Source organism: Chryseobacterium ginsengisoli (assembly GCF_039542325.1).
In the GTDB taxonomy this organism is placed as follows: domain Bacteria; phylum Bacteroidota; class Bacteroidia; order Flavobacteriales; family Weeksellaceae; genus Chryseobacterium; species Chryseobacterium ginsengisoli.
On record NZ_BAABHX010000001.1, the window covers coordinates 461,372 to 576,714 of the forward strand.

A 115,343-nucleotide genomic window follows, 5' to 3' on the forward strand; every position below is an offset into this window, starting at 1 on the left:
TTTTATCCGATGTAGTAGATTCTACAAGTACAGAATCGGTGTAATTTCCTACTGAAACAATATAACAAAGACCTCCACCATTAGCAAAATACATTTGCATAGCATAATACATTTTAAAGTCACTGACCTTAAGTTGTGTTGCTGTTGCAACGCCATCTTTGAAAGCTACAGCAAAAGTTTCTTCGTTTGCTTTTCCAAAAAGAGCTTCATATTCCAACATTGATGAGATTTTTGTTGGTTTGTGTTGCTGTCCGAATGCTGTATATCCTACGAAAGCAGGAATAGCTGTTTCAACTTGCGCTACGGAAGGCGGAAATGTTGCCTGTTCCTCCACATAGACTCCAGGGGTTTTGTAATTCATTTTTTAAAAATTTAAAAATTAATATTAATTATTGATCGAAGTAAACTTCGAATTGTGATTGTTTATTTTTTTATGATTGTTGTAATTTGTGAGAGAAATTCAATACAATAAATTCTGCAGGACGTACTAATGCTACTTCTATTGTCACATTCATAGTACTGGTATCTTCTGTTCCTCCAACTGTCACTTTATAAGCTTCTTTTGGAGAATTACCCATTAATGCACCATCTACCCATTGTTGATTAAGAAAGTTTTCTATCGTTGTCTTTGCATGCAACCAAGTATATAATATATTGGGTTCGTCGATAAAATTTTCTTCAAGCACTATGGCTATCGATTGTTTAAGCATATTATAATAACGACGTACATGTACATACTTCCATTCGTTATCTTTATTCTCTTCTTTTTTATCTTTCCCTTCGAGTGTTCGTGCTCCCCAAACCAATGTACCTTTTCCTGTAAAAGATCTAATAGCATTGATTGATTTTCCTGTTTCATGAATATTCAAGCCAGACTGTTCTTCATCAGAAAGTTTTTCTGTCGGTGCAATTACATAATTAAGACCTACATTTGCCGGAGCTTTCCACACTCCTTTTGTAGTGTCTACTTTTGCATATATACCTGCGATTGCTGATGACGGAGGTAAAATAACGTTTAATGATCTTATAGCTTCTTTTATCTGGTTATATAATAAAGAATCTGATAACTGTAAATCCTCTAATTTTTTACCATCTGCATCTCCAACTTGCCCTTCTTCCAAACCGTCATGAGTAATAAAAGTTTTTTCATTAAAAGTATAATTTAAAATGGTTTTTAGGTGAGGAAAATAGACTGCTGCATAACTGCCGTTCAAATTGGTGAGGCTTATTTTATTTCTGAAATAATCAATTGTATTAAATCCGCCCGATAATGTTGTAGAATTTCCGTAATATGTATCCAAAATAACAAATCTATTCTTTGCATTTTGATCTTGTCCAATTGCTTTCGTGTAAATACTATAAAAATCATCCTGATTGGCTAATGATACAGCATCAGGAAAAACAATAAGAGTTGGCTTTTTTGTATCGGCTATATCATCAAGCTTGCTTATTCCGCTTTCCAAGAAGGATTTCTCCACTCCTGCTGAAGTATAAGTTCCTACAGAAACAATATAGCATGAGCCGCCACCGTTAGCAAAGTACATCTGAAGCGAATAGTACATTAAAAACTTTACTGAGGGCGCTACAGCAGTTATTCCTTTTTCAGTATCTTTCAAATGAATATTCTCTTCTTTTGCTTTTCCAAAAAGTTGTTCATATTCTAAAAGAGAGCTGATTTTCGGTGGTTTGTTTTTGTTAAAAGACGAATCAGGTTTTATCTCTGTATATCCAATAAATGCCGGTATAGATGATTCTACCAATGCAATTGAATATGGAAGTTTTGCATTTTCTTTAACAGAAACTCCCGGTGTTGTTGGATTTGGCATGTTTTAAAAATTTAAATTAAAGTGTTATTCCGTCTTTTTGTTTGTCAACTGTAATACTTTGAATATTAACGTCATCAATCAATACAATATCAGTAGGAACTTTATTGGCCGTAATTTTTACTACACTGATCTTATATAAAACAGAAGGCATTACTTTTCCGCCCAATAGTCCCCAAACGTAGCTTAATTGTTCAAAAGGAATTGAATGCAATTCGATTCTAAAACTGAAATCGAAATCTCCATCTTCCGGATTAATGCTCGAAGCCTCGTAATTCAATACATTATTAGCCTGAAGCACCTCAATTACTTTTGAAATATTTGACAAAGCATTCTCATAGGAATCCCTGTTAGCAGAGATCATTACATATAAATTTACGTAAGTTCTTGGGCTTTCCATTTTCACTTCATATTTAGGCGGTATTGTGCTTATCTGAGCTTTATTATACCTTGAAGCATTTTTCAAAGTAGATTCTTCCTGAACATTTAGTAAAGTAATGACTACCTTATCACCAAGATTAGAAGCACCATCATCATGTTTTGCTATATCATCTACAACAACAATATCGTGTAACTCTGTTAGCGGAACATTTAGCTGATCTTTTAATACTTTTAATACTTTATTAATCATAATTTTTGTTCTTTATTATTATGGTGCAAACATACAATCATACCTACTCAAAAGACAAATATTTTGGAGACTCAAACCTGTCTTTGCAGTAAATGGAATTTTTATTTTTTCAAGAAAAACAAGAAAAACAAAAATTTAAATCAATGATAATAAAACACTTAAATAAGAATTTGAAAATAAAAATTTAAGCCAAAAAAATCTCTTCATGAAATTGTGCTCAAATTCGAATTCGTTCATGAACTAAATTTTATTATTAAAAATCATTTTATTTCGACATACAATTGGTGGCTAGTTGTGTAAAAAAATTTTAGTGATTTTGATTATTTCCTTAAATCAATAATCGTTGAAAATCTATTTAGCTGATTTGAAATATTGACCTTAAAAAGTATTATATATTCAATTGATTAAAACATCATTTTTTGCACAAAGCAATTTCCAGAATTATAAGCCTGCATTATTGAGAAACGATTCTATCTTTTACTGCAAAGACTGAATATAGCTGCCTAATAATTAGCAAATTGACATCTCTTCTTCTAATTTTGACCCCATAATTTTAAACCTTTAATCACATGAATATTAAGAAGATTTTTGGCCAGAGCAATGAAATTATTGGTGGTCATTTCAATGAATTACGCTCAAAAATGGGCTTAGCTAATCAAAACGAAGAAGTTGTTTTCTCCCTAAGAGAAGAAATCTGTAACGCATGCCCTTTAAAAAATGGCAACAACTGTGATACACAAAAATGGATCGATCCTCAGACACTGGAAGTTTCAAAATCTCCTAAAAATGGCTTTATCAGAGGTTGCGGATGCAGACTGAGTGCAAAACAAAGATCAAAGCAAAGCCTTTGCCCTGCAGGCTTTTGGGGAGGAGAATTCGATCAAAAATAAAATAATCTTATAACTACTCATTCTATTATTAAAATCTATTTAAGGTGAAGCAAAATCATATAATTCAGAAAGTTTTTGTTGAAATTACAATCAACAACAAAGAAAAGGCATACAATATAAAAGATGATATCAACAGCTTTTTGTCTATTGATGTTTTTCCGGAAATAGAAAAGTACATCAATGCTTTAGAATATAAATTGACTGATCAAACCCTGCAAATTCCCCGATTAGAATTGAATCTTGACGTAAAAAACAGCTCATTAAATACTGAATTAAAAGATAAAATTGCTCAGCTTTTTAAGGAAGAATTAACAGAAATTACTAAACCTGTTGGAATTTCCAGTCCAAAAACAGAAAGTGAGTCAAAAGCATATTTAGTTGACAATCAGGAAAAAATGATCCAAACTTTTATCTATTTTTTAGAAAAAGGATATATGCCATGGTGGAACTCGGACAACAAAGGCATTACTTTTTTGGAATCAGCAATATTTGACACCCTGATTTCCACTAATAACTTCTCCAAAAGTATTATCCCTGTTTTATCAAAACAAAATGTTAAAGACCGGATTATCAGTCAGCTTTCAAATGAGCAAATTGTACAATTATGCTTATCGGTTTTAAAAGATAAAGAATTAAATATCAATCTGGAGATTGATATCATACATCAAATATCAAAACTATCACATCCCGACAGACTCATCGTATGGCGCTTGGTTTTAAACGTAATATCACAATATTTAACCAAATCAAATAACAATCTGCAGGAATATCTTTTACAGGAACTATTAAAAATCGAATCATTTTCAGCCGGTTTATTAGAATTAAAAAAACAACGTCAGAACTGGAAAACCATTGTGAAGATATTTCCTTTTATTAAAGAAGATGAAATGCTTGAAAGCATTAAAAACAATGCAACAGATAACCCTGAAAAAGTAAAAATTTCAGTGGAGAAAGCACATCAAAAAAATGCAATATCCTCCGAAATTTTAACTCAGAAAAGTGAAGATTCAAGCCAAAATGACGGGCAATATATTCAAAATGCAGGACTTATTTTGATCCATCCGTTCATCAAAACTTTTTTTGAGCATTGCGATCTTTTGGATCCAAAAACACAGAAACTTATTGATCCTGAATTATGTGCACATTTATTACATTACATAGCTACCGGAAAAACACATGCACCCGAATATGATATGGTTTTTGAAAAATTCTTATGCAATATCCCAATGAATCAAACCATTAACAGACATATTAAACTTTCGCGCAAGCATAAAGCACAGGCAAAAAATGTAATAGAAAGCGTTCAGCACAACTGGAGTTCAATGAGAAAATCATCGGTAGAATTATTACAGAATGAATTTTTCCAACGTTCAGGCAAATTAGTTGTCACAGATTATGACCATACTCTTACAGTAGAACGAAAAACACAAGATATTTTACTTGAAAAGCTTGCCTGGGGAATTGGTCTTGTCAAATTTCCATGGAAAGAGAAATTCATCTTTGTAAACTGGTAGTTATTATTAATTAAAAGAATGAATTTTAAACCTGAAAACTAAGAATACAAAAGTACAAAAGCCGGAAGTGAGTCAGTAATTCGATTTCCCTCAGAACACTGAATGCCACTTCTGGTTATTTAAATTCTTAAAAAATTTCCGATACATGATCTGTTTATCAGATCCGACAGCTATTATAAAAGCATAGCATTATTGATTGTGCTTTTAAGTCTTTTTAAATAATATGAAATTAAAAACAGCAAGTCAATGAAAACAGCAACTCCTGTAGAAAATGACCATAAAAGCCATCAAAACCAAAGCAAAAAGCTAAGGCATCCAGAGTTGGTAGTTTTGCCTTTGTATGAGGCAGAACAGGTCAACACACAAACACAAAAAACTGAAGATCCAGGTGTTACTACCGGATCCGAAAATCCGAACAGCAATCATTTTAATTTTAATCGTACTATTACAGCCGTTCATGGTTCACAAACTATTTACGACCAGGGCGCAGAAATAATGTACGGCAAACTCCAAGAAAGTTTGGCAGAAACCAGAAACATTAATCATCCTGATACCAAAGAAATTGAAAAAGGTTATATGATGACCTTAAATATCGATCAGGTAAAAGATTATCATGATCTCAAATCTGGAACTTATCTGCCAAAAACAATAGAAGAGCAAGCCGCAGTTCATCAACAAAACAAAAAAAATCAGGAAGCAAAGCCAAAAGAGAAAAATCAATCGGCTAATAAAGGCAATATGGATACTTCCTTGGCTGATCTGCAAAATTCTCCGGCGACACAGTTGCCCGGTAATTTTAATGCTGTTCAGAATAACAGTACAGCATTATTAAATAGTCAAACCGAAAAAGCAACAGGCGAACTTCCAAAGGTAAATGCAAAAATAGGCAGCGCTTTTTCCGGATCTAAGTCTAAAAATAAGACAAACACAGATAAAACTGTAGCAAAATCAAGTAAAAAAACAGTTAAATCTGCAGCCCAAAAACCAAAGCCAAAAGAAATTGCTTTCCCAGAAACCGAACCGTTGAAAAAAGCAAATTACCCTTTCAAAACGGCAGCAAATAAAAATGGAGAGCTTGAAAAACAAGCCAGACAACAGTTTAATAAAGTTCAGCTGAATACTTCTGCAATTCCAACAACTATGCAGCAAAATGCACATGTAGATCTTACAGGAGAAGCAAATACAGAACACTTAGCAATTGAACAAAACGATGCCGCACAAGACATGAGCATCAAAAAGAATCAGGCGGCAAAAGATATTCATAAAGATCATGGCGAAAACAGCATCATCAAAAAACCAAATGATGAAATTCTAAAACCTTCGCGCAAACTAACGTCCAAAGCCGTTAAAAAACAACCTCTTGATGCTCTGAAATTGGAAGGTACTGACGAGGCGAACATCAATGCTCAGTTTGAGCCTATTATTCACTCAAAAATAGGTGCAGAAAGCGAAAAATATCAAGCTGCAGAATTAGAGCACAATCAAAAAGTGATGGAGCAGGAAAAATCTGCCGAAACACAAATAGGAGCTGAAAAAGATAAATCGCATCAAAGTCAGCTGAAATCTGTAAAAGACGCTCAAACAGATGTAAACAATTCAAGAGTTGAATGGCAAAATGCGCTTAACAAAACGGAATCCGATTTTGCAAAAAAATCCGGAGAGCAGGCTAAAACCACTCTTGGAAATATAAAAACAGAAAAAGGCAAAGGCGAAACCCAGGCACAAAAACATATTACCAAGGCCAATGAAGATGCATTAAAAGAAAAAATTGCTGCCGATACGAAAGCTAAAGACAAGAAATCTGAAATGGATAAAAAAAGCGGAGGTTTCTTTGGTTGGCTGGCTGACAAAGTTTCAGAATTCATCGACGCTCTTAAAGATGCTTTGAATGTTATTTTCACGGCACTAAGAAAAGCTGTTAAAGCCATTTTTGAAGTTGCCAAAAAATTAGTTTTAGAAGCATTGGAAATAGCCAGAAAAGCAATAGTCGGCTTTATCAAAGGATTTGCTTCCTTATTAAAAGGCTTCTTAGACATTGCTTTGGCTGCATTCCCCAGTATCAGAGACCGACTGAAAGCCAAAATAGATAAATATGTGGCTGCAGCTGAAAAATTTGTAAATCAAACCTTTGAGGTCTTCAAAAAAGCTGTTGTTGCTGTTATTGATTTCCTTGCGAATACTGTAGATACATTACTAGGAGCATTACAAGAAGTGTATAATTTTGCTCTTGATGCTATTAATACTATTGCATCAGGAATAATTAAAATGCTTGAATTTATACTTGATATAGAAAAGCAGTATAATCTTTTCAAAAGTTTAATAACAGGAATTCAAGAGATTTGGAATAATCCGAAGATTTTAGAAAATTATGTTATTGGTTTTATAGCACCATTTATAGATAAAATACCTGGAGAAGCAAACAGTCAATTTAAAAAATTCTTTGCTCAATCCGGAGTTTCGTTTGCGAAACATATTACAGGAGTCTGGACTCATCTGCAACCTATTTTAGCTTATATGGCAGGCAATTGGTGGGGCGAAATGAAAAAAATGATATGGTATTTAGTTTGGCCGTTTGCAGAAGGAGGTCCTGTTCGTACAGAAGCTCCAAAATTATGGACACTTATTCCGGAAATATGGAATAATGTCACTAATAATAATTTTAGCAAAGCTGTGGATGGCGGACTAGCCTGGATGCAGACTTTAAATAATATTGTTGGTGCATTCTCTGGTTGGATTACCATTGGCAGTGTTTTAATTGGTGGTATTGTAGGAGCATTTTTTGGCGGAGTCGGAGCCATACCTGGAATAATGGCCGGATTAGAATTTGCTACGGCAGTGGGAGAAGGCTTATTATTATCAATGTTGGCAACAGAAAGCAGTATTATATCAAAAGCTGTTTTTGATATCCTGACGGTTGATGATGATGGTATTGAAGGGGACGCTATCAAGAAGAAAAAAGAAAAAGAAAATAATGAAAGTGGACAAGGAGGTGAACAATCTAAAGACGATAATTCAATTACTAATTACGAAAGCAATGATGTTGAAACCGGTCATGATCGTTTACAATATGCTTATCAACGTATTGCAAATAGTGGATTTGCATTAGCTATCATTGCTGTATTTATGGCTTTAGGAGCTTTGGCAACCCGAATTGTAAAGGCATTAGAACCTAAGTTTTCACCAAAATTTGCTAATTTTAAAGCAAAGGTTAAAAACACTAAAGTAGGAAAGGCTTATAGTAAATTCAAAGCAAAAGTTATAGAGAAGGGACGTGAAGATTATCGTCCTGAATGGATGAAGGAGAAAGGAAAATCTAATATCCGGGAGGAGGATGTGAAACCTATTCAAACGGAGCATGGAAGATCTTATGGACAGGCAAAAACCAATGAAGGACATACAGTAACCATAACTGAAAAAGGAGAAATATATATTTGTGCTTCGCCTTGTGCACCTATCCGAGAGAAATACACATTGGAATTAGAAGATAATCCTGAACTTATGCGTCAAATCGAAGAACTTGAGGCGGATACTATGCTTACCGATCAGGATAAAGCAGATTGGATTGCAGAAGAGATAGAACCCAAACTTTCTAAGATAAGGAAAGAGAATAATGCTAAAATAGAAAATGACCTTAGCAAAGTTACCAAAACTTCACGATTTAGTCCAAAAGGTACAGTTCGGAAAATACGAGGTAGAGAATTTACTCAAACAGAAGATATTAGCCCAGCTGGAAAGCTCCCTATTGGGAAGTCAAGGATTGGAGAAGTTAGAGATATTAAATTTACACAATCTTCAGTTAATAATGAGACAGGCGATCATTTTGTACTCGGAAACGCTTATTATCTGTCTATCGGTAAACCAGTACCTGTAAAAGATATTAATGTATTCTATAATTTAACAGAAGATATGGGAGGATTTATCACTGCAGATAACCGTAGATTAGTTGCAAGTAAGATTGCAGGAAGAGAAACTACAAGATTTCAATATTTGAATCCTGAAGAACTTATGACCGATCATGCCTTTAAAATGACAACATTAACCAAAGGAACTGATATAGATATATTTGTTTTTTTGGATAAGAATGGTAAATTTGTTAAAAAGCCTAAGCCAGGAACTCCAGAAGCTAGGACAGTTATATTTGAAACATGGAAATTAATTGAGCAGAAAGATGGAAGTTTGATAATTAAAAATCAACAAGATAGAATAGTACCTTTACAAGAAATAAAAAACTATTTGCCTAATGAAAAATAAAGTATTAGAAAAATTTGACAAGATAATATTAGATAGTTATTGGATAAGAGTTGTTGATGATCATGAAGATCCGACGTATTATTTAATTGATATAAGAGTTATAAGTGAGAGTAATTTAAAATCCTACTATTTTTATGGTTTAGCTGAAATGTATCAAAAAAACGTACAGATTCAGGAACAAAAAAAATATTTAATAATTGATGAAACAAGTAATTGGTCTGAGATATTCATAGAAAAAAATAAAAAGGGTACCTCTGAATATCTGAATATTAATGAGGAGCTATTAAAGCATTATATATTTCGAATAGGAGAAATCGAATTCAATATACTCGCAGAAGGGTACAATATTGATGATAATTTTAGAGAAATGTTTAGAGAGCAAGAAAAAATCAAAAATTTAGTATCATGATAGCAAAACCATTATTTCCTCATTTATCAGAAGGAAGCATAATGTATAGATATAAAGCCATAGAATATTTTCATTCGTCAAAAAAAATCTTTACCATAGCAAATATGTATGATGGAGAGAAAAAAGAATCTGTTACGGTTGGATTTCTGTTTACTGACGTGGAAGAAGTTAGTCAAAAATTAAAGACAGATAATCTACTCAAAGAATTTGGTTTAGAAGGCAACCCTATGTTTGAATTTATTTTTTACTCAGATGGTGATAAAGAATTAAAAACATATATATTAGCTATTGGAGTTGCGGTTCTTATCATAAAAGCAAAAGAAGTCGAATTAATTAAGGAAGATATCTATTATATGGGATAATAAAATATCTATTATTAAATTTATAGAGGCTGTCCGAAGAGTTCGGATAGCCCTTTTTTATTAACTTCAATAATCAAAACAGTACCTATGTAATTCTCCCCAAACGTTGGACAGAATTATACCCTTATTTTGTATTGTAAAACTATAAAATATTTCATTATGTTTTTGGTGTTGAGGCATTTTGTTGGAAAGGAGAAAACTCGGAGACGGAACCTCGTGTTGGCGAGTTTTCCTTTTTCAACAAATACTGCATTGGAGAAAGGTTTTGTAAACTTTCATGTGGTCTGTCCTGATTATAATGTTTCGTACATTCTGCCGAGATTTCTCTAACTTCTACCAAATTATTAAAAATTCTTGCATCTAAAACTTCGGTGCGGTAGCTACGATTGAATCTCTCAATAAAAGCATTTTGTGTTGGTTTTCCAGGTTGAATATATCGGATTTCAATCCTATGCTTGTGACACCAATTTGTGAAAACACTACTCGTAAACTCAGGACCATTATCTGTACGAATTGCTTTAGGTTTACCTCATTCTTTTACAATCCATTCCAATAAATCGGTCAAATGCATCGCTCCAATCGAAAGTCCTATTTCTATCCAAATCACTTCACGACTGTAATCATCAATGATATTCAGCGTTCTGAATCTCCTCGAATTGAATAGAGCATCACTCATAAAATCCATGCTCCAAACCTCATTATATTGGCTCGGAACTTATAAATTTTCCCTTTCCCTTGAAGCCAGTCTTCTCCTGCGTTTTCTCAAAAGGTTCCAGTCCTGATTTTTTGTAAATTCTATATACTTTTTTGTGATTCCAGAAAAAACCTTGATTCCTAAGACTATGAAACATTTTTTTGAATCCATAGCTTGGATGTTTCTCCGAAAGTTCATTCAGGCAACCAATTAGTCCCGCGTCTTCCTTTCTTTGGGACTGATAATAGTAACTGCTTCTTTCCAAATTCAAAAATTTACACGCCTGCCGAATGTTTATCGGATATTCTGACACAAGATAATTCACTACTTCTCGCTTAGTAGCAGGCTTTATCATTTTTCTGATAAAACGTCTTTCAGAGCTTCATGTTCCAAGCTCAAATTGGCAAACCTCTTCTTCAAACGATTGTTCTCAGATTCCAATTCCTTAATTTTCTGAAGTTCTTTTGTAGAAGTTATTCCACCAAATTTCTTTTTCCAATCGGGAAAGGTTTGGTAGTGGAAACCATATTTTCAAGAAAATTCCTTTGCGGTCCGCCCCGACTCATATTCTTTCAAAATTGCCAAAATTTGGCTGTCTGTAAATTTACTTGTTCTCATATCCTAAAATTAATTGTTTTTCTCGTTAATTTTAGGATTATAATTTGTCCAGTTTTTAGGGAGACTTACATTGAATTGATGATTAAACACCAACCCATTGACTTCGGTGTCCCCAAAAGTATCGTGATACTTAGTGTATATGTTTCAATTAGGGTGTAGATAGAATTAGCGAAGTTGACCTGAACCCAATTTAAATATTAATCTTGCAAGTTTGAAGGATGGAGTCATAATTACATATTCATCAAAGAATCCAAATGAAAATTCAGCCTTTTCAATATTAAATTCTATGAAAGATAATATTGCTTTCCGATTTGTATATGTATATACCATGCCTGAAGAATCTAAAAAAAAGCTATTGATGATATTATTAATAATATTAATGAAAGAAAATATAATCCTACTATTTAGCTTACTGTTTCTTCTTGATTAGATCAGGGAAGCGAATGAAGCGTTGGATTTTCATCATAAGGTCAAAGGCAATAAACTATTATAATCAAGATATACGGTAGTTATTAATAAGTGTAGAAGCATCTAAGTATTAAATAAAAGTACCACAATTCAATTTTCCTATAATATTGGTCTTATTCTTGGATGAATTTTTTTGTATTAATCAAAAAATGTGTTTTTATAAACAAATTTATATATGACGATATAACTATAAGGTCATTTTAAATATATACACACTAAAAGGCCATTTGGTTATAAACTTGATTCTTATACCTACCATCTTAAACAAATTAACTATGAAAACACTAAACAATTTTTGGGAAATACTAAAAGGAATATATAAAGACTGGAGTGCACGGGATTTAGTTACTGAAGCAGCAAGTTTAGCCTACAACGCAATTTCTCGATCCCGGGTCTTTTAATTATTGTGATTATTTGATGATTACCTTTTAAAAACCTAAAATAAAAACCATGAATATCTGTCAATTTTTCTTAAAACTAATCTTGAGTGCAATATTTTTACCAGGAATATGTTTTGCACAACAGGACTCAATTAAAAATTATTCTCTTTTTAAGCCAGTTCCGCGTGCGCTCATGAGAGAAATGGAAACAGACCGCCCCGATGTTACTGAATCTCCTTATACAGTTGATGCTGGACATTTGCAATATGAAACGGACTTAGTCAGACTTATAAACGAAAAATCAGACTTACTAAAGACAAGCACATTATTAATCAATCAAGCCAACCTTAAAATTGGAATTACAGGAAGTACGGCAATACAGATAGGTTGGCAGAGCTATGGTAGACAAAAAGAAACGGAAATTGGTTCAGGTTCAGTAACAACAACTGATGGAATTGGTGATGTAACACTAAGGATTAAACAAAATTTAATAGGAAATGACCACGGGAATTTTGCGCTTGCTGTGTTACCTTACGTTAAATTTCCGACTTCGAAATATGATGAAGAAAGTCGCTTTGAAGGGGGTCTGATTGTACCGATGTCCTACAAATTCCCCGATGAATGGAAACTTGGACTGCAAGTAGAAGTTGATCGGCTCAAAGATCTAGATCAACCCGCAATGCATACTGAATTTTTGCAGACATTAACAATCAGTCATCCGTTATTTAAAGGAATTGACGGAATAGCCGAAACGTATTATACTTACGATTTCAAGGCTCATCAATTGTCAAACTATATTAATGCTGCGATTCAGATAGACGTTGCAAAAGATTTTAAACTCGATGCCGGGATGAATTACGGAATACAGAATACTGCAGCAAAACATTATTTCATTGGCGTATCTTATCGACATTAAAGTGAATAGTGGTAAAATTCATTGTTATATTTAATATGATCCCAATAAGATAATATTTTAATGCTTTTTTATGACGTTCTTATATTGAATTAGAATATGTATTTTTATAAGTGAGATTTACCGTATTTACGATGGAAGAAATATTTGAAACCTTCAAACCCAAAAACGTATTGATAAAAAAATATGTGGATTATTATTATTTAGATATAAAACCAAGTAATCACATCAACGAATTTCAGTGCTTCCCTCATTTTAATAACACAATATCACTTTATAAATCTCATCTCCGATCTGAAAATGGAGAAATTATTTTTGAGAATAATGCAAAAGCCTTACAGATCTTCACACCTATCCGTCAGAAACTTCTCAATGTAAAGCAGATAGGAAAAGTCTATCGAATTGTAATCGTGTTTCATCCCTTAGGAATTCAACAGTTTTTCAAAGACCTCAATTTTACAGGTTATATTACAACTTTTAACTTCTTCACACAAAATGAGCTTAGCCAAATATTCTCAACAATAAATTCTGAAATCTTAACAGATTCACTGGACAGATTTTTAGAAAAGAGATTTAAACATTTTGAGAATTCTATTTTGGATCGATCTATTCAATATATCTTTAATAATTGTGAGAATTTTTCCGTTGCAGATCTTTCTGCTACTATCGGAATAAGCAGACAGCACCTCAGTAGGACTTTTCAATCGCAACTGGGAATTTCCGCTAAAAAATTTCACGAAATAGTACTCTTTAGAAGAACAGTAAATAATAAATTATTTGAAGAGCCAAAAAGAAACTTTACTGAACTTGCTCATGAGTTTAATTACAACGACCAATCACACCTTAATAAAATCTACAAAAATCTTACCGAGAATTCCCCTAAAAGCTTCTTTGACAAGGGAACCGTTATAGGCACGCAGGGCACATTCTGGCGATTGCCATCATAATTGGCAATGTTCCATTTTTACAAGTTTCTGCAGATTCTTATCTATAATTTTGTTTCATCAAATTTTAAGTTTTATGAAATATATTATATCATTGAGTCTGCTTTTAATCACTCTTCTCGTCAACGGACAAGAGAATTATTCAGCATTGACACAAAAGGCATTGGAAACCATGTGGAAATCAAAAGATGAAGCCGGTTACAAAAAAGCATTGGATATGTATGAAGAGGCTTTTAAAATATATCCTGACAGCATCGATGGAACCGGGCTTTACAAATCTTCTGTTATTGCTTCAGAGTTGAACGATTATGATAAAGCTTTCAAATACATTATTCCGTTAGCAAAAATGCAGCCCGATGAGGACGGAGTTGCCGGTTGGAGTTATATAATTGGAGAATCCGCACAAAGTGAATATAAAAATTTGCTTCTAGATCCCAGATGGAATGTTTTAAAACAAAATGCTATAAAAGACAGAGAAAAATTTCACAAAAAATTAATTAAAATTGAAGATGAATTTTTCAAAATAAAGAGTTATTTTTTTGATAAAATCCCAAATGGGAAAATGCTGTATGAAAAGATAAAAAATCACAACCCATATTTATCTAAAAACCAACAGAATTATTCTATTACATTCAAAGTAAATGATTCTGCGACAACTTCTTATCTTATCCATTTACCCAAAAATTACAATCCTCAAAATAAATATCCCCTACTCTTTTTTCTGCACGGTGCTGTTCGTAGCAATGTCCTGTCAGATTATCAGATGGTTCAGGAAAATTTAGGCGGCTGGAACAGATTTTATACCAAATATGCAGATATTAATGATGTAATATTGGTATTTCCGAAAGGAGGTGAAAAGTACAACTGGATGACCCCGGATGACGGCTTTTTTATGATACCGGAAATGCTGAAACAAATCAAAACAGCAATCAATATTGACGACAGTAAGGTTTTTATTTCCGGGCATTCCAACGGAGCAACAGGTTCTTTCTCTTATTTAATGAAGCAGCCTACACAATTTGCCGGTTTTTACGGATTTAATACTTATCCTAAAGTTTTCACCGGAGGAACTTTTGTGGAGAATATCAAAAATCGATCTTTCATTAATTTCTCTACGGACAAAGATTATTATTATCCTCCCAATGCCAACGACGACCTTACAAAGCTGATGAAAGGAATAGCGGCAGATTATAAAGACTATCGATACAATGGGTTTCCTCATTGGTTTCCTCAATTTGGGGAATCTGAACCTGCATTTCAAATACTTTTTAAAGATCTAGTGAACAGAAAAAGAAATCTTTTCCCTAAAGAGATTTCTTGGGAATTTGATGATGAAAAGTATGGCAATATCGATTGGATATCTGATATAAAACTTGATACTCTAAAATTAAAAGCTCCTTGGCATCAGGAATTGAATTTTAAAATAACGAGCTGGATCGATTATGATAAAGACGACAGTTTGATTGTCAAAAAAGTTAATAAGGACGCCTTTGATCTCAAAAGAAAATCAGGAAAAATAAAGGCAAAGTATGAAAACAATATTTTCTATATTGAGACCTCTCGTATACAATCTTTTTCTATTAAACTTTCCCCAGAGATGATTGATAGAAGCAAAAAAATTAAAGTTTATCTAAACGGAAAATTGTATTTCACTCAACAAATAGATTATAATCAGGAATTTATGCTGCAAAATTTTGAGAAATATAGAGACAGAGAGCAAATATGGATAAATTTCATAAATGTAAAAATATAGTTTAGTCTAAAGCACGATCAAAAGTTTGATCGTGTTTTTTTTAAGATTCAAATATGCAGGATTTTTTTATATTGATAAAGATCGGGTGATATACTGCACAAACCTGTGTTCTTTAAATTTATTAATGATTATATTAATTGTAAATTTAAAAGCCATCTTGTAGATGGCTTTTAGTTTGTTTTAGGTTCTCCACGTCGCGGTTAAGAGAATTAAACAATTACGCAATAGTACTTAAACTAAAGTTTAATTATCCTTCTATCGGTATATCTGGTACTATAATATAGCATTCTGCATTAATTGCTACACATACATCAGCTTCAGGACAATAGTATTTTCCAGGAGGACATTTTGAAATAGATGCAGCTCCTTCAATTGCTTTCAGTTCTTTTCTTGACAGAATTTTTAAATTTTTCATAATAATAGAATTTGGTTTATTTGTAAAATTTTCTAATTTTTATATTCTCTTAAATTAGTAAAATATTATATCAAAAAATTTACTTTTGTAAATTTTTTTCACAATTAAAACCGTTTTGTAAGATTAATTGGGGATTTCGCTAAAAGTGTGTACCAGATTTCATTCCTAACAGTGCACTTCGCTTTTGAGCTCCGGTCTCGATGAAATCGTAAAAAACTAAGCCAGACAAGTGAAATAAAATTCCAACAAAAAGAAGTTGATAAGTATGAGATTATTTTACATAATCTTTTACGTAGAATGAATTCTTACCGTCATCTTTTTCCTTTTCATCTACAAAATTTCTATACGTGTATTTTTTTCCTTTATGTTCAGGTTTGTTTTTCTCCCGAAGATAATCTCCGTAATATTGAAAACCTCCTGAAATAAAATAATCGTTTAATAATTTATCTCCATCAGCTACAACATACAAACTACAAGATTTGAATTTTTCATTGTTGTATTTCCCCGTATTGTTGGTTTCGAATAGATAAAGCTTATTGCCGGCATTCCACACCCTGTACGAAAATTCCGGATCTCGATAATAAAAATCAGCTTTTCCAAATTTCTTTTCCAACAGTTTCTCAAACTCCCCCGCTTTTTGAGTTGTTTTTATTTCCAGCCTGTAGGCATTTACCTTATTTGTTGTCCTGTTCTCGTAAAAAGACACATAATTAGTGGACAACATAGAGGGATCCTGTCTGTTAAGCGTTCCGGAAAAAGAATATCCCGAGAATTGCAGCAATGCAGGATCGGTAATGTTGTAAACAATAATGCCTGAAAGATCGCTGTTTTTATCAAGTTCATATTTTTTCTCAATGGCTGAAATGTCTACTGGAAAAGATAATTTTTCAAGGTCAGAACTATTAGTCTGACAAGACATCAGCAACGGAAAAATAAGTAGAATGATGATACTTTTCATTGTATATATAATTTGGTTTGGTACGATCATTTAGTCCCTAATATAATTCTTTATCCGAAAATTTGAAATCCTGGATTTTAGGGAGCGGTCTGATTAAAACTCTTTTTTTTCTCACTTTCGATGGTTTGGCTGAACCTAATATTTCATCAGTTTCAGTTCTGATGCCGGTAACCAGATCAAATTTAGTTTCTGTAAATATGGTATTTTCATTAGTGTAACCTTCGGTTGCATTATTAGTGAGCTTATTTACATGTATTAATTCAAAATTACCATTGTTATATTTGAAGTCGTAGGTAATATTTCCACCTTTAATTTCACTCCACATTTTTAAAATCCCTTTTTCAATAAAGAAATCAGGAATTTGACAGCCATTGAATTCCCCTTGTTTTTCAACAGGATATTGCGGTTCGATAATCTTGTTTGACGATACGGCTAACGTTAATTTTCCGTTAGGCCGAGACAGGAAAATTTGTAATCTCAATGGTCTTGTTTCATCTACAGTATCCATTTTTACCGTTATTTTATCCATCTTGCCATCATTATTCAAATCTCCGCTTTCTTCCCTTACCTGATAAGTAAAATGGTCTTTATTCTTGATACTTTGAGCCAATAAATTCATTGGAATTGAAATTAATATGAACAGGGAGCATAGATACCTATTTTTCATTTAGTTTGGTTTTTAACATTTTTTTTAATTTCACTTAAGAGTTTGTCAAGAAAACGTTGTTGCTGGATATCTTCCTTAAAAAAACGCTGATAAGTCACACTGCAATCTGAAATATCAGTAATATTTTTTGCGTCAAAGGTCCAGTCCTCCGTATTTTTCACCAAAACGCCTAATTCCCCGCCACAACTCTGCCACATTTCTGAAAATTTGCTTCTTTTATCATCGCTCAGTTTGCCAAAATCTGCGTAGACCGAATATCCTTTCATCTCAGAATTGAAAAATTTTCTGATCATATATACTGGCACACCACCCCAGTTGATTGTTTCTCCTTTTGGCAGCTCTATATCTGTAAGTTTTTTTTCATTCAGTATCCTGTCTTGTCTCCCTTCTCTGAAAAACTGTTCTTCATAAGTCAGTTTTGTTCCTTTGGGTATTGTTATATTTTTGACTATTAGAGATTTTGTTGTAATAAAATAAGGATAATCAGGTGCCCTGCTTCCATTTGGGTTTCCCATACTGCTCAATCCGTCAAGCACGATGATACTTCCAACGACTAATAAAGTGATAAGCGTCAAAATTCCTATGATAATATAATTTCTTTTCCTCATTAGATTTTTGTAAGGTAACTTATTGATTATTTTTTAGATAATTAACAACTGCAATCTCTCAAATTGCATTCAGTCTAATTTACCTCATTTTTTACAGTAGACAAGAATTATTTTGGCGCCTTGTTATTTCTGATGGTAAGTTTAGAAGTTTTTGAACAATCAAAAAATAAAAGTTTTAGAGAATAAGGCCCTATCTAAGAATAAGGTATTATCATTTTATTCCCGAAGTCAAAAAATGATTTGATACAAAAAAAATCAGGATTGGATATCTTTACGGAAACCCGTAATTTGATATCCATTGTTGTCCCTACTTTTGTAAACAATATATCTTTATCTATGAAAAAAATATTTTTATTTTCAGTTCTTTTGTTAATTTTATCTTGCAGTGCACCCGTGGAAAAAAATACACTTAAGTTCACTAAGCAGGACTATGTTGGTGAATGGCCATTCTCTGTCGATGAGATTGAGGTATATTGTTCAGGTTACAAAGAGATTTATGGAAGGACAAACGATGGTAAAATCTATGCCCTAAATGGCTCAGCAAAAGGAGCTTCACATAATGACTCATCAATCAGTAAGATTGAGGAGATTTGGCTTGATGATCCGAAATGGTCAGGACTGAAGATATCTTATGGAGATTTTATAACGCAAGGGCTTACAATCTGTGAGAATAAATAAAACTATAAGTACAATAATGAGTGATATTTTGTTGACAAAAAAAATTAACTTCTGCAAACGTCGAAACTCTATTTTTAATCAGTATTTCGTCCTAAAATAACTTGTCAACTTATTTAGGACTCGTCACTATCAATTGTGGAAATCAAGCTTATCGTTTCATTTTGTAGATGTTTTTTTGCACGTTCCATAATAATTTAGGATATAAAATTTTATGATATTGGAGTTGGAAGTACAACTACGTATAAATCTAATCCATATGAAATTTTATTCATAATTTATAGTTTATATTTACTGATGTGGATACGCTTTCCATCAATACCGATACTTGAACCTTTGTAGTATTCAAGATAAAGACTTACTCTTCCATCTTTAAGTTTCTTTTGTTTTAATGTTATTAGCATAAGTAAAATATTTGGAGGTGTACATAGGGTGTACCAAATATAAAAACAAAAGATAATATATGAAAATAAATTTTATATAAATTACTGATAATCAAATAAAATAAACTAAAAGAAAAGAAAAATTACTTTCCGCTTCATAAATAGTTAATTATGATTATCAATAGTTTATAATTAATAGTAACAATATAGAATCAATTATTTAATAATCTCAAATTTCCTCTCAAAAAGTTTTAAAAATTCAATATAATAAAAAGTAACCTTAAATTCATAATACTTAGGAATTTATATATTTGTATAAACTAACCAAAACCTGAAAGCAAAAAATGCCATTTAATCTCATAGATAACGATTGTCTACCATTAGTCTTTGACAAAGAATTTGAAATCAACAATGAAGAGTTATTAGCTGAATATGTGGGAAAAATTATACTGGGACATTATTCTCACGTTAAAAGAATAATAAGAACTCTTTCAACCTTGCCACTAGTAAATCAATCTACTGATATTGATCTTGCCATTCAAAAACTTGATAGAACTGGAAAAAATGATAAAGATATTGAAAAGAGAGATGGTTGGGTATTTCAAATTATTTCTTGGCTAGCTCTATTCCACGAATATAAGGATACTGTATTTTATTGTCAACAACCACATGATGCACCTGCACAACATGGATTAGACGGTATAGCAATAACATTGGATGAAAATTCAAAAATTCAATCCATAATAATAACAGAAGACAAATGCACAATTAATCATAGGGTTATAATACCTGAAGTTTGGAAAGAATTTGAAAAATTTGAAAAAGGCATATTTAATAATAAACTTGTTAGTCGAATTTCAGCACTTATTGAGAACTTGAATGATGGTCAAATTTTAGAAGCTAATAATAATGAAATTTATGAAAGTGCTCTAAGAAAATACAGATTAGGAATAAACAGAAATGACACCTATGATGAAGTACCTAAAAAAAGAAAAAAACTTTTCAAAGGATATGATACTTGTGTAACAGGAGATAGCCCACATAGACGTTATGGAGCGACATTATACCAAGAGAATATCCCTCTTATTGGCGATATAGATATTGAAAGATTACCTCAAGAATTGACTAGGATTTATGCACAGGTAGTCAGTTTAAGAAGGCAAGTTGTTGATGGTACAATTGACTTTCAAAACGAAAGTTTAGTATCAAGTTTGATATTACTTCGTAAATTAGCTAATAATTTAGAAACCATCTTACTAACTGATAATGCTAGGGATCAAAAAGAATCTGTAGCCTTTGTTGCGGCAACTGCAAATAGTCTTATCCATAAGATGGGATTAATAAATGATTCTGAAGATAATCTTTTAGAAATAGACTCAATATCAACATACATTGCTTCCACTATTCTATTTTTAATTGGAAATAGTCAAGCTGATGCAGCTGAAACAGCCCATTCTATGAGAGAATTTAATACTGAAAATTTAATTCAACAGAAGTTAGTCAATTGCATTTTTTCATTAGCAACAGGAAAATTATTAGATACTCTCAGTATAAATTTTAGTGAAGAAGAAATCAACCAGGACACTGATACTTTAGAAATTGCCCTTAATTATCTTTGGCGAGAACTAGGTTTAGGTATTATATTTATTATAAAAAAGTTAGTTGGACAAGATACTGAGACAGTTAATAATCATTTTGATAATGTAATTGAATTATCAACTTCAAACGAAAAGTTTTATAATCAAAAAAGTGTCTTTTCAGGTCCATATAGACTCGCAAAGTTATTGAAAATGTTAGAACTTACTATCTTCAATAATGCAATTATAAATATACCACCGCCAGAAGGTATAGATTCAATTGTTTGGCAGCAATTTTTAGAGAAATTAGCCAAAGACCGTCCATTTTTGTGGGAGAATCATAAGGAAATTATAAACGCTAATTTTTTAGATTTTGGAAAATCTGTAGTATTAACACTTCCAACTGGTGCAGGTAAATCCACATTATCTGAATTAAAAATTGCATCTAACATATTCTTAGGAAAAAAAGTGATTTATTTAGTTCCAACACATGCCTTAGAAGATCAAGTAAATAAAAATTTAAAATCTTTATTTAATGAGTTTGATCCAATAAACATTGAGCTTGGAGGGGAATTCACAGATTTTCCAGAAAATAATGATATCCCTATCTTAGTAATGACACCAGAGCGATGCCTAACACTTATGAACACTAATACTGATTATTTTAATGATGTTGGATTAGTAGTTTTTGATGAATTTCATTTAATTCATGGGGCAGATATAAAAAAAGACAGGAGATCAATTGATGCAATGTATTGTTTATTATCATTGTTTACAATAAGTTCAAAAGCTGATTATCTTCTCATATCAGCTATGGTACAAAATGGCGAAGAAATTGCATCTTGGATTGAAGAAATAACAAAAAAAGAATGTTCAATTTATAATTCTACTTGGAAACCTACAAGACAACTCCATGGATGCCTAGTCTTTTCGGAAGAAAAAATAAATGAATTGAAAGATGAAATATTTTTACAAAAAGAGTTAAAGAAGACTAAATTACCTACAGTTAGTTTACAGAAAAAAGTTAATGCGACACCTTATTGCTTTTTTAGTTTAAAAAATATTTGGGAAACGGAAAAGAATAATGATTATTTTTTAACTCAAATTCTTGAGCATAATGTTTTTCTTAGCGTAAATAAATGGTGGAAGCTCACTAGTAATAGAAATACAATAGCCGCTAATTTAGCAATACATTTTGCAGAATTAGGTCTTAAAACGCTTGTTTTTGTTGATGATCCGAGAATTACAAATTCAACTTCGGCTAAAATTTCTTCTAAACTTAGTGACAATACAAAAGGCTACAGTGAATTTATTAGTAATAATAAAAGATTTATAAAGATCCTCGAATTAGAATTAGGAAATATCGAAAACTCATACTTTTTTGATTGTAATAAAGTTGGTGTTCATCACGGGCTACTTTTACCTATTGAACGCTACCTCATGGAAAATTACTTCAAAGCTTCAAATGGCTCAACAGTACTTGTAGCAACTGCAACTCTTGCGCAAGGAATAAATTTGCCTGCTGAAATTGTGATAATTGCTGGAGATGATCGTTTTGATGAAGATGTGGAAAGAAGACAAAGAGTAGAACCTCATGAATTATTAAACGCAGCTGGTAGAGCGGGAAGAGCTGGGCTATCATCACAAGGAGCTGTAATATTAATTCCAGGAGATATAATAACTATTAAAAACTCAACAATTTCAGGGAGATGGTGGAAATTAAAAAATGAAGTTTTTTGCAAAGGAGATCAATGTTTAGAAATACAAGATCCTTTGGAATATTTTTTAGATTCTTTACATGAAAATTTAGAATATTTAAATATAGATCAGACAAATATTTTATACCGTTTCAAACCTGATAGTAAACAAGACACAACAACTAGCGATTTATTAAACAAATCTTTTTACGCTTATAAGTCTGCTATAGATAACAAGAAAGAAAAATTTGATTTTCAAGTTAGAAGATTACTGGATAGAAGAAATGAGTTAGATGAATTATCGCAAGAAGATTCTTGGCAAAAAGATATTAGTCTTAAAACAGGATTGGAACCATCAATTATTTATGAATTGAATAAAGCCTTAGAAAATGAAGATATTGAAAGTTTTTTATCTAAATCAGTAATTGAATTAATAGAATGGTTTTTTAACTGGTTAAGTTCTAATGATCGTTTTATTGAAAAAATATTTACCAAACCAACGACATTAAACCATATTAAAAAAATCGTTGGCTTAAAAGCTGAAGCAAAGCTATCAGATACTTTACCAAAATTGGAAGTGTTATCTATAATACTTCAAAATTATGTAAAAGGCATGAATTTACTAGATCTAAATGAATTTATACCTAGTAAAAAAACTGAGAATGATAAAAAATATTTAGTCACGGTTAGATCTTTCATTAGTAGATTGCTTCCAGAGTTAAGTTTTGGATTTGGCATATTATCAATGATAATAATTGAAAGAGCGAGCCAAATTAATATATATGATGAAGATGTTCCTTGGGACATTAAAGTATTAGCAAGTTGCATTAGAGAAGGGTTTGATACTGCAGAAAAATTATTCTTAAAAAATGATAAAAAATTATTAATGCGAGTTGAGACTCATATAGCATATAATAACTCCACATTTACATAGTATTAACTTTAGATACAATTACAATAATTAAAAAAATTAATATGGAAAAATTAAAACCGATAGTAAAAAGTAGAATTAATAAAGCATATGATCATCCAGAAAACAACGGATTATTATACAAAAAATACGGAAAATACGAAAATATCAAAGATTATTCTGAAAGAGAAATTATTGAAATGCTGTATGGAATTTATAAAACTTCTAAAATTTTAATTGCTAGTGATACTATAATAAATCTAAATGATGTTGTCGAATCAACTTGCATACTTGCTGATGTTTCTTATATTAAAAAACCAACTCTTGAAGATTATAAAGTAAATTCACATAATACAATAGATAATATACGAACATTCTATATCAAAGATTACTTTCTAATCACAGATGACAAAAATGGTAAAAGACAAGAGCATAGAATTACAGATTTTTTACGTAAAATCGGCTTTCTTCGAGTTGGCAGAGGAAAGCATATTGGATATTATAGTATCTCTAATTCTTATAAAACATTGCAAGGAGGATTATATCCAAAAGATTTATTTTATCCAATCAAAAGATACATAAATGGATTATTTTTCAGTGATGATTATAAAATCTCTAAATTCTCAGTTGATAGTCCTATAAAAATAGTTGCCAATATTAAATAATAATCATTAATGATATTCAAATACGAAGTTGAATTTTTATTTTTGAAAAACAGTATTATCTTCACAATAAGTACTTCTACAGAGGAAAGTATGAATGTTTTTTTGGATGATTTATTTCTAACATTTTCAACATTAAATCCTGATAATGAAATTTACACAATCCAAGGAGTTCAAATTTATAATCAAGATCTTGAAAATAAATTTTACTCATTAGTCCAAAAATACAAGCATCAATTACCCGAGTTAAGTGGAGTTTTAGCTCAATTAAGAAAGTTGAATAAAGGAGAAAGATTTATCTTCCTTCCTAAACAAAAAATGGAAACAGAACAAAGGATAAAATTAAGAAGTTTTTTGGAAGCTGAGAATAATGGAGGTAATTTTGAAGCAATATATGAAGATGCAATGTCGAAGTTAGGTGATGTAATTATGACTTATAATATGCAAACTTTCGGAGATTATAGAGTAAATATTGGTACACAAAATAAAAATCATAGGATATGTAGATTTTGCAAAAACAAATCCGAACCATTAACTTTTAATAATAAAGCTCACGCTATATCAGAGGCGCTTGGAAACAAAACACTAATTTTATATGATGAATGTGACCTCTGTAATAAGAGAATAGGTCAAACCATAGAATCAGATATTATAGAGTATCTTTCGCTATTCAGAACAATGTTTAGTATTAAAGGTAAAGGGGGTAATAAAAAATTTACTGGGAAAAATTTCGAATTAGCTGCTGATGAAAATAATTTAAAACTAACTTTCAAAAGTATAAAAGACAGACCGAAAACGCCTGATGAAGATTATAATGTAAAATTAGTTAGCCAAAAACCCGTTGTACTTCAAAATATATACAAATCTTTATGTAAATATTTTCTTTCTGTTATTGATGAGAACTTATTGAAACATTTCGATAAGACAATAGACTGGATTAACGGTGATTTTGAAACATTATCTCTACCTTTAATTGCCGAACAAATCACCTATAATCAATTCACGACACAACCAAATTTAGTATATTATATAAGAAAAAATGATAATAAGAACTTACCTTATGCAGTATGCGAATTTCAATTTACTTGTAAAAGAATGTTGTTTATAATTCCTTTCTCTGACCTTGATGAAAAAGATTTTACTTTGAATAATGATTTTCAAAACTTTTGGTTAACCTTTAAACCTTATAGTAATGTCGGAAATTGGGGGCATAATGATTTTTCCAACAATAATGCAAGAGAATTCAAATTAACCTTACAGTTTACGAAAGAAAATAAAAATTAATTCTTAACCTGGTACCATTTTAGACATATAGAATAATAAGAGCAAGATTCAAACCCAGATAGTAAAACCAGCTCTTTTTACCTCCTTTCTGATCTGTCGATAGTGAAAATTACAACTTCCTTGAGTGGTCAACTCTCTTTACATCAGATATTATTTTTGACTTTCTGAACAGTTCCTATGCTGACCGAGCAAATTTTTGCCGTATCTCTGATAGAATTTCCTTTCTTTAGGTTTTTAATTACCTCTTTGTACTTGAAAAGGAAATCTTCAATGCTTTCCGTAGAACCTTTTTCACGCCCTTTATAAGTTCCACGTGCTTTGGCAAGTGCAATTCCCTCACGTTGACGTTCTAAAATGGTTTCTCGTTCCATTTCGGCTATATTCGCCATAACTGAGATAATCAATTTGAACGCTTGATTCTCTTTTCCTTTAATTAGACTTTCTATTCCGAGATTATCTACCTTAAGAATAACGCCCTTTTCTTTGAAAAATTCCAAAGTCGTAAGAATGTCATACAGATTTCTTCCGAGCCTGTCAATAGAACTTACCGAAACGTAATTAATTTCATTATTTTCAATTGCTTTTATTAGCTCCTTTCCCTGTTCTCTATCCTTGAAGGGAGTAGAACCGCTAACAATATCAATAAAAACCTTTTCACCCTTAGCTTGTTTCTCTTCCTGCCTTGCTGTGTTCTGTGCTCCTGTTGAAACTCTTATATATCTAGCTTTCATATTTTAAACAGTTATAAAGCACCCTGCAATTAAGCAAGGTGCAAAAATTAGTATTTTAATTAGTTTTTGAAATAGTACCCGTTAGAAGTTATATAATCGTACATTAAATGTCGGGCTGTTGCTTCCCAATCAATGTAAATGTAAGAGGGCAAATTTTCAGGAATTGAACCTTCCTGTTCTAAAGTAGTCTGCGCAAAATCCTCGTCTGAACTGTACTCGCCATAATAAGAATCTGAAAGACTCTCTAATAGTTCACTTACGTCTTTGTGATAATAACTCATGCACTCTGCATAGGCTTCTATAACCTCGAAATCATACTCTGAACTATTGACTTGTTCGGCTATTTCGTAAATATCTGCTGAAAGATGGCATTCGCTGACTAGCTTTTGTTTGATAAAGAACTGACTACATTCATAATCCTGAATCATAAATTCGGGTTCTTGTTCATCTTGGTGTAGTTCCTGCATAGCCTGTAAAAGCTCATCATAACTTGAATAATCTGATAATTGAAGCCATTCTCCGTAAATGCTTCCTGAATTGTACTTGCCATAAGTACCGACATAGATTTGGAAGTCCTCCAAACAATTTTGTAACTTTGTCATTGTAGATAAGTTTTGATTGAACACTGAAATTTATTTTACACACTCCCCATTCAATATTAGTAGTATTAATGGGGTTTTTTGTTGGTTTTTATTAGTCGAAAACTATGCCAAATGTGCAAATTTTAGGGTACTTTTGAATGAAACAGAAGAAATATTTTAAGCCTGTACAAAATTCTCTCAAACCTGTTCTAACTTTGGATTGTAGTCTAAAAATGTTCAAAAAAAGTGCTGAGGTTTTTACACCTCCAGAAAACTTTTGACCGATTTTCCAAAGGTGGGGGTATGGCAAAAACTCGTCTTAGCCCCTCCTCCTAAGTCTAATATGGGTACTCTTCCGATACATAAAATGTGAATAACCCAATTTTGAAGTAAAATTTAATGTATTTACATTTGCAAGAAACCATATTGCATGAATACCGTAAAACTCGGAGATGAATTTGAAGATAAATCTTACAACATTATTGAACAAGCATTAAAAAATAATGACTTGGGGCTTATACCAAAGTATTGTAAAATTTACTGTAAGAAACCCTATTATTCTTTTAGAAGAAAAGCAGATATTATTTTTGATTTAGCTATTGAAGTCACCCCGCCAAAGGCAAAGAATCCCACCTTATTATATTTAATCGAATGTAAAAACTATACGAGTCCAGTACCTGTTAGCGATGTCGCTACATTTGCAGAATACATAAGTCAAATTGAAGGCTTTGCAATAAAAGGAGTTTTTGTTTCTAATAATCGTCTACAAAGTGGCGCATTAGAAACTGTTAAATCTTATGGTATGATGCTGATTGAAGTAAATGATAATGATTACAATATCCTTTTACATAGAACTGATAATCTGAAGAATCAAAATGAAAAAGACATTCAGTTGGATGAGAAAATCAGAAAAACCATTGAAAATGCGCTACTTCCGAAAAAAATAGAAGGACTAAAACAATTTTCAGCACAACAAATACAAAATATAGCAAATACATTTTTGAATGAATTTGATAGCTCTATCTTGGCAGGGGCATATAAATTAGATTTAAAACAATTAACTAATTATTTAGAAAAGAAGTATCAGCTCAAAGTAGAATATGTCAATCTTTTAAATAATGACGGAACAAAACTGTTAGGTTATTTTGATTCGCAAAGCAATAAAATCTTAATAGATTACACAATGGTTGGCACAGAACGTTTCCCATTCACTCTAGCGCATGAAATTGCACATTTCATTTTACATAGAAATCTTAAAATGAATCAAACGGTCTACAATAATTTTAAAGATTCAGTACACAATATCTTTACTCAGCAATATGAATTGAAAAATGATAAGAATTGGATTGAATGGCAGGCTAACAGCTTTGCTTCGGCAATTTTAATGCCTCACTCTTCAATATTAGCAAGATTAATAGAGCTGCAAAGAAGAATGGGAGTTAGTAGGAATCAAGGTACAATTTATGTTGACCATCAAGAACAAAATAGAAAGGATTTTCATACTTATATAGACTACTTATCTAATCATTTTGGAACGAGCAAACAAAGTGTTGAATACAGACTAAAGTCATTAGGTATTATAAAAACACCTAAAGAAGTTAAAGTTAATTACGCAAGTGAACAAGAAAGGATAAGACAGGAATCTATTAGAAGGGCAAATGAATTTATGAATAGAAACTTTTATGATTAAAATAAATTTCTATTTTTGCAAACTATAAACATTTAAAACGGTTTAATTATTGATATAGAAAAATTTATCTAAAAAGCTATCAGGCTATTTTAGAAGACATAAACGAAAAAATAAAAGTGTAAAACTTTTGCTTTTGTCTTGAGAATCGGCAAAATTCATTTAAGACCACAAAATGCAAACAGTTTAGCGCACTTGTTCATACGAGCAAGTGGCTTATCCTGTTTTTATGTGGTATGGGCTTTGCCGAGCCTTCAAGACTAAAAGCATGTGAGAACCACTTGCTTATTTTTTTGCCCAAAATCAAACAAAATAGAAACAATGATATTAAGCATCAAACAACAAAAATTCTTATTCTTCTGGATCATATTCAATACCATCGGATATGTAAGCTATCTCACCAATTGTCATCCTATGTACACGAATACTTTAAGGGGGGAGGGGATTGTAATCTATGAAGAATATTATCTAATCACTCCTGATTATATACCCTGCCCTTTATGTGATACCAATTACTCACCAGCATCACATTTTTACCCCTTCCATACTTTTACATATAAAACATATAAAGGAAGTTACGTTTATGACGGTTTTATTGGACTTTGGGGATATTACGACCATCAGGAGTATATTATTTATGTAATTCTCCCTTTGGTTATCCTGTTACTTATTTACATCTACAAAAAACTATTTCCTAAAAACAATAAATCAAATACAACTATTAACAATCAAAAATAATTGCAATGAAAAAATTAATTTTTACTTTAATGTTCGCATTACCAACATTTTATTTCGCACAAGAAGGAAAACCGAAAGAATCAACAGCCGCTAAAGAATGTGACTTACCAAAAGATTTCAAAGAACCAATCAAAAACAACCGTCTCAAAAAATTTGTAGCAATTGATAACGGAGTTGATGAAAAAGAGGTAATTATTATTCGAGCGCAAAATGGCTTTGGAAGCGGGATTTATACGGTATGCGTTAAACAGCAACCCGTTCAGTACCAAAAAATGGGAACAGTTTTTATGCGTGAAGGAAAAAATCCTTTTAATAACGCAAAATGATGTTGCAGTTTCAAAGAACCTGTACTCCACCATTTGAATACAAACAGTATAGCATTTGGGATGATGTATCACTTATTTTGATACTGTCTGCATATCTCATTTTGTATATCAGTTGTGCTTATTATCTCATACGAGGTTTGAAACTCACAATTAATGCACTGAAAAAAGATTTCAAGAAAGAAAAATGTTAAATACTTTCCAACCTACGTATAAACATTTGCATCTGTAAATATTATACGACACATTTTGTCGCTTTGCAAAAGTATCTTTGTAGTAATCTAATTTAGAACAGATAAAAAACATACAAAGATGATAATATTCACATTAAATCTGATTCATGAATCTTTCTAAGATGGTGTAAAATAGATATTTTTGCAAAGCTTTTAAATAAAATTAATAATAACTCAAAATAAACACAAGGTATGAGAAAACTCTACACTAGTGCATTATTCTTATGCGCTGTCGTTAGTATATCTGCTCAGGAAGTTGTTTGGCAAAAAGACATCAAATCCTCAACACAGGATTTTCTGAGCCAAGTCACCACAACCATTGACGGACAATATTTAATCACTGGAAGCTCGATTCAGGCTTCAAAACAACAATCTACTGAAAACAAACAGAATAAGGGTTACGATTTTCATTTGGTAAAATTAAATCAGCAGGGAGAACAGGTCTGGGAGAAATATTTTTCAGGACAAAATCATGATTTCCTTTCAGGAGCAGTTGCAACGCAAGAAGGAGGTTTTGCTCTTGTTGGAACTTCATATTCAGGAAAAAGTTTAGACAAAAAAGAAGATTCTAAAGGAGGTTCGGATATCTGGCTGATCAGAATCAATGAATTTGGCGATGAATTGTGGCAGAAAACCATTGGTGGAACTTCTGATGAAGAAGCAAGAGCAGTGATTCAAACTACAGATTTAGGGTTCTTTGTAGCAGGGAATATTCAAAACTCTGCAAAAGGTTATGGTTCTAAAGATGTTTTAATTGTCAGACTTGACAAAAACGGAAAAGAATTATCACAACTTGTTTTAGGAGGAAAAGGACTGGATGAAGTAGAAAAAATGATTCCAACAAAAGACGGTGGAGCGTTATTGGGAGCCTATTCCAGAAGTAATGCAGGAGGTTCTAAGAAAACAGAAAATTTCGGAGAAGGCGATTACTGGATCATTAAGTTAAATAAAGATGGAAAAGTAGAATGGGAAAAGAACTTCGGAGGCAAGGGTGATGATCATTTAAGAACATTGTCTTTAACATCAACAGGATATTTAATTGGAGGAGAATCAAGATCTGAGAGATCAGGAAACAAATCTGTAGGAATTGAAGAAGGAACAGATCTTTGGTTACTTTCTCTTGATGAAAAAGGTGAAGAAATCTGGCAAAAATCTTACAATTTCAAAAACAGAGACGTTTTGATGGGAATGAGTGTTTTACATTCTTCTGATGATAAATCTTCTAAGGGAATTTTGTTGGGTGGCTATACTCAGGCTGAGGGAAGAATTGAAAGTGATGATGAGACTTTTTGGATGCTTTACTTGGATTACAATGGAAATGAGCAATGGAGAAAATATGTAAAAGGAGAATCCAGAAAAAGAGAAGAAAGATTATCTGATATTAAACTCAACAGAGACGGATCGATTGTTTTAGCAGGAACAAGTGCTGAAGAACTTGGTAAAGAAAACTGGAAGATTGTAAAACTGGGTGACAAGCAGATTAATCAGTTAATTGAAAAACAAGACATCAAGATTTATCCGAATCCTGTATCAGATTATGCGTATGTGGAAATCGGATTTGATTTTAAAGAAGCTGACATCACTTTGTATGACATGGGAGGAAGACAGTTGCAAAGTTTAAAAACTAAGAATAAGGTAACAAAGATGAATACTCAGAATTTGATTCAGGGAGCTTATCTGATTACGATTAAAACAGATACGAATAAAACTGCTAACGCTAAATTGATTAAGAAATAAACAAATGAAGAAAAACATAATATTAAGCTTTGTATTGGGAGCATTTTTTACTATTCACGCTCAGAATAATCAAAACAAATACAGTGAATATTATTTTAAAAATTTCCCTAATTCTCCATCAACAGCAACATTTTTAAGATATGGGGATATACAAAATTCAGAATATACAGGAACAAACAGTCCACAGATCCCTTTACTGACAGCCCAGTCAGGGGCAGTTAAAATTCCCTTAACCTTACAATATATTTCAGGAAATGGAATAAAGGTTGCTCAGGAAGCAGGATCAGTGGGATTGGGATGGGATATAAATCTTCCTACTATTACTCAATCTATCTTAGGAGGTTTTAGTGATTTCGATGATGTTGCTAAATACCTGCCTGATTTTATAAGCTCATCTAATCCCTTTAATAATTATTTTCCTAATAACCATGTTCCAGGTGCAAATCTTTCCTATAGTGGGTTGACTTCTGCCCCTACTACAGGGGGGTATTCATATTATAAAACCATTGATGGTTTTTTACCCCTTAACGGTAATTTTACAGATCTGAATAATCAGGCTCCCTTTACTGTTGATACAGATACCTCTCCAGATATATTTACGTGCAATTTATTTGGAGAAAAGCTGGAATTTGTTGTCAATAATTATCCAGTCGGAATGACTACCCACACCTTTAGTCCTACCTTTTATTGTTTAAATAAAAAAGGATATAAAATTTCGTATGATAATAATACATATTTTACAATTATTGATCCTACAGGAACAAAATATTATTTTGCAAAGGTTGAAGATGTGCGGACGTTAACAAGTGTAAGTAAAAATTATGTAATTACTAAAATAACTGATGTCAATAACAATAATATAAATTTCACGTATAATGAATATCTAAATGTCAGAAATTTACCTTCTGTAGGCAATAAGCTTAATTATACCTATGGCAACCAATCTTACACTGGTGGAATACCTTTCGCTAATTCAATGACTTGGGCATATATTGGAGAGTATGATGATCAATATCCTGGTTCAGCTATGAATCCACTTAAAAGCAGTCAAAATGTAGGCTTTCAACCTGCATTTCCCAGTAATGTTTCAACCTTACAGAATTATTTATTGATCAGTAATATTTCAGGGGATTTTGGAAAGGTTAATTTTTATTATTCCGATCGTGTTGATTTTCCTACCCAGAAGCTAGATAAAATAGAAGAATTAAATTTTTCTAACCAAGTGGTAAATTCTGTTAATTTCAGCTATGATTACTTTAATTCCCAGAGCTCTGTGAATATTTTATCAACTCCTAATTATCAGACTTTATTAACTCAATTTTATCAGCAGTTTTCACAGGACAGGTTAACAAAAAGGCTTAGGCTTTTATCTGTAAAGATAGATGATCAATCTTATATGTTCGGTTATAATGAAACTTTATTACCTTCCAAACATTCAACAGGGGTTGATTACTGGGGATACTCAAATGGCGGATTCACCAATAAAACAATTTTCTTAAACCCTGGCGATTTTAATTACCCTACACCCATACCAGTAGATAATGATTTAAACAATAATTTCAAGCAAGCTGATGTAAACTACGCTCAATCTGGTATTTTAAATAAAATTACATATCCTACAAAAGGTTCTTCTTCTTTTGAATATGAACTAAACAGTGCTTCCAATCTATTTTACCAATATGATTACGGAAATTTAACAGTCGGAAACGGTTTGAGACTAGCTACTCAAACTAATAGAGATATAAATAATCAGTTTATTGGTAAAACTGAATTTAAATATTTTGATGGGATTTCAACTAATCCATTATTTTTATTTAATAAAAATACATATTCTACAGTAGGTTTTTATGTTAATGCTGGTACTTATTATTCACAGTCATCTGGTATTATTTCTATGAATTCTAATAATAATAATTCAGCTTCTCCTTTATCTTCAGGAGATTATATAGGGTATTCCAAAGTAATTACAACCCAGAAAGATTCTCAAAACAATACTAAAGGATCAATTGAAACCAATTTTTCCAATAATCCTGATTTTCATTATTTTCTACAGGATGGGGTTATTCCTATTTATATGCCATCTACCAAGTCTCCGAATTCAACTGAAAACGGCAAGGAACTAAGCCAGATCATTTATGATACCTCGATGAATAAACTCAAGCAAACGGATAATACATATTCAGAGGTTTATTCCAATGTTTTTTATGGAACTTCAATCAGCCGAAATTCAAGATCGGTTTGGAATGGTAGCCCTGCTTTTCCTCAAACAGGTGGAGAATGGTCTATTTTTCCACATGGTGTAACAGTACTTGGCTATTATCCTATCTTTTCCAAGAAAAGCCTGCTGTCACAATCGGTAACAAAAGACTATCTTAATAATAAAATATCTACAACACAGACTAGTTACTCATATTCTTCTCTAAATAATTTGCTTTTAAAACTGGTTAATTATCCTGATGGGATAGCCGAATCTACACAGTTTTCTTATGCAAATCCTGTTGACAATCAAAAATTATTTAATGCAAATATGGTATCTATCCCGCTACTCAAAACTATTTCAAAAGGAGGTCAGGATTATTCAGCTTTTAGAACTAAATATGATGATACTTCTCACCTAAACCCTACATCAGTTGTTGAAACCAGTCAAGTTCAACCTCCAAATTATGTTGTTGATACGAAAACAATCATAAATTATACAACCTATGATAATAAAGGTAATTTATTAGAATATGTAAATACTGCGAATGTTCCTACAACAATTGTATGGGGTTACAATAAAACGCTTCCAATTGCTAAAATAGAGGGAGCTTCTTACGCTACAGTTAGTCAATATCTACAAGATATTATTGATAAGTCTGATGCTGATGTTGACGCCACAACTGAGCAAACCTTGATTAATGCTTTAGATGTATTAAGAAAGAGACCTGAAATGAGTGATTATCAAATCACTGCCTACACTTATAATCCTTTAGTAGGAGTAACAAATATTATCCCTCCATCAGGAATCAGGGAACAATATCTTTATGATTCGTCTAACCGTTTAAAAAGGATCATTGATGTAAATGGAAAAATTTTAAAAGAAAATGAATATAATTATGTACCTACTACTTTTTATAGTTCAATACAAAGTAAACCATTTACAAGAAATAATTGTGGATCAAGTGCAATAGGAGGTGTTTATAATTACATTGTTCCTGCAGGACAATATACTTCAATAATAGATCAACCAGATGCAGATCAAAAAGCTCTAAATGATATTAATACAAACGGACAAAATGCGGCTAATACAAATGGAACTTGTACTCCAATATCTTGTTCTCTTTCCTTTAACTCATCATTAGGTATTTCAGGAGGGGGCAGTGTTTCTGTTTCGCAAAACTCCTCTTATAAGCTATCTTTTGGATTTTCTTCTGGGTCAAATTCTGCCAGTCTACCTTGGGCGACAACAGGGGTTAAGATTGCCACCATAACGGGGACATGTAAACCAACAACAGACTTTCTTACGTATAATGGACAAATATATTGTACTATTCAAACTAATGGTGATGTTATTTTAAAAACACATTCAGGAAATGCTCTTCCTAATAATACATCATATAATTATGAATTCTATTTCCCTATAAATTAATAACGATGAAAAAAATAATAATTCCAATCAGTACATTGCTTGTGACAAGTTCATTACATTCACAAACAATAACAGAAAATTATATCCAAACCCGAACTTATTTGGAAGAGGTAACTTCCTCTTCTACAACAGCCAAGCAAGCTCAAACAGTTCAGTATTTTGATGGATTAGGAAGACCTAAACAAGTCGTTAATGTAAAGGCAAGTCCGCTGGGAAGAGATATTGTTAAGCATATTGTCTATGATGGATTCGGAAGAGAATTAAGAGATTATCTGCCAGTTCCACAATCACAAACTTTGAACGGAGCAATTATTACAGATCCTTTAACAAATGCAACACAACCAGATATTTACGGATCAGAAAAGATATATTCAGAAAAAATATTTGAAAACTCTCCATTAGATAAAATACTACAACAAAAACAAGTTGGAAATTCTTGGGATAATAAACCTATTCAATTTGATTATGACTTAAATATAGATGGTGAGGTAAAAAAATATACAGCATCTACAGACTGGGCAAATAAGACAACAAGTTCTCATATAAGCTTTTCTGGAAATTATGGACAGAATCTGCTATACAAAAATACTGTTACAGATGAAGATGGTAATATTTCTATAGAGTTCAAAAATGGAAGAGGACAAACGATTTTAGTCCGTAAAAATGATGGTACACAGAATGTAGACACATATTATGTGTATGACAACTATCAGAATTTAGTTTTCGTAATCCCTCCATTGGCTTCCGTATCTTCCACAATTGATGATACTATTTTAAATGATCTTTGTTATCAATATCGTTATGATATTTGGGACAGATTAGTCGAAAAGAAGTTGCCTGGAAAAGGCTGGGAATATATGGTGTATGATAAGCAGGATCGTTTAGTCGCCACTCAGGATGCTAATCTGAGACCTAACAACCAATGGTTGTATACCAAATATGACCAGTTTGGAAGAATTGTTATGACGGGATTAAGCATGGGTTACGGAAGCACAAGGCTCTCTGAACAGGATAATGCAGATACTACAGGAAGCAGTAGTGTAAAAAGAAGCCTTTATGTTTCTTTTATTGTACAAGGCATAGAAGGATATTATGAGAATTATGATCAGACCTATCCAAATTCATCGCGCTGGGTAAAATTACTCTCAGTGAATTATTATGATACATATCCTGCTTACGGTTTTAATCCGACTTTCCCCGCAAATATTTTGGGACAGCCAACTTTGACAGATGCTTCAACTACTGAATCAACAAGTACTAAAAGTCTTCCTGTGATGAGTCTTGTAAAAAATATAGAAGACGATAACTGGACGAAGAACTATACCTATTACGACAAAAAAGGAAGACCGATTGGTACCTATTCAATTAATCATTTAGGAGGGTATACCAAGACTGAATCTAAACTTGATTTTGCGGGAGTTGTAACATTGGCTAAAACCTATCACAAAAGATTAGATACTGACACAGAAAAACTCATCACCGAAACGTTTGAATATGATTCTCAAAATAGACTGTTGGTTCATAAGCATAAGGTAAATAACAATACGGAGGAGATTTTAGCACAGAATACCTACAACGAACTTTCTCAACTTACTAATAAAAAAGTAGGTGGAATTGATACTTCTACTCCTTTGCAGAGTATTGATTATACTTATAATATCCGCGGCTGGATGACTAAGATTAATGATCCTGCAAATCTTAATGGAAAACTGTTTGGCTACAAAATAAAATATAATGAAATTGAAGGACAGGAAACTCCCAATATAGATTTTACCAATCTTAAAGTAAAGCCAAAATACAACGGAAACATTGCAGAAGTAGACTGGAGAACAGGAACTGTGACAGGTGACTATTTAAGAAGATATGGTTATGTTTATGATAATTTAAACAGATTATTGGCAGGATTTTACCAAAAGGATACCAATCCTTCTGCGAAAGAATATTTTGAGAAGATGGATTATGATCTGAACGGAAATATCAGCAATCTGAAAAGATCAGGAGCTACAGAAGGTACTACAGCGACCAATATTGATGATCTCGCCTATATTTATCTAGGAAACAGACTGACTTCAGTGACAGATTCTTCAACGGATTACAGGGGATATCCTGATACATCAGGAAATGAGATTCCTTATGATGGGAATGGGAATATGACTTCTCATGTAGACAAAGGAATTCTTGATATCAAATACAATTTCTTTAATCTGCCTGATAATCTTAAGTTTGATAATACGTATATTGTGAGAACCCTTTTTGGAGGAATCACCGAAACCCGTAACATCACAACCAAATATCTCTATCGAGCAGATGGAACGAAAGTACGTAAGCTTTATACTTATGGAGTAGCCAGAAATCAGTCTGAAGCATCTAAAGTGACGGACTATCTGGACGGTTTTCAGTACGAATCGGAAGGTACTTCAACAAGTATTCTTCCTTCTGTATTAAAATTTGTACCTACTGCGGAAGGGTATTACAATTTTGAAAATAATAAGTATATTTACAACTATACAGACCATTTGGGAAATGTACGATTGAGTTATTTCAAAAATGGGACAAGCACAGAAGTTCTTGAAGAAAACAATTATTATCCTTTTGGAATGAAGCATCAGGGGTATAATACTTTAGTTGGAAATCCTGCGTATAAATACAATTACAACGGAAAAGAATTGCAGACGGAAAGTGGAATGTATGATTACGGCGCAAGGTTTTATATGGCAGACATTGGAAGATGGGGTGTTATAGATCCACTCGCGGAGAAAATGACAAGGCATAGTCCTTATAATTATGGATTAAACAATCCCATTATGTTTGTTGATCCTGATGGTAGAGAAGCTCTTACAGGAGAAGCTGCAAGCCAGGCTTTTATTAAACTTAGAAATTCTATGTCAAACCCAACTGATGATATAACTGTAAATAGTAAAGGAACTATTACAAATATTGTGAAAAATAATAAAGCTAATAGGTTTTTTGACCAAAATGGAAAACAGTTTTTTTTTAATGATCCTGAAGGTGTTGACAAAATTAATTTGAAATCTGGAGCATATAAAAAAGGTGATCAATTATTTAATTATATCCCAAAGTGGCGCTTTTTTGGTTTTATGAGAACTGCAGGATTTGATGCATTACAATATAATTTAAGAGCTAATAGGGCTATTAAAAATGGAGATAAAGATGCAACTATGATTAATAGATATGCTGCACTACAAATAGCTAAAAAAGAATCTTATGATAAAGCCGATTTTGCAACGTCAACATTAATTCCTACCTATTCTTATCCTGAATACGAAGGTAATAGAAGAAGACCTTATTTAGAAACCATTGTAGAAACAGCAGATTATTTTAAATTTGGAGATTCTAATACTTTGTATAATGTATTTGATGCAGGAAATTATATGTGGGGAGCGTGGATGCATTTAAATGGATTTGAAAAAAAAGCTGTTAAGTTTGGCTCAAATTTAAATGAAGTGATGAGGGGGAATATGGGAGATACGGCAGCAGATCAAAAATCAATCTTTGATGGATTTGATTACACTGGTTATTAAAAAATTAAGAATGAAAAATAAACTTCAATACATACCATTATCATTTTTTTTAGTAAATGTTTTTATTTATTTAATATTTCGTTTTATTTTTAAATATGATATGAATAGAAAATTGTACTATGATTTTCATACCAATATTACTCCTATTTTAGTTTTACTAAATATTTTAGTTTCTATAATATTTTTTATAATTCTCTATATAAAAAGAGAATATGAAAAAATGTATTATGCATTATATCCTATTCTAATATATATTATCCTATTCGTTATCACATTAATTATTTCGTTTAAATAATAAATATATCTACGGAATGAGTTCTATGGGATATACAGTAAAATGGGAAAAAGGCGCTAAAATTAATATAAATGTTAAAACAAGATAAAAAAACAAACAGCATTATAGCAATAATTTCATTACTAATATTTGCTATTATATATTATTTTTTTGTTAAAAGCCAAAATCATAATATTTTTTATTTTTTGTTATTTTATGAAGTAATAATTATGTTATTTTATACTTATAGTTATAAAAAGTACAAAACAATTATTTACTTAATACTTGCTATTTTGCTTTTAATACATTTTATTGCGGTAATTTATTTTATTTTTAAAATAAGAGGAGCAGGTATTTTATCATAAATAATTTAGCATGAAATAAGAATTATATTTTATATTGGTAGGATAACTTTTATAATTTTTATTCGTCTTACTTAAATATATTATCTATAAACAATTATAAAAGTTACATCTTTGAATTGAAAAAAAAATAAAACCACTGCAATTGTGGTGGTTTTATTTTTTAAAAACAAAATTTTAAGAAAAAATATATTTCCAAATTAACCCAGCTTTTTACTTTAATGGATTTTTTATTCTATTTTGACATTAAAATCATCTTAAAAACCGTTATAAGCATACAATTCAGGATGTAATTCAGCTCTCTTTTTATAGTCAACTTGATAATCATACTTTTTCCATTTTTCCTCCTCTATTTTAGGTGTTAAGCCTGTATACTCAAAGATGTATTTAGGCATCAAATCCTCCAAAATATGAGCATGTTTTTCTGTTGTAGACAAAGAGTCATGAATTGAAAACAAAGGCATTTCTGGGTACTCTTTGGCGATTTTCTTCGATACAAAATCAATGATACACTCCGATTCAATATTTTGTAGCAACTTGGAAAAATCAGCATTATCTTTTTCCTTAAACAGCTCTATTACCTCAACCAAATTAGGAAAAGCTTCTTTAAAAGTTTTGTAACTTGAGTTTCTGGTTTTTATACCACTGAAAAATAGAGTGAAAATCACTCCTTTCATCAAAGCTCTAATATTGTCTACTTTTTTTATCTCTGTTACTTTTTTTATAGCGTTATATTTATTAGTAAAATAACAACCCAAACGTTTCTTGGGTTTAATAATACTTTCCATATTTTCATAAATTTCACCATTAAGAACCCATGTTTTAAACATTTCATAATCTTTCAGAAAACCCTTTATAGAAAGGCGTTTACGGAGATTCTGCAACATAAAGGAATTACAATTCTTTTTACTATATATTCTACTTAATATATTACTTATTCTATCGTTATTACTTATTATAGATTCTATTAAAAATATCAAGAAAAACGGTTGCGAATTTTTTAAATCATATCCTACAAGTTCTTGACCTTCATAAGTAATAAAAGGTTTGAAGATTTTCTTCAAGTTTGTTAAAGGTGTATGCAAACGAAAATCACTTTCCTCATTTCGGGTTGCATAAAAAGCTTTATGGTGTAAAGTTAATATTTGATGACTCCAATGAACTTTTTTATGTGTTAAATCAAAGATTTCACCTTCATAATAGGATAGATCCTCTACATAGGTTACAGCTCCCTCAAAATCTATCTCCAAACCACCATTAAACCATTTCAAAAGATGCTCATTCTCCTCATAAATTTCAGATTCCTGAATTGATCTTGCAACGATCACTTTACCAGATTCTAAAGCTTGCATTTCAACTATTTCAGATCCTGAATCTTCCTTTAAGGACGGCAAAATAAAATCGGCAAAACAATATTTATTTGAAGAGCGTCCAGGCTCGTATTTTTCAGCCTTGAAAATAGCTTCTTGCTCAATAAGCCAATCTATATATTCATTATAGTCTGATTTTATACCCCTTAAAACCGTTGCATTAAGTGCAATAGGAATATTTTCAAGTGCTTTATTTTCATAGGTATTTTGACGCCTTATTATCGTTGCAATGATATAATAGAAAAACTCAACTTTTAGTTTGTAGGTAAAAGTTGGGCGATAAACCTTCACGAGCGTATCAATATAGTTTTTAATTACAGAAGGAATTAACGCCAGATTTGCGATTGTAATTCTTTGTTTTTCATTTCTACTTAGCTTTCTAGCTGTTTGATTTTTAGATAATATTTTTTTAGACATAATCTCAGATTTTAAATTATACAAATTGTTGGGTTTCAAAATTCTTATTTACTTCAGCTTTCATCATTGAAATTGACTTATAGTGCGTTCCTGAAGTAATTTCTTTGATTAATTCACGCTTCAAAACAAAAAACTTATTAGTAATCTTGCATTTGTAAGCAGGGATTAATCCTTCATTAATCTTTTGAACTATTACGCGCTCGTTCATATCAAGAAGTTCTGCAACATCTTTTACTGTTAAAACAGCTTTTGAAAGAGCTATTTCATTCAATTTTTCTAATTCTGTTGCGTAAGCAGTTAAGTAATTTTTCACTTCTGTCTGCACCAATTTTTCGATTATTGAATCGAAATTTCCATTATGACTGGGTTTCGTCGTTTTTTGTGTTGTTGTCATAACAGAACACCCATCAACAATTTAGCAAGAGTGCCAAAAATGAAAAAACTCCTACATTGTCGTAAGAGTTTTAAATATTTGATTTTCAGATAATTAAAAAATAAATAAAATCCTATTTGATTTATCAACTCATATTTTATCGGAAAAAATGAAAAAAAATGAAAAATTTTTCAAAGGTGGAGTGTAGATTATGCGATAATTTTTTTCAGTAAGTCAAATGCGCTTTCAAGGTCAGCTAAAATTTTAAAATTGGTTGACTTCTTTTTACTTTTAAGTTCTTCTCTTGAAATCTCCGAATCATTTTTAAGAATAAAATAATCAGCCAAAATTTTCCAATGCTCTCCTTCTGCATCTTGAATAATTTTATCATCTTCCATTATTTTATAAAATGTAGCTAAAGATGTAATATCTTTCTCCCAAAGGATTTTTGGTAATTCTCGTCTTTTGTTGTCAAAAAGGTCATAAACCTGTTCAAAAGTGGTTATGTTTGAAATAAATCCTTTTTCTATCAAATTTTGTTTAATGGATTCAACAATTTTGGTTCTTGCTTCCATATCTTTTAAATTTTTATAGGTTTTTCTCGGTGCAAACTTAAATGACTGAACTTCTTTCGTAGAAGGATAAACAAGCTTTTTTAAAGCTTCAAAATTTTCAGTTTTAAGATAATCTACAAAATTTGAATAAAAGTCTCTAAACACTTCTAAATAAACCTCCTTAACAGCTATTCCATATTTTGCAAAGACATTTTTCTCTTTCCTAATTGCATCATCTAAATCGAAGTAATCATTGAAAAGTATTTCTGTAAGCTTGTTTATGTATAGATACTTATTTTTAGAAACAATATATTCGTGTCGGAGTAATTTCTGAGATTTAACTTTCTCCTCTATTAAAGCATTATACAGTGGCTCAAAAAAAGAAACTGTTTTTAATTCTCCTTTTTTATCTTCAATACGCATTTTACCCTCAACTTTATATTCAAATTCATACTCTTTAACATGAATAAAATAATGATAGGCAATAAGATAAAAATAATCTCCCCTCATAAAGATATTTTTAAACATATCAAATCTTTCTATTTTTTCTTCATCAATTTTCAATGTTCTTATTGGCAATCTTTCTCTATCTAAAAAGAAATATCTAAGTCTAAAAAATGGATACATGCCGAAATCAGTTGCATCTGTATGACCTTCTTCATAATTTTGAAATAATGATGAAAATGTAAAATCCTCATCTTGAATTGGTAAAAAGTCTATCATAGTCCTAAAATAATATTATCAATAGTACTTATTTTTCGTTTGTCAACAATTTTTGCATAAATCTCTGTAGTACTAACATTTTTATGTCCCAACATTTTTAGATAAATATCTGCTCCTGCTTCTAATTGTGCTACAGCGTACGAAGTTCTGAAATTATGAAATGTTACTTTCTTCTCAATTTCTGCTTTTAAAAGCCATTTTCGTAAATTGTCATTTAGCGAATGATAAGCAATTCTTTCGAAAACAAAGTCAATTCTGTTTTGTTTATCTCCCATAAGATTTATCGCTTCTTGGGAGATAGGATGATATTGGAATGCCGAGGTTTTCTTCATCCTGAAATCTATAAAATCTGTATCATGTCTTCTAACAACATCACCCCATTTTAGATTTGATATATCCGAATATCTCAACCCTGTTAAAAGGGCAAAAACACAATATTTTTTTAAAACATCATCGGGAAAATCAGTAGCAAATAGGATTTTGCACTCATCAATTGTTAGAAAATTCTTCATCACTTCTTCCTCTTCTATCCATTCGATTCTACCTTTGAAGTTTTCAGAAAGATAATTTTCTTCATAAGCCATTTCTAAAACCTGTATAAATCTTATAAAATAACTTGCTGCAGAATTTCGTTTTAGCTTGTGCTTTTTACTTCTTAATTGAAAAGAATTAAGTAGCTTATTTTTAAAATCTTCAATCAAAGCTTTATCAATATCACTAAAAAGCTTATTACCATAATATTTAGAAAAATAACCATAACTAGCACTCCATGCCCCCGCTGATTTTGTTGCATTTTCTGCTTTTTCCTTAAAATACTCTGTAAAAATTTTCTTTTTATTTTCAGTTAATTTTAAGCTTTTCAACTCGGCTTCTGTATAAATATCTGGACTAATTATTTCTTTAAATCTCTTGGCTCTGTAAAGTTCAATCATCTCATTAGTCTCCTTATTATGGTGTTTTTGAGCAGGAGTCAATGTTAATTTCTTAGGATTACCATTTTTATCTTTTAAAATTTCAATTTTTGACTGTTTCTTCCCATTTGCATCTGTATAGTACACAGTCTCGCTTTGAAATTCATTATAAATAAAATAACTCGTTTTTTCATAGCGAGTCTTTTTTCCAGTTTTTCGATTGAAAACAGGTGGATAAAAATTTAGTGAAAGATTGCTTTTATTTCCTTTTACAAGTTTTTTTAGCACTGTTACTTTTTTACTCATTATTGAAAATTGTATTTACTAAGTTTTTGGGAACATAAACGTTTTTACCTTTTGGAATTTTCGGAATATTATGTTTTTTGCATAAATGATAAAATGAACCTGAACTCACTTTAAATGTGTCTAAGACTTCGTTAATCGTGTAATAATTATCATCGCAGAAATACGGTAAATTATATTCTTTTCCTTCGCTATTTTCGGCTTTTTGCCTAAAGAGTATATCTAAGTCAACCTTTCTAATTCTAACAGATTTAAAGCCTTCTAATTTGCTTAATCTACCATCTTTTAACATACGATAAATTGATGTTCTACTAATATTGAGTAAAAGCATAATTTCTTTGATGGATAAGTAATCTTTCTTTTGTATTTCTTCAATATCATAACCTTTAATTTGTACTTCCAAATCTTTATCACTCGCTTGAATCTTTTCATCACGCTTTCTCTTTTTGTAGAATTTCTTAGCACAGTCATCGGAACAGCATTTTGTTGTAGTCTTTTTAGCTACAAACCTATTTCCGCAGAATTGACAAATTTTATTGACTTCCATAACATTTAAATTCTCCCCAAAAATGTTTCATATTGTTTCCCTATGTTTCCCATTGTTTCAAAATGTAACATTTTTTAACGATGAAATTACAAATTTTATTCCAAATCAAATTCATAGAAACGAAATAGAAACAAATAGAATGTATATATTCTGCAATATTAAATTTTGAAACCAAACAGAATGTAAATAAAAATCCCTTTAAACACTACATTTAAAGGGATTTTCATATTATTGTAATTGCAATTTATGTACAACCTAAAACACTGCCTATTTTCCGATACAAAACTTAGAAAAAATATTCCCCAACACCTCATCATTTGTAACCTCACCTGAAATCTCACCAAGATGTTCCAACGCATTCCTCAATTCATAAGCCAACAATTCCGTTGAAATCTGGAAAGTAACAGCTTCCTTCACTTTATCTACAGCATCCAAGGATTTCCTTAAAGCTTCAAAGTGACGTTGGTTAGTAATTATCACATTATTTTCCGCAGATTTCAAATGCTCAACATAAGAAGACAATTCATTTTTAAGATCCTGAATATTCTGATTCTCGACTGCCGAAATTTTAATAAAATTAAACTCCTGCGAGATTTCGTTTCTGAAAATATCTTCAACTTTTTCATAGGTTGCAGGAGAAACTTCATCAATTTTTGTAGCACAAATAATCAACTTCAAATCGTCTCTCAATAAAGATTTTATCATCTCAATATCTTCTGAAAAATCTTCTGTTGCTGCATCTGCGAGATAAACAAGAATATTCGCGTTCTCAACTTTTTCTTTAGCTTTCTTTACTCCGATTGCTTCAATTTCATCAACCGTTTCGCGTAATCCGGCGGTATCGATCAAACGAAAAGCATGCCCCTTAATATGCAAAATCTCCTCAATCGTGTCTCTCGTTGTTCCTGCAATATTGCTTACAATCGCTCTTTCTTCTTTCAGTAAAGCATTCAGCAAAGTGGATTTTCCTGCGTTAGGTTTTCCAATGATGGCAACAGCAGTTCCGTTTTTGATAGCATTTCCGTATTGAAAACTTTCGATAAGAGAATTTAATTTCAATTCAATTTTATCAAGTAACTGATTTAAAGCACTTCTGTCTGCAAATTCCACATCTTCCTCTGCAAAATCCAGTTCAAGCTCAATTAATGACACAAAATTCAGCAAATCGGTTCTTAAAAATGATATTTCATTGGTAATTCCACCTTTCAGCTGATTGATCGCCACTTTTCGTGAAGCTTCATTTTCAGACGCAATTACATCGGCAATCGCTTCAGCTTGAGAAAGATCGATTCTTCCATTAATAAAAGCACGAAGGGTAAATTCTCCGGCTTTTGCCATTCTTGCTCCGTTTTTAATCAATGTTTCAAGAATACGTTTTCCAATATGCGGAGAGCCGTGAAAAGCAATTTCCACAGAGTTTTCCGTTGTAAAACTTTTCGGAGCCAGAAAAATCGAAAGCATCACCTCATCGATCGTTTCTTCCCCATCCACAAAATATCCGTAATGAATCGTATGAGATTTTTGTTTGTCAAGATTTTTCGCAGGAAAAGATTTTTGAACGACAGATAAAGCATCGTTCCCCGAAACTCTGATTATTCCTAAAGCCCCTACTCCATTGGCAGTAGCCAGCGCACAAATGGTATCGTTATTCATGGCGCAAATTTACGGTTTTTAACTACAAAGAACCATATCCTTTATCTATTGTAATCATTTTTCGTCTTCTTTTTGTTATTGAGAATAAAGTATCAGAATTCGTTATTTTTAATCCTTAAAAACATCTTTTTTTATTTGAAGCTATTTCCCGCTATCCACTCATACTCCTCGTTCCTTCGCTTTCTTTCAGAGCCAATTCTTACTGCGGGGTAACCGTTTCTATCGGGGCTAGGTTGAAGTCTGTCATTTCAACATTTGAAATAATCATTTATTTTGTCATTCTTAAATAATCACAATAATTCAATGTTCTATTTTACTTAGATACTTTTGGGATGACAAAGAAAAGATTAAAAACAATACACTAAAAATCAGTAACTTTAAATAAATCAAAAACCATTAATCATGCCTCAAAAAATCATCAACCGCTATCATTTTTCTGTAGAATGGGGCGGAAACAGAACTGAATTCCTTGAAGTTTCAGGGCTTGACATGAATATTGAAATCATTTCGGTAAGAGATGGCAGCTCAAAACTGGATTCCGAACAGAAAGCTCCCGGATTGCTGAAATTTTCTGATGTCACCTTGAAAAGAGCCATCGTAAAAGGTGACAACGATTTCTTCAACTGGATCAGAACAAAATCTTTCGGAACGGTAGAAAGACGAAATGTGATCATAAAATTGCTTGATGAACAGCATGTTCCTTTTATTATCTGGAAGCTCCAAAACTGTTTTCCTTCGAAATATATTGGTCCGGTTCTCATCAGTGACGATTCTCAGGTTGCCACAGAAACTTTGGTACTCACTCATGAAGGTATTTCCATTGAAAATTTAAAATAAAAAAAATCACCTCAAGGACTGAAGTGATTTGCTTGCTTTGAATTTACTATATGAAGATATGAATGATGTTTTGTTGATACAAATATAGAATCAATCATCCTTCATTTTCTCAGGATAAACCCTACAATTTTATCCGTAAAAATACGGTTGTGTAAAATAAAAAGCCTTGTAAAAATATTTACAAGGCTTTCATTTATCTTTTTAAACCGTTGAGGTTTTGTTTAGAATTAAAGAGGACTTACCAATTCCATGAACCAATCTTTCACTTCTCCTTCCAAAAACGGAGCAATTTTCTCTTCACATGTTTTATGATAATCATTCAGCCATGCAATTTCATTTTCAGAAAGGATTTCTTTAACGATAGTATCTTTAAAGAACGGACAGAAAGTCAAAGTTTCAAATTTATAAAAAGTCCCGTGAATAGTTGTTTCTGATTCTTTTACGGCAATCAAATTCTCGTGTCGAATCCCGTATTCTCCTTCAAGATAATATCCCGGTTCGTTTGAACAAACCATTCCCAACAACAATTCCTGCGGATTCATATCTTTTCTGATGTTTTGCGGACCTTCATGAACATTCATAAAACTTCCTACACCGTGACCTGTTCCGTGGTTATAATCTTTCCCTTCCATCCACAAAGGAAGTCTTGCAATCGCATCCAACTGAACACCTTTTGTTCCTTTCGGGAATTTCACCATCGATAAACGGATTAATCCCTGTAAAACTAATGTAGAATTTCTCTTAAACTCATCAGAAACTGCTCCTAAAGCCAAAGTTCTTGTAATATCAGTCGTCCCTTCAAGATACTGACCTCCTGAATCTACCAAAATACTTGCATCATTTGTCACATCTTTGCTTCCTTCGCTTTTCGCAGAATAATGCATGATCGCACCATTATCTTTATATCCAACGATGCTTCCGAAACTTTCTCCGACAAAATTTTCACCTTCTGCACGGAAACCTCTCAGTTTTTGACCGATAGAATATTCGTTCATCGTTTCTTTTCCGGCGTTGTGAGTTAGCCAATAAAGGAATTTTACCATTGCAACGCCATCTCTTACCATTACTTTTCGAAAACCTTCCAGCTCTGTTTCGTTTTTCTGAGCTTTCATTAAATTTCCAGGAACCGGAGCTTTAATAAATTGATTATCTGATTGTAAAGCCTCAAAAATCGACTGATTACTATTTGGAGAAACTAAAACTTTTTCGTTTTTGAATACTTTTAAATGATTGTAAAATTCTTCATAAGGCATCATTTTAACGAAAGATTCATCCATCGATCTTCTTGATTCAACTTCCAGTTTTTCAAGACCTGTGAACAAAATCGCATCATTTTTAGTGATAATGATATATCCTAAAAATACAGGATTGCTTTCTACATCACTTCCTCTTAAATTCAATGTCCATGCGACATCATCCAAACTTGAAATAATATGAACTGTCGCTTCCTGATCTTCCATTTTCTGACGAATCGCCGCAATTTTATCTACAACAGATTTTCCGGCTCTTTCAACAGGATGTACAAAAATTGGATTTTGTGATGGCGTTCCTCTGTCTTTCCAGATTTCCTTTAAAAGCGGAGAATCAACCAGTGTTATATTTTTTGCGTTTAATTTTTGAGTAAGAAGTTCCCAGTTTGCATGAGACGTGGCAACAGCATTTACCGCAACTTTTCCGTTTGCAGGAATTTCAGAAATAATCCAGTCTATATAATTGGGAGTTCCTTCCATTCCGTCTTTGAAAAGATCTATTCCTGATCCTGCTAATTCGATAGGAGCCTGAGTAAAATATCTTCCGTCGGTCCAAAGTCCAGCTTTATCTTTTGTAACCACTACAAAACCCGCAGAACCTAAAAATCCCGAAAGCCAAGATCTTTCCTGCCATTCTTCCGGCAAATATTCACTCATATGCGGATCTGCAGAATATACTATAAATGCATCAACATTATTTTTCTGCATTTCTTCACGAAGCGCAGCCACTTTTTCCTTTGAAGTCATTTTTTAATAATTTTTAAAGACGTGAAGTTACAAATTTTTGAGGTTAGGAAGTGATATTTATTGTTCTTTTTAAATCTAAGGTTTGCACGAATTTGCTTCTGACAGTGACAAATGTTTTGATACCGACAAAATCCTAGCCCGGATTGCAGTGGAAATCCTTTTTGAAAAAAAGATTGAAACGGAAAGCCGGAAAAGCTCCAAAAATTATTGGCTATAACTATTATGGTTTTATTATTGTTAAGTGTTGAAAAATTTCTATTATTCTAATTAAAACAGCAATATCATATACCACAAAAATCAATTATTATTAGAAATTTAACATTTTGGAAAGGTTCTTGCTTACATACAAACTATGGAAAGTCAGAATTATAAAAATCACAGGAAATTTTATGTTCCGCATCATTTTATTTATCTTCCTTTACTGCTTATTTTAGAAGGAATCGGAATTTATAAAATCTGGAATGATGAACAAAATCAACTTTTATGGATTTTATTTTCTGTTATCATTTTTCTGATTTTGTATTTGGCAATAATGGTTCGGCAACATTATGCTTTGGGACTTCAGAACCGATTGGTAAGATTGGAATTTAAACAAAGGTATTTCGAAATTTTCGGTCTGAGATCAGATGATGTTGAAGAAAAACTTAGTTTCGGTCAGATTTCAGCTTTGAGATTTGCTTATGATGATGAATTTAAAATTCTTCTGGAAAAAGCACTTAAAGAAAATATTTCAGGAGATGAAATCAAGAAGTCTATTAAAAAATGGAGAGCCGATCTTCACAGAATTTAAAATAATGAACACCAAAAAATATTTACTATGAAAAAATTAACATTACTCAGTCTTACAATATTCAGTTTATTGTTATTAACGAGCTGCGAAGCAGTAGAAACAATCTTTAAAGCAGGAATGTGGTGGGGAATCATATTAGTAGTCGGCGTAGTAGCCATCATTGCATGGCTATTTTCAAGGGGTAAGAACTCTTAACCAAATCTTATGGACAATTCAGACTTAGACCTCATCTCACATCTGAAACCTTCAAAGATTGTAAAAATTATGAAAGATCCGGTGGCATCTGCAAAGGCGGTACATCTTATTTATACCTCCGATGCAGAAACATCCGGAATCACGCGCAAAAAGACCGGAAAAAAGTATTCTTACTATAAAGACGGCGAAAAAATCAAAGACAAAGACGAAATTTCAAGAATCAACAAGTTGGTAATACCTCCCGCTTGGGAAAATGTCTGGATTTGTGCGCTGGATAATGGTCATCTTCAGGCAACAGGTTTTGATGTAAAAAGAAGAAAACAGTATCGTTATCATCCGCTTTGGAGCGCTTTGAGAAACCATACGAAATTTTACAGAATGCTTCAGTTCGGGTATGCTTTGCCCGAAATCCGGCTTCATGTGGAAAAAGATTTAGCCTTAAGAACTTTTGAAAAAAGAAAAGTTTTAGCATTGATCGTTAGTTTAATGCAAAGAACGAATATCCGGATCGGAAATAATGCCTATGAAAAACTGTATGGTTCTTTTGGTTTAACGACTTTAAAAGATAAACATGTTAAAATCAATGGGCAAAAGATTACTTTTCATTTTAAAGGTAAAAAAGGAGTCATGCACGATATTGATCTCAGAAGTAAAAGATTGGCTCGACTGGTTCAGAAATGCAAAGACATTCCAGGAAGAGAACTTTTTCAATATATTGATGATGAAGGAAACCGTCATACAATAGATTCGGGAATGGTGAATGATTATATTAAAGAAATCAGCGGTGAAGATTTTACGGCTAAAGATTTCAGAACATGGTCGGGAACCGTAAGTGCCCTGATTGCTTTTAAAGAAATCGGCTATGCAGAAAACAATACTCAATACAAGAAAAAAGTAAAAGAAGCCTTGGAAATTGTAGCTTCTCATCTTGGAAATACAAGTACGGTTTGCCGGAAATATTATGTCCATCCATTAGTTATTAATCTTTATGAAAACAATACCATCAAAAAATATCTTGATGAACTTGAACAGATAGAGGAAAATGACGGCAAAGCTGATTTAACACATGAGGAAAAGCTTGTTTTGAAAATACTGGAGAATGAAAAAATGTAGGCTATTGTAATTAATGTCCTGGAACAGTTGGTGGAAAAGATTCACCTTCTTTCATCTCCATTGCCTGCATTTTTTCATCAAAAGAAATATCAACAGCTCCTGCTAAAAATTCGGATAAATCAGCAGCACATTTTTGATAAGGTGATGTAATTTTAAAAGGATGATGCCCCAATTGTATCGTTGTACTTCCATCATTCATTTTCTTGATTTCATAAGTACCTTTTATTGAAATTTTACAGTTTTTCTGATTAATATTAATCTGAAATCGTTTGTCATCAACAAGAGTTAGAATATCAGGCTTCATGTTATCTTTATCCAAATAAAGCTCGGCTTCCTTATAATTTTTCATATCAAAATACCATTTCGAACCTTTTAAAACGCCATTTAACAGTTCACTTTCAGGAATTTTATATTCTTCCATTTGTGGTTTCATCGGAATTTCCTTTAAAGTCTGTTTTTTTCGTTGCGCAAATACGGTTTGGGAAAAGCATAAAAGAATGAGAATTACTTTTTTCATTTTCTGAAGTTTTGTATCAAATATAATCATTCTAAAATGTAAATAGTCTGTATCGATTTTTTGTCAGAATTAATTGTTGTAAATTTGTATCATTAGCAAATAAAAAATATACAACTAATATGTCAAAAGCAATTTCGCAAGTACCATTTGCAGTAAATGAACCGGTAAATTCTTACGCGCCGGGAACTCCAGAAGTAAAAAGCCTTATCGCTCAGTACAAAAAAATGTGGGCTGAAAAGATAGAAATCCCAATGGTGATCAACGGTGAAGAAGTAAAAACTGGTGATACAGTTCAGCTTCAGTCTCCTCAGGATCATGCTCATGATTTCGGTTTTTACCACAGAGGAACAATGCAACACGTAGATGACGCCATCAACGCTGCATTGGCTGCAAAAAAAGAATGGAATGAGCTAGGTTGGGAACACCGCGCAGCTATTTTCTTAAAAGCTGCTGATTTATTAGCCGGACCTTACAGAGATGTAATCAACGCTGCTACAATGATCGGACAGTCTAAAAACGTTCATCAGGCTGAAATTGATGCAGCTTGTGAATTTATTGATTTCCTAAGATTCAACGTAGAATTTATGACGGAAATGTATTCTGAACAGCCGGTTTCTGACGCAGGAATCTGGAATCGTGTAGAATACAGACCATTAGAAGGGTTCGTTTTTGCGGTAACTCCGTTCAACTTTACAGCAATTTCCGGAAATTTACCAACTTGTATGGCAATGCTTGGAAACGTAGTGGTTTGGAAACCATCTGATAAGCAAATCTATTCTGCAAAAGTGATCATGGATGTTCTTACGGAAGCTGGTCTTCCAAAAGGGGTAATCAACATGATTTTCACGGATGGAAAAGAAACTGCTGAGAAAGTTTTGGCACACAGAGATTTTGCAGGACTTCACTTTACAGGTTCTACAAAAGTTTTCCAGGGAATGTGGAAAATGATCGGTGATAATATCCATAACTATAGAACTTACCCAAGAATCGTTGGTGAAACTGGCGGAAAAGATTTCGTAATCGCTCACCCTTCAGCTAATGTAGAAGCTGTTGCAACTGCTTTGGTAAGAGGTTCTTTTGAATATCAGGGACAAAAATGTTCTGCAGCTTCAAGAGCTTATATTCCTCAGTCTCTTTGGGCTGATGTGAAAAAAGTAATGGAAACTCAGATCGCTTCTATTAAAATCGGTTCTCCGGAGGATCCATCCAACTTTGTAAACGCAGTTATTGATAAAAATTCTTTCGAAAAATGTAAAGGTTATATCGACAGAGCCAATGCATCAGGTGAAGCAAACGTAATCATCGGTGGAAAAACTGATGATTCTAAAGGTTGGTTTGTACATCCAACAGTAATCGAAACTACAAATCCTCAATACGAAAGTATGGTTGAAGAAATCTTTGGACCAATCTTATCTGTGTATGTTTATGAAGACAAAGACTGGGCTGAAACGTTGAAAGTTGTTGATTCTTCTTCTCCATATTCATTAACGGGTTCTGTTTTCGCACAAGATCGTTATGCTGTAAATGAAGCTTTCAAAGCATTGGAAAATGCTTCAGGAAATTTCTACATCAATGACAAGCCAACTGGTGCAGTTGTTGGTCAACAGCCTTTCGGTGGTGGTAGAGCTTCAGGAACAAATGATAAAGCAGGTTCTAAAATGAACTTATTGAGATGGACGTCTGTAAGATCTATCAAAGAAACTTTTGTTTCTCCTAAAGATTATAAATATCCATATCTTGGATAATAAAAGATCATTGATCATTGATAAATGATTATACAGCCTCGGAATTTCGGTTTCGGGGCTTTTTTAATTTTAAATTAACTAAAATATTATTTTAACAAAACTTTAATTATTTTATTGATATTTTAATAATAATAAAACATTTTTCGGAACAATTATTGAATTTGAATTAATACACAACCACCAAAATAAAATATTATGAAAAAATTATTGTTAATAGCAACAGTCGGAATATTCGCAGTCAGTTGCGGAACTAAAGAATCCTCTATGTCAACAAGTAGTACAGATTCTACAGCAGCAGACAATGCAAGAACTGCATCCCCTTCTGTGACAGATACCATGACTACGAAGACAGCTAATCCTGACACTATCAAGATGAAGATGGATTCAGCAACTGCTGTTAAATGATAAAAGTTTAACTTAAAATTGAAAATCCTCAGATGAAAGTTCTGAGGATTTTTTTTGTTTCAAAAAATTAGTCTTAAATATTTTTAATTAATCACTATATTTGATATTATACTAAACATTAAAGAAATTACTATGAAAAAATTATGGATAGGTGCTGTTTTAGGCTTATTATTTTTAGGAAGCTGTGCAGATAAAAAGGAAAACAGAGAAGAATTTAAAGAAGAGCATAACAAAGATTCTTTAAGAAACTCAATGGGAGATTCTGCCGTTGCCAACTCAGAACCGACTCAGGCAAATCCTTCTGATACAGCAAAAGCAAAAATGGACAGTACAAAAACAAAATAGAAAACAACAAAACCGCAGAAAATTCTGCGGTTTTGCACTTAAAAAAACTTGACTGAAAAAACCGGGCAATCACCCCGATCGTATTTTTAGAAAATTCTCTATCAATTATTCTCCCAAATAGATAAACGTATTCACTACTAGATAAGCAGATCTGTTGTCTATCGATTTTCCGGCTCCTCCGGTTGCTACTGTTGCTGTACCTGCAACGGTGTGAATATGAGCTCCTGCAGGTGCAGTGCTTCCCAACATCCCTATTCCTCCCCATACTGTTGAATTTCCATCACTCAGATAGCCTCCTGCAGTATTATTAACTGTCGTTCCTCCTAATAAGAATCCGCCTTCGGTAGAAGAATGGGTATGAGAACCCGCGCTTTGGGCAACTCCGTTTATAGTTCCTGAAAGATTAATATTGGGTAAATTTACCTGATCTATACCAAAGTAATTCTGTCCTCCTTCACTTCCCAGAATTTCACCATCTTTTTTAGTTTTTAAAACTCTGTCTGTCGCATCAGGAATATTTCCCGTGAATCCGAGATTTATTGCAGTGGATTTTGCTCCGTCTGGAAGAGTCGCGATCGATCTTCCATCCAAAAGATACCATCCTGCATGATCCACTCCTAATACAGAGCTTTTAATATCTCCTGCAGATCTCGTTAAGAAGTTTTTCCCATCTCCCTGCATCATTTTTATCCATACATTTCCATCAAAAATATACATTCCGACAGAAGTCATGTTAATTGTTTTTGCACTTGGCAGATTCACCGGAGCTGTCACATATACGATAACTCCTGCATGATGTACCGAATATTGGTTATCTCCTGCTTTAATTTGATCTCCTGTAAGTCTTGGCGGTAAAATACCTTCCGCAGAAGATCCGTCGTTTTTTTTGGCAACGACGTCCAAACTCGCTATGGGACTAGCTGTATTTATTCCGACCTGCGCAAAGGCAAAATTAGATAATACAGATGCCATAACGACTGTAAAAGTTGTTCTCATCCGTTTAATTTGTTACTAGTTATTGTTTTCATGGTTGGGTATAAAATATAGGTTACATATTTTATAACATAAGCTAGTAGTTTTCCTGGTTTTAGTGTTTAGGTGTAGTAATACGGATTTTGTTTTTTTCCGGAAAAGTGTGACAACTGCAGTATATTGGTTTGCCCCGTAAAACTGGCGCAAATATAAGGAAGTAGCGATGTCACAAAAAATAAATAGTTATCCGTTTTCCCGAAAATGATAAGGATAGAGTATAAAAAGAGTATTATGCTTAACTGTTTTCCTGAAAACGCGTAGTTATATCTATTTGATTTCCAGAATCAAGAAGTTTTATATAGGCAGAAGGAGAATAATCGGTAACTATTTTAAAAACTGCTGCAAACTTGCTGTGAGACGAGAATCCGCACTCATCTGCAAGGATACTTATCTTATATTGACGGTATTTTTCGTCATTTATAAGCTTATCAACAATATAATTTATCCTCAAACGGTTGATGTAAGTTTTAAAATCCGAGCTTTTATGCTGATTAATTACATAAGAAAGGTACTTTGTATTTGTATTCATTTCCCCTGCAAGAAAGGGCAAAGACATGTTCTTATTATTATATAACGTCCCTTTTTCAAAATCATTAAGAAGTTCGAGTAATTTTGTTTCGGTTTCAGAAGTCATTAAAGAGTCATTTCTTTTTTTAATGATTTCTTCATTTTTTTCCGAAATTTCTTCTACTGAAATATGCGAAAATTCAGGCTCGGTTTCATCTAAAAAGATTTCTGTATTTTGGGTGCTTAATTTCTGCTGACTTCTTATAATATTCCGGAATTTTGATCGCTGTTTTTTCTGTTTTGATCTAAAGTGCAGAAAAGAACCAATTAAAGCACAACAAAGAACAATAATAACCACATTTTTAGCAATACTGATCTGGCTGGTTTTTCTATTTGAAGTAATTTCTGTTTTTTCGTTGGAAACCTCACTGTTTTTAGCATTAAACTCACTAAATGTCTTTAGATATTTTCTTGCATAGATCTCTGCATTCTTCTCATCTCCAATACCTTCGTAATAATCATTGATATTTGCATAAACAGATTTCTTCAGCTCAAGATTAGTAGATTTTTCGGCTATATTTTCTGCTTTTTTTAAATATAAGTTTGCTTCTTTCCAGTTTTTTTGCTTAATTCTCACAGCTCCCAAACCGCTGTATACTAATCCTAAAAGAAATGAATGATTACTCAGCATTTTTTCGGAAATCCTGTAATTGATTTCAGAATTTTTAACATCATTAAGCTTAGAATAAACTTCGCCTAATAATTGATAGGAATTTGCTGTGAAAAAATTAACATCTGTTTTTTCAACCTTCTGAAAAGAGTTTAAAGATTGTCTAATAAAACCGATCGATTTATGAAAATTGCCATGATCGAATTCGTAATAAGCCATTTCCTGATTCAATAATCCTAAAGCTTTATTATATTGATCAGAATCATTTATTTTTTTTATAGTTTCAAAACCTTTCGATGTATATTTTTTTGATTTTTCATAAAGACCGACCAATCTGTATTGTGTCGCAAGAAATACCGTGATATTGGATTCTAAGTTTGCATCATCAATTGTTCTGATCAAGGAATTTGCTTTTTCCGCATGACAGATAGATTTTTTGAAATCTCCGGTGTGTTCGTACAAATTTGCAGAGAACATTTGTGCCTTTATTTTATCTGCCGGATCTTGGGAATTTTTGAAGAGAGAATCTGCCAGCTTCAATGCTTTAGGCATATCTTCCTGCGAAGTAACAACGATTTTTTTCTCGAAGACATTTTCGAAATCGTCTTTTTTCTGAGCCTGTATCTGTATCGAAATAATTAAGAAAAATACAAGCCTATAAAAACTTTTAGACATAAACTAACAAATTATTATTTTGGTTATTATAATAATTCATCATTTCCGTTGGTGTCTTTTTGTTTTTCACAAAATTAAGAATAATTTAGTTTTTAATAAAATTTAATATTACCAATTAATTCTATACCGAAATTTAAACATCTGTTAACGATACCACAAAATTAATTTAACTTACTATGAAAAAAATAATCAAAACACAGCTGTAACTATTTTTATTATACAAAGACTCATTTGTTGACATAATTATTACATTTGCAATCAATAAAAAGTATTATGAAAAAATTATCAATATTCTCAGCCCTTTTCATCGGAGCATTTGCTTTGGCACAAGGGATTAAATTTGAAGACACCAATTTCGCAACTGTCCTTGCAAAAGCTAAAAAAGAAAACAAGCTTGTATTCATCGATGCTTATGCTTCTTGGTGCGGACCTTGTAAATTGATGGTAAAAAACGTTTTCCCTCAAAAACCTGTAGGAGATTATTACAACGCGCACTTTGTGAATGCAAAAATCGATATGGAAAAAGGTGAAGGTGTGGATCTTGCTAAAAAATATAATGTAAAAGCCTTCCCTACTTATCTTTTTGTAGACGGAAATGGTGAAGTGGTACACAGAACGTTGGGATATGTAGAAGAAAATGACTTCATTCAGTTTGCAAAAGACGCGGGAGATCCGAGCAAAAGAATAGGAACGTTAAAGCAAAAATTCGAGGACGGAGAAAAAGACCCTGAATTTCTGAAAAATCTTGCAGAACTTACTATGTATAATGATGCTGAGTTTTCAGGAAGAGTAATGGAGCGTTATTTCAACGGAAAAACAGAATTGGATAAGAGTGATGTTCAAATGTTATTTTCAGGAATTCAAAGTACGGAAAGCCCATTATATAAGACTTTTCTGAGTAAGAAAGCAGATATCATAAAAATAGTTCCGGAGAAAAATTATAATTACTTTGACAAGAATATTAAAGTTAGTACGATTGTAAAAAAATCATATAACAATGATACAAAAACATGGAATGATAATTATTTCCTGACAGAAGCTCAAAAGTTTTTATCTAAAGATGAAGCTGAAACTATCTTAAAAAGAGCAAAATCTACCAGAGCTTTAAAAAATAAAGATATCGCAACTTACGAAAAACTAAGCCTTGATCTTTACAAAGATACTTCTGCAACAAGCTCAGAAGAACTGAATTCTCTAGCTTGGAATTTCTTCGAAAACGTGACGAATAAGGCATCTCTGGAAAAAGCAGTTGCCTGGGCACAGGAATCTGTAAAGAAAGACGAAAACTACGCAAATACAGATACTTTAGCAAATCTTTACAACAAAGTTGGTGACAAGAAAAATGCTAAACTATGGGCAGAAAAATCCATCGAACTGGCGAAAAAAACAGGACAGGATTCTGGTGATACCGAAAAATTACTGAAGAGCTTAAGTGTTCAATAAAATAATATCCGCAGATTATTTCTGCGGATTTTTTTTGTTTTTAGTTCTAGGATAAAGCATATAATTTAGTTAATTTTCCATTTTGATATTTCTGTGTCTTTTAAATAAGCTCCATCCGGCGTTTCCACATGATCGTTATTCATTGGAATTATCTGTGCTTTACACAATGCTAAGAAAAAGAATTAATAATATTATTTTTTTCATAATCTGTGTAAGAAGGCTGTAGAAAACTACAGCCCTTAAAATTTATTGTTTTGTCGTTATATATTCTTAATTGACCATGTAGGTTACTATTAATAATTATGCAAAATATCCTATGATGTTGAAAATAATTACATCAATATTTAGTTAGATTTTTACATTGTTTAGGTATGTAATAACAATTGTAATCTTCATCAATAATCTCAAATATTTTTTTTACAAATTCTACCGTTCTTTTTTGTCCTTTCAGACGACTTGAGAGGCAATATATATCATAAGAATAACCATAAAAAAGTTCTATATTAAGACTTAATCTTGTATCATGGCAATCTACAAACATAGGAGTTTCTTGATATATTTTATTAGGATTTAGTTTTTTAAAATTTTTTATTAATAGTCTGAAATCCTCTTTTGATATTTTTTTATATGATTTAATTGTATCTTCTTTTGTAATATCAACACGAATGGAATCTTTATTAAAATCTACAATACTTACTTCCAAATATCTGTTAAATGTCCTCATACCATGTCTAAAAGTATAGTTTAACCCATAAAATTGATCAAAATCTTTTTTCTGAGAAAAGAATAAAGAGAAGATAAAAATAAACGGTAAAAGAATTTTTTTTCGCACTTCTATTGTTTTGTCATTGTATATTCTGCAGAAGGTACACGTAACTGATCAGGCAAATTATCTGTCTCACTTTCTAAAACCTTACCTTTTGAACCTATAATTAATACTTTAATAGTCGTAGGATTTATATACCGAAAAATTACACCTGTACCAATTAAGCCTTTTCTGTCTGAATCATCAAAGAAGCTTTTTACCCTAAATTCTCCTGGGTTACAGTCATTACATTTAACATATAAATTATTGGAAATTAAACTTGCTCCCGAAATATTATGATAACTTTTACTTGGATAAGCAAAGTCAATTTTATCAAGTGTATTAATTAATGTATTGCCAGATGAACTAATGTATTTGTACTCTCCATAAAGTATATCTTTGTAGTAAGTTTTGTAAAAATGATCATTTTCTTTTTTAAGAATAATTATAAACTGTTCATTTCCATTTTGATATTTCCATGTGCCTACAAATTTATTCAAGAAATTTTCTGTGTCTTTTAAATGTGCACCATCAGGTGTTTCCACGTGATCGTTATTCATTGGGATTATCTGTGCTTTACAAGAAACAATGCTAATAAAAAGCATTAATAATATTATTTTTTTCATAATCAGTGCAAGAAGGCTGTAGAAAACTACAGCCCAAAATTATTTTATTGCTTTACCATCGTATATTCTGCAGAAGGTACACGTAACTGATCAGGTAGATTATCTGTCTCACTTTCTAAAACCTTTCCTTTTGATCCTATAATTAATACTTTAATAGTAGTAGGATTTACATATCGAAATATTACACCTGTCCCAATTAAGCCTTTTCTGTCTGGATCATCAAAGAAGCTTTCAACTCTAAATTCTCCTGGACTACAATCATTACACTTTACACGTAAATTATTGGGAATAAAGGTTGCACCTGTAATATTATGATAACTTTCGTCCATAGGTATATCTATTTTATCTAATGTATTAACCAGTATTTGTCCTGATACATTGATGTATTGATATTCACCATACAAAATATCACTATAACGACCATCATAGTCATATTTTAATTTCTTTTTAAGAACAATTTTAAATTGTTCATTCCCATTCTGATATTTCCAGGTTCCTATAAATTTGTTTAGGAAATTTTCTGTATCCTTTAAATATGCTGGTTCTGGATAATCCCAATAAGAATTATTCATTGGTACTATTGTCTGTGATTTACAGGAAAATAAAAATGAAAATATTGTCAATATTAATAATGCTTTTTTCATGATGTTAATTTTAATTACAAGGATTTGGTATTATTGTATAATCATTTCCATTTTGGCTGATTGTTAATTTTTCCCAGCCTGTTATATCTTGATTTGCTCTGTATAAAGATACTTTTAAATTATAATGTTTCGGACTATTATCTATTTTAGTCACAAATTTTAAAAAAGTCTTTTCTAAGGTAGTATAATCCGTGTTCCACCCCCCAACAGTACTATTAAGTTTACTAAAATCTGCTTTAAAATCATCTTCAAACTTAACTCTTAGCTTTTTATCACCATTTAATATATCATTATATGTCTGTCTAAAATAATTAATATCTTCAGGTTCTATCACTAATGCATACACCTGCCCATTAGCAACCAGCATGTGTACCGGTTGAGGATAGGAAGCATTATTAATACCGCTAAAAGGAGTAGCCGTAAACCAAAAGAAATAATTATATAAAACTGAAATATCATCATAAGAGAACATCCCCTGTAAGTTCTCCATATGAAAATGTGCTCCCCCAAAGGTTTTAGGTGTCTTGGTATAGATAACTGTATTGTCTTTTGGTGACCAGATTGTAACTTTTTCAGCATACATCCCTCCGGTTGCAGGATCATACTTAAAATTATATCCTTCTTCATGAGTTGTATTTGGTAGATCTACTGTATTTCTTAGATCAAGCAATGCATCTTTTATACTTACCGTTCCAGGAGGTAACGAAACGGTTGGGTTTTCCAGCATTTTTTTTAATCTCTCACAAGTGGTTATTGGCGGGGTGTTATCATTCTCACTACACTGTTGTGATATTCTGTAAAATGCAGTTCCACTTTGTGTACAAGGATCTTTCGGAGGTTGTGGTCCGGGAGTTCCGCCTCCGCCATCACCGCCTCCCGAGGTGTTGGGAATCTGTGGCGTTGCATCACCATCTGGAACACTGATTACCACATCATAACATATGTTCACATGGCATTTTTCCATGCAATTATCACATTTGCCTTCTGAATGATGGGAGCACTGCCAATAGACGCCACAGGATTGAAGCCATATCATCTTTCCGTTCTGCTGTGCGGTAGCCGTTGAAGTTGTAAAATTTTTAATTCTTATTCTCCCGTATTCATTATTATACTTTCTGCCGACAAAAAGATCTTTGGGAATATTGGTAAAATCTTCGTTCCCGAAAGTCTTATTATCCATATACATAAAAGTATAAAACATCTGCTCTCTGTAATTCTTGTCTATTTTTTCATTATACACGATATTCTCCAAAAGCTTATTGTCATAATCTTTTATCCCGATTACAGAATTTTCATCATCTAGTGTAGCAAAAAGCACAGAGCTCATCGTTTCATTATCATCCGAAAGCGGAATCATCAAACCTGTTGCATTCTCCGCATCCACAACCTGCATCTTGTCCCAGATCGGCATTCCTTTTTGATCGGGCATTGTAGACAGAAAATCTTTTTCTCTGTTGTAAGCTTCAAGAATACTAATGTAATCTACTCCTGATTTTGCAGTGACAGAATTTACATGTTTAAAGAAGTTGGCATTGTTTCTTTGGGGTTCTGTTTCGCCTTTTGCGAAATCTTCGTTGTGGCAGGACCAAAGTAAGGTCAGAAAGACTGTCAGTATAGACAGCCACGAAATCATTTTTTTCGTCATGGTCATTTTGTTTTTTCGTTGTTAAATATAATTCTTTTATATATAGATGCATTTTTTTGTCTTTAGGTTGGAAAGGGATGAAACTTTTTTCAAAAATATAATCTCGTTCCCTAAGTGACAATTCCAAAAAGAATAAAATGCTATTCCATTTGGAATAAAAATATTGTCTCAAAAACATTATCTTTACATTTCAATTTCCATAATTATGAATAACAGTGTTGGTTTTAAAATCAAAAAATTGAGAGAACAGAAAGAAATATCTCAGGAAGACTTGGCTTTTCAGCTTGATGTTTCTCAAAGCTATCTCAGTAAAATTGAAAATGGGGCAATTGAAAAATTAGACTTTATTTTTATGCAGAAAATTGCTGAGTTCTTCAAAGTAGAACCCCAATATTTCTTAGATGGTGACACTATTATTAATAATAATATTGATACAAGCAATAATTCCTCTGTAGGAAATATTGGAGATACAACAATTAATAATGTTGATGAAGATTTGTTTAAAAATGTAATGCAAAACCAACAACAAATCAGTCAATTAATGGAAATACAAAATAAACTGATAGAAAAGCTTTTAAATAATTAAAAGTATCTTATAAAATAAAAATCCGCAGAATACTCTGCGGATTTTATTATTTCATAATGTAAAAAATATCAATCCATTCTTACTATATTGATCTTATAGGTCACTCCGTTTACATTTCCTGTGGAACCATAAGCGAGAATCCCAAAATAAAGTTCTTGTCCTGCAATCATTTTTATAAGATATTTTGCGGTCATATACTGATCTGCTGCAGTGAGAGTACTTTCCGGATTGTATATTTTTGAACTTATACCTTCCCCGCCTCCTGTGGAATCATCTATATATATATTTCCCTGATATCCATCACCACCATCCACAGCAGCAGAACGCTGAGGAAAAATGACAGTAAAGGTTGCATAGTATAATCCCGGACGTGAAGCCGTAAAAGTATCCCCGTTAAACTCATTCAGATTATCAAATTCTTCGGTAGGTGCAGAAGTTGTGTTTGTCTCATAATAAGTATTATTTGCAGCCATATTGAGATTTCCTGACACCCTTATTGCACTTACTGTATTTAGATTCTGTCTTTTAATCAATCCTGTAGTAGAAGAAACCAGATTATCCAGATTTGCAGAACCGGACTGAAGCCCTTCGATTCTTACAGGATTTAATATGGTATTTCCTCTTACATGAAGCATATTGGAGGGAGATACCACACCAATACCTGTCTGTGCCGAAATACTTATGCTAAAAAAAGTAATTCCTAAAAGTAATGCTTTCATTTGTGTTGTATTTCGGTTGTATTAATCTAAACGTGTAATGCTTATTCTGTATGAGGCAGGTACTGATGCACCTGCGCCATAAGTTCTTGATTGAAAAGTCAGAGTATCTCCTGCATTCAATTTAATAACGGCAGTAGCTTCAGAATAACAGTCTGATGTAGGAGCTCCAGAAACTTCGGTGATCGCAATTTTAGATGCGTTATTTTCTATAATTACTCCATTCCTAAGGATTACAGCATTTCCCAAGTAGCCATCACCACTATTTTGCTGGGTAAATAAAACAGAATGTGCTACCATATACAAACCTGCCTGTGCAGCTGTAAAAGTATTTCCGGAAAACTCATTCAGGTTATCATACTCTTTTGTAGGAGCAGATGAAGCATTGGTAGCATAATACGTTCCGCTTGCAGCAAGTGTCACATTCCCTGTTATTCTTACCGAACTAATGGAATTAGAATTTTTCAGCCTTACTACTCCGGTAGCGTCTGCTACCAATGTTCCGGCTGTATTCTGTGCTGTCAATAGATTTTCAACCCTTAAAGGATCAGATGTTCCGTTGCCTTTTACATGCAATAAATTAGTAGGAGAAGGTGTATTAATTCCAACATTTCCTGTTTGTGCGTACGCAATAAAGACACCCATTGTGAAAATGGGCAGAAATAAGATTTTCATTATTCTTAGTGTTATAAATATGTTTTTATAAATTCATCAAAAACCATACCAATTCCCAGTTGGTCATGAATAGGATTTAAGTCTATATATCAAACATTTATGAATAAAAAAGCAGACAAAATTTGTCTGCTTTTTAGATTTTATAAAGAATCAATTAATATTCGAATAGTACGCTTCCCCAAGTAAAACCACTTCCGAAAGCTGAAAGAAGAACCAGATCTCCTCTTTTAATTTTTCCTAATTCAATCGCTTCGCTCAAAGCAATCGGAATAGAGGCTGCTGTTGTATTTCCATATTTTTGAATATTATTATGGATTTTTTCATCCGGCAAACCAAACTTCTGCTGTACAAACTGGGCAATTCTCAAATTCGCCTGATGCGGAATAAACATATCAAGATCTTCAATTGTTTTTCCTGCTTTATCCAAAGCTTCCTGCATTGTTTCAGGAAATCTTGTTACTGCATGTTTAAACACGAAATTCCCGTTCATGATCGGATAAACTTCTTTATTGGTAACATTTTCAGGCTCTTTTCGCATTCTGTCGCTCCAGCCAAACTTAGACCCCGGAAACTGTGTACACAATTCATCGGCAAACTTTCCTTCAGAATGCATGTTTACTGCCAAAATATCTCCTGCATTTTCATCTTCGGTTGCAGAAAGTACAATTGCTCCCGCTCCATCTCCGAAAATTACGGAAACACCTCTTCCTTCATCCGTAAAATCCAGTCCGAAAGAATGAATTTCAGCGCCTACAACTAATATATTTTTATAAGTCCCTGATTTGATAAAAGCATTTGCAACACTCATCGCATATACAAATCCGGAACACTGGTTTCTTACATCTAAAGCCCCGATCGTATCGCAACCTAACATATCCTGAAGCAAAACCCCACATCCCGGAAAATAATAATCCGGAGAAAGTGTTGCGAAAACAATATAGTCGATATCTTTTGCCGTCATTCCTGCCTTTTCTAAAGCTTTTTCTGACGCTTTAAAGCCTAAATAAGCACTTGTTTCCTGTGAGTCATTTCTGTTTTTTCTGTGTCTTCTTTCTTTGATACCTGTTCTTTCCGTGATCCATTCGTCATTGGTGTTCATTAATTTTGCTAGATCATCATTCGTAACAACGTTATCAGGAACATGAAATCCGATACCTTTTATTGTACTTTTAATCATATAGTTTTTTAATTTTGGTAAAGATAAACTTATTTAATACATAGTTTTCAAAATATAACTATTTTTACTTTATGCCAATTGACACGATATACAGAGATTCCCAATGCGAATGGGTAGATGTAGAGTCCCCGACTGCGGAAGACCTGAAATTTTTACATGAAAGATACGAGATCAATAATCTTCTTCTGGAAGATACTTTAGATCCCAATCACTTACCGAAATACGAAGAAGACGGCGACGTAAAATTCTTCCTTCTTCGTGAAAGTACCGAGCTGGAAAGGAAAAACCTGAATACAATCAGCGATATCAGTACAAAAATCGGGATATTCCTTTTAGGAAAAACAATCATTACGATTCACCGAATGAAAACCAAAAGCATCGGTGAAACCAAAAAGCAGGTTTCCTGTTTAAAAGAAGAAACAACTTCAGAAAATATAGCGCTGAGAATTGCCTTATTAATTATGAAAAGTTTCGATGATGAATCTGTAAGTTTACTCGAAACAATGGACAACATTGAAAACGAGATTTTCCTGAAAAATACAAACCATACCAATCAGATTAAAAGATTATATAAATTAAAAAGAAAATCCGGACTAAATTCAAGGGTTTTGACGATTTCTACAGATGCGATCGATAAGTTTAAATTATTAGGTTTGCAGGATTCCCAGGTTGTCGATTTGAAGGATAAACATAAAGATGTGGTTGCCGATTTTGATCATTTAAACATCCAGATTACCAACTTGATAGGAATGTTTTTGGCGCTTTCGGATCAAAAAGCAAATCAGGTGATGAAGGTTTTGGCGATTTATTCGGTTTACTTTTTGCCGATCACCTTCATTGCCGGAGTTTACGGAATGAATTTTGACAATATGCCGGAACTTCATACCAAACACGGTTACTTTTACACTTTAGGTTTAATGGCTGTTGTTGTGATCTGTACATTTATCTATGCCCGAAGAAAACAGTGGTAATTTTACTTATAAAACATAGTGAAAATACTGTGGCTTAATATTTTAAATATAATTAATTTTAAATTATAAAACTGATCAACAAATCGTTGTATTTTTATTATGTTAAATCAAATCGATTGTCATTGCTAACTGTAATGTGAAGCAATCTCATTTAAAGTATTTTAAAAAATCATTTTAGAGATTGCGTCGTCGCTTCGCTCCTCGCAATGACAAAAAAATAACCAAAACCAAACTAAGCCATGAAACCCGAAATCCTAAACAAAATTCTTGAAGAAAATGTTCTTTCCAAAGAATCTAAAGACAAACTTGCCGCTTTGTATGCAAATATTTCGTCTAAAGAATTTTCAGATCTTCTGGATGCGCAAGGCAATCAGTATGTGGAATTTGTACAGGAAGGAGGCGGAGTTTGGGGAAGTGCATTAGTTGGTTATTTGTATGGTTTGGAGATTTTCGGAATTCGTTTTCTGAAAGTTGCGGGAACGAGTGCAGGTGCGATCAATACGATGCTTATCGCAGCCTGTAAAACAAAGGAAGAAGCCAAAAGTGAAGTCATCAAAGACATACTTTTCAACTGGAATTTTGCAGATTTCATGGATGGTAAATCGTATGTAAAAACGACCATTCATTCGATGCTGAACAATAAGAATTTCATAAAGATCAATGCTATTATTGCAGCGATTATCATGTTGATTCTTGTGATTGCTCCGTTTGCTATTTCTTCTGAAACGACTTTAAGAGCAAAATTGCTTTTTCTGGTTCCGATCATTCCTATTATTATTGCATTCTTCTATGTAAGAAAATTATATAACGATCTGAAAAAAGCAAATTCAGGGTTGAATCCCGGAAATACTTTTCTAAATCAGATGAAGGATGTTTTGAAAGGTTTCGGAATAGAAACTGTTGCAGCGTTGAATGATAAATTCGTGCAATCCGGAAAAGATCTCAACCTGAATTACCGCCACGGAAACGAAATGCAATATTACAATATTGCATTGGAAAGCATTGAAGAAATCAGAGAAAATAATAAGGAACATATCGACGAGATCCGTTACAAAATTTTCTATGAAAGTACCGTAAACAACGATTATTATAAAAAAGATCCTTTCTATTTATTAAAATCGGAATACATCGTCATCACAACAGACATTAATGCCAAAATAAAAGTCGAATTGCCTACAATGGCAAATTTATATTGGTCTGAAGAGGAAATGAAACACATCAGTCCGGCTGAATTTGTACGTGCTTCGATGTCGGTTCCGTTCTTTTTTGAGCCTTTGCAAAAACAAATCGACAAAAACGATGATTCCGTAAAATACGCATGGAAATATTGGATGAATACTAAACAGGAAGATATCAATCCTGTCGGAGTTTTCATCGATGGCGGAAGTCTTTCCAATTTTCCGATCGATCTCTTCCACTCTACAGATATTTTTTATCCGAGAATGCCTTTATTTGGAGTTCAGTTGACCAGCGATTCCGATATTCTTTCCGAAAAGGGAAAAACAAGTCAGGAAATCCTGAAATCACCTCTATCTTTTGCCGGAAATATCATCAGTACTTTGAAAGGTTTTAATGATAAAACTTTCCTTACAAAACATACCTTTTATCATCTTTTCAGCATTCAGACCGTGAATTGCGGAACCAGCAACTGGCTGAATTTCTTTATGCAAAAAGAAGAAAAAGAAGAATTATTCAATCGCGGTTTTGTTGCTGCATTAGATTTTCTTAATAATTTTGATTGGCAAAAATATAAGTGCGAAAGAATGATGCTGTCTATGAAAGAGAAAAAGATTTTGAAGGAGGAGGATACGAAGACGGTAGGGTAAATTTTTTTGAGTATTTTAGTTGTTTTTTTAATTATAACTAAAATATGAATCCTTTTCGGGACTACCAGACAGATTTCTTAGCCTATCTATTTTTTATGGATAAAACCCACTATAATGAGGATTCTTATTCCCAAATGAAGATAGAACTGACCGACAGAAATTTTAATTTTGAAAATTTCAATCAGGAATTGTATATCCGTTTGGTCGTAAAAGATTTATTTTCCGGATGGGAAAAACAGGTCAGAAAAATGTTTTCAGAACTTATGATCAATGGATGGAATTTCAAACAGCCTTTGGATTATAAATATTCATGGGGACGTTTGACTTTTCGGGGATTTCATACAGAAGTTAGTCCAAAAACTGAACAAATCTTAGAAAAATATATCATCATTTTCGAGTCAACCTGTGGAAACTGTGGGAGTAGAAAAAGTGTAGAGAGTTATGGTGATTATTATTTCTGCAAAAAATGTTATTTAAAACATTTAAAAAAATTCAGGATCAGTAATATAGACAGAAACGGGTTTTCTTATTTTGATAAAAAGAAAAATCATGTTTTTTGGTCTGAAATCAATAATATTGAATGGAAAACTGATGGCTACGACAGCTTTCATATTATCTTAAAGAAACTTTCACCGGAAGAAGAAATCACAAAAGATGATAATGAAAAAGATTATATATTTTTTTCTAATGAATCATTTAATTTTTTTAAACTTTTGAGAAAAATACCCGCAACATTACTTACAGAAACTCAATACAAGGATATTAATGAACTTTGCAACAGTTTAAAAAAGTGTATTATTTGTAATAGAAAATCAATACTTAGTACAGTAATTAATAAAAAGTGCCTTGTTTGTAAAACGCTTACTGAAAAATTAGAAGATCCCACTGAAAGAAATCTTAATAGATTTAAGAGTAAACAAGGAATAATTGATTATGAAAAGAAACATTTCAGGCAAACCTTGAGAAACATAACTTTTTTCAAATACCAATATAAAACTGATATGTCTTTTAAATAAACGATTAATATAAAATAGGTTTAAACTGTACATAACCCAATACATTTAGTAAAGATTTAAATAATGGCTCACAGAATATGTTTAATTATCACAAAAGATCATGTAAAAGTCCCCAAAGAACTTCCACACTTTTATGATAATGGTTTTCTGGTTATTCCTACTTCTGATGATGGATATCAGACAGATGATATTGCTGAATTTTCTAAAAAGCACCCTCACTTTGATGATATATTTAAGGCAGTCAGCGACAATTTCTGGGAAGATGAAATAGCCAACAATGATTATGAAAACATGTACTGCGAACTTTATGATTATGAAGAACTATTGAATATCGAAATTATAGAAATGCTGCATTTATCTAATTTCATTATTTATCATTATACCGAACTGGTAACAGAGATTTTTGAAGAATGTGTTACTTTCGAAAACAGGATGCCAATTGAAAATCCTATGACCAGTTTTAATGCAACAGGAATCAACAGTTATAATTACTGGAAATATGAATCCTGTAAAAGAAGATATTTTGAAAATCTGAAATGAAAAATTAAATATCTAAGTAATTGATTTTTAATTCAATGATTAATTCAGTACAATAAAACAAAATGACAAGCAAAACAGATTTAAGAGAAAACCTCTCTATCCCGATATTCGAAAGCACTAACGAAACAGAGTTATTTCAGAATCAGGTACTTCGTCCAATTTTAAAATTGCAGAATGATATGTATATACTTGTGTTCAGAGATTATGCTTTAAGAATAATTCCGGATTTTGATTTGATTGAAATTGATAAAAAGCTAGATTTTGTCGATCAGAGTCTCCAAAAGGACAACTCCCTAAAAAATACATTGATAGGGATGACCATCGGAATGCTCACTTTAGAAGAAACAAAAACATACCTCTCGGACAGCAAATCTTTTAATAAAAGAATCATCACTATGCTTTCTGAAAGGATAAAAAGCAAGATTAAGTAATTGCAAAAGATATAAAAAAGCCTCAGTAATCATACGATCTGAGCCTTTTTAATTTTAATTATACACTCTATCAAAACGACCATCTGTAATATTTACAACTTCGCCGGTGTAATAATATCTGCATTTGAAACTGAACGTTCCTGAAATAATTTTATTGGCTTTATCGAATTTTGTAATGGTTAAAACTCCCTTATTTTCTGAATCTGTAACGTAAAATGTGTCGGATGAATAATAATAACCACTCGAATTTTCAGTTTCATTCAAGACATAATCACCCGGAGCAAAATCTGAATTGCTTTTCAGGTTGATCATTATATTATTCCCCGTCAGATTATTTATATTTCTTAAGTGAATCGTAAGTGAATATGGATTCGGATATTCATTCGTATATTTATATATCGTATTATTTTCTCCTACAACTATACTCGATTTTTCGATCTTTGAAACCCAAACATTTCCGTTTACTAAAGCTCCGCCTGTATTGGCTCCGGATTGTGTAGCGGCAGGTAAAACATCAGAGTCCTGATCACGATCTTTATGACAAGACAATGAAATGAGAAGTAAAGTGGAGATGAATAGAAAGTTTTTCATGGTGTTATTTTCTGTTTGGTCTCCAAATGTAAAAAACTTCTCTGAATTTATCTGTCAAAAAATTTATTAAAAACCAAATACTTATATTTTAACCCCACAAAACATCTATCCTTTCATCCACATCGGATCATGTTTCAAAACTTCATTGTAAACAGGACAACTCTCATCATGACAGCCTTTTAAAAATCCAATACTCATCAGGAATTCGTTAACAATTTCACCACCTGTGAATTTGAATGTTTTCTTAAATAACTTCATCCATTCCTGCAAAGTTTTCGGATGATGATGTTCCAGCCATTTTTCGAACGAGCCAAATTCTTTTTGCAATCCGATGATGGTTTTTGCGTTTTCGATGGCTGCATTTACCTTTAATTTATTTCTGATAATTCCCGGATCATTCAGCAATCTCTCTCGGTCGGTCTCTGTATAAACTGCAATTTTCTGAATATCAAAATTATCATAAGCTAATCTGAAACTTTCTTCTTTCTTTAAAATCGTTTCCCAACTCAAACCCGCTTGATTGATTTCCATGATCAGTCTTCCAAACAGTTCATTATCATCATGAATCGGGAAGCCATAATGATGATCATGGTATTTTTTGTGAAGTTCTCTCCTGCTTTCGGGCTGCATTCCGTTGATGGCTAAACAATAACTCATTTTAAAATCTCTTCTGTTTTTGTTAAAAATTTATCTAAAGCTTCCTTGATATCGATCCCCGTTCTATCTGCCAAAACAATCAGCCACCAGATATTTTCGCCTAATTTATGTTCAAGCTCTTGAGCGGAATTTGGCTTCGTCCATGTTTTTGCATGCGACATTACATCTCTTCCGACCAAACCGGCATCCGTTAAGAATCCTAAAGCATCCTGCTCCATTGTCCATTCTTTTCCGTTTTGTTGAATTTCCAGCTGATGATATTTTTCTCTGATATCCAAAGAACGTTGTATAATTGTATCTAAATTATTCTGATCCATTTTATTTAATTTTGAAATGATTGTTTGAACTCGTTGGGCGTAAACTCTGTTTTCTTTTTAAACAATTTACTGAAAGATTGTGGATGTTCAAAACCCAGTTGATAAGCTGTTTCAGAAACAGAAAACTGCTCACTCGATAAATATTCTTTCGCTTTTTCGATTATTTTTTCATGAATATGATGCTGTGCATTTTGCCCGGTGTGATGTCGAAGCATATCACTCAAGTATCTTGGTGTCAAATTCAGTTGAGAAGCAACATACTCCACTGTCGGAAGCCCGTGAAGACTTTTTTCATTATCAAAATAATCATCCAGAATATCTTCCATTTTTGCAACCAAATCATTATTAACCGCTTTTCTGGTGATAAACTGCCGATTATAAAAACGGTTGCTGTACGTCAACAACAATTCAATCTGAGAAATGATCACATCCTGACTGAATACATCGATTCTCTCATTCAATTCACTTAGAATATTGTCGAAGATATTTAAAATCGTCTGTTTCTCCTTTTCTGAAAGATAAAGTGCTTCTGCCGCCGAATAAGAAAAGAACCCATACTTTTTAATTTTCTGAAGTAAAGGATATGGACGCAGAAAATCAGGATGGATATGCAAAGACATTCCGCTGTAATCCGCCTCTTCCTGATCCATTTTCAGAACCTGACCGGGAGAAACGAACGACATTCCGCCTTCCTGAAAATCGTAAAATCCCTGTCCGTATTTTATCTTGCCTGCGAATTTTGTCTTAAATGAAATCTTATAAAAATCCAGTTTTATACCGTTTTCATAATCTTTGGGATCGAAAACCGATTTACCATAATCGATCAAACCAATTAACGGATGCAATGGCGAAGATTGTCCCATCGCTTGATGCAGTGCCGATAAAGATTTAAAATGAACCGGAGATTTTGATTTCATAAGACAAAGATAAGGTGGGTTTGTGACAACTGTTTGACAGGAGGAATATTTTTTGAACTGAATTTTATTTTATTAAACAATAATGAATTTTCTTTGTTCGTTAATTTGTTTAAATATTAATTAAAAATAAACTGAGACTTTACATTCTGAACCTGATTTTCTACTCTGTTTTCCATTCTTTCATTATATAATGTATTTGCATCTTTTCCCGCAATGTATCTTAGCTGACCTTTTCCGTCCGTTGCCGCTTCGAATATAATTTGGGCAATATCTTCAGGCTTTGAATAATTGGCAATCTGTTCCGGACTGTACCCTTCCTGAACTTTTTCCGCTAACTGTTGATAAGATTTATGAAAAGCTCCGTCCAAAGAACGTCCAGCAAAATCCGTCTGAATTCCGCCCGGTGCGACTACTTTTACTTTGACATTGAACTGAGCCAATTCGTAAGCAAGACATTCTGAGAAACCATCAACGGCAAATTTTGTAGCACTGTAAATCGAACACGTCGGAAAGCCCATCAATCCAAACGTTGAAGTAACATTAATGAGAACGCCATCCTTTTTCTCCCTGAAATATGGTGTAAAAGCCTTTGTAATGCGAATCACTCCCATCAAATTGGTTTCGATCTGCTTTTGGATCTGTTCGTCTGTAAATGCTTCCAAAGGCCCTATCAATCCATAACCAGCGTTGTTCAATACGACATCGATACTGTTTTTTTCTAAAACCTCAGCGATAGTTTTTTCAAGTTCTTCTTTTTTTGAGACATCGAGTTTTAGGATGGTTACATTTTCCAGTTGGTTCAGTTCTGTTTCGTTTTCAGGATTTCTCATAGTAGCAATGACGTTCCAGTTTTTTGACTGAAATAGTTTCGCTGTTGTTTTTCCTAAACCTGACGAAGCTCCTGTGATGAAAATCGTTTTTTGCATTTTTATTTTTGTTTAAATTTTAGAATGCAAAATTCCTTAAATCCACAAACTCTCACGTAGCCAAATTGAGTTTCTTTGTAGCTGTTTTGACGGATTTTAAATTATTGTGAAAAAGCTTAGGAAGTAATTTTCCATATAAAAACTTTATTTTTTCAATTGATTTCATTTTAAATCCAAAAAAAAATTTATCATTTGTCTCTAATGATAAATTTTATTCACAATATCTACTACATTTAACGAAAAATAAACTTTATAGCTTATTTTCACTCTACCTTTGTCTGAATTAGATTCTACAAGAAATCTTTTCACACAATTAAATTATGACCAAAAACTTTCTCGTTATTATTTTCCTGTATTCTACAGCAATATGGGCACAAAAAACCCATGATCCTTATGAACAACTTTACATGACCACCCTCACAGAAGTCGCAGCTAAAGATATGCCCCGCGCACTGAAAATTGCAGATTCCATGACAACTGCTGCAACAACTCCCCAACATGAAGGAAGAAGTGTGATGCTCACCGCCAGTCTTTACATGCAGCAAAGTAAATATAATGAAAGCATCAAGTTTGCAGAAAAAGCAAAAAATATTCTTGATACAACAGAAAATTATGAGCTCCAGGCAAAGATCCGCGGACTCATGGCGACTGTATACAGAATCATAGGGCTATTGCATCAATCTAAAAAATACTCCGATGAAGGGCTCAAAATCGCAGATAAGATCACTGATGTTCAGAAACAGGCGCAGGTAAAATCTCTTTTTCTGCAGGAATTGGCACATTATGAGATTAATAATAATAAAAATTACAAAGCTGCTCTTACTTATCTTAATAAATCTCTGGAATACTGCTCAAAAATCCCACAGGATCAAATCAATCTGGGAAGAACACATCAAATGTTAGGAGAGGTGTATTGTTTTTATCTAAATAACTATGATCTTGCAGAAAAACATTATCAGATCGCTCTGAAAAATCTTCCCGAATCTTACTATGTCACTGCATTAGTTCAGGAAGGACTGGGAAAAATAAGATTCTCACAGAAACATTATAATGAAGCCGAAAAGTTCTTTCTAAAAGCATTGCAATTCGCAGAAACAACAGATTATCCGGAAATGAAAAGAAGAATATTCAATGACATTTCAGAATATTATGAAAAAACTAACCAATACAAAAAAGCTTCTGTCTATAGGAAAAAACTGGCAGAAATAAACTGGAAAGAAGCTGAAAAACACAGTCATACAGTTGATACCGACTATAACAAAATTGAAAACGAAAATCATGAGTATGCAATTTGGGACAGTTCAAAAAATATTATCATTAGCCTTGCCTCTCTTTTGATTTTAGGTTTTATTGTAATTTTCACTATCAATAAAAAGAAACATAAAAAAGAGTATCTCAAGTTTAAAGCTATTATCGATCATTATAAGGAAAAAGAAGATTATGTCTTAGAAACTAAAATTGATACTGCAATATCTGAAGAAAATGAAAGTGAAGAAAAAAGTATCTCAGATGAATCTGATATTAAAAATAAGCAGCCGGATATTGCCATTAATAAAGAGACAGAAACAAAAATATTAGAGCATCTTAATCAGCTTGAAAAGACTGAAATGTTTAATCAAAACTATATTTCTCTTTCTTTTCTTGCCACGGAATTCAACACGAACAGCAGATACATTTCTTATGTCGTGAAAAAATATAAACACACTGATTTTAAGAATTATATTAATAAACTCAGGATCAATTATATCATTCATAAGCTGAATACCTCAGAAAAATACAGAAGATATAAAGTGGGAACTCTGGCTGAAGAATGCGGCTTTTCGTCCCATAGTACATTTGCCACCGTTTTCAAATCTATTACAGGAATTTCCCCTTCTACTTTTATTTCATTTATCGAACACGAAAAAGCAAAGAAGAATAAACTATAATTTAGATACGATCATTAATTTTTATACAGGTCTGCACTTTAGTAAAGTGCAGACTTTTTTATCTTGTTTTGTTTTGTTTTTCATTATAAATTTAAAAGCAATCTGTCATTTTTCATTAGATAGGGATTATTACCTGCATTCCTATAAAAAATTAAATAATTAAAATTCAAATATTTACAATTAAAAACCTTTTGATTTTCTGAAAACCCAAAGGGTATTTCTTTTCTGAAGAACCTGTTTCAGATAAATTTGCAAAACAATGTAAAGCATAACAACATTAAACCAAATATCATCTTAAAAATCTCACTTTGTTCATTAGAACAATCTCCTCTTTCTAAGAAAAAATTCATATAAAAACCAACAATAATATTTCTGTTTAGCATGCGTTGCAAACTTTATTATAATTAAAGTTTCCCAATTAATTAAGCAAATAATAAAGTATCAATTGTAACCCTGAAATACAGCAAATTATTAAACAAAAAAATTAGATCAAGATTCTAAAAATTACAAAATGAAAAAACCTCTATTCTTTTTACCAAAGTAATGTTCTAATACTTATAATTTATTAAACTGACTATTATGAAAAAAAATTTAACACTGACTGTCGCACTATTATTAGGTGTCTATTCCAATGCCCAAATTGGTATCAATACAGAAACCCCTGCAGCTACTTTTGATGTAATGGCTAAAGCAAACGCCACTACTGCACAGGGTATTATCGCTCCAAGACTTACAGGACTGCAAATTAAAACGGCAACGAGCAATTCTCTATATACCACAGCGCAAAACGGTACCATAGTATATGCAACTTCAGCGCAGCCAGTATCACCATCTACGCCGGCTTCAGCTAATATCAGTTCTCCCGGTTATTATTATTGGGACGGAACCATGTGGCAGAAATTTGATATCAACTTATATCAACACGACGGTTCTCTGGCTACAAACCGTATTGTATCTATGACTGATAAGACTTTGAGCTTTACCCCTGGAACAACACAATTGGTCAACCAATTCAGCGTAGACGGCAGTACATTTTCAGTTGATGCCCTCAATAACAGAGTAGGAATTAATAATTCTGCTCCATTCAGCGAATTAAGCTTAAGTAATAATACGTTCGGTGCAAACCAAACAGATGTTAACGGAAAGAAATTTGCAATTTATAACGGAGGGAATGCCGATTTTTACGGTCTTGGGATAAGTGCAGGTATCCTTCAGTTCCATGCTGCTTCTACTCCTGATGAAGCGCCGGGTATGGTATTAAGCGGTTATGGCTATTTAGGAGTTGGACTTATGGGAACAGATCCTACACATAGACTTCATATCATTCCGGAATCAGGATTCGATCCGGTACGTATACAGGGTTTGAATGAGGATCTTACTGCTCCGAATGTATTGACAGTTACTAATACAGGAATACTTAAAACAATTCCTAAAACAAGCTTAAGCGGAGCCGGTTCCAATCTATGGACGTTAACAGGAAGCAATTTATATCCTACAACCCTTACTAACAATATAGGTATCGGAACAACCACTCCTTCTTCTTTGTTGCAGGTAAACGGAACCATTACTGCTAACAGAATACAAGGACCATCAGATTCACGTTTTAAAAAGAATGTTACCCCAATTAAAAACGCTTTGGAAAAAGTATTGTCATTGGGTGGATATACTTATGATTGGAAAGATGCTTCTGAATTTCCCAACCAGTCTATTGGTAAAGGGCACGACATGGGGGTAATCGCTCAGGAAGTTGAAAAAGCATTCCCGGAAGCAGTAACAACCAACAAGGAAGGATACAAAGCGGTAAATTACCAGGCACTTGTACCTGCACTTATCGAAGCTATTAAATCACAGCAAACACAGATCAATGCATTACAGACACAAGTAAATAAGCTTAGCAAATAAGAATTAATTTTTCATAGATCAATTACTGCAATTGTTGAATATACATTGCAAACAGTTGATCGGCAATTAAAATATATAACAATGGAAAAATTAAAACAAAACATACAGGAGTTACTCTCATTAATCCTGATGTTGGTTATACTGCCTCTTAATGCGCAGAATAACATAGCAACAGCCAATGGAGTCTGGAACAACTGTGCCACATGGAGCAGCCCACCTGCAATATATAATAATTCATCTTCCAATAAAGTAATAAATGCTGGTGTAAATGTAACCTTGAACAGCAATTGGTACGCACAAGGAGCAGATTTCGCTGCTCTTGGCGAAATTGATTTTCAAGGAACTAACTGGCTGGATTTTACCGGATCCGGAACTGACCAGACATGTATAGGAACTATCGCTACACTGTCGTGTAATGGAGGGACACAGTCTGATAACACCATTACTGAAGGTCAGGCAATAGTTGCAGGAGCTACCCGCACCATCCCTTATACAGGAGGAAACGGTGGAAGTTATCCGGCAGGAAGCTGGAGCGCAAATGGCATAACCGCTAATCTACCGGCAGGAAACTTTGCTGTGGGCAATGGTAACTTGATTTTTAACCTAAGTGGTACACCTACTACAAACGGTACCATCAATATACCTATTAGTGTGGCTGGTATCAACTGTAATCTTACTGTAAATGTATTAGTACCTGTACCTTTAACTATTACGAGTGTTGGTTTTAATATCGCACCAAACTACCCGGTTAGCTACGGCAATGTTTCTTACTATCATAATTCATCATCTCCAGCAATCTGGAACGGTTCTTATACAACTGCTGTACAGACTTCAAGCCCTTATCAGTATAACTATTCAAACGGAATAAGAGTTGTTGCGACAAGTGGAGCGCCTATTTATTTTCCGGGTGCGACAGTATTTTATGCAGCCGCTAACCTTAGGATGGTAGTCTATGCCGGATGGATTTATCCCGGAGTAAATACACTTACATGGTCTCTCTATAGAGTAACTACTACCGTTAATGTTAACTTCTTAGGCGGAATGACTATAAATATTCTTGGAACGAACCTCAATTTCAGTTATCAGACAATCAAAGCAGGATTATAATCCTTTGCTAACTGTCATTAAATATTACATTTGTTCATTAATATTTTTCAATTAAATATTAAAATTTAGTTATCAGTTTTGAATGCGGTTTTGATCCCGCATTTCATCTCTTTCATTAATTATTTGGGATTATAAAAATCCCTAATGTTTATAATTTATAATTAGTTAGGTTATCAGAAGTCCGCTCAAAAAATTGAGCGGACTCTTTTTATTCCTACATATGCTTTTTACCTTCTAAAAACTGATAAGAATATATTTTTAGGTAATTAAAAATCTAATATTCAGCACCTACCACAATTCACAAATAATTTAAATATAATAACTAATTTTTAATTTATCTTTGTTAAAATTAATCAAAACCAATACATATCTGAAAATTTTTAACATTTAATCAAACTATGGCGAAAAACTTACTTTTTCTTATCTTTCTGTATTCTACTTTAATATTTTCTCAAAAACACGAATCCCCTCCTGAAGATATATTTGTAAAAACCATTTCAGAAATCGCCACTCAAGATGTGCCAAAAGCTTTGAAAATAGCAGATTCTTTAACGAGAACAGCTAAAACTCCCGATATAAAAGGCAGAGGATATTTATTGACAGCCAATATTTATTTAATGCAAAGCAAATACGAAGAAAGTATAAAGTTTACTAAAAAAGCACAAGAAATCTTAGATAAAACAGAGAATTACGAATTACAGACTAAGACACGGATTGAATTTTCCGAAAATTATCAGTTTTTGGGATTAAGCCAAAAATCTAAAAAATATCTGGACGAAGCCCTTTTAATTGCCGATAAAATTGTTGACAGAAAAAAGAAAGTATTCATGAAATCCCGAATTTGTACAAATCTGACGGATTGGGAAGGCAGCCACAACAGACTTGATAAAGCTCTGGAATATCAATTATTAGCCTTAAAATATCTTTCAACAATTCCTCCTGACAGTCTTCATATAGGACATCATTATCGGATGATCGGACAGGTATATTATACGAAAAAAGATTATAAACAGGCAGAAATCTTTTATTCAAAGGCTATAAAAATGCTTCCCGACCCTTCTAATGATTTTACTCTTGCCAATAACAGTCTTGGAGAAGTATATCTTGAACAGAAACGTTATAATGAAGCCGAAAAATTATTTCTAAAAACATTAGAGTTTGCCAACAAGGCTCAACATACAGGAATGAAAAGGCTGGCTTCGGAATGTCTTGCCGATCTGTATGATGCGACCAAGCAATATAAAAAGGCTAGCTATTACAGAAAAATGCTCAATGAAACTGATCTAAAATTAGCGAATAGAGCTGTAAGATTTATTGAAAAAGATTACAATAAAATTGAAAAAGAGAAAGATCAATATATGAGCTGGAACAGCACCAAGAATATCTTTATTGGTATAGCATCTTTATTGATTATAGGTTTGATTGTAATCTTAATTATTAACAGAAGAAGACATAGAAAAGAATACAAAAAGTTTAAAAGCATTATCGATCATTACAAAGAGAAAGAGGAATACGTTCTAGAAACAACGGTTGATACTTCAGATATTGAAGAAGCTAAAAATGAAGAAAAAATTGTTGCTGAGGAAATTGAAACTGAAAACAAGCAGACTGACATCGCTATTAACAAAGAAACGGAAGCCAATATTCTTACACAGCTTAATGAATTTGAAAAACAGCAGATGTTCAACAATAGCAATGTATCACTTTCCTATCTTGCTATGGAATTCAATACCAACATCCGATATATTTCTTTTGTCGTTAAAAAACATAAAGGAGCCGATTTCAAAAGCTATATCAATAAATTAAGGATCAATTACATTATCCATAAACTGAATACTTCCGAAAAATACAGAAAATATAAAGTAGGAGCTTTGGCTGAAGAATGCGGCTTTTCGTCTCACAGCAAGTTCACAACTATTTTCAAATCCATTACAGGAATTTCGCCTTCCTCGTTTATTTCTTTTGTAGAACAGGAAGAAGCTAAAAAAACAACAGCTTAGAATTACTTATTAATTTTTAAACGAAGTCTGTATCTTTTTGGTACAGGCTTTTGTATTTCCGTGAGAATTTTTCGGTAATTATCACACGATACAGTTCTACGATTCACTTAATAAAGATTTAATATTAATTTTTTAAATAATAAAAATCAACACTTTAAAATAATAATATTTTCTCTTTTCCGAAAATGAAAAGACTATTCCTTTCATAAAAGAATGTCTTAGGATACATTTGTAAGGCAAAACCATCCGAATGTACAGCGGATCGTGAAGCCAGCCGTGACCGATATATCCCGACAGGATATATAAAGCCTTGACAGAATTTACAAAAACGCATGTTTTAAAAACATTTTCCTGTCGGAACAATTGCTGGCTATTGTTCCTTATTAATATTTCTTCAATTGATGAGGTCACGGTAACGGAATACGGAGCGTAGAATCTCCGTATTCTTTTTTATTCTTCCTGGATTTTAATAAATATTTAATAATTAAGGTTAAATGAAGATAAGATTTGTTTTTAAAAATAAATCAGCGTGTACAAATATCCGTACACGCTGATTGTTATTCATTTATAACCTCATCACTATAATGCGGTTTACCTTAGAGGCTTTTTTTCCAATACTTATCGTTTGATTACTTTTACTGTTTTTACAATATCTTTAGCAGCGTTTATTTTAACTACATAAACTCCTGATGACAAAGCAGAAACATCTACCGTTCCTTTATTATCATTGATAACTTTAGTAAGCATCTGTTGTCCTACCATATTGTAAATAGTTACAGAAACAATCTTTTGATCAGATGAAATATTTAGCTCTCTATTAACAGGATTTGGATAAACAGTTGTTATAATATCATTTTTTTCAAAATTAACTACATCTAAATTTTGACAAGCTATAGGTATTGGTGTATTTGTATTAACGCCTGTATTTCCATTTCCTAATTCACCAACTTCATTGTCTCCCCACGCCCATAAATTTCCGTCAATTTTTAGTGCAATAGCATGATAACCATTGGTAGAAATTTGATCCCAATCATTGGTCGTCCCTACTTTTGTCGGATTAAGAGTAGTTGCAGTTGTTCCGAGACCCAATTGACCATAAGCATTATATCCCCATGACCAAATGGTGCCATCCGTTTTTATAGCTGAACTGTAATCCGGTCCTGCTTCGACACTTTTCCAATTGTTAGCTGTACCTATTTGTATCGGAGAAAATGATGTTGAGTTATTACCATTTCCTAACTGCCCACTGCTATTACCCCCCCAAGCCCAAAGAGTGCCATCTGTTTTTATAGCAAGTGTATGACTACCTCCACAGTTTATACTTTTCCAGTTATTAGCTGAACCAACCTGAACGGGAAGATATTGGACGAATCCGCTAAAACCTAATTGTCCAGAAAGATTATATCCCCAACCCCATAAAGTTCCATCTGTCTTTACAGCCATGGTATGAAAAGCACCTGTTGAAACACTTTCCCAATTGTTTGCAGTTCCTATCTGAATGGGCTGATTTTTATTTACAGTAGTTCCATCACCCAGTTGTCCATAGCCATTATATCCCCAAGCCCACAAGGTTCCATCTTCTTTTACTGCGACAGAATGATTACCATAATCCGAAATTGTTTTCCAATTAGTTGCTATACCAATTTGAGTAGGCACATACTTCTTTATTGTTGTACCATCACCTATAGATCCATATTCATTTATACCCCAACCCCATAATGTTCCATCGGTTTTTATAGCGAATGATGAACTGTATCCTGCAGTAATATATTTCCAATTGGATGCATTTCCTATTTGGGTAGGTACACTTTTATTATTTGCTGTGCCATCTCCCAAAGCTCCATCGGCATTATTGCCCCAAGCCCATAGTGTTCCATTGCTTTTTATGGCTAGATTATGATAAGCTCCCCCCGCTATTTTTTGCCAACACCCGGAAACTACTTGTTGTGGCGCCATTTTCACCAAACCAAGCTGCAATGTTCCCAACCAGATAGTTCCTGAACTTGGCGTTCTAATTGCGCTAAAATAATTATCGGGTAAACCTGAATTTGTATTTAATTTAGTATAAGTTGTACAATTCGTAAAATTTTGTACACCCTGTCCATTAAATCCGATCCATACTTTGCTGTTGCTGTCAACATCCAAAGCATTAAGCTGATATCCTGCCAGACAAGAGTTACTTTGATAAGTGAATGTAATATTAGTTCCGCTTGTTGTTAAAGTCATTAAACTGTCAGAACCTTTTACATAAATGATATTATTGGCAATTCTCAATATTTTTTGAGCTCCCTGTGCTACGAAATTATAATCAGTCCCATTAAATTTATACAACACAGAATTATTCGTCACCCAAATACCATTATTACTATCGATTGCTATAGAGTTGATGTTTGTTAATGCATTATAAGTGGTCCAGGTCGTCCCGTTGAATCTGGTAAGTCCTGCAGCCGTTGAAACCCAAAGATTATTTTGTCCATCAACAGCTATATCAAAGATTTCATTATTTGGAAGTCCCGAATTGGCAGTTGTGTAATTTGTCCATGTTGTTCCGTTATACAAGATGATTCCGTTGAATTGAGACGCAATCCATTTTCTGCCCAACCCGTCAATTTCAATTTTTAGAGTTGAATTAGAAGCAATGCCAGAATTCGTGGTATTATAATTGGTAAAAGTTGTCCCGTTGAAAGTTGAAATACCATTGTAAGTGGCAATCCATAACAATCCGTTTGCATCAGTTTTAATATCAGCAATATAATTGCTCCCTATTGCAGAATTTGAAGTATTGTATGTTGTATAACTATACGTTTGTGCAAATGTAGAAATTGAAATAAGGAATAAGAGTAAAAAATAGAGTTTTTTCATAGTTTTTAATAAAATAATTCTCTTCATGTTTAAGGTTTAATAATATTTTTCCTACTCATTTAGCTTTTCGGTTCCGCTTCGTTTGGATGGTTTCTGAACTCCATAAAATATGATTACTTTTAAAAAATCAGATTAATTCATATAAAAACATGAATAATGATCAATACATTAACATTGATTTTAAAAGTATTTTTCTGATAAATAATGTAACATCATCATTGATAAAAGCATAGAATTCCTTTCAGCACCTCTAAATTTTTCGGTTGATTTGAGAAAATAATAAAATATGTCATATTCATTAAACATGACTTGTGGCTCTAGAAATTCTAAAGGCTTACTATTATTTTAAATTGTTGGAAACAATTGGTATTGATGAATTAATGAAATAAGATGTAGTCTTTTTGATTTTCATGATCGAATTAATTTTCAATTTAGGTTTTAGTTTTTTATAAAAACAACACGATCATTATCTGTGATTCATGTTGTGGGCTGCAAAAATATATTTTTCTAATGGATCATCAAATAGTTGATAAAGAAATTAATAGTAATTTCACAACTATGTGGTATGTTTTTATTTTTGAAAGCAAAAAAAATCAGCATCTTACTTTTACTTTCTTTGAGCTGATGGATATGATATACAATTGCAATTAAGGCTTGATCACCATCCAAAGATCGATTATATCGGGAATGTAGGTCGTAATCAATGATGAATGCTGCTCCGGAAAATCTTTTGCTTCTATACAGCCCCATTCACCTTTTTTTCTATAGGGAATTACTTCTGCCCAAAGTGCTTTCGAAGGATCGATTGCCAATAAAGCTGCTACGGTGTCATGAAGTGCTTTTTCTTTTAACTCTACTGCATCCAGAAACAGGCTAAGTCCTTTATTATGGCTTCGAAATGGAATAAGCAACTCGGCATCTGCTTTGGTGAAAATCGCACCGTGGCATACATTTTTACTGATCATTCGCCTTTCTTTCATCGGAATCGAAAACAGCGCTTCGGCAGCAAGTGGATTCCCGTTCAGATTAAAAGTTGCGCAAGTACGCTTTCCGTCGAATTTTTCCAGACGGTATTCTTGCGGGACAATATTGTCTCCTGCAAAACCTCCCTGACAAAACCAACGGTCAAAGAAAATTCCTGTTTCAAATAAAGCGTGTGGATTCGTAAGTGCGGCTCCTGTCAATAAAGTGCAATCAGGGAATTGAAGCAATGTTTCTGCCATAATGTTTGCAGCGGTATCGTCTGCTTCCGAATGCTCAAATTTTCCGACCCAATCACGGTAAAAACCGGAAACACGGCTGGCTGTAGATTTGGGAGTTCCGGCTCCGATACGCACATCTTCTCTGTCAAGAATTCGTAAAACATGGCGTACAAAACCAATTTGGTCTGTTCCACCCGGATGTATGGAAACACTTACCAGATTTACTTTCGGATGTGTTGCTAAAATAGCTAAAGTCATAGAATCATCGGGATCCGCAGTTTCCATATCGAAATGGAAAGGCAATCTAGGTTGCATGAGTAATTTTTTGTTTGGTTATTAATTTTTAGGCTGTAAAGATATAGATTTTGAAACTATTGTATATTAATCCAAAATAATAAGATCTCTGGCATATTGTTTTTTGCCGTTTATAGTTACTTCTTTTAAATCACAGATAATTCCCTGCTTTTTATTAACGATCAATGTATCAACAACAAAATCATACATTTTTAAAACTTTTCTGCCATCTTCAAAGTAAAGTGTATCTGTCGAGCTTCTATTTATCGGAATTTCCACAGATATGACAAATCCTTTTCCATAAGACGATTTTTTTGAATAATTTATTCTTTCATTATGAAAAAGAAGCGCAATATTATTACTATTCAGCGTGAAAAAGGCTATATCACGTTTAATAAATATCCCATTATTTCTGCACTTACAAACTGTTTTGTAGTCTTCATCTTTTTGATTATTCATCTGAATAACAAAATAATAAAAACCCATCAATACTCCTATTCCAGCCAAAATTAACAGCATTGTTTTCTTCATAATCTATTTTATTACCTTATACTTTTTCAGAAAATCTATTTTTTCTTTAGACAGTCCCAAATTCACCAAATTACCTCCATCTGTTCTGTAAAGGTAATACCAATCTTTTTCACTTTTAACATAAGAATTTTTTATGTAAAATTCAAGCTTATCATCGGTATCCATATCTTCCAAAATTATTGCTATCTGTTCATTTTTATGATTATAGATATGATAAATATAAGATTTCTCATCGTCCAGAACCTGATGAATAGAAAACTCTCCTTTATCTGTTATAAGAGTATCTTTTTTGAAATCTATAAGAATATTTTCATCATCATTAATGCTGTAATAACATTCCGTTGCTGTATCAATAGGTTTGTAGATATATCCATTTGAAGCATTTTGTAATTTAATACTATCTTTTTTGATACTTAATGTATCGTTTGAAATTGGTTCTTCATGAATCATTTTCTTTTTACATGAGATCATGCTTAATACCAGTAACAATATTGCAATTTCTATTTTCATTTAATGTTTTTTGATAAGGTGCTTTTTACAAACTCTATATCTAAAAATTACTGTTTTATTAATTCTTTTATAAGAGAATGAGGATCACCGGATACGTCATAACTATAGCTATTTGCTATATCATTTTCAACATTTTGTTTTTTTCATCCGGAAAACAAACAAAAACTACTAAGGATAAGCACAGTATTTTTCATAAAAAAATTGTTTTAACAAGTTAGTATAAATTTTCTTTCAGTTAAATGACCTCTGCATGCTTTTTTATTGTTTTATTATAGTTAATATTTTTAACCATCATCAAGTCTTCTTCTACCCTTCTTCGGAAGCTCTTCGGCAGAACATTTTTTTTTCCGAAACTGACCCGAAGATGACCCGAACAAAACCCGAAGAAAACCCCTATGAAAAAGTGCAAAAAACGACTGAAAATCGCGTGTTATTTCACAAACATTTAAGGACTTTTTTCCTATGTAAGATTTAAACACAAATAATGTAAAATGATAATTTTTTTCGCTCATAAACAAAAATTACAAAAAATCATTCTAAAAAAATCAACAGGCGATAAAGTCATCTCTTTGAGAATATATTATTACTTATTTAAACCCTATGTGAACATATTTTTTGTTTTGTATAAATATTTTTATACTTTAGCCATCTAAATTTTAACGAAAAAAGCGTAAGCTATCATTTAGGTATTAGAAAACCGCTAATCTTCTGAAATATCCCTAAAAAATGATAGACTTACGCCCGTGTTTCATATTGGCACGGGCGGAGTCTTTCTGGGATATTGGGTTCTTAGCGGTACCTCTAATACGAATTGACTTTTGCTCGTGCCTTTCTTTTTTTATTCTCAAAAACTACAGAATACGAAGGGTTTTGCAACTGACATTGATTGCTTTGCGTAAAAAAAATAACATCATTGTATTGTGAATAAATAAAAATTGCTTAAACTTGTCTAACAAAACACATCAAATTATGACAAAAAATTTTAACGAGGATTCCTATCCGGGAATCACAGACTATTCTCCCCATAATCAAGATCAGAACCTTTCAAATGTATTTGGTAACTTCCGCAGGTTTGAAGACTGGCTTCATGACCCCACCAATCCCTTAGTGTATTGCCTGTTGACTTTAGACGGCAAAGATTTTATCCGGAAAAACAGCTACGAAGTAAAACTTGTTCAAAAAACAGCAGATCATGATACTTTCTGTATTACTGTTCCTGATGATGCGCTGGACAGTTTTCAGGGTTTTGTAATGGAAAATTCTAAAAAACTTCTCGGTCAGGAAATCGGGATCACCTATTGGCGCTTCGGTAAACCCCGTCATTATTTCAGAGGCATTATCGGGAAAATACGCAACAAAAAAGATGAAGGCGGTGGATATGGAGAGCTATATATTACAGGATATGCACCAAGCATTTTACTGGAAAGCGGAAAAGACTGCCAAAGCTTTGAAGATAAAACACTGGAACAGATCGTAAAAGAAATTACGGAAGAATATCCAAAGGAAGCCAAGGTAGAAATTTCATCTAACTATTTGAACGACTACAACAGAAAACCCCTTCCCTACACCGTTCAGTATAAAGAATCCGATTATCAGTTCATCAAAAGACTGGCGATTCGTCACGGAGAATTTTTCTATTACAACGGAGAAAAGTTAATATTTGGAAACAGTGTCCAGCCCATCATCAAGCTGGGAGAAAATGTAGACCTCATCGATGTAGAATTTGAAATGCAGATGCAGGCTCAGGATTTCACTTTTGTAAGTTACGATGCTCAAAGCGGAACTAAAATAGAAAAAGACAGCGGCAGTATAAAATCAGAATTTAAAGAAAGTCCGTTTCAGAGTATTGCAGTGAATTCTGCCGGAAAGATATTCAGGAAGAAACCAAAAATGCACTTCAACCATACCGGAATCAATAATAATTCTGAAGCACAGCTTTCAGAAGCTGTTCGTCTGGAAAAAGAAAGAAGAGAAAACCTGATGCAGGTAAGAGGAAAAAGCAAAGACCCTGAATTAAAGATCGGAGGAAGAGCTGAACTTTCGGACATCAACAGGAAAGCAATGGAAACTTACCGAATTATCGAGATCACGCATCACTATGATGGTGAAGATTATTATAATGAATTTGTAGGAATTCCTGATCTTTTCAATGCAGCATCTTATATAGACATTGAAGCTGTACCTAAAGGTGAAGAGCAACCCGCGAGAGTAATAGACAACAACGATCCGATGGGAATGGGAAGAGTAAAAGTACAGTTCCCGTGGCAGGAGGAGAAAAACCAGACAACGCCATGGATCAGGTTGATACAACCCCACTCCGGAGCAGGAAAAGGTTTTCATTTTATTCCCGAGATCGGAGAAGAAGTTTTAGTCGGTCATGAATCTGGAAATGCAGAGAAGCCTTTTGTGATGGGAACGCATTATAATGGAAAAGAAACCAGCGGTTATCATACGGCAGGAAATGATATAAAAGTTATTAGAACAAGAAGCGGAATCGAAAACCTCAGCAATGATGCAGAAGGAAGCTGGAAACAAAGTACTCCCGATGGAAATTTCCTTCATTTTGATGGACAAGGAAATGCTACATTAAACGTGCCTCAAAAATTAATTATCAATGCAACAAACATAGAAATTAATGCTTTTAATAATGTGGAAGCAAATGTTTCTAACAACATGATTTTAAATATCATGTCTCAGTTCTTCGTATTTGCTCCTTTTATGAAACAGGTAATTAGTGGATTTATGAATTTATTTAGCGGTAAGGCTCTCATCAATTCCAAAGAAACCATTCATATAGAAGCCGAAGAAGTTACGACACATGGAACAGAAAAAATGTTGGTACATTCGGATAAACTCACAACGATAAACAGTATGGAAGTAGCAGAAATGCACGGTGCTACTGGGAATAGCTTTACTAATAAGCCTACTCCTCAAAAGAAAAAACCAGCAGATAAAATAACAAATACACTGGTAGAATTCAGACCTTTAACCAGTTGGAATGGGGAAGTTGGGTATGATTGGCTAAGAATTGATGATAATATCACAGGACAGGAAACTCCTTACTATGATTGCTTGGAAAGTGGCTATGAAGCTCCCAATGGAAGGGATACCAATACCGAATTTGATAGTAAGGCTGAAGCATTTAAAGCATTGGAAAAAGAATATTTGCAAATCCCTATAAACAGAGCCAGTAATCCAAACCTGAAAAAATACTACGTTCCTTGGCTCAATTTATATCCAGAAGCAGTAAACATTGCTTGTAGTACGTCTCCTAAGCCCCCTTGTGAAATGGAATTGAGAGTTTTGGTAGACGTAGAAACAGAAGAACCAGACCAGATACGTATTGTTTTTAGCAAAGATTATTTTACCATAAATGGTAATGATGGAACCGATGCCAATCCTGTACTAATAGCCGATAAAGCAATTGCCACCAAACACGACACAGGTACAACTATAAAAATAAAGTGCATCAAAGAATTTTCTACAAGGCAAGAGATTACCGTTTATGCCTATCCTAAGGATTCTCTTCTAAAAACCCCTGCCGAACAGCTTACCTTGCGTAAAGTAGCGGGCAGAATTGTGTTAGAACCTAATAAAAATACGCCTAAAGTAGGTAAAAAACCTGCTGTTAAGAATAGAAAGGAATTGCAATTTGTATTAATTCCTGTTAAAACAAATATTGACGGAGTAAGTGAGTTAATAGGAGGCTTCAATATTACGGGTGCTACTCAAGAAAAAGACCATTTAAGTCAAGCCTTACATCAGGCATTAATTCACGGTAATGTAGAAGAATATACTGATAATGGAGGTTCATTAGATTTGACAGGTATTGATGATTATAAATTAAAAACAGTTGCAGGAAGAACAATCTACGGTAAATTTATTTATGAAAAAGCAGTACAAGATCCAATAAGAGCAGCCAATGGTCAGCATACAAATACTACTGACGCAAAACTAAATGAAGATTATGCTGGAATATATACCGACCTCAAAACGAGATTTCTAAATCAACCTGGAAATACCGCTAAATATTCAACGCATTTTCTTGTATTCGCTTTTGGTGACACTCCTTATGATATGAGGATATACCCAACTGGTGGCTATAGTGGTACATTAGGACAAGTTGCTAAAATTGGCACAAAAAATGTCGCATTATTTAGGATAAGAAATGATAATACTTTAAATCATGAAGGATTACATGGTTTAGGCTTATATCATACACATGATGATGGAGATAGAAAACCCGATATACATTTTATTTATCAAAAATACGAAACAACTAATATAATGGCCTATGCGGACGCTTCATCTGGACATCCAAGTAATGAAAAAATAAGTACTTGGCATTGGCAATGGAAAATCATGAAAAAAAATGTAAAATGAGAAATATAATAACGATTGCAATTTTTTCTTTAATGATGATAAATTGCAAAGGACAAGAAAAAAAAGATACAATTACGATTAAAAATTTTAAAAAAGATACTATGGAATATTTTCATGAAAATAGATATAATGACTGGAAGCTTGATAAAGAAAATAGCAATATAAACCATAAGCGCTATATAAAAGATAAAAATTGGGTAACAATTTATTTTGGAAAAGAAGGATATACAGAACAAATACAACAAATAGACTCTCCATATGAAGAATATAAATATTACCATAAAAATACACTATTAAAAGCTAAAGTTGTTAGATTTTATGGCTTTCCAATAGGTCACAATAAAGAATATGATGAATATGGAAAATTAATTAATGAAATAAATTATGATGAACCTTATAAGTTTTCAGTAGGTGATTTAATCGCAAAAATACAACATGAGTTTGGGATAGGTTTGGTAAATGATTACAGAAGTTCAGAAGCAGTAAACTTCTATGTTACTAGATGGACTGGTTATACTTCAAAATTTCTTTACTATCAAACGAATGTTCCCTTTTATCAAGTGAAGTTTTTAAACAAGAAAAATGAATGGATTTATTTAGAAATAAGTGGGATAGATGGAAGCATTATTACTGAGCAAGTTAATGGTAAATATTTAATACCTAAAGGTTATAATCCTGAACAAAAAGGTAACCCTAATGAAAAGAACAAATCATTTTCTTTTCTCGCTTCTCCTGAGGAAAAAGGTGATTATCAAAAACCAGAATTAGGAGCAATTTACACAGAAGGCAGCAAAGTCCCTGAGGGTACTTATCAGATTTATGAAGGCAGGGCTTATACTAAAGCAGAATGGGAAGCGTTTCACAAATCACTCCCTTGGTGGAAAAGGATAATGTAAAAAAAAAACAATGCCACAAAAACTCACCGAAAAAGCAATATTACTCTGTGATAAAGGAGCAAAACCATCACAGCTGAAAGTAACAAGCCAGATTTTCAGTAAGGCAGAAGATAAGCTCATTGCAACAGAAAAGGATAAACAGGCAGAAACTAATATTCCAAATTTTGGAGTCTGTACGGTTACACGAAGTACGTGCAGTCCCGCAATTATAAAGTGGGATAAAACGACGGAAAAAGACACCTTAAACGACCATAAAATATTAACGGAAGAAAGCACTTGCCAATGTACCGTAGGCGGTAAAATTACTGTACAGCACAAAGGACATGGAGAAAAACATTCGATAAGCTGAAGAAATATAACCTTTTACAGATTACAGAAAATAACAATCATTTAGATTAAGATATTTGATTACCCTTTTATTTGTGGTAGTCATGGTTATTATTAGTTTTTTAAAATAAAAGCATCCGATTTGGGTGCTTTTATTGTTTTCAAAAGTATATTTTCTCAAAACCACTCTACGTCACTTTTCTATCGAAGAGTCAACATTTGATATGCATAAGTAGCTGAAATTTTTTGCCTACTTATATTGTATTCATTATCTATTTTTCAGCTTATCAAAGAGCAAAAATATAGGTTTAAAAACCCGATCGTTCTTTTCACATTCGGAAAACAACGAAAATAATCACTGTAATAAGATTTATTATAACATTTTAACACAAAAACAAAACATTAATAATCAAAATATTACAAATAAAACCCTTTCCGTTTTCGAAAAACGAAAAGGGTATTTCTTTTTTTGAGACAGGCTTCATTCTACTTTTGCTCCAATGTCAAGCCTAACAAAAATTTAGAACAATGAAAAAAAAGCTTATTTTAATCTGCTCTTTGGTTACCTTCAGTGCTTCGTTTGCACAGGTGGGTGTAAACACTACTAATCCGCAGGGAATATTTCATGTTGACGGAGCAAAAGATAATAACAGTACAGGTGCTCCTAACGCTGCTCAACAAGTTAACGATTTTGTAGTGACAAGCAGCGGAAATGTAGGAATAGGAACAACAACTCCTGCATCAAAAATGGAGATTAATTCAGGTGCTGCTAACACAAGTGGACTTAGACTAACCAATCTTACCACTGCAAGCCCTGTATCGAATGCAACCGGACAAGCTATTGGTGTTGATCTCTTGGGAAATATTGTAACTTATCCCAATCCTACACCTGTAAGCGTGACGACTACAGAGGTAGCTCCTACAACATTCACGGCTTTTAACGTTACAGGTCCACCAGCACTTTTAGAGACTATAGTTCCGGGAACAGAGCAAACGATTACTATTCCTGCCGGAAGTAATAGAGTTGTGTTTATTAACTTTATGTTGGGACTCGATTTTACAACCACTGACGGAACTGGAGCCGGATATTTCAAAGCTACACTATATATTGACAATGTAGCCACCAATGTCTTTCTTACTACACAGGAACCTCAAGCGAGAAATTCTACGAATACCGCTTACATAGGAGGGCAGCAACTTCAATATACTTTAAATACTATAACAGAACTGACGGCAGGTGCTCACACACTCGATATCAGAATGGTAAGAACGTTTGATAATGGTTCTCCGGTAGGAACTGTAAATGGACTTATCCCTATTTCAATATCATTTAATTCCTCTTATTTAAACTAACAATGTATGAAAAAGTATCTATTACTGGCAGGCTTTTTAGCTATCAATACATTGTCTGCACAAATGGGAATTAATACTACTAATCCTCAGACAGCTTTTCACGTGGATGGAGCAAAAGACAACAACGCATCCGGCATCCCGACCATAGCACAACAGCTTAATGACTTTGCAGTGTCTTCTTCGGGAGGTCTTGGAATAGGAATAACAGTTCCTAATGAAAAATTTGAACTTAACTCAGGAATATCCAATACAAGTGGATTAAAATTTTCAAACCTGACTGCTGCAACTCCTGCTGCTGCAATAGCACAACGTCTAGGTGTGGATTCTAATGGTACTGTCGTTACAATCCCGACTCGCGGAGTGATCACGCCTGGTTTAGTTTCTGTTGTAGGATCTTATAACAGAACTACAAGACCGTCTATTGATGTTAATGATTTAGGATATACTGGTTTCCCGGAAACTTTAAAATCTTTTACCATTCCGGCGGGAGGCAAGGCGGTATTCATTAATCTGATGTTGGGAATAGATTATTCAGCTTTTCCTTCTGGAGGAGGACATGGCTATTATGAGGCAAGATTGTTCATCGACAATGCTCCTACTGATGTATATCTTACTACTCAGGAAAAAGAAGAGACAGGAAGTTGCGCGTCATTTACATTCAGTACAGTCAAATCTCTGTCTGCAGGCAGTCATACCGTAGAAGTAAGAATGATCAGATCAAAGAATAATGGCACTGTATCGGGTGTTAATATGCGAATGACTCAAATTTCCCTGTCATTCAATGCGTCTTATATCAACAATTAATCATTTTGCTACTAGGCAATGCGAAGTAATGAAATTTCCCCTCATTTTTCATTACTCTTAAAAATACAAATGTCCATATAAAATTATTAGGAAGCCGGGTGGTTCCGGCAAGTGTTTTTATCCTTAATTTAGTCAGTTATTGTAAGCCTGTTCTTTCATGGACAGGCTTTTTGCATTTAATGTGAGACAATGATGCTTAGATTCTCCAAAAACCCTTTCATATCTCAACAATTATATCTATTTAATTAAAAAATTAGTACTTTTAGAGCTTTATAACCATAAACTCAATGTATATTATGAAATATCTTTCAATGTTATTTCTGGTTTTAATTGTAAGTTGCAACAAAGCAGACACAAACATTACTCCTCCTAAAAAACCTCAACAACTTCCACAAGAAAACATTGCCTTGCTTGTTGATAACTCATTAAGCATGATCGCCAAAGATTTTGAACCTAACAGAATCACAGTCATTAAAAATGTAATTAAAAATATCATTGATCAGAAGAAAGAAAATCAGGCTTTCTCAATAGTCGTTTTTGCTAAAAATTCTTATATCCTTTGCCCTTTAACAAAGGATAAAAATCAATTATTATCGGCAATTAACAACCTTGATGCAGGAATTATGCAGCTCCATCCCGGAACGGTTTTCTCTAATGTTATATTAAATGGAATACGTTCGATAAGTAAGGAATCAGGAAACAAATCAATGATCTTATTTTCTGATGGAAAAGAATCTACAAAATCTTATCCTTTGGAAATCGCGGTTCAGGATGCCATAAAAAACAATATTAAGATCAACACTGTAATGATCACTCCAAAGGATTTTACAATAATGCCAATTTCTATAGACTCTAAAGGAGAATTTCAGTATCAAAAATTAAAAGCCGAACCTATCGATACTATTCAATTAAAGAAAATATCTATTGAAACAGGCGGAACTTTTAAGCTGTTTTATACAAAGAATGCAATCCAAAAGTTTAATTTTAGTCAATTGCTCTCTGAAAAGGGAAACTCAAATATTAAAAAAATCCCATCCAAAATAAGCGATGGTAAGCTTAATAAAATCTACCGGGAAATTGAAATGAGCAATGATAGTCTGGCTGTGATATTTAACAGATAATTTAAGTTTAAAAATACTTTTTAATTAATACGATAAAATCTGCCTACAAAATCTAAGGTTTTATCAAGCTATGAAAAGTTTCCTTATAACTTTCACCCCAGCTTTTCATCGCATATAAAACTTCTAAGACACTTTCTCCGCCATCCGTTAATGAATATTCAACTTTTGGAGGCAGAACATTAAAAATTTTCTTGGTGACAATACCATGAAATTCCAATTCGGCTAATTGCTGGTTCAAAACTCTTGCAGAAGCCTGCGGAATAGATTTATGCAATTCTGAGGGACGTTTCATTCCTTTATTGATATTCGCTAATAAATTGGCTTTCCATTTTCCGCCGATAACTTCTATGGCTATATTTAAACCACAACTTAAATCTTTAGGTATCTTTTTTTCATACATTTTTCAATCATTTAGGATACAAATATAGCTGTAAATATATTTAATTCCATACTGCGAAAATTATCAGTATAGGATAATTTTAACCCTGATTGTAATTTATCTTACAATAATGAACCTTTACATTCTAAATTTTTTAATCATGAATGTAACTTTCAACCGCTTTACAAAAGCACTGGTCATTTTTGTAATTTTCGATTTCTTTATGTTTTTTGTTTTGGAAGCCATCTTCTGGATGCAGCCTTTCGTTTACAATATTCTACTCGAAATGTTTAATAATCCGCCAAAGAGCTTAGATTTTTCCATGCATGCACTGGTTCTGAAAAAACTATTTATCAATCAGGGATTTTACAATCTGTTTTTTGCTTTGGGTGGTATTGCAGGACTGTTTTATATTAATAAAAATAAAGCTGTCGGTTATGCTTTGATATCTTTAGTTTGTTTTTCAGCAACAGGTGCTGGAATTGTTTTGACATTAACTTCTAAAGCATACATTTTGGCATTTCTTCAGACTGTTCCGGCTACAATAGCTCTTTTTAAAGTATATCCTTTATTAAAAAAAGAATTAAATATGTAAAATTATTAAACTTAAATTTCTAATATTTAGGAATAATTAAATGCTTCGACAAGCTCAGCATGACAGCTCTAATACTAACTAAATTAGTAAACAAGATATTTTTATTGATTTTCATGATGAGGTTCTCGAAGCATCTCTCATAAAAAAAACAGTATTCTTCATATCGTCGGAATAACAGTATAAAAATAACAACATTCATTTTAGACATAAAAAAACCTCCACAATCGCGGAGGTTTTTGTTGTTATAGTAGGAAAAATTTAGTGTACACCACTCAAATCTATTTTTTCTTTGCTTTTTCGTTCTTTTACTAATAAGATAAACGGTATACAGATAAGAAACGCGATCCCCAAATAAAGGAAAACATCCATATAAGAAAGTACCGTTGCCTGTTTCGTTACTGATAGATCAAGCATTTTATAAGCGGCATTCGTGGCTGCATCAGGAGTCATTCCTTTTGCTGTGAAGCTTGCTTTTAAAGCATTCAGTCTTTGCTGAACATTAAAATCATTGGAATCCAGATGGGAAATCAAACTGAGCCTGTATTTCTGACCTGCATTGGCAATAAATGTAGTAATTGCTGCAATCCCGAAAGAACCTCCAAGCTGTCTCATCATCCCTGTAAAAGCTGCTCCCTGTCCGATTTCCTGACCTTTCAATGTACTCAGTGACAATGAAGTGATTGGGATAAATAATAATCCAAGACCCGCTCCTCTTACCATCAACATCCAGAAAAAGGCTTCTTTGCTTGTATCCGGTGTCAGGATTTTATATCCCCAGAAACTATATATAAAGAATACCAGTAATCCTAAAGATACCAAAATCTGTTGTTTTGCCCCTTTTGAAAGCAGTCTTCCGATAATCGGCATCATGAAAGCTGTCGTTAATGCAGCCGGAATCATCAAAGCTCCTGACTGAAAAGCCGTCCATCCCAAAATACTTTGAGTATACAACGGAACAATAAATGTAGAACCATACAAACCAAATCCTAATACAAAGGACATGACTGTACCGATCCTCAGATTACTGTTTTTCAAAACCCTTAATTCTACAATCGGATATTTGAAGGTAAGCTCTCGCCAGAGGAATAATATAAATCCTAAAATTGCTGATACTGTAAAGAGTACAATCCATCCACTTGCAAACCAGTCTTCTTCATGACCTCTCTCCAAGATATATTGTAATGAACCTACAGTTACTGCCAATAATCCAATCCCGACCCAATCGACATCCGAAGCTTTACGCTTTTCTGCATATTTTGGACTTTTCACGAACTGAAGTGTCATCAAAGTCGCTGCAATCCCGATAGGAATATTAATATAGAAAATATATGGCCAGCTGAAATTATCAACAATATATCCTCCAAGAGGCGGACCTAATGTAGGACCAATAATTACCCCAAGACCATAAATTGCCTGAGCCATACTTCTTTTTTCAACCGGATAAGATTCGGTAATAATTGTCTGCGAAGTTACCAATAAGGCTCCTCCACCGATTCCCTGCATCAATCTGAAAAATACCAGTTCCCAAATATTTGTAGCGTTTCCGCACAGGAAGGAAAATATGGTAAATATAATGATAGAAGCTGCGAAATAGTTTCTTCGTCCGAACTGTTGAGACAGCCAGCTCGTCATCGGTACAACAATTACGTTACCGATCGCGTACGCTGTGATCACCCAGCCGACTTCAGAAAGTGTAGCTCCAAGATTCCCCTTCATCTCGTTCAAGGCAACATTTACGATCGTGGAGTCTACAATTTCAAGTAGAGCACAAAGAATTGCCGTAATCGTGATGATTACTCTTCGGGCTCCATATTCTACTAATGAATCTTGCATAGTTTTTTTAATATTTTTTGGAAAATCAAGAGATTTTGAGATTCAGAAATTTATAAATCAGAATATGTTTTTTACGAACTAACTTATTCTTCATTAAAACTTCTGCATTAAAACTGAGATTAAGAGTCAGAAACTTTTCGGTTACTATTTTTTAATCCTTATAATTATTTAATTTTTAAGTTTAAATAATTTTATCGACATCAATATTTTCCGAATCTCTAAATTTCTTAATTTTAAAAAAGTGAATTGTCAAATTTTATCATCTCCATTGTCAATTTTATCCGCAGCATTTCACATCTTCATTATTTTTCATCTGCAAAACCGGTATCAATTTCATCATCAACTTTACTAATCCATTTCCCCTTCAACATTGATTTCTTCTGCATAACCGTTATCAACTTCATGGTAATTTTACTACTTCATTTCCACATTCAATTGATTTCATCTGCAATCCGGCATCAACCTCATCGTCAGTCTCACTTCATTCTTCATCTTACAAACCGACTTTCCTCTTCAAAATTGACAATTCACTTATATATTATTTCAATGAAACTTCTGCTTTCACGTTCATTCCTGTTCTTAATCTTTTTGCAACGTCTTTGTCTAGATTTACAAAATCGATTTTTACAGGAAGTCTCTGAACAACTTTTACGAAGTTACCACTCGCGTTATCCGGAGGAAGGATTGAAAACGTAGCACCAGTTGCAGGAGAGAAAGAGCTTACAACTCCATCAAATTCTCTGTCCGGGAAGGCATCGATCTCGATTTTTACTTTCTGTCCTTCAATCATTTTGTCAACCTGAGTTTCTTTGAAGTTTGCCACAACCCACTTCTGATCGTTTTTAACTAAAGAAAATAACTGAGAGCCAGCCTGCAAATATTGTCCTGCCTGAATTGGAACTTTTCCAACATATCCATCTTCAGGAGCAACGATTACAGTATATGATAAGTTTAATTTTGCATTTTCCACATCCACTTCTCTTTGTTTAGCAACCGATCCTGCAACACTGATTTGTTGAGAACTTGCAGCCGTTTGAGAAGATGCGATACCTGTTTGCTGAGCAATCTGATTTTTCTGGTCAACTAAAACCTGAAGCTGTCTGTCTGCAGTTTGTTTTGCAGCCAATGCCTGCTCATATTGTTGCTCTGTAATAGAATGGTCTTTTACCAATACAGAATATCTTTTAAGATCCTGAGCTGTTTTCCAAACATTTACTTTTGCAGCTTCGATCTGTGCATTTGCAGTTGTTACTGCAGCCTGAGAAGATCCGATATTTTTTGAAGTTGCCGTTGTTGTAGCTTCTGCATTAGAAATATTGCTTTTAGCTGTAGATAACGCAGCCTGAGCTTGCTGAAGAGCCATTGTCTGATCTCGGTTATCCAAAATAACTAAGGTATCTCCTTTTTTTACTAACTGGTTGTCTTTTACCTTCACTTGAGTTACATACCCTGAAATTTTAGAGATAACCGGAGCAAGATTTGAAGCAATCTGAGCATCATCCGTTTCCTCATGAACCTGCCCGTAAGAGTATGTTCTATAACCGTAGATTCCTCCACCGATCAAAACAACCGCTAAAATTATCGGGAAAACTAAACTTTTTTTCTTTTTAGGTTCAGTCGCTTGTGTAGTATTATTTTCCATTGTTGGTATAGTTCTTAATTTTATTTAATTGTTAAAGTTCCTGTAGTCTGTAATAGTTTTCTGTAAGCCAACGCTGCGTCTGCTTTTGCATTAATTACACCAACGTTTGCTGAAATCTGAGCCGCATCTGCATCCAATAATTCCGTCATGGTTGCAAGACCGTTGTCATATTTATTTTTTGTGATTCTGTAGTTTTCATTAGCCTGTTCTGCCGTTTTCTCGAAAACAGAAATTCTCTTTTTAGAGTAATCTGTATTTTGATATTCTCTGTTAACATCAAGCTTGATATTGTCATTCAGCAATTCATTGGTTGCCGTTAATTGCATTTCTCTTGCCTGTGACTGCTTCAAAGAAGAATTTTCTTTCCAAATATTCGATAAATTGTAAGAAATTCCAACTCCTACGTTTACAGCATTATAAACTGTTAAAAATTTAGGAATATCTGCCGCTACATAACCTCCAGTGAATGCAATCGAAGGAAGATTTTCAGCTTTTGCAGACTTTGTTCCCAATGCAGCCGCTTGTCTTTGTTTATCCAAAGCCTGAAGATCTTTACGATTTTCTTTAGCTTCATTTACATAAAAATCAACCGCTTTTACATCTGAACCTTCTTCGATATAATTTTGATCGACTTCAATTTCCGTAGTTTCAGGGATTCCTAATAACAAATCCATATTGATGTTGGCAATATTGTAATTATTTTTTGCTTCCAATAATTGCAATTCGATATTTGAAGTCTGAAGATTTGCTTTTAAACGGTCGTTTCTTGCAATTACTCCATTATTTTCAAGCTTAAGGAAAGTCTCATCTCTTTTTTGAGAAGCAGTAAGATTTTCTTCTAAAACTTTGATAGACTGATTGGCTTTAAATAAATTATTATAAGCCTGAGCAACATTATAGGCGATCGCGATCTTATCGTTTTCTGTACTTAGTTTTGAAGCTTCAACTAAATATTTTGCAGATTCGATTCCGTATTTTATTTTTCCACCGTTGTAAATAGGAACGCTTAGATTAGCCGATCCATAAGCAACCTGATGTACTGTCGGACTTGCTGCTCCTGAACCTGATCCAGTCGAAAGTTTCAGATCAATATTCGGTTTTATCGGAAGATACATATAGCTCCCTGAAACTTTCAATTCCGGAAGTTGTCTGTTCTTTGCTTCCAAAAGATCAGCTGTAGCTTCTTCGATCTTCGCTGCATCGATCTTCAGATTTTTGCTGTTTTGGATACCCAACTGCACAGCTTCATCAAGAGTGAGTGCTTTTTTCTCCTGAGCATTTGCGTTTGCAATCCCTACGAATAGAGCCAACGCAAGGACTGAGTTATTTATTTTCTTCATAACCAAGAAGGTCTTTTAGTAAATATTTAATATGTTTATTAAGTTCTGTGTAATATTTTTCGTCAAAAACTTCATCTTCTTCAGTATCGTTCAGGAATTCCTTGTACATTTCCTTTGCATTGGATGCATAAAATAATGTTCCGCTTACTGTTGAATGAAGCAGATAGATCGGAGGATTTTTAGTAAAAATTCCTTTCTCTAATCCGCTTTCCAAAATTTTTGAGTACATGGTAAGGAATCCCATTTTGGTCTCCTTTAGAAACTCCACGATCTGAGGATTTTCTGCATGAAGCTGCTCTCTCTGCATGATTCTGTAAAAACACTTGTGATGTCTTACTTTACCTGCAAACTGATCTACTATCTTTTCTACTTTTTCCCAGTCATTAATATCAGTTCTCTCAATAATGTCTTTTGAGAAAAACTGTCCTTCATTCATTCTATATTCTACTAACTTTTCATAAAGTTTTTCCTTTGAACCAAAATAGTAAGATATCATAGAAATATTCACATTTGCTGCTTTTGCGATCTCCCTTGTGGAAGTTCCTTCGAAGCCTTTTTCAGCGAAAAGCACTTCGGCAGCAAACAATATATTCTCTTCTTTTGAAATCATTTTAATACTCTCATTTTTTCTGGTGCAAATTTACATCGGATTTTTGACAAATCAAACGATTGATTGATTTTTTAATTTATTTTTAATATTTAATTATTTAAAAACCTGATAACTAGTTGATTATATTTTATTTAAAAAATTAATAATCATTATAGATTCCGTATTTTTTCAATAGAATAAAAATGAATTTTTCACCGAAATCATGCGTGAAGAAACAAATTTCTGAAAAATGGATATGAAAATTTAATGTTATGATTCATTAATATTAAAAAACTCCGACAAAATTGCCGGAGTTTCTATTATGAATTCTTATGAATATATCTTGATAATTTTATGCCTAGATCCGTCCATACAATTTTAGGGTTTCCGTTCCGGGTCAAATGTAAATCGGCGGTACTGATTTCTTCCAAAATACTTTCAATATTTGCACCACTGATGAATTTTGAGAAGCCAAGCCAATTAAAACCATTTGCATCGATCTTTTTATATACCAAACTCTCCGACTGATAATTCTGCAGCAAAGCCAATCTGAAAATTTCTGAACAATAATTTAAAAAGTTTTTCTGTTTTTCACGGTTCCAACCTGCAATTTCTCTTGCCCAAAGAATAATATTTTTAAGAAAACCAGGCTTCTTTTTCACCATAAAAGCATCACGAACCCACTGAATAAATAATTTTTCAAATTCCTCATTCTTACTTCCGGATTGTAATAATTTAATGGCATCATTCAAATCACCCTGAGCTTCGTGAATGATTTCTTTTAATTTATCGTCAGAAACATTAAAATTCTTTTTGAGATAAACTTCAATATCTTCATCATTAATTCTAGGAACTTCCACAATCTGAGTTCTCGAAAGAATTGTCGGAAGAATATCGTTGGAAGATTCTGCAGTCAATAAAATAATTGTTTTTGCAGGAGGTTCTTCTAAAAATTTAAGGAATTTATTAGATGCGGCAATATTCATTTTATCAGCTCTCCAGACAATTAAAATTTTTGTTCCGCCTTCGAAACTTTTTAATGAAAATTTTTGATTCTGGTCATCAATTTCATCTGCAGAAATAAAAAGCTGTTTATTTTCCGACTCCAGAAAAGCCGTCCAGTCGTCATAGCTTGAATAAGGAGAATTCATGATCATTTCACGAAATTCTTCAAATTTATTCTTACTTAAAGAATTTTTATTATCCGTAAAAACCGGAAAACTGAAATGTAAATCAAGGTGATTCAGATGCTCAACCTTCGAAGCGGCATGCTCATTTTCACCATGAAGAACTTCTTTTGCATACGCAAGAACCATCGGCAATGTTCCATACCCTTCCTTTCCTACGAAAAGCTGGGCGTGGCTCACTCTGTTTTCGGCGATACTGTCTCTGAGAAGTTTTTTCAGATTTTCCTGTCCGGCAATGTTCTCCCAATTCATGGCTCAAAGATATGAAAATTGTAAATTTGTCGAACGTGAATTTTACACAGCAAATGAATTTTGTTTTGTGGGTGAATTGTGAATTTTAGCAATATAATTTAAAATTCTACATTAAAAAATTCACAGGCAAAGCGAATTGACGACTCACTGTTCGCCATTATTATCACTATTCATACCCCTTAACAAACTTTAACCTCTTATAATTTTTACAATTCATTAATATTTAAGATATTTGCGCATTGTTTTAAAAATAAAGAATGAAAAAAATCTTTGTACTATCATTCATATCAGTTGGGTATTTCCTAAATGCACAGAATATAAGTAACTCACCCTATGCAACATATGGAATTGGAGATGTAAAATATGATAATACGATCGAAACTTCCTCAATGGGAGGTATATCAACCGCTTATATAAGTGATTTTACCGGTAATTTTAACTTCGCAAACCCTGCGAACAATGCCAATTTCGAGCTTACAAGTATAAAACTGGAAGCTAGCAACGAAAACAATTACTTCAAAACAGATTATAATAGTACGAAGTCTACTAAACATTCTACGTATTTATCAAACATCGCATTAGCATTTCCTTTGTCTCCAAAGTTGAAAATGGGACTTTCCTATCAACCTTACAGCTCAAAAAGTTATGAAATCTTACATCCAATAACTACAACTGATGCATCAGGAAATGTAACTGTAATAGGAGCCAACAGATTTAAAGGAAGCGGAACATTAAATACTGCTCAAATTGCTTTAGGATATAAAGTCAATGAGAAGTTTGCAGTGGGAGCAAGAGCGAATTATTATTTCGGAAATCTTTACGACCTGAATGAATTGGCATACACAAATGCTGAGTTGATTAATGGATACGAAACTAAAAACAGTGTTCATAACTTCAACTTTACGTTAGGAGCAAGCTATCAAAACTTAAATACAAGTACAGACAGAAAACTAACGATTGGAGCTACTACTACTTTCGGAAACACAAGTAATATGACTACTAATTATGTAAATAGTACATATTTCTATGATAGTTCAGGGACTGTAAAAAATAATGAAAGTATTATTGATCAAAAAAATACAAGTTCTAAAAATCTTTTACCATTACAGGCATCAGTCGGTGTAGGTTATGGTGAAGAAAACAAATGGTTCTTATCTGTTCAGGGAGATTATAAAAAAGGAGAAAGTATTGCTTATTTCGGGAATACATTAGATCTTCAGGATTCTTACAGAATTTCTGCCGGAGGTTGGTATTTGCCAAACTATAACAATTTCAGAAGTTACTTTTCAAGGATTGTTTACAGGTATGGAGCTTTCTATGAAAAAGGAAATCTTCAACTTGCAGGACAGAATATTAATAAATTCGGAGTTTCTGCCGGAGTTCTTCTTCCGTTCAAAACAAGTAGTATAACAAGGATGAGTGGTTTAGAACTTGGATTAGAAGTTGGAAAAAGAGGAACTCTTAAAAATAATCTGATCAATCAAAATTATATTAACTTAAAAGTTGGTTTCAATTTTGCAGACAGATGGTTCAGAAAGAATCTATATAACTAAAATGACGTTTTTTAGAAACATATCTTACAAAAAAAATATAGCATACCTTTTTAGTTGTGCTATATTTTTTATAATTACCTCCTGTGAAGAAGATCTTACAAAGAATAAAGGTAAAGAAAACAAGAATTTCCCTTCACAAATCATCAATAATGCCAATATCATTCAGAGAGATTCCGGATTTGTAACAATGAGGGCAAAAGCTCCGATCATCGAAAAGTATGAGTTGATCGACAGTCCCTATACAGTTGCAAGAAAAGGAATTGATATTCAGTTTTTTGATAAGAAAAAACCAAAGATTCCGGGAACGATAAAGGCAAAATATGCTAAATTTTACGATTATAAAAAATTTTATGAAGCAAAAGGTAATGTAAGAATTACTACAAATGAAGGAGATAGATTTGCTATGCAAAGTGTATATTGGGATCAGATAAAGAAAAGTATTTATACACGAGACACAGTGTATGTAACGAGAAAAGACGGAAGCACATTAATTGGAGCTCACGGAATGCGTGCAAAAGATGATTTTTCCGAATATGTTTTCTATCAGAATTCGGGAGATTTTGCGACACCTCAAATATCTGAATCTAAAAAATAATTCCATGATATTCCATGCGATCGGATTGATGTCCGGAACCAGTTTAGACGGTTTGGATATTTGTTTTGCAAAATTTAAAAAGCAAGATTCGTGGAATTTTGAAATTATAAAATCCGAAACAATTCCTTATTCAAAAGATTGGGAAGAAAAACTCAGAAATTCTATTCATCTTTCAGCCGAAAAACTGTTAGAATTAAATTCTGAATATGGTTTTTATTTAGGTAAATCAGTAAAAAAATTCATAGAAAAACACCAGCTTGAAGGTATAGATTTGATCGCTTCTCATGGTCATACAGTTTTTCATCAGCCTCAAAAGAAATTCACTCTACAGATCGGTGACGGAAGAGCAATCAAATTAGAAACTAATTTGCCTGTAATTTATGATTTCCGAAGTCAGGATGTTTTGATGGGCGGAAATGGTGCTCCACTTGTTCCGATTGGGGATCAATTATTATTTTCCCAATATGATGCCTGTCTTAATTTAGGTGGATTTTCTAATATTTCTTTAAAAATCAATGGTCAAAGAATTGCTTTTGATATTGCTCCTGTAAATATTGTTTTGAATAAATTGGTTCAGAAATTTAATAAAAATTTCGACGAAAACGGAGATTTAGCCAAAACAGGAAAGATCATTGAAGAATTATTACTACAATTAAATTCATTACCATTTTATCAACAATCCCATCCAAAATCCTTGGGTATCGAATGGTGTAATGAAAATATTTATCCTTTATTTGAAAATATTGGAACACTTGATGCTTTAGCAACTTTTACAAAACATGCAGCTCAGCAAATTTCGAAAGTTTTTAATGAAAATCAATTAAAGCATGTACTTTTTACAGGTGGCGGAACTTTTAATCAATATTTAATTGAAAAAATAAAAGCAAAAACAAATACCGAAATCATTGTTCCAAACAAAGAAATCATTGAATATAAAGAAGCCCTGATCTTTGCATTCATGGGTGTTTTGAGACTTAATAACGAAATTAATGTTCTCGCTTCCGCAACTGGAAGTTCGAATGACCACAGTTCTGGAATTATTGTATAAAAAAAACCTTCATTGCTGAAGGTTTCTGTTTATTTATAAGCTTCGATCTTATCTGTCAAAGTATTAATGAAATTTTGAAGAGGCTTTTCTACCATCATTTTGATGAAAGGGTTAAATTTTCCTTCAAATAACATCTGAACTTCCGTCTGATTTTCATTAAGAGGGTTCAAAGTTGCCGTTAATGAAAAGTCTAAACTTGAGCTTGCAGACTTTAAAACTGCCTTTTGATCGTTCACTTCATCTATTTTTAAAGCGATTTCCGGCATTCCCTGCAATCCGAATTTAAATCCATCTTCTCTCGTTTCAAACTTCTGAAGACCATCCGGCATAAAATCTTTGTAATTTTCTGGAGATTTTAGTACTTCTACCAATTCTTTAGATGATTTATTGACAATAATCTTTCGTCCTTCTAAATTCATTTTTTATTTTTGTATTTAAATTCTTAATTATTACAAATGTATAAAGTTTTTGTGAACGAAAAAAAATTATTACTGTCTAAGCAATCTGAAAACTTAGAAAAATCGCTTGGATATGAAGGTGTCACATCTTTGGAGATCGCTTTGGATCTTCTTGAAAATACATCTGTAACAGAATTGAACGTTTTTGGAGAAAATATTGATGAAATTTGGTCAGAATTTCAAAAATTATTCAGAATTATCGAAGCTGCGGGAGGAATTGTAAATAATCCTGAAGGTGATATTCTTTTTATAAAAAGACTTGGAAAATGGGATCTTCCGAAGGGTAAAATGGAAAAAGGTGAATCTCGCGAAGAATCTGCAATAAGGGAAATTGAAGAGGAAACGGGACTTGCGAATGTTGAATTGGTACAGTTTATCAACACGACTTATCATATTTATGTAGAAAGAAATGGAGATAAAGTACTGAAATGTACCCATTGGTTTGAAATGAATTTTGATGGAGAAGACACTTCAAAACCACAAATTGAAGAAGGAATCACTGAAGTTGCCTGGAAAAACACCGCTAAAATCGAAGACGAAGTTTTCCCAAGCACATTCAAAAATATTAAATTGATCGTAAAAGAATTCTGGAGCTCAAAGATTAAATAAAATCAATTGATTTTTCCAGCGCAATACCTCTGGAACCTTTTAATAAGATATTTTCCGACTGGATTTTATTCTGTTTCAGGTATTCTGTTAACTCGGCTGTACTTGTAAAAGCTTTATCCGAAGAATTTACATCTTTAAAATTTTTACCTACTGTGATAATTTCATCAAATCCTAATTCCTGAGCCAATTTCAGGATGCTTTGATGTTCTTTTTCACTCTCCTCTCCCAATTCCAGCATATCACCGATAATGATTGTTTTCGAGCCATCAAAAGTGATAAAATTGTGCAGAGAAGCATTCATAGAACTTGGATTAGCGTTATAAGTATCCAAAACTAAAGTCCTACCCCCTTTTTTAACTACCTGAGAGCGCATGTTTGTAGGTGTATAATTTTCGATAGCATCTTTAATTTTTTCAAAATTAATTCCAAAATGAAGCCCTAAACTTGCTGCGGCACAAAGATTCGTGAAATTATATTCTCCTGTAAGTTTAGAAACGGCTTTTGTATCATTATAAATTAAGCCTACAAAATGTTCTTCCGAGAATAATTCAAACTGATAATCTGAACTATCTTTTCCAAAAGTAATTTTGGGTGAATAGTTTTCTGTTTTTTCAACCTGAATTGGATCATTTTCATTAACAATAATTGTTTCCTGATGAGCTTTAAGATAATCATATAACTCAGATTTACCTTTGATTACTCCTTCAAAACCTCCAAAACCTTCTAAATGTGCCTTTCCGAAATTGGTAATATATCCAAAATTAGGCTGAGAAATAGAGCAAAGAAGTTCGATTTCTTTTTGATGATTGGCTCCCATTTCAATAACTGCCATTTCATGTTCAGGTTTGATAGAAAGAATTGTCAGAGGAACTCCGATATGATTATTCAAATTTCCAAAGGTATACTGAACATTGAATTTTTCTGAAAGAACAGCATGAATAATTTCTTTCGTTGTTGTTTTTCCATTACTCCCGGTAAGTCCGATAATAGGGATTTGAAGCTGTTTTCTATGATGAATAGCAAGTTCCTGTAAAAATTCTAAGGTCGAATGAACATAGAAAATGTTTTTAGCATTATTTTCAAAATCTTTCTGCTCGACAATTACTGCTAAAGCACCATTTTCAATTGCCTGTTCAGCAAAAGTTGCCGCATTAAAATTTTCGCCTGAAAATGCAAAGAAAATATCATTCTTCCCGATTTTTCGGCTGTCGATGGTTACCTTTTCAGATTGTAAAAACAAAGGATAAAACTGTTCTATATTCATAGTTCAAAAATAAAAAAACCTTCCAAAATTTTGGAAGGTTTTTGAAAATTATTTTGATAAATATTATCTTCTTGTTCTACTTTTGTCGCTTACTCTAGCGTCCTGAGCTACACGGAATCCGATCCATCCATAAGCTCTGTTTTCAGTCTTATATCTTCTTTGTCCCGGATCTAGCCAATAAGCTGTATCTTGCCAAGAACCTCCTTTTACTACTCTAACGTCGTTAGAAATTCCAGAAGTTCTTTCTTTTTTATCTTTCTGTAAAACTACTTTACCACTAGCATCTACAATAAACTTTGATTTAGGAGAATTGTACATGTCGTATGAAGAAACAGAATCTGATGCAGTTCTATAATCTAGAGAAGACATTCTGTCACCATCTCTGTAGTTTCTGTAATCAGCAATAGTTTCTTTTTCAAAATGACCTGGTAGATTTCTGTAAACTAATCTTCCGTCTGCCAAAGTATCATACTTGATATTGCTTTCATCAACCATCTTGTAAGTTCCGTCTCCGTTTCTTACAACAGCTTGAGGCATATTTCCTCTATAGTAGTTGAAATCACTGAAGTCTTCATCAATAATTGGTCTGTAAACATCAGCCGTCCATTCTGATACGTTTCCGTACATACCGTAGATACCTAAATCGTTAGAAGGGTATTGTCTTACGTCAGAAGTTTGTGCTGAACCGTCGTTTTTCCAACCTGCGATACCAGAGTAGTCACCAGTTCCCATCTTGAAGTTTTCAAGGAACATACCTCTTTCTCTACCTTTAGTACCTCTTAGTTTTTCAATCTCAGGTTTTTTACCTTTGTATTGGTTGTACTCTCTATTTTTAGCCATACCTAAAGCTGCGTATTCCCATTCAACTTCGGTAGGAAGTCTGAATTTCGAAACCATTGCAGCGTTCGGAGCTCTGTTTGCAGCTAGTAATCTTTGGTTTGTAGTTTTCAAACCAGTTTTTTGCTGCATTCTTTTCTCGTTAATATATCCTTGCATTTCCGGATCATTCGATTTGAATTTATCCATGTTAAATGCAGTTCCACCTTGGTTATTAGATTCGTTTATATACAAATCTTTGGCAATAATACCAGCTTGCATTAAAGCTTTTTCGTTTGCTCTGTCTGACAACCACTCGCAATATCTGTTTGCCTGAGTCCAAGATACACCTACTACCGGATAGTAATCGAATTCAGGAGAACGGAAATACGTCTCGTTGTAATCATTTCTAGATAGTTTGTTGTCCCATAATAAGGTATCCGGCAACGCACCGTTGTAGATATCCTTAAAACTAGGATCACTTGGAGGGAATACATACTTCAACCATGTAAGGTATTCGCGGTATTCGTAGTTAGTAATTTCAGTTTCCCCGATAAAGAACGAACTTACCTGCATTCTGCGCGGCGAGTTATTCCAATCGTGCATAACATCATCTTTCACTAATCCCATTGTAAAAGTTCCACCTTCTACATATACCATTCCCGGCCAACCTTTCTGCTTTTGTTGCTTTCCTGCAAAAAACCAACCTTGTTTCTCGTTTGGTTTCCAACCTGTTTTGCTGACAAATTTTTTAGTACCGCCGCCATTATTAGATCCTCCGCAACTGGTTAATGCAAGTGTAGAACTTAATGCTATTAATGAAAACAACTGTAGTTTTTTCATAGTCGATATAAATATTTTCAAAGTACAAAGAAAAAGTAAATTATTCAATAAATCAAGTAAAGAGTTGATTTTTTTGAAAAACGTTAACAAATTAATTTTATTGTATCACAATTTAATTATAAAATTTTCATTTATTTTGTAATTCAGAAATTTCAATAATAAACATGAAACAAAAAATCTCACTTTTATTTCTATTAAGCTTTGTATCAACACTCTGGGCTCAAAGAATCACCATCGAATGGGATGGCTCTAAAATTCGAGACTTTGGTGAAACAAAATTTAATCTCCCTAATTTTAAAAATCAAGGATTTTCATTCAGCCAAAATAACATTTTTATAACAACTAAACAACAGGTTGGAGAAAAGCAGCTGAAAGTTTCGAATCCTGTTTGGGAAAGTATTTCCAATAAAGATCTCTTCGAAATAAGTAAAGATCTGCTTCCTGACTATGAAATAAAAGATGTTAACTATTATTATCTTGACGGAGAAAAATATGCAAACATCAGTGTTTCCTTATTTAAAAATGTAAAAGGTAAGATACAAAGATTGTCTTCATTTGAAATTTCAGAGACCAATTTATCCAATAATATAGGCAGTGCTTTGAAAGTTGGAACCACAAACAATCCGCTAAATACAGGAAATTTCTTTAAAATAAAAGTTGACAAATCGGGTATCTTTAAAATTACAAAACAATTTTTACAGGATAACGGAATCAACCCTTCTTCTGTAAATCCTAAGAATTTCAGAATTTATGGAAATGGAGGAATTTTGCTTCCGGAATACAACCAGGATGTAAAATATAGTGCTCTTCAGGAAAACGCCATTCAGGTTGTGGGTGAAGATGACGGAGTCTGGAATGATAATGATTATGCATTATTTTATGCTCAAGGTCCGAATGGATACAATCTTTACAATACATCAAACGGAAATGGTTTTAAAAGGATAGATACAAGAAGTGACAGAAGTGAGGGTGTAAAAAATATCTATGAAGATTATTCTTATTATTATATAAATTTCGATAAAGGTGCAGGAAAAAGAATTCAGCCTGTAGACATCAACCTGCCTTCAAGTGCGCTAATTACACGATTTGATAATTATCAGGTTATAAATAACGATCAAAAAAACCTAATGAAATTAGGTAGAACGTGGGTAGAAGATGCTCCTTTTACTACAGATAAGGCAGTTACTTTCAATACCGCTTCTCCGATTCAGGGTGGAGATATTATTAGGTACAGGGCTCAAGTAATCGCGTATAAATCTCAATTAAACAATATTACCTATAATATTAATAATCAGAATCCTTCTACAGTACCTGTGTTAGGTCCAGGAACCAGCGGTACAAATGAATTTTATATTACAAGATATACAGGAACGATTACGGGATTAAGCGGAAGCCAGATCACATTTAATCTTAAACCCGATATTACAGTAAATCCTAACGGAACTTTCTATCCTGATTATTTTGAAGTCCAGTATAAAGACAATCTAAACTTTAATGGAACTCAGATGAGTTTCAGAGATTATTCTTTAGTTAGTGGAAGTAATACAACATATGGTTTCAGTTTATCTAATGCTTCTGCAGCAGAACAAATCTGGGATGTTACAGATATTACAAACGTAAACAGAAGAGTAAATAAAGCTACAGGAAATACAACTTTCAACTTTGCTTATACGGCTTCAGATCAGAATTTTAATAATGAATTTGTTGCTTTTAGAGCTGATGCTGCATTCAGTCCTCAATTTGTAGGAAGAATCAATAATCAGAATCTTTCAGCATTGCAAAATGTAGATTATCTGATCATTACAACTCCAGAATTGATGGGACAGGCTCAAAGATTAGCCAATTATCATCAGACAAAAAATAACTACAACGTACAAATTATAGATACCGACAAAATTTATAATGAATTTGGAAGCGGAAGTAGAGATCTTACAGCAATCAGAGATTTTGTAACTAAACTGAACACTCCTTTAGGTACTTTAAAATATGTATTTATTTTAGGAGATGCTTCTTACGATTACAAAAACAGAATATCTAATAATTCCAATGTCGTATCAAGTTATACAAGTGAAGAATCTTCAGATGTTGTAAAATCTTTCATTACAGATGATTATGTTGTAATGACAAAACCACAGACGAACGAATCTATCATCAACAATTTACCAGATCTTCCGATAGGCAGACTTCCTGCAGCTAATGCAACCGAAGCTTCTAATATGATCGATAAAACATTGGCGTATTATAATAGTTTATCGGGACAGTCAACGCCTTTTGGGGAGTGGAAAATGAAGCTTGATTTCGTAGTAGATGATGATAATGATGGGATAAATGTTCCTTTCCATACCATTATGAATAATTCCTTGGTAAGTGTTTTTGAACAAAATAATCAGACTTTAAAAGAATATAATGTAAGAAAGTTATACTTAGATGCTTTTCAGGCTCAAAGTACGGCGGGAGGACAAAGATATCCTCAGGTAAATCAGGCTATTTCTAATGATATCGGAAACAGTTTATACCTTTTTTACTTCGGACATGGAGGTATTAACGGATGGGCTCAGGAAAGAGTTTTAACTTTATCAGAAGTTCAGAATGCAAATAATTTCACCAATGTATACAGCAGATTCCCTTTTGTATCTACTATTACTTGTGAATTTACACTTTGGGACGATCCGGATATCTCTTCCGCAGGAGAACAGTTTATTAAACTTAAACAAGGTGGACCTGCAACAATGATTACTTCAAGCCGTGCGATTGATGTAATTTATGGTATTAATTTTACAAACCTATTCACTCAAAATATCTTTAAACTTACAAGTGACGATTTTGATACTTTAGGATACGCTCACTTAAATGCGAAGAAACAAAGTGGTTCTTCTTCCGAACATTTAAAGGTAAACTTCTTAGGAGATCCTGCAATGAAATTGAGCAGACCTAAGAGATTATTGGTGATAGACAATATAGAATCTCCGGTTCCGGGATTAATCAGAGGTTTGGATTTCGTTAAGGTAAAAGGTCACATCAACAATCCGAACGGAACTGTAAATACTACTTTCAACGGAAGAGTTGTTATTAATATTTTTGATAAAAGATTAAATAAATCAACATTAAATAATGATGGCGGATTAACGCCGATCCTTCAATATACAGAAGAAGGAAGTGCTATCGTAAAAGCTTCGGGAACGGCTGTAAACGGAGTTTTCACAGTAGAATTCTATGTTCCTAAAGATATCAATTATGCTGTAGGTACGGGAAGAATTTTAGGATATGCCGATAATAAAGCAAGTGATGTATTCAACAATCAGCCGGTACAGGTTGGAGATATTAATCCAAATGGAATCAACGATAACGAACCGCCAAAAGTGAAATTATACATGAACAATACCAACTTCGCAAATGGAGGTATTACAGATCAAAATCCGATGTTATTGGCATGTATTACAGACGATACAGGAATTAATTCAACAGGTTCTGGTATTGGTCACGATATTACAGTATATTTGGACGGGCAAATTATCAATACAGTTGTACTGAATGATTTTTATGCTTCAGGAGAAGGAAACGGATGCTTAAGTCCAAGTTTGGCAGATTATCAAAAAGGAAATGTAACCTACCCTTTCAGAAATCTTGCTGTAGGACAACATCAATTGACATTTAAAGTTTGGGATATAAACAATAATTCTACAACTGCAACGTTAAACTTTGAAGTTAAGGATGAAGCCGATCAGCATCTGATTATCAACAGACCATTGAACTGGCCGAATCCTTTTACCAACAAAACTTACGTTCAGTTTGAGCATAATTGTGATGATATTCTGGATGTAAACGTTCAAATTTATACAATTACAGGAAAATTGGTAAGAACTTTATCTACTCCTGTCGTTGCAGAACCGTTCCTACAGGGCTTTAGAACGCCACGTCAGGCAATAGAATGGGACGGAAGAGACGATTTTGGGGCTACAGTAGCAAAAGGTACGTATATTTTTAAGATATTTGCAAAAAGTCAAAATCAAGAAAAATGCAAAGGAAGTGCTACAGCTGTAGAAAAAATGGTACTTTTGAAATAATTTTAAAACGATAACAGTAATAATATTAATAAAAAACTGATAATATATAAAAGACAACATATGAATTTAACTACTAAACTGCTTTTAGGAATTGGGTTAAGTGCTGGTTTTTTAGGCTATTCTCAAGATTTAAGTCTAGTAAGACCTGTATTAACCGGAGCTCCTTTCTTAAGAATCGCACCAGATGCCAGAGCTGGAGGTATGGGAGATCAAGGGGTGGTAACCTCTCCGGATGCTTTTTCACAATTCTGGAATGCTGCGAAATATCCTTTTAGCAGAACAAGTTCTTCCGTAGGGCTAAACTATACACCTTACATGGGAAAACTTACCAATGATGTGTTTTTATTATACGGAGCCTTCCATAAATTCTTAGGGCAGGAAGAAAGATCTACTATCTCTGCGAGTATCTATTACTTCAACATGGGTCAGGTAGATTTGACTCAATTAGTAGGAAATGATGTTACTTCAATGGGTACATCAAAGCCAAACGAATTCTCAATAGACGTTGCTTACGGGTTAAAGCTTTCAGATTCTTACTCAATGGCCGTTACAGGTAGATTCATTCGCTCAGATTTAGCCGGAGGTTTCAACACGGATACGACTTTAAAGCCTGCAAACTCTTTTGCAGTAGACGTTTCAGGGTACTATACATCTCCTAGATTCTCAAGTTTTGGAGGAATGGATGGAAAATTGAACGCAGGTTTTGCAGTACAAAATCTTGGTCCGAAACTAGACTATACAGGAAACGAAGAATCAAGATCTTATCTTCCGACAATGGCGAGATTAGGACTTGGTTACGATATGTATCTTGACGATATGAACAGAGTTGGAATCAGCTTTGAAGGTTCTAAAATCTTAGTTCCCGGTTCAGAATACGTGGGAATGGATCCGAATACAAGACAACCGATCTATGAAGTTCCAAACGTGGGACCAATTGCAGGTATCGGAAAATCTTTCAAAAACAAAAACTCTATCATGATGAGTGGAGCGTTGGAATATTCTTATGACAATGCATTCTCTGTAAGAACAGGTTATTTCCACGAAAGTGAAGAGCAGGGAGCAAGACAGTTTGCGACCGCAGGTATCGGATTAAAGTACCGTTCTTTCGGACTTGATATTTCTTACCTTATCAATATGTCAAAAATTAATACTGCATTGGACAACACACTTCGTTTCGGACTTACCTGGAACATTGGTGATGAAACATCTAACGTAGATAATTAAAAAATAAAAAACATATAGTTTTTAAAAAGTCTCATATTTTATGAGGCTTTTTTTATTTTGAGAGTTTTTCAGTCATTTATAATTAATTTTTTCAGAAGCTATTTCCCGCTATCCGCTGTATCTTTTTGGTTACGGGCTCCGCTTCACTTCGCCCGCAACCAAAAAGGATGTCGCTACTATCGGGGCTAGAACTTTGTATGTTATTTCAACATTTCGAAATAATAACAAGATTCGTCAACCTATTACTTCTAAAATCATATTACAAAATCTTGAATATAAAAACCACCCCGTCAAAAATTCTGAAGAATTTTCGCCACCCCTC

The 115,343-nt window shown here is 32.9% G+C and carries 98 protein-coding genes and 1 pseudogene (1 of these 99 cut by a window edge); 50 read left to right on the plus strand and 49 right to left on the minus strand.

What is annotated here, in order from left to right; translation table 11 throughout:
* From ABD940_RS02155 to ABD940_RS02165, 3 genes are all read right to left on the minus strand, one after another.
* Positions 1–361 carry the start of a phage tail sheath family protein gene (locus ABD940_RS02155; protein WP_345200018.1) on the minus strand. It extends 1,442 nt beyond the left edge of the window, so the window shows 361 of its 1,803 coding nt (coding positions 1–361); the start codon lies at positions 359–361; the stop codon falls past the left edge of the window.
* A gap of 70 nt (positions 362–431) precedes the next feature.
* On the minus strand, positions 432–1,826 hold the full coding sequence (locus ABD940_RS02160; RefSeq protein WP_345200019.1) for a phage tail sheath family protein: 1,395 nt from the start codon (positions 1,824–1,826) through the stop codon (positions 432–434).
* A gap of 16 nt (positions 1,827–1,842) precedes the next feature.
* Entirely contained in the window at positions 1,843–2,454 is a 612-nt protein-coding gene (locus tag ABD940_RS02165) for a Pvc16 family protein (protein ID WP_345200020.1), read from the minus strand.
* Between the two features lie 569 nt (positions 2,455–3,023).
* Here ABD940_RS02165 and ABD940_RS02170 point away from each other — a divergent pair.
* The 5 genes from ABD940_RS02170 to ABD940_RS02190 all read left to right on the plus strand — a co-directional run bounded on the left by ABD940_RS02170 (position 3,024) and on the right by ABD940_RS02190 (position 9,880).
* The gene (locus tag ABD940_RS02170; protein ID WP_345200021.1) at positions 3,024–3,344 is read left to right on the plus strand and encodes a hypothetical protein; all 321 of its coding nucleotides are present in this window, start codon (positions 3,024–3,026) and stop codon (positions 3,342–3,344) included.
* Between the two features lie 44 nt (positions 3,345–3,388).
* Positions 3,389–4,858, plus strand: a complete 1,470-nt coding sequence (locus tag ABD940_RS02175; protein ID WP_345200022.1) for a contractile injection system tape measure protein — start codon at positions 3,389–3,391, stop codon at positions 4,856–4,858.
* 246 nt (positions 4,859–5,104) lie between these two features.
* Positions 5,105–9,109 (plus strand): hypothetical protein, encoded by a 4,005-nt coding sequence (locus ABD940_RS02180; protein ID WP_345200023.1) that lies wholly within the window; start codon positions 5,105–5,107, stop codon positions 9,107–9,109.
* Positions 9,099–9,518 carry a hypothetical protein gene (locus ABD940_RS02185; RefSeq protein WP_345200024.1) on the plus strand — a complete coding sequence of 140 codons (420 nt, stop codon included), beginning with the start codon at positions 9,099–9,101 and terminating at the stop codon, positions 9,516–9,518. Before ABD940_RS02180 ends, ABD940_RS02185 begins: the two co-directional genes overlap by 11 nt.
* Positions 9,515–9,880 (plus strand): hypothetical protein, encoded by a 366-nt coding sequence (locus tag ABD940_RS02190; protein WP_345200025.1) that lies wholly within the window; start codon positions 9,515–9,517, stop codon positions 9,878–9,880. The genes ABD940_RS02185 and ABD940_RS02190 overlap by 4 nt, the downstream gene beginning before the upstream one ends.
* A gap of 157 nt (positions 9,881–10,037) precedes the next feature.
* On the opposite strand, the gene ABD940_RS02195 is transcribed toward ABD940_RS02190, so the two are convergent.
* From ABD940_RS02195 to ABD940_RS22875, 4 genes and pseudogenes are all read right to left on the minus strand, one after another.
* Positions 10,038–10,394, minus strand: coding sequence for an integrase core domain-containing protein (locus ABD940_RS02195; RefSeq protein WP_345200709.1), 357 nt, complete (start codon positions 10,392–10,394; stop codon positions 10,038–10,040).
* A 15-nt stretch (positions 10,395–10,409) separates the two neighbouring features.
* Complete coding sequence (locus ABD940_RS02200; RefSeq protein ID WP_345200026.1) at positions 10,410–10,565, minus strand: hypothetical protein; 156 nt, start codon at positions 10,563–10,565, stop codon at positions 10,410–10,412.
* A 13-nt stretch (positions 10,566–10,578) separates the two neighbouring features.
* A complete protein-coding gene (locus tag ABD940_RS22870) occupies positions 10,579–10,929 on the minus strand; it encodes an IS3 family transposase (RefSeq protein WP_425550346.1) in 351 nt (116 codons plus the stop codon).
* Positions 10,926–11,090, minus strand: a pseudogene (locus ABD940_RS22875) (IS3 family transposase); the annotation flags it as partial. The pseudogene ABD940_RS22875 and the gene ABD940_RS22870, both read right to left, overlap by 4 nt.
* Positions 11,091–12,110: 1,020 nt before the next feature.
* Here ABD940_RS22875 and ABD940_RS02205 point away from each other — a divergent pair.
* The 3 genes from ABD940_RS02205 (at position 12,111) to ABD940_RS02215 (ending at position 15,650) form a co-directional block, all read left to right on the plus strand.
* Positions 12,111–12,956, plus strand: a complete 846-nt coding sequence (locus ABD940_RS02205; protein ID WP_345200027.1) for a transporter — start codon at positions 12,111–12,113, stop codon at positions 12,954–12,956.
* 131 nt (positions 12,957–13,087) lie between these two features.
* Positions 13,088–13,900, plus strand: coding sequence for a helix-turn-helix domain-containing protein (locus ABD940_RS02210; protein WP_345200028.1), 813 nt, complete (start codon positions 13,088–13,090; stop codon positions 13,898–13,900).
* Positions 13,901–13,973: 73 nt separating this feature from the next.
* Complete coding sequence (locus tag ABD940_RS02215; protein WP_345200029.1) at positions 13,974–15,650, plus strand: alpha/beta hydrolase-fold protein; 1,677 nt, start codon at positions 13,974–13,976, stop codon at positions 15,648–15,650.
* Positions 15,651–15,897: 247 nt separating this feature from the next.
* Here the strand turns inward: ABD940_RS02215 and ABD940_RS02220 are convergent, their stop codons facing one another.
* From ABD940_RS02220 to ABD940_RS02235, 4 genes are all read right to left on the minus strand, one after another.
* A complete protein-coding gene (locus tag ABD940_RS02220) occupies positions 15,898–16,065 on the minus strand; it encodes a bacteriocin-like protein (RefSeq protein ID WP_345200030.1) in 168 nt (55 codons plus the stop codon).
* A 271-nt stretch (positions 16,066–16,336) separates the two neighbouring features.
* Complete coding sequence (locus tag ABD940_RS02225; RefSeq protein WP_345200031.1) at positions 16,337–17,023, minus strand: hypothetical protein; 687 nt, start codon at positions 17,021–17,023, stop codon at positions 16,337–16,339.
* A 37-nt stretch (positions 17,024–17,060) separates the two neighbouring features.
* Positions 17,061–17,690, minus strand: a complete 630-nt coding sequence (locus ABD940_RS02230; protein WP_345200032.1) for a hypothetical protein — start codon at positions 17,688–17,690, stop codon at positions 17,061–17,063.
* Entirely contained in the window at positions 17,687–18,298 is a 612-nt protein-coding gene (locus tag ABD940_RS02235) for a YfcZ/YiiS family protein (RefSeq protein ID WP_345200033.1), read from the minus strand. Before ABD940_RS02235 ends, ABD940_RS02230 begins: the two co-directional genes overlap by 4 nt.
* A gap of 336 nt (positions 18,299–18,634) precedes the next feature.
* On the opposite strand from ABD940_RS02235, the gene ABD940_RS02240 reads away from it, so the two are divergent.
* Positions 18,635–18,976 (plus strand): DUF2511 domain-containing protein, encoded by a 342-nt coding sequence (locus ABD940_RS02240; RefSeq protein WP_345200034.1) that lies wholly within the window; start codon positions 18,635–18,637, stop codon positions 18,974–18,976.
* Positions 18,977–19,251: 275 nt separating this feature from the next.
* Here the strand turns inward: ABD940_RS02240 and ABD940_RS02245 are convergent, their stop codons facing one another.
* On the minus strand, positions 19,252–19,377 hold the full coding sequence (locus tag ABD940_RS02245) for a hypothetical protein (RefSeq protein WP_345200035.1): 126 nt from the start codon (positions 19,375–19,377) through the stop codon (positions 19,252–19,254).
* 323 nt (positions 19,378–19,700) lie between these two features.
* Between ABD940_RS02245 and ABD940_RS02250 the strand changes: the two genes are divergently transcribed.
* Genes ABD940_RS02250 through ABD940_RS02260 form a run of 3 tightly spaced genes read left to right on the plus strand, consistent with a single transcriptional unit; the run spans position 19,701 to position 25,486 of the window.
* Positions 19,701–23,564 carry a DEAD/DEAH box helicase gene (locus ABD940_RS02250; RefSeq protein ID WP_345200037.1) on the plus strand — a complete coding sequence of 1,288 codons (3,864 nt, stop codon included), beginning with the start codon at positions 19,701–19,703 and terminating at the stop codon, positions 23,562–23,564.
* A gap of 41 nt (positions 23,565–23,605) precedes the next feature.
* Positions 23,606–24,205 carry a hypothetical protein gene (locus tag ABD940_RS02255; RefSeq protein WP_345200038.1) on the plus strand — a complete coding sequence of 200 codons (600 nt, stop codon included), beginning with the start codon at positions 23,606–23,608 and terminating at the stop codon, positions 24,203–24,205.
* A gap of 9 nt (positions 24,206–24,214) precedes the next feature.
* Complete coding sequence (locus ABD940_RS02260; protein WP_345200039.1) at positions 24,215–25,486, plus strand: hypothetical protein; 1,272 nt, start codon at positions 24,215–24,217, stop codon at positions 25,484–25,486.
* A 143-nt stretch (positions 25,487–25,629) separates the two neighbouring features.
* On the opposite strand, the gene ABD940_RS02265 is transcribed toward ABD940_RS02260, so the two are convergent.
* Positions 25,630–26,217, minus strand: a complete 588-nt coding sequence (locus ABD940_RS02265) for a recombinase family protein (protein ID WP_345200041.1) — start codon at positions 26,215–26,217, stop codon at positions 25,630–25,632.
* A 59-nt stretch (positions 26,218–26,276) separates the two neighbouring features.
* The gene (locus ABD940_RS02270; RefSeq protein WP_345200042.1) at positions 26,277–26,819 is read right to left on the minus strand and encodes an antirestriction protein ArdA; all 543 of its coding nucleotides are present in this window, start codon (positions 26,817–26,819) and stop codon (positions 26,277–26,279) included.
* 409 nt (positions 26,820–27,228) lie between these two features.
* Here ABD940_RS02270 and ABD940_RS02275 point away from each other — a divergent pair, with 409 nt between their 5' ends.
* From ABD940_RS02275 to ABD940_RS02305, 7 genes are all read left to right on the plus strand, one after another.
* A complete protein-coding gene (locus ABD940_RS02275) occupies positions 27,229–28,488 on the plus strand; it encodes an ImmA/IrrE family metallo-endopeptidase (protein ID WP_345200044.1) in 1,260 nt (419 codons plus the stop codon).
* Between the two features lie 318 nt (positions 28,489–28,806).
* A complete protein-coding gene (locus ABD940_RS02280; RefSeq protein WP_345200046.1) occupies positions 28,807–29,223 on the plus strand; it encodes a hypothetical protein in 417 nt (138 codons plus the stop codon).
* A gap of 5 nt (positions 29,224–29,228) precedes the next feature.
* On the plus strand, positions 29,229–29,549 hold the full coding sequence (locus tag ABD940_RS02285) for a hypothetical protein (protein ID WP_345200048.1): 321 nt from the start codon (positions 29,229–29,231) through the stop codon (positions 29,547–29,549).
* A gap of 422 nt (positions 29,550–29,971) precedes the next feature.
* Positions 29,972–31,516 carry a T9SS type A sorting domain-containing protein gene (locus ABD940_RS02290; RefSeq protein WP_345200049.1) on the plus strand — a complete coding sequence of 515 codons (1,545 nt, stop codon included), beginning with the start codon at positions 29,972–29,974 and terminating at the stop codon, positions 31,514–31,516.
* 4 nt (positions 31,517–31,520) lie between these two features.
* On the plus strand, positions 31,521–35,144 hold the full coding sequence (locus ABD940_RS02295) for a DUF5977 domain-containing protein (RefSeq protein ID WP_345200050.1): 3,624 nt from the start codon (positions 31,521–31,523) through the stop codon (positions 35,142–35,144).
* 5 nt (positions 35,145–35,149) lie between these two features.
* Positions 35,150–38,686 (plus strand): DUF6443 domain-containing protein, encoded by a 3,537-nt coding sequence (locus tag ABD940_RS02300; RefSeq protein WP_345200051.1) that lies wholly within the window; start codon positions 35,150–35,152, stop codon positions 38,684–38,686.
* A gap of 366 nt (positions 38,687–39,052) precedes the next feature.
* Positions 39,053–39,325 (plus strand): hypothetical protein, encoded by a 273-nt coding sequence (locus tag ABD940_RS02305; RefSeq protein ID WP_345200052.1) that lies wholly within the window; start codon positions 39,053–39,055, stop codon positions 39,323–39,325.
* A 254-nt stretch (positions 39,326–39,579) separates the two neighbouring features.
* On the opposite strand, the gene ABD940_RS02310 is transcribed toward ABD940_RS02305, so the two are convergent.
* The 6 genes from ABD940_RS02310 to mnmE all read right to left on the minus strand — a co-directional run bounded on the left by ABD940_RS02310 (position 39,580) and on the right by mnmE (position 46,173).
* Positions 39,580–41,109, minus strand: coding sequence for a hypothetical protein (locus ABD940_RS02310; RefSeq protein ID WP_345200054.1), 1,530 nt, complete (start codon positions 41,107–41,109; stop codon positions 39,580–39,582).
* Between the two features lie 16 nt (positions 41,110–41,125).
* Positions 41,126–41,503 carry a helix-turn-helix domain-containing protein gene (locus ABD940_RS02315; protein WP_345200056.1) on the minus strand — a complete coding sequence of 126 codons (378 nt, stop codon included), beginning with the start codon at positions 41,501–41,503 and terminating at the stop codon, positions 41,126–41,128.
* Between the two features lie 188 nt (positions 41,504–41,691).
* Entirely contained in the window at positions 41,692–42,759 is a 1,068-nt protein-coding gene (locus ABD940_RS02320) for a hypothetical protein (RefSeq protein ID WP_345200058.1), read from the minus strand.
* On the minus strand, positions 42,756–43,976 hold the full coding sequence (locus tag ABD940_RS02325; RefSeq protein WP_345200059.1) for a tyrosine-type recombinase/integrase: 1,221 nt from the start codon (positions 43,974–43,976) through the stop codon (positions 42,756–42,758). The genes ABD940_RS02320 and ABD940_RS02325 overlap by 4 nt, the downstream gene beginning before the upstream one ends.
* The gene (locus ABD940_RS02330; protein ID WP_345200060.1) at positions 43,969–44,520 is read right to left on the minus strand and encodes a helix-turn-helix domain-containing protein; all 552 of its coding nucleotides are present in this window, start codon (positions 44,518–44,520) and stop codon (positions 43,969–43,971) included. The genes ABD940_RS02325 and ABD940_RS02330 overlap by 8 nt, the downstream gene beginning before the upstream one ends.
* Before the next feature lie 267 nt (positions 44,521–44,787).
* The gene (gene mnmE, locus ABD940_RS02335; RefSeq protein ID WP_345200061.1) at positions 44,788–46,173 is read right to left on the minus strand and encodes a tRNA uridine-5-carboxymethylaminomethyl(34) synthesis GTPase MnmE; all 1,386 of its coding nucleotides are present in this window, start codon (positions 46,171–46,173) and stop codon (positions 44,788–44,790) included.
* Positions 46,174–46,575: 402 nt separating this feature from the next.
* Here mnmE and ABD940_RS02340 point away from each other — a divergent pair, with 402 nt between their 5' ends.
* The gene (locus ABD940_RS02340) at positions 46,576–47,010 is read left to right on the plus strand and encodes a phage tail protein (protein WP_345200062.1); all 435 of its coding nucleotides are present in this window, start codon (positions 46,576–46,578) and stop codon (positions 47,008–47,010) included.
* 227 nt (positions 47,011–47,237) lie between these two features.
* On the opposite strand, the gene ABD940_RS02345 is transcribed toward ABD940_RS02340, so the two are convergent.
* Entirely contained in the window at positions 47,238–49,007 is a 1,770-nt protein-coding gene (locus ABD940_RS02345; RefSeq protein WP_345200063.1) for an aminopeptidase P family protein, read from the minus strand.
* Between the two features lie 352 nt (positions 49,008–49,359).
* Between ABD940_RS02345 and ABD940_RS02350 the strand changes: the two genes are divergently transcribed.
* The 3 genes from ABD940_RS02350 to ABD940_RS02360 are packed head-to-tail and all read left to right on the plus strand — an operon-like array spanning position 49,360 to position 51,105.
* Positions 49,360–49,797 carry a DUF6526 family protein gene (locus tag ABD940_RS02350; protein WP_345200064.1) on the plus strand — a complete coding sequence of 146 codons (438 nt, stop codon included), beginning with the start codon at positions 49,360–49,362 and terminating at the stop codon, positions 49,795–49,797.
* A gap of 27 nt (positions 49,798–49,824) precedes the next feature.
* A complete protein-coding gene (locus ABD940_RS02355) occupies positions 49,825–49,992 on the plus strand; it encodes a phosphatidate cytidylyltransferase (RefSeq protein ID WP_345200065.1) in 168 nt (55 codons plus the stop codon).
* A gap of 9 nt (positions 49,993–50,001) precedes the next feature.
* Positions 50,002–51,105: a DNA topoisomerase IB gene (locus ABD940_RS02360; RefSeq protein WP_345200067.1), complete on the plus strand. Its 1,104-nt coding sequence runs from the start codon at positions 50,002–50,004 to the stop codon at positions 51,103–51,105.
* A gap of 10 nt (positions 51,106–51,115) precedes the next feature.
* Here the strand turns inward: ABD940_RS02360 and ABD940_RS02365 are convergent, their stop codons facing one another.
* Positions 51,116–51,622, minus strand: a complete 507-nt coding sequence (locus ABD940_RS02365) for a hypothetical protein (protein ID WP_345200068.1) — start codon at positions 51,620–51,622, stop codon at positions 51,116–51,118.
* A gap of 119 nt (positions 51,623–51,741) precedes the next feature.
* Between ABD940_RS02365 and pruA the strand changes: the two genes are divergently transcribed.
* The 3 genes from pruA (at position 51,742) to ABD940_RS02380 (ending at position 54,117) form a co-directional block, all read left to right on the plus strand.
* Positions 51,742–53,367 carry an L-glutamate gamma-semialdehyde dehydrogenase gene (gene pruA, locus ABD940_RS02370; RefSeq protein WP_345200069.1) on the plus strand — a complete coding sequence of 542 codons (1,626 nt, stop codon included), beginning with the start codon at positions 51,742–51,744 and terminating at the stop codon, positions 53,365–53,367.
* Positions 53,368–53,631: 264 nt separating this feature from the next.
* Positions 53,632–53,772, plus strand: a complete 141-nt coding sequence (locus ABD940_RS02375) for a hypothetical protein (RefSeq protein ID WP_345200071.1) — start codon at positions 53,632–53,634, stop codon at positions 53,770–53,772.
* Positions 53,773–53,904: 132 nt separating this feature from the next.
* On the plus strand, positions 53,905–54,117 hold the full coding sequence (locus ABD940_RS02380; RefSeq protein WP_345200072.1) for a hypothetical protein: 213 nt from the start codon (positions 53,905–53,907) through the stop codon (positions 54,115–54,117).
* Positions 54,118–54,222: 105 nt separating this feature from the next.
* On the opposite strand, the gene ABD940_RS02385 is transcribed toward ABD940_RS02380, so the two are convergent.
* Positions 54,223–55,113 carry a hypothetical protein gene (locus ABD940_RS02385; RefSeq protein WP_345200074.1) on the minus strand — a complete coding sequence of 297 codons (891 nt, stop codon included), beginning with the start codon at positions 55,111–55,113 and terminating at the stop codon, positions 54,223–54,225.
* Between the two features lie 271 nt (positions 55,114–55,384).
* Positions 55,385–57,001: a helix-turn-helix domain-containing protein gene (locus ABD940_RS02390; RefSeq protein WP_345200075.1), complete on the minus strand. Its 1,617-nt coding sequence runs from the start codon at positions 56,999–57,001 to the stop codon at positions 55,385–55,387.
* Between the two features lie 273 nt (positions 57,002–57,274).
* On the opposite strand from ABD940_RS02390, the gene ABD940_RS02395 reads away from it, so the two are divergent.
* Positions 57,275–58,444, plus strand: a complete 1,170-nt coding sequence (locus ABD940_RS02395) for a thioredoxin family protein (RefSeq protein ID WP_345200076.1) — start codon at positions 57,275–57,277, stop codon at positions 58,442–58,444.
* 337 nt (positions 58,445–58,781) lie between these two features.
* Here the strand turns inward: ABD940_RS02395 and ABD940_RS02400 are convergent, their stop codons facing one another.
* Genes ABD940_RS02400 through ABD940_RS02415 form a run of 4 tightly spaced genes read right to left on the minus strand, consistent with a single transcriptional unit; the run spans position 58,782 to position 62,164 of the window.
* Positions 58,782–59,276: a hypothetical protein gene (locus tag ABD940_RS02400; protein ID WP_345200078.1), complete on the minus strand. Its 495-nt coding sequence runs from the start codon at positions 59,274–59,276 to the stop codon at positions 58,782–58,784.
* 2 nt (positions 59,277–59,278) lie between these two features.
* The gene (locus ABD940_RS02405) at positions 59,279–59,875 is read right to left on the minus strand and encodes a DUF6705 family protein (RefSeq protein ID WP_345200079.1); all 597 of its coding nucleotides are present in this window, start codon (positions 59,873–59,875) and stop codon (positions 59,279–59,281) included.
* 44 nt (positions 59,876–59,919) lie between these two features.
* Entirely contained in the window at positions 59,920–60,519 is a 600-nt protein-coding gene (locus ABD940_RS02410) for a DUF6705 family protein (RefSeq protein ID WP_345200080.1), read from the minus strand.
* Positions 60,520–60,529: 10 nt separating this feature from the next.
* Entirely contained in the window at positions 60,530–62,164 is a 1,635-nt protein-coding gene (locus tag ABD940_RS02415) for a hypothetical protein (RefSeq protein WP_345200081.1), read from the minus strand.
* Positions 62,165–62,369: 205 nt separating this feature from the next.
* Here ABD940_RS02415 and ABD940_RS02420 point away from each other — a divergent pair, with 205 nt between their 5' ends.
* Entirely contained in the window at positions 62,370–62,750 is a 381-nt protein-coding gene (locus ABD940_RS02420; RefSeq protein WP_345200082.1) for a helix-turn-helix domain-containing protein, read from the plus strand.
* A 68-nt stretch (positions 62,751–62,818) separates the two neighbouring features.
* On the opposite strand, the gene ABD940_RS02425 is transcribed toward ABD940_RS02420, so the two are convergent.
* From ABD940_RS02425 to ABD940_RS02435, 3 genes are all read right to left on the minus strand, one after another.
* Positions 62,819–63,469 (minus strand): hypothetical protein, encoded by a 651-nt coding sequence (locus tag ABD940_RS02425; RefSeq protein WP_345200083.1) that lies wholly within the window; start codon positions 63,467–63,469, stop codon positions 62,819–62,821.
* A 21-nt stretch (positions 63,470–63,490) separates the two neighbouring features.
* Positions 63,491–64,141, minus strand: a complete 651-nt coding sequence (locus ABD940_RS02430) for a hypothetical protein (RefSeq protein ID WP_345200084.1) — start codon at positions 64,139–64,141, stop codon at positions 63,491–63,493.
* A gap of 154 nt (positions 64,142–64,295) precedes the next feature.
* Positions 64,296–65,318, minus strand: coding sequence for a 3-oxoacyl-ACP synthase III family protein (locus ABD940_RS02435; protein ID WP_345200085.1), 1,023 nt, complete (start codon positions 65,316–65,318; stop codon positions 64,296–64,298).
* A gap of 71 nt (positions 65,319–65,389) precedes the next feature.
* Between ABD940_RS02435 and ABD940_RS02440 the strand changes: the two genes are divergently transcribed.
* From ABD940_RS02440 to ABD940_RS02460, 5 genes are all read left to right on the plus strand, one after another.
* Complete coding sequence (locus tag ABD940_RS02440; protein WP_345200087.1) at positions 65,390–66,289, plus strand: magnesium transporter CorA family protein; 900 nt, start codon at positions 65,390–65,392, stop codon at positions 66,287–66,289.
* A gap of 239 nt (positions 66,290–66,528) precedes the next feature.
* A complete protein-coding gene (locus ABD940_RS02445) occupies positions 66,529–68,115 on the plus strand; it encodes a patatin-like phospholipase family protein (protein WP_345200088.1) in 1,587 nt (528 codons plus the stop codon).
* A gap of 44 nt (positions 68,116–68,159) precedes the next feature.
* On the plus strand, positions 68,160–69,131 hold the full coding sequence (locus ABD940_RS02450; protein WP_345200089.1) for a hypothetical protein: 972 nt from the start codon (positions 68,160–68,162) through the stop codon (positions 69,129–69,131).
* Between the two features lie 63 nt (positions 69,132–69,194).
* Positions 69,195–69,671, plus strand: coding sequence for a hypothetical protein (locus ABD940_RS02455; RefSeq protein ID WP_345200090.1), 477 nt, complete (start codon positions 69,195–69,197; stop codon positions 69,669–69,671).
* A gap of 62 nt (positions 69,672–69,733) precedes the next feature.
* Positions 69,734–70,102: a glyoxalase gene (locus tag ABD940_RS02460; protein WP_345200091.1), complete on the plus strand. Its 369-nt coding sequence runs from the start codon at positions 69,734–69,736 to the stop codon at positions 70,100–70,102.
* 54 nt (positions 70,103–70,156) lie between these two features.
* Here ABD940_RS02460 and ABD940_RS02465 read toward each other — a convergent pair whose 3' ends face one another.
* From ABD940_RS02465 to ABD940_RS02485, 5 genes are all read right to left on the minus strand, one after another.
* Positions 70,157–70,693 (minus strand): Riean_0653 family protein, encoded by a 537-nt coding sequence (locus ABD940_RS02465; RefSeq protein ID WP_345200092.1) that lies wholly within the window; start codon positions 70,691–70,693, stop codon positions 70,157–70,159.
* 105 nt (positions 70,694–70,798) lie between these two features.
* Positions 70,799–71,350, minus strand: a complete 552-nt coding sequence (locus ABD940_RS02470; protein ID WP_345200093.1) for a DNA-3-methyladenine glycosylase I — start codon at positions 71,348–71,350, stop codon at positions 70,799–70,801.
* Positions 71,347–71,667: a nucleoside triphosphate pyrophosphohydrolase family protein gene (locus tag ABD940_RS02475; RefSeq protein ID WP_345200095.1), complete on the minus strand. Its 321-nt coding sequence runs from the start codon at positions 71,665–71,667 to the stop codon at positions 71,347–71,349. Before ABD940_RS02475 ends, ABD940_RS02470 begins: the two co-directional genes overlap by 4 nt.
* Before the next feature lie 5 nt (positions 71,668–71,672).
* Positions 71,673–72,584: a helix-turn-helix domain-containing protein gene (locus ABD940_RS02480; protein WP_345200096.1), complete on the minus strand. Its 912-nt coding sequence runs from the start codon at positions 72,582–72,584 to the stop codon at positions 71,673–71,675.
* Between the two features lie 116 nt (positions 72,585–72,700).
* The gene (locus tag ABD940_RS02485; RefSeq protein WP_345200098.1) at positions 72,701–73,510 is read right to left on the minus strand and encodes an SDR family oxidoreductase; all 810 of its coding nucleotides are present in this window, start codon (positions 73,508–73,510) and stop codon (positions 72,701–72,703) included.
* A 320-nt stretch (positions 73,511–73,830) separates the two neighbouring features.
* Between ABD940_RS02485 and ABD940_RS02490 the strand changes: the two genes are divergently transcribed.
* The 4 genes from ABD940_RS02490 (at position 73,831) to ABD940_RS02505 (ending at position 80,447) form a co-directional block, all read left to right on the plus strand.
* Positions 73,831–75,438 carry a helix-turn-helix domain-containing protein gene (locus ABD940_RS02490; RefSeq protein ID WP_345200099.1) on the plus strand — a complete coding sequence of 536 codons (1,608 nt, stop codon included), beginning with the start codon at positions 73,831–73,833 and terminating at the stop codon, positions 75,436–75,438.
* A gap of 579 nt (positions 75,439–76,017) precedes the next feature.
* Positions 76,018–77,340 (plus strand): tail fiber domain-containing protein, encoded by a 1,323-nt coding sequence (locus tag ABD940_RS02495; protein WP_345200100.1) that lies wholly within the window; start codon positions 76,018–76,020, stop codon positions 77,338–77,340.
* 81 nt (positions 77,341–77,421) lie between these two features.
* On the plus strand, positions 77,422–78,447 hold the full coding sequence (locus ABD940_RS02500; RefSeq protein WP_345200102.1) for a hypothetical protein: 1,026 nt from the start codon (positions 77,422–77,424) through the stop codon (positions 78,445–78,447).
* 398 nt (positions 78,448–78,845) lie between these two features.
* Positions 78,846–80,447, plus strand: a complete 1,602-nt coding sequence (locus tag ABD940_RS02505) for a helix-turn-helix domain-containing protein (RefSeq protein WP_345200103.1) — start codon at positions 78,846–78,848, stop codon at positions 80,445–80,447.
* A 618-nt stretch (positions 80,448–81,065) separates the two neighbouring features.
* On the opposite strand, the gene ABD940_RS02510 is transcribed toward ABD940_RS02505, so the two are convergent.
* From ABD940_RS02510 to ABD940_RS02525, 4 genes are all read right to left on the minus strand, one after another.
* On the minus strand, positions 81,066–83,309 hold the full coding sequence (locus ABD940_RS02510) for an RCC1 domain-containing protein (protein WP_345200104.1): 2,244 nt from the start codon (positions 83,307–83,309) through the stop codon (positions 81,066–81,068).
* A gap of 647 nt (positions 83,310–83,956) precedes the next feature.
* A complete protein-coding gene (locus ABD940_RS02515; protein ID WP_345200105.1) occupies positions 83,957–84,826 on the minus strand; it encodes a nucleoside hydrolase in 870 nt (289 codons plus the stop codon).
* 66 nt (positions 84,827–84,892) lie between these two features.
* A complete protein-coding gene (locus tag ABD940_RS02520; RefSeq protein ID WP_345200106.1) occupies positions 84,893–85,336 on the minus strand; it encodes a hypothetical protein in 444 nt (147 codons plus the stop codon).
* A gap of 3 nt (positions 85,337–85,339) precedes the next feature.
* On the minus strand, positions 85,340–85,846 hold the full coding sequence (locus ABD940_RS02525; protein WP_345200107.1) for a hypothetical protein: 507 nt from the start codon (positions 85,844–85,846) through the stop codon (positions 85,340–85,342).
* A 969-nt stretch (positions 85,847–86,815) separates the two neighbouring features.
* Between ABD940_RS02525 and ABD940_RS02530 the strand changes: the two genes are divergently transcribed.
* The 6 genes from ABD940_RS02530 (at position 86,816) to ABD940_RS02555 (ending at position 94,730) form a co-directional block, all read left to right on the plus strand.
* A complete protein-coding gene (locus ABD940_RS02530; protein WP_345200108.1) occupies positions 86,816–90,229 on the plus strand; it encodes a contractile injection system protein, VgrG/Pvc8 family in 3,414 nt (1,137 codons plus the stop codon).
* The gene (locus ABD940_RS02535) at positions 90,226–91,125 is read left to right on the plus strand and encodes a hypothetical protein (RefSeq protein WP_345200110.1); all 900 of its coding nucleotides are present in this window, start codon (positions 90,226–90,228) and stop codon (positions 91,123–91,125) included. Before ABD940_RS02530 ends, ABD940_RS02535 begins: the two co-directional genes overlap by 4 nt.
* Before the next feature lie 10 nt (positions 91,126–91,135).
* On the plus strand, positions 91,136–91,474 hold the full coding sequence (locus tag ABD940_RS02540) for a DUF4280 domain-containing protein (protein ID WP_345200111.1): 339 nt from the start codon (positions 91,136–91,138) through the stop codon (positions 91,472–91,474).
* Between the two features lie 506 nt (positions 91,475–91,980).
* Positions 91,981–92,805: a hypothetical protein gene (locus ABD940_RS02545; protein WP_345200112.1), complete on the plus strand. Its 825-nt coding sequence runs from the start codon at positions 91,981–91,983 to the stop codon at positions 92,803–92,805.
* Between the two features lie 6 nt (positions 92,806–92,811).
* Entirely contained in the window at positions 92,812–93,609 is a 798-nt protein-coding gene (locus ABD940_RS02550) for a hypothetical protein (RefSeq protein ID WP_345200113.1), read from the plus strand.
* A gap of 296 nt (positions 93,610–93,905) precedes the next feature.
* The gene (locus tag ABD940_RS02555; protein WP_345200115.1) at positions 93,906–94,730 is read left to right on the plus strand and encodes a vWA domain-containing protein; all 825 of its coding nucleotides are present in this window, start codon (positions 93,906–93,908) and stop codon (positions 94,728–94,730) included.
* 52 nt (positions 94,731–94,782) lie between these two features.
* On the opposite strand, the gene ABD940_RS02560 is transcribed toward ABD940_RS02555, so the two are convergent.
* Positions 94,783–95,130, minus strand: a complete 348-nt coding sequence (locus ABD940_RS02560; RefSeq protein ID WP_345200116.1) for a winged helix-turn-helix transcriptional regulator — start codon at positions 95,128–95,130, stop codon at positions 94,783–94,785.
* Between the two features lie 139 nt (positions 95,131–95,269).
* Between ABD940_RS02560 and ABD940_RS02565 the strand changes: the two genes are divergently transcribed.
* On the plus strand, positions 95,270–95,704 hold the full coding sequence (locus tag ABD940_RS02565) for a DUF1304 family protein (protein ID WP_345200118.1): 435 nt from the start codon (positions 95,270–95,272) through the stop codon (positions 95,702–95,704).
* 258 nt (positions 95,705–95,962) lie between these two features.
* On the opposite strand, the gene ABD940_RS02570 is transcribed toward ABD940_RS02565, so the two are convergent.
* The 5 genes from ABD940_RS02570 to ABD940_RS02590 all read right to left on the minus strand — a co-directional run bounded on the left by ABD940_RS02570 (position 95,963) and on the right by ABD940_RS02590 (position 102,547).
* Positions 95,963–97,537: a DHA2 family efflux MFS transporter permease subunit gene (locus tag ABD940_RS02570; RefSeq protein ID WP_345200119.1), complete on the minus strand. Its 1,575-nt coding sequence runs from the start codon at positions 97,535–97,537 to the stop codon at positions 95,963–95,965.
* 538 nt (positions 97,538–98,075) lie between these two features.
* Positions 98,076–99,179: an HlyD family secretion protein gene (locus tag ABD940_RS02575; RefSeq protein ID WP_345200120.1), complete on the minus strand. Its 1,104-nt coding sequence runs from the start codon at positions 99,177–99,179 to the stop codon at positions 98,076–98,078.
* A gap of 20 nt (positions 99,180–99,199) precedes the next feature.
* Positions 99,200–100,519, minus strand: a complete 1,320-nt coding sequence (locus tag ABD940_RS02580; protein WP_345200122.1) for a TolC family protein — start codon at positions 100,517–100,519, stop codon at positions 99,200–99,202.
* Positions 100,503–101,129: a TetR/AcrR family transcriptional regulator gene (locus ABD940_RS02585; protein ID WP_345200123.1), complete on the minus strand. Its 627-nt coding sequence runs from the start codon at positions 101,127–101,129 to the stop codon at positions 100,503–100,505. The genes ABD940_RS02580 and ABD940_RS02585 overlap by 17 nt, the downstream gene beginning before the upstream one ends.
* A gap of 299 nt (positions 101,130–101,428) precedes the next feature.
* Positions 101,429–102,547, minus strand: coding sequence for a DNA polymerase III subunit (locus ABD940_RS02590; protein WP_345200124.1), 1,119 nt, complete (start codon positions 102,545–102,547; stop codon positions 101,429–101,431).
* Between the two features lie 257 nt (positions 102,548–102,804).
* On the opposite strand from ABD940_RS02590, the gene bamG reads away from it, so the two are divergent.
* From bamG to ABD940_RS02605, 3 genes are read left to right on the plus strand one after another with little or no spacing between them, the layout of a single operon-like run.
* Complete coding sequence (bamG, locus tag ABD940_RS02595; protein WP_345200126.1) at positions 102,805–104,100, plus strand: BamG family beta-barrel-assembly machinery protein; 1,296 nt, start codon at positions 102,805–102,807, stop codon at positions 104,098–104,100.
* 1 nt (position 104,101) lies between these two features.
* A complete protein-coding gene (gene lptC, locus ABD940_RS02600) occupies positions 104,102–104,695 on the plus strand; it encodes an LPS export ABC transporter periplasmic protein LptC (protein ID WP_345200127.1) in 594 nt (197 codons plus the stop codon).
* Positions 104,696–104,699: 4 nt separating this feature from the next.
* Positions 104,700–105,743 (plus strand): anhydro-N-acetylmuramic acid kinase, encoded by a 1,044-nt coding sequence (locus ABD940_RS02605; protein WP_345200128.1) that lies wholly within the window; start codon positions 104,700–104,702, stop codon positions 105,741–105,743.
* Between the two features lie 29 nt (positions 105,744–105,772).
* Here ABD940_RS02605 and ABD940_RS02610 read toward each other — a convergent pair whose 3' ends face one another.
* Complete coding sequence (locus ABD940_RS02610; RefSeq protein ID WP_055980700.1) at positions 105,773–106,162, minus strand: hypothetical protein; 390 nt, start codon at positions 106,160–106,162, stop codon at positions 105,773–105,775.
* Between the two features lie 36 nt (positions 106,163–106,198).
* Here ABD940_RS02610 and ABD940_RS02615 point away from each other — a divergent pair, with 36 nt between their 5' ends.
* Positions 106,199–106,810, plus strand: coding sequence for an NUDIX hydrolase (locus tag ABD940_RS02615; protein WP_345200130.1), 612 nt, complete (start codon positions 106,199–106,201; stop codon positions 106,808–106,810).
* Here the strand turns inward: ABD940_RS02615 and ABD940_RS02620 are convergent.
* Together ABD940_RS02620 and gldJ are read right to left on the minus strand one after the other, a co-directional pair.
* Positions 106,803–108,074 carry a UDP-N-acetylmuramoyl-tripeptide--D-alanyl-D-alanine ligase gene (locus ABD940_RS02620; protein ID WP_345200131.1) on the minus strand — a complete coding sequence of 424 codons (1,272 nt, stop codon included), beginning with the start codon at positions 108,072–108,074 and terminating at the stop codon, positions 106,803–106,805. The two genes, ABD940_RS02615 and ABD940_RS02620, sit on opposite strands and share 8 nt — an antisense overlap.
* Before the next feature lie 63 nt (positions 108,075–108,137).
* Positions 108,138–109,733: a gliding motility lipoprotein GldJ gene (gene gldJ / locus ABD940_RS02625; RefSeq protein ID WP_345200132.1), complete on the minus strand. Its 1,596-nt coding sequence runs from the start codon at positions 109,731–109,733 to the stop codon at positions 108,138–108,140.
* 164 nt (positions 109,734–109,897) lie between these two features.
* Between gldJ and porU the strand changes: the two genes are divergently transcribed.
* Together porU and porV are read left to right on the plus strand one after the other, a co-directional pair.
* Positions 109,898–113,797, plus strand: coding sequence for a type IX secretion system sortase PorU (gene porU, locus ABD940_RS02630; protein WP_345200133.1), 3,900 nt, complete (start codon positions 109,898–109,900; stop codon positions 113,795–113,797).
* Between the two features lie 60 nt (positions 113,798–113,857).
* Positions 113,858–115,021: a type IX secretion system outer membrane channel protein PorV gene (gene porV / locus ABD940_RS02635; RefSeq protein ID WP_345200134.1), complete on the plus strand. Its 1,164-nt coding sequence runs from the start codon at positions 113,858–113,860 to the stop codon at positions 115,019–115,021.
* The last annotated feature ends 322 nt before the right edge of the window (positions 115,022–115,343 follow it).

Excerpts from the sequence above, each read along its gene's own strand:
- ABD940_RS02160 (WP_345200019.1), bottom strand. The coding sequence starts at position 1,826 with ATGCCAAATCCAACAACACCGGGAGTTTCTGTTAAAGAAAATGCAAAA.
- ABD940_RS02165 (WP_345200020.1), bottom strand. The coding sequence starts at position 2,454 with ATGATTAATAAAGTATTAAAAGTATTAAAAGATCAGCTAAATGTTCCG.
- ABD940_RS02170 (WP_345200021.1), top strand. The coding sequence starts at position 3,024 with ATGAATATTAAGAAGATTTTTGGCCAGAGCAATGAAATTATTGGTGGT.
- ABD940_RS02180 (WP_345200023.1), top strand. The coding sequence starts at position 5,105 with ATGAAAACAGCAACTCCTGTAGAAAATGACCATAAAAGCCATCAAAAC.
- ABD940_RS02185 (WP_345200024.1), top strand. The coding sequence starts at position 9,099 with ATGAAAAATAAAGTATTAGAAAAATTTGACAAGATAATATTAGATAGT.
- ABD940_RS02190 (WP_345200025.1), top strand. The coding sequence starts at position 9,515 with ATGATAGCAAAACCATTATTTCCTCATTTATCAGAAGGAAGCATAATG.
- ABD940_RS02200 (WP_345200026.1), bottom strand. The coding sequence starts at position 10,565 with ATGGATTTTATGAGTGATGCTCTATTCAATTCGAGGAGATTCAGAACG.
- ABD940_RS22870 (WP_425550346.1), bottom strand. The coding sequence starts at position 10,929 with ATGATAAAGCCTGCTACTAAGCGAGAAGTAGTGAATTATCTTGTGTCA.
- ABD940_RS02205 (WP_345200027.1), top strand. The coding sequence starts at position 12,111 with ATGAATATCTGTCAATTTTTCTTAAAACTAATCTTGAGTGCAATATTT.
- ABD940_RS02210 (WP_345200028.1), top strand. The coding sequence starts at position 13,088 with ATGGAAGAAATATTTGAAACCTTCAAACCCAAAAACGTATTGATAAAA.
- ABD940_RS02215 (WP_345200029.1), top strand. The coding sequence starts at position 13,974 with ATGAAATATATTATATCATTGAGTCTGCTTTTAATCACTCTTCTCGTC.
- ABD940_RS02220 (WP_345200030.1), bottom strand. The coding sequence starts at position 16,065 with ATGAAAAATTTAAAAATTCTGTCAAGAAAAGAACTGAAAGCAATTGAA.
- ABD940_RS02225 (WP_345200031.1), bottom strand. The coding sequence starts at position 17,023 with ATGAAAAGTATCATCATTCTACTTATTTTTCCGTTGCTGATGTCTTGT.
- ABD940_RS02230 (WP_345200032.1), bottom strand. The coding sequence starts at position 17,690 with ATGAAAAATAGGTATCTATGCTCCCTGTTCATATTAATTTCAATTCCA.
- ABD940_RS02235 (WP_345200033.1), bottom strand. The coding sequence starts at position 18,298 with ATGAGGAAAAGAAATTATATTATCATAGGAATTTTGACGCTTATCACT.
- ABD940_RS02240 (WP_345200034.1), top strand. The coding sequence starts at position 18,635 with ATGAAAAAAATATTTTTATTTTCAGTTCTTTTGTTAATTTTATCTTGC.
- ABD940_RS02245 (WP_345200035.1), bottom strand. The coding sequence starts at position 19,377 with ATGCTAATAACATTAAAACAAAAGAAACTTAAAGATGGAAGAGTAAGT.
- ABD940_RS02250 (WP_345200037.1), top strand. The coding sequence starts at position 19,701 with ATGCCATTTAATCTCATAGATAACGATTGTCTACCATTAGTCTTTGAC.
- ABD940_RS02255 (WP_345200038.1), top strand. The coding sequence starts at position 23,606 with ATGGAAAAATTAAAACCGATAGTAAAAAGTAGAATTAATAAAGCATAT.
- ABD940_RS02260 (WP_345200039.1), top strand. The coding sequence starts at position 24,215 with ATGATATTCAAATACGAAGTTGAATTTTTATTTTTGAAAAACAGTATT.
- ABD940_RS02265 (WP_345200041.1), bottom strand. The coding sequence starts at position 26,217 with ATGAAAGCTAGATATATAAGAGTTTCAACAGGAGCACAGAACACAGCA.
- ABD940_RS02270 (WP_345200042.1), bottom strand. The coding sequence starts at position 26,819 with ATGACAAAGTTACAAAATTGTTTGGAGGACTTCCAAATCTATGTCGGT.
- ABD940_RS02275 (WP_345200044.1), top strand. The coding sequence starts at position 27,229 with ATGAATACCGTAAAACTCGGAGATGAATTTGAAGATAAATCTTACAAC.
- ABD940_RS02280 (WP_345200046.1), top strand. The coding sequence starts at position 28,807 with ATGATATTAAGCATCAAACAACAAAAATTCTTATTCTTCTGGATCATA.
- ABD940_RS02285 (WP_345200048.1), top strand. The coding sequence starts at position 29,229 with ATGAAAAAATTAATTTTTACTTTAATGTTCGCATTACCAACATTTTAT.
- ABD940_RS02290 (WP_345200049.1), top strand. The coding sequence starts at position 29,972 with ATGAGAAAACTCTACACTAGTGCATTATTCTTATGCGCTGTCGTTAGT.
- ABD940_RS02295 (WP_345200050.1), top strand. The coding sequence starts at position 31,521 with ATGAAGAAAAACATAATATTAAGCTTTGTATTGGGAGCATTTTTTACT.
- ABD940_RS02300 (WP_345200051.1), top strand. The coding sequence starts at position 35,150 with ATGAAAAAAATAATAATTCCAATCAGTACATTGCTTGTGACAAGTTCA.
- ABD940_RS02305 (WP_345200052.1), top strand. The coding sequence starts at position 39,053 with ATGTTAAAACAAGATAAAAAAACAAACAGCATTATAGCAATAATTTCA.
- ABD940_RS02310 (WP_345200054.1), bottom strand. The coding sequence starts at position 41,109 with ATGTCTAAAAAAATATTATCTAAAAATCAAACAGCTAGAAAGCTAAGT.
- ABD940_RS02315 (WP_345200056.1), bottom strand. The coding sequence starts at position 41,503 with ATGACAACAACACAAAAAACGACGAAACCCAGTCATAATGGAAATTTC.
- ABD940_RS02320 (WP_345200058.1), bottom strand. The coding sequence starts at position 42,759 with ATGATAGACTTTTTACCAATTCAAGATGAGGATTTTACATTTTCATCA.
- ABD940_RS02325 (WP_345200059.1), bottom strand. The coding sequence starts at position 43,976 with ATGAGTAAAAAAGTAACAGTGCTAAAAAAACTTGTAAAAGGAAATAAA.
- ABD940_RS02330 (WP_345200060.1), bottom strand. The coding sequence starts at position 44,520 with ATGGAAGTCAATAAAATTTGTCAATTCTGCGGAAATAGGTTTGTAGCT.
- mnmE (WP_345200061.1), bottom strand. The coding sequence starts at position 46,173 with ATGAATAACGATACCATTTGTGCGCTGGCTACTGCCAATGGAGTAGGG.
- ABD940_RS02340 (WP_345200062.1), top strand. The coding sequence starts at position 46,576 with ATGCCTCAAAAAATCATCAACCGCTATCATTTTTCTGTAGAATGGGGC.
- ABD940_RS02345 (WP_345200063.1), bottom strand. The coding sequence starts at position 49,007 with ATGACTTCAAAGGAAAAAGTGGCTGCGCTTCGTGAAGAAATGCAGAAA.
- ABD940_RS02350 (WP_345200064.1), top strand. The coding sequence starts at position 49,360 with ATGGAAAGTCAGAATTATAAAAATCACAGGAAATTTTATGTTCCGCAT.
- ABD940_RS02355 (WP_345200065.1), top strand. The coding sequence starts at position 49,825 with ATGAAAAAATTAACATTACTCAGTCTTACAATATTCAGTTTATTGTTA.
- ABD940_RS02360 (WP_345200067.1), top strand. The coding sequence starts at position 50,002 with ATGGACAATTCAGACTTAGACCTCATCTCACATCTGAAACCTTCAAAG.
- ABD940_RS02365 (WP_345200068.1), bottom strand. The coding sequence starts at position 51,622 with ATGAAAAAAGTAATTCTCATTCTTTTATGCTTTTCCCAAACCGTATTT.
- pruA (WP_345200069.1), top strand. The coding sequence starts at position 51,742 with ATGTCAAAAGCAATTTCGCAAGTACCATTTGCAGTAAATGAACCGGTA.
- ABD940_RS02375 (WP_345200071.1), top strand. The coding sequence starts at position 53,632 with ATGTCAACAAGTAGTACAGATTCTACAGCAGCAGACAATGCAAGAACT.
- ABD940_RS02380 (WP_345200072.1), top strand. The coding sequence starts at position 53,905 with ATGAAAAAATTATGGATAGGTGCTGTTTTAGGCTTATTATTTTTAGGA.
- ABD940_RS02385 (WP_345200074.1), bottom strand. The coding sequence starts at position 55,113 with ATGAGAACAACTTTTACAGTCGTTATGGCATCTGTATTATCTAATTTT.
- ABD940_RS02390 (WP_345200075.1), bottom strand. The coding sequence starts at position 57,001 with ATGTCTAAAAGTTTTTATAGGCTTGTATTTTTCTTAATTATTTCGATA.
- ABD940_RS02395 (WP_345200076.1), top strand. The coding sequence starts at position 57,275 with ATGAAAAAATTATCAATATTCTCAGCCCTTTTCATCGGAGCATTTGCT.
- ABD940_RS02405 (WP_345200079.1), bottom strand. The coding sequence starts at position 59,875 with ATGAAAAAAATAATATTATTAATGCTTTTTATTAGCATTGTTTCTTGT.
- ABD940_RS02410 (WP_345200080.1), bottom strand. The coding sequence starts at position 60,519 with ATGAAAAAAGCATTATTAATATTGACAATATTTTCATTTTTATTTTCC.
- ABD940_RS02415 (WP_345200081.1), bottom strand. The coding sequence starts at position 62,164 with ATGACGAAAAAAATGATTTCGTGGCTGTCTATACTGACAGTCTTTCTG.
- ABD940_RS02420 (WP_345200082.1), top strand. The coding sequence starts at position 62,370 with ATGAATAACAGTGTTGGTTTTAAAATCAAAAAATTGAGAGAACAGAAA.
- ABD940_RS02425 (WP_345200083.1), bottom strand. The coding sequence starts at position 63,469 with ATGAAAGCATTACTTTTAGGAATTACTTTTTTTAGCATAAGTATTTCG.
- ABD940_RS02430 (WP_345200084.1), bottom strand. The coding sequence starts at position 64,141 with ATGAAAATCTTATTTCTGCCCATTTTCACAATGGGTGTCTTTATTGCG.
- ABD940_RS02435 (WP_345200085.1), bottom strand. The coding sequence starts at position 65,318 with ATGATTAAAAGTACAATAAAAGGTATCGGATTTCATGTTCCTGATAAC.
- ABD940_RS02440 (WP_345200087.1), top strand. The coding sequence starts at position 65,390 with ATGCCAATTGACACGATATACAGAGATTCCCAATGCGAATGGGTAGAT.
- ABD940_RS02445 (WP_345200088.1), top strand. The coding sequence starts at position 66,529 with ATGAAACCCGAAATCCTAAACAAAATTCTTGAAGAAAATGTTCTTTCC.
- ABD940_RS02450 (WP_345200089.1), top strand. The coding sequence starts at position 68,160 with ATGAATCCTTTTCGGGACTACCAGACAGATTTCTTAGCCTATCTATTT.
- ABD940_RS02455 (WP_345200090.1), top strand. The coding sequence starts at position 69,195 with ATGGCTCACAGAATATGTTTAATTATCACAAAAGATCATGTAAAAGTC.
- ABD940_RS02460 (WP_345200091.1), top strand. The coding sequence starts at position 69,734 with ATGACAAGCAAAACAGATTTAAGAGAAAACCTCTCTATCCCGATATTC.
- ABD940_RS02465 (WP_345200092.1), bottom strand. The coding sequence starts at position 70,693 with ATGAAAAACTTTCTATTCATCTCCACTTTACTTCTCATTTCATTGTCT.
- ABD940_RS02470 (WP_345200093.1), bottom strand. The coding sequence starts at position 71,350 with ATGAGTTATTGTTTAGCCATCAACGGAATGCAGCCCGAAAGCAGGAGA.
- ABD940_RS02475 (WP_345200095.1), bottom strand. The coding sequence starts at position 71,667 with ATGGATCAGAATAATTTAGATACAATTATACAACGTTCTTTGGATATC.
- ABD940_RS02480 (WP_345200096.1), bottom strand. The coding sequence starts at position 72,584 with ATGAAATCAAAATCTCCGGTTCATTTTAAATCTTTATCGGCACTGCAT.
- ABD940_RS02485 (WP_345200098.1), bottom strand. The coding sequence starts at position 73,510 with ATGCAAAAAACGATTTTCATCACAGGAGCTTCGTCAGGTTTAGGAAAA.
- ABD940_RS02490 (WP_345200099.1), top strand. The coding sequence starts at position 73,831 with ATGACCAAAAACTTTCTCGTTATTATTTTCCTGTATTCTACAGCAATA.
- ABD940_RS02495 (WP_345200100.1), top strand. The coding sequence starts at position 76,018 with ATGAAAAAAAATTTAACACTGACTGTCGCACTATTATTAGGTGTCTAT.
- ABD940_RS02500 (WP_345200102.1), top strand. The coding sequence starts at position 77,422 with ATGGAAAAATTAAAACAAAACATACAGGAGTTACTCTCATTAATCCTG.
- ABD940_RS02505 (WP_345200103.1), top strand. The coding sequence starts at position 78,846 with ATGGCGAAAAACTTACTTTTTCTTATCTTTCTGTATTCTACTTTAATA.
- ABD940_RS02510 (WP_345200104.1), bottom strand. The coding sequence starts at position 83,309 with ATGAAAAAACTCTATTTTTTACTCTTATTCCTTATTTCAATTTCTACA.
- ABD940_RS02515 (WP_345200105.1), bottom strand. The coding sequence starts at position 84,826 with ATGCAACCTAGATTGCCTTTCCATTTCGATATGGAAACTGCGGATCCC.
- ABD940_RS02520 (WP_345200106.1), bottom strand. The coding sequence starts at position 85,336 with ATGAAGAAAACAATGCTGTTAATTTTGGCTGGAATAGGAGTATTGATG.
- ABD940_RS02525 (WP_345200107.1), bottom strand. The coding sequence starts at position 85,846 with ATGAAAATAGAAATTGCAATATTGTTACTGGTATTAAGCATGATCTCA.
- ABD940_RS02530 (WP_345200108.1), top strand. The coding sequence starts at position 86,816 with ATGACAAAAAATTTTAACGAGGATTCCTATCCGGGAATCACAGACTAT.
- ABD940_RS02535 (WP_345200110.1), top strand. The coding sequence starts at position 90,226 with ATGAGAAATATAATAACGATTGCAATTTTTTCTTTAATGATGATAAAT.
- ABD940_RS02540 (WP_345200111.1), top strand. The coding sequence starts at position 91,136 with ATGCCACAAAAACTCACCGAAAAAGCAATATTACTCTGTGATAAAGGA.
- ABD940_RS02545 (WP_345200112.1), top strand. The coding sequence starts at position 91,981 with ATGAAAAAAAAGCTTATTTTAATCTGCTCTTTGGTTACCTTCAGTGCT.
- ABD940_RS02550 (WP_345200113.1), top strand. The coding sequence starts at position 92,812 with ATGAAAAAGTATCTATTACTGGCAGGCTTTTTAGCTATCAATACATTG.
- ABD940_RS02555 (WP_345200115.1), top strand. The coding sequence starts at position 93,906 with ATGAAATATCTTTCAATGTTATTTCTGGTTTTAATTGTAAGTTGCAAC.
- ABD940_RS02560 (WP_345200116.1), bottom strand. The coding sequence starts at position 95,130 with ATGTATGAAAAAAAGATACCTAAAGATTTAAGTTGTGGTTTAAATATA.
- ABD940_RS02565 (WP_345200118.1), top strand. The coding sequence starts at position 95,270 with ATGAATGTAACTTTCAACCGCTTTACAAAAGCACTGGTCATTTTTGTA.
- ABD940_RS02570 (WP_345200119.1), bottom strand. The coding sequence starts at position 97,537 with ATGCAAGATTCATTAGTAGAATATGGAGCCCGAAGAGTAATCATCACG.
- ABD940_RS02575 (WP_345200120.1), bottom strand. The coding sequence starts at position 99,179 with ATGGAAAATAATACTACACAAGCGACTGAACCTAAAAAGAAAAAAAGT.
- ABD940_RS02580 (WP_345200122.1), bottom strand. The coding sequence starts at position 100,519 with ATGAAGAAAATAAATAACTCAGTCCTTGCGTTGGCTCTATTCGTAGGG.
- ABD940_RS02585 (WP_345200123.1), bottom strand. The coding sequence starts at position 101,129 with ATGATTTCAAAAGAAGAGAATATATTGTTTGCTGCCGAAGTGCTTTTC.
- ABD940_RS02590 (WP_345200124.1), bottom strand. The coding sequence starts at position 102,547 with ATGAATTGGGAGAACATTGCCGGACAGGAAAATCTGAAAAAACTTCTC.
- bamG (WP_345200126.1), top strand. The coding sequence starts at position 102,805 with ATGAAAAAAATCTTTGTACTATCATTCATATCAGTTGGGTATTTCCTA.
- lptC (WP_345200127.1), top strand. The coding sequence starts at position 104,102 with ATGACGTTTTTTAGAAACATATCTTACAAAAAAAATATAGCATACCTT.
- ABD940_RS02605 (WP_345200128.1), top strand. The coding sequence starts at position 104,700 with ATGATATTCCATGCGATCGGATTGATGTCCGGAACCAGTTTAGACGGT.
- ABD940_RS02610 (WP_055980700.1), bottom strand. The coding sequence starts at position 106,162 with ATGAATTTAGAAGGACGAAAGATTATTGTCAATAAATCATCTAAAGAA.
- ABD940_RS02615 (WP_345200130.1), top strand. The coding sequence starts at position 106,199 with ATGTATAAAGTTTTTGTGAACGAAAAAAAATTATTACTGTCTAAGCAA.
- ABD940_RS02620 (WP_345200131.1), bottom strand. The coding sequence starts at position 108,074 with ATGAATATAGAACAGTTTTATCCTTTGTTTTTACAATCTGAAAAGGTA.
- gldJ (WP_345200132.1), bottom strand. The coding sequence starts at position 109,733 with ATGAAAAAACTACAGTTGTTTTCATTAATAGCATTAAGTTCTACACTT.
- porU (WP_345200133.1), top strand. The coding sequence starts at position 109,898 with ATGAAACAAAAAATCTCACTTTTATTTCTATTAAGCTTTGTATCAACA.
- porV (WP_345200134.1), top strand. The coding sequence starts at position 113,858 with ATGAATTTAACTACTAAACTGCTTTTAGGAATTGGGTTAAGTGCTGGT.